The 115,343-nt window shown below is 33.4% G+C and carries 100 protein-coding genes and 2 other annotated features (2 of these 102 running past the window's edge); of the genes, 82 read left to right on the top strand and 18 right to left on the bottom strand.

The features are described from left to right. The 3 genes from C4Q29_RS03210 to C4Q29_RS03200 all read right to left on the bottom strand — a co-directional run. Positions 1-589: the 5' end (the start) of an alpha,alpha-phosphotrehalase gene (locus tag C4Q29_RS03210; protein WP_103981392.1), read on the bottom strand. The gene continues 1,037 nt to the left of window position 1, outside the view; only the first 589 of its 1,626 coding nucleotides appear in the window; its start codon is at positions 587-589; the stop codon falls past the left edge of the window. Positions 590-598: 9 nt separating this feature from the next. Beyond that, positions 599-2,056: a PTS system trehalose-specific EIIBC component gene (gene treP, locus C4Q29_RS03205; protein ID WP_103981391.1), complete on the bottom strand. Its 1,458-nt coding sequence runs from the start codon at positions 2,054-2,056 to the stop codon at positions 599-601. Between the two features lie 134 nt (positions 2,057-2,190). After that, positions 2,191-2,898: a UTRA domain-containing protein gene (locus C4Q29_RS03200; RefSeq protein ID WP_103981390.1), complete on the bottom strand. Its 708-nt coding sequence runs from the start codon at positions 2,896-2,898 to the stop codon at positions 2,191-2,193. A gap of 103 nt (positions 2,899-3,001) precedes the next feature. Here C4Q29_RS03200 and C4Q29_RS03195 point away from each other — a divergent pair, with 103 nt between their 5' ends. From C4Q29_RS03195 to C4Q29_RS03140, 12 genes are all read left to right on the top strand, one after another. Next, positions 3,002-4,123, top strand: coding sequence for a zinc metalloprotease (locus C4Q29_RS03195; protein WP_103981389.1), 1,122 nt, complete (start codon positions 3,002-3,004; stop codon positions 4,121-4,123). Further along, positions 4,120-4,854 (top strand): alpha/beta hydrolase, encoded by a 735-nt coding sequence (locus C4Q29_RS03190; RefSeq protein WP_103981388.1) that lies wholly within the window; start codon positions 4,120-4,122, stop codon positions 4,852-4,854. Before C4Q29_RS03195 ends, C4Q29_RS03190 begins: the two co-directional genes overlap by 4 nt. Before the next feature lie 158 nt (positions 4,855-5,012). After that, positions 5,013-5,165 (top strand): hypothetical protein, encoded by a 153-nt coding sequence (locus tag C4Q29_RS06320; protein WP_159459198.1) that lies wholly within the window; start codon positions 5,013-5,015, stop codon positions 5,163-5,165. 459 nt (positions 5,166-5,624) lie between these two features. Continuing rightward, entirely contained in the window at positions 5,625-6,902 is a 1,278-nt protein-coding gene (locus C4Q29_RS03180) for a YkvI family membrane protein (RefSeq protein ID WP_103981386.1), read from the top strand. A 97-nt stretch (positions 6,903-6,999) separates the two neighbouring features. Continuing rightward, a complete protein-coding gene (locus tag C4Q29_RS06375) occupies positions 7,000-7,443 on the top strand; it encodes an FMN-binding protein (RefSeq protein WP_200813110.1) in 444 nt (147 codons plus the stop codon). Between the two features lie 175 nt (positions 7,444-7,618). Next, complete coding sequence (locus C4Q29_RS03170) at positions 7,619-12,898, top strand: G5 domain-containing protein (RefSeq protein WP_103981385.1); 5,280 nt, start codon at positions 7,619-7,621, stop codon at positions 12,896-12,898. Positions 12,899-12,989: 91 nt separating this feature from the next. Further along, entirely contained in the window at positions 12,990-13,448 is a 459-nt protein-coding gene (locus C4Q29_RS03165) for a redoxin domain-containing protein (protein ID WP_103981384.1), read from the top strand. 174 nt (positions 13,449-13,622) lie between these two features. Further along, on the top strand, positions 13,623-14,561 hold the full coding sequence (locus C4Q29_RS03160) for an ABC transporter ATP-binding protein (RefSeq protein WP_103981383.1): 939 nt from the start codon (positions 13,623-13,625) through the stop codon (positions 14,559-14,561). Between the two features lies 1 nt (position 14,562). Then, positions 14,563-15,657, top strand: a complete 1,095-nt coding sequence (locus tag C4Q29_RS03155; RefSeq protein ID WP_103981382.1) for an ABC transporter permease — start codon at positions 14,563-14,565, stop codon at positions 15,655-15,657. After that, the gene (locus tag C4Q29_RS03150) at positions 15,644-16,771 is read left to right on the top strand and encodes an ABC transporter permease (protein WP_103981381.1); all 1,128 of its coding nucleotides are present in this window, start codon (positions 15,644-15,646) and stop codon (positions 16,769-16,771) included. The genes C4Q29_RS03155 and C4Q29_RS03150 overlap by 14 nt, the downstream gene beginning before the upstream one ends. A gap of 366 nt (positions 16,772-17,137) precedes the next feature. Next, complete coding sequence (locus tag C4Q29_RS03145) at positions 17,138-17,341, top strand: helix-turn-helix transcriptional regulator (protein ID WP_103981380.1); 204 nt, start codon at positions 17,138-17,140, stop codon at positions 17,339-17,341. 9 nt (positions 17,342-17,350) lie between these two features. Beyond that, positions 17,351-17,767, top strand: a complete 417-nt coding sequence (locus C4Q29_RS03140) for a histidine kinase (protein ID WP_103981379.1) — start codon at positions 17,351-17,353, stop codon at positions 17,765-17,767. 748 nt (positions 17,768-18,515) lie between these two features. Here C4Q29_RS03140 and C4Q29_RS03130 read toward each other — a convergent pair. Further along, a complete protein-coding gene (locus C4Q29_RS03130) occupies positions 18,516-20,123 on the bottom strand; it encodes a Na/Pi cotransporter family protein (RefSeq protein WP_103981377.1) in 1,608 nt (535 codons plus the stop codon). A gap of 125 nt (positions 20,124-20,248) precedes the next feature. Between C4Q29_RS03130 and C4Q29_RS03125 the strand changes: the two genes are divergently transcribed. Next, entirely contained in the window at positions 20,249-20,908 is a 660-nt protein-coding gene (locus C4Q29_RS03125; RefSeq protein WP_103981376.1) for an SIMPL domain-containing protein, read from the top strand. 177 nt (positions 20,909-21,085) lie between these two features. Here the strand turns inward: C4Q29_RS03125 and C4Q29_RS03120 are convergent, their stop codons facing one another. Further along, positions 21,086-22,456, bottom strand: coding sequence for an MATE family efflux transporter (locus C4Q29_RS03120; RefSeq protein ID WP_200813109.1), 1,371 nt, complete (start codon positions 22,454-22,456; stop codon positions 21,086-21,088). A gap of 187 nt (positions 22,457-22,643) precedes the next feature. On the opposite strand from C4Q29_RS03120, the gene C4Q29_RS03115 reads away from it, so the two are divergent. After that, positions 22,644-23,204: a GNAT family N-acetyltransferase gene (locus C4Q29_RS03115; protein ID WP_103981374.1), complete on the top strand. Its 561-nt coding sequence runs from the start codon at positions 22,644-22,646 to the stop codon at positions 23,202-23,204. 91 nt (positions 23,205-23,295) lie between these two features. Here C4Q29_RS03115 and C4Q29_RS03110 read toward each other — a convergent pair whose 3' ends face one another. Beyond that, positions 23,296-23,643, bottom strand: a complete 348-nt coding sequence (locus C4Q29_RS03110) for a phage holin family protein (RefSeq protein ID WP_103981373.1) — start codon at positions 23,641-23,643, stop codon at positions 23,296-23,298. 241 nt (positions 23,644-23,884) lie between these two features. Between C4Q29_RS03110 and C4Q29_RS03105 the strand changes: the two genes are divergently transcribed. The 4 genes from C4Q29_RS03105 (at position 23,885) to C4Q29_RS03090 (ending at position 26,952) form a co-directional block, all read left to right on the top strand. After that, entirely contained in the window at positions 23,885-24,517 is a 633-nt protein-coding gene (locus tag C4Q29_RS03105; RefSeq protein WP_103981372.1) for a CadD family cadmium resistance transporter, read from the top strand. Positions 24,518-24,569: 52 nt separating this feature from the next. Beyond that, the gene (locus C4Q29_RS03100; protein ID WP_103981371.1) at positions 24,570-25,139 is read left to right on the top strand and encodes a uracil-DNA glycosylase family protein; all 570 of its coding nucleotides are present in this window, start codon (positions 24,570-24,572) and stop codon (positions 25,137-25,139) included. 84 nt (positions 25,140-25,223) lie between these two features. Further along, the gene (locus C4Q29_RS03095) at positions 25,224-25,826 is read left to right on the top strand and encodes an HD domain-containing protein (RefSeq protein WP_103981370.1); all 603 of its coding nucleotides are present in this window, start codon (positions 25,224-25,226) and stop codon (positions 25,824-25,826) included. Further along, on the top strand, positions 25,819-26,952 hold the full coding sequence (locus tag C4Q29_RS03090) for an AI-2E family transporter (RefSeq protein ID WP_103981369.1): 1,134 nt from the start codon (positions 25,819-25,821) through the stop codon (positions 26,950-26,952). Before C4Q29_RS03095 ends, C4Q29_RS03090 begins: the two co-directional genes overlap by 8 nt. Positions 26,953-27,010: 58 nt before the next feature. Here C4Q29_RS03090 and C4Q29_RS03085 read toward each other — a convergent pair whose 3' ends face one another. Continuing rightward, positions 27,011-28,075: an Mbeg1-like protein gene (locus C4Q29_RS03085; protein ID WP_103981368.1), complete on the bottom strand. Its 1,065-nt coding sequence runs from the start codon at positions 28,073-28,075 to the stop codon at positions 27,011-27,013. Between the two features lie 138 nt (positions 28,076-28,213). Here C4Q29_RS03085 and C4Q29_RS03080 point away from each other — a divergent pair, with 138 nt between their 5' ends. The 7 genes from C4Q29_RS03080 to C4Q29_RS03050 all read left to right on the top strand — a co-directional run bounded on the left by C4Q29_RS03080 (position 28,214) and on the right by C4Q29_RS03050 (position 33,653). Then, on the top strand, positions 28,214-28,468 hold the full coding sequence (locus C4Q29_RS03080) for a GlsB/YeaQ/YmgE family stress response membrane protein (RefSeq protein ID WP_103981367.1): 255 nt from the start codon (positions 28,214-28,216) through the stop codon (positions 28,466-28,468). A gap of 46 nt (positions 28,469-28,514) precedes the next feature. Further along, positions 28,515-28,961, top strand: a complete 447-nt coding sequence (locus tag C4Q29_RS03075; protein ID WP_103981366.1) for a hypothetical protein — start codon at positions 28,515-28,517, stop codon at positions 28,959-28,961. 8 nt (positions 28,962-28,969) lie between these two features. Further along, positions 28,970-29,284, top strand: a complete 315-nt coding sequence (locus C4Q29_RS03070; RefSeq protein WP_200813108.1) for a glutaredoxin — start codon at positions 28,970-28,972, stop codon at positions 29,282-29,284. A 198-nt stretch (positions 29,285-29,482) separates the two neighbouring features. Next, positions 29,483-30,016, top strand: coding sequence for a hypothetical protein (locus C4Q29_RS03065; RefSeq protein WP_103981365.1), 534 nt, complete (start codon positions 29,483-29,485; stop codon positions 30,014-30,016). Positions 30,017-30,110: 94 nt separating this feature from the next. Next, positions 30,111-30,920, top strand: a complete 810-nt coding sequence (locus tag C4Q29_RS03060; RefSeq protein WP_159459197.1) for an HAD family hydrolase — start codon at positions 30,111-30,113, stop codon at positions 30,918-30,920. Next, positions 30,917-31,729 (top strand): Cof-type HAD-IIB family hydrolase, encoded by an 813-nt coding sequence (locus tag C4Q29_RS03055; RefSeq protein ID WP_103981363.1) that lies wholly within the window; start codon positions 30,917-30,919, stop codon positions 31,727-31,729. Before C4Q29_RS03060 ends, C4Q29_RS03055 begins: the two co-directional genes overlap by 4 nt. 64 nt (positions 31,730-31,793) lie before the next feature. Beyond that, entirely contained in the window at positions 31,794-33,653 is a 1,860-nt protein-coding gene (locus C4Q29_RS03050) for a flavocytochrome c (protein ID WP_103981362.1), read from the top strand. A gap of 593 nt (positions 33,654-34,246) precedes the next feature. Here C4Q29_RS03050 and C4Q29_RS03045 read toward each other — a convergent pair. After that, positions 34,247-35,044 (bottom strand): hypothetical protein, encoded by a 798-nt coding sequence (locus C4Q29_RS03045; RefSeq protein WP_103981361.1) that lies wholly within the window; start codon positions 35,042-35,044, stop codon positions 34,247-34,249. 144 nt (positions 35,045-35,188) lie between these two features. Between C4Q29_RS03045 and C4Q29_RS03040 the strand changes: the two genes are divergently transcribed. From C4Q29_RS03040 to C4Q29_RS02955, 18 genes are all read left to right on the top strand, one after another. Further along, on the top strand, positions 35,189-35,728 hold the full coding sequence (locus C4Q29_RS03040) for an LOG family protein (RefSeq protein ID WP_103981360.1): 540 nt from the start codon (positions 35,189-35,191) through the stop codon (positions 35,726-35,728). A 1-nt stretch (position 35,729) separates the two neighbouring features. After that, entirely contained in the window at positions 35,730-36,062 is a 333-nt protein-coding gene (locus C4Q29_RS03035; protein ID WP_103981359.1) for an acylphosphatase, read from the top strand. Then, positions 36,059-36,535: an N-acetyltransferase gene (locus C4Q29_RS03030; protein WP_103981358.1), complete on the top strand. Its 477-nt coding sequence runs from the start codon at positions 36,059-36,061 to the stop codon at positions 36,533-36,535. Before C4Q29_RS03035 ends, C4Q29_RS03030 begins: the two co-directional genes overlap by 4 nt. A gap of 59 nt (positions 36,536-36,594) precedes the next feature. Continuing rightward, entirely contained in the window at positions 36,595-38,076 is a 1,482-nt protein-coding gene (locus tag C4Q29_RS03025) for a DUF1538 domain-containing protein (RefSeq protein ID WP_103981357.1), read from the top strand. A gap of 1 nt (position 38,077) precedes the next feature. Continuing rightward, positions 38,078-38,737, top strand: coding sequence for a P-II family nitrogen regulator (locus C4Q29_RS03020; RefSeq protein WP_103981356.1), 660 nt, complete (start codon positions 38,078-38,080; stop codon positions 38,735-38,737). A gap of 94 nt (positions 38,738-38,831) precedes the next feature. Beyond that, entirely contained in the window at positions 38,832-39,812 is a 981-nt protein-coding gene (locus C4Q29_RS03015; protein ID WP_103981355.1) for a thiamine pyrophosphate-dependent dehydrogenase E1 component subunit alpha, read from the top strand. A gap of 36 nt (positions 39,813-39,848) precedes the next feature. Further along, positions 39,849-40,844: an alpha-ketoacid dehydrogenase subunit beta gene (locus C4Q29_RS03010; protein WP_103981354.1), complete on the top strand. Its 996-nt coding sequence runs from the start codon at positions 39,849-39,851 to the stop codon at positions 40,842-40,844. A gap of 14 nt (positions 40,845-40,858) precedes the next feature. Beyond that, positions 40,859-41,890, top strand: coding sequence for a 2-oxo acid dehydrogenase subunit E2 (locus tag C4Q29_RS03005; protein ID WP_103981353.1), 1,032 nt, complete (start codon positions 40,859-40,861; stop codon positions 41,888-41,890). A gap of 14 nt (positions 41,891-41,904) precedes the next feature. Continuing rightward, positions 41,905-43,650, top strand: coding sequence for a dihydrolipoyl dehydrogenase (gene lpdA, locus C4Q29_RS03000; RefSeq protein ID WP_103981352.1), 1,746 nt, complete (start codon positions 41,905-41,907; stop codon positions 43,648-43,650). Between the two features lie 17 nt (positions 43,651-43,667). Beyond that, the gene (lplA, locus tag C4Q29_RS02995; RefSeq protein WP_103981351.1) at positions 43,668-44,657 is read left to right on the top strand and encodes a lipoate--protein ligase; all 990 of its coding nucleotides are present in this window, start codon (positions 43,668-43,670) and stop codon (positions 44,655-44,657) included. Positions 44,658-45,058: 401 nt separating this feature from the next. Continuing rightward, positions 45,059-47,656 (top strand): Ig-like domain-containing protein, encoded by a 2,598-nt coding sequence (locus C4Q29_RS02990; RefSeq protein WP_103981350.1) that lies wholly within the window; start codon positions 45,059-45,061, stop codon positions 47,654-47,656. A gap of 197 nt (positions 47,657-47,853) precedes the next feature. Further along, positions 47,854-50,328 (top strand): Rib/alpha-like domain-containing protein, encoded by a 2,475-nt coding sequence (locus C4Q29_RS02985; protein WP_103981349.1) that lies wholly within the window; start codon positions 47,854-47,856, stop codon positions 50,326-50,328. 125 nt (positions 50,329-50,453) lie between these two features. Continuing rightward, complete coding sequence (locus tag C4Q29_RS02980; protein WP_103981348.1) at positions 50,454-51,137, top strand: rhodanese-like domain-containing protein; 684 nt, start codon at positions 50,454-50,456, stop codon at positions 51,135-51,137. Positions 51,138-51,393: 256 nt separating this feature from the next. Continuing rightward, a complete protein-coding gene (gene murA / locus C4Q29_RS02975) occupies positions 51,394-52,668 on the top strand; it encodes a UDP-N-acetylglucosamine 1-carboxyvinyltransferase (RefSeq protein ID WP_103981347.1) in 1,275 nt (424 codons plus the stop codon). A 1-nt stretch (position 52,669) separates the two neighbouring features. Continuing rightward, the gene (gene recD2, locus C4Q29_RS02970) at positions 52,670-54,865 is read left to right on the top strand and encodes an SF1B family DNA helicase RecD2 (protein WP_103981346.1); all 2,196 of its coding nucleotides are present in this window, start codon (positions 52,670-52,672) and stop codon (positions 54,863-54,865) included. An 8-nt stretch (positions 54,866-54,873) separates the two neighbouring features. Beyond that, positions 54,874-55,512: a ComF family protein gene (locus C4Q29_RS02965; RefSeq protein WP_103981345.1), complete on the top strand. Its 639-nt coding sequence runs from the start codon at positions 54,874-54,876 to the stop codon at positions 55,510-55,512. 503 nt (positions 55,513-56,015) lie between these two features. After that, positions 56,016-56,915 (top strand): ABC transporter ATP-binding protein, encoded by a 900-nt coding sequence (locus C4Q29_RS02960; protein ID WP_103981344.1) that lies wholly within the window; start codon positions 56,016-56,018, stop codon positions 56,913-56,915. Position 56,916: 1 nt separating this feature from the next. Further along, positions 56,917-58,164 (top strand): ABC transporter permease, encoded by a 1,248-nt coding sequence (locus C4Q29_RS02955; RefSeq protein WP_103981343.1) that lies wholly within the window; start codon positions 56,917-56,919, stop codon positions 58,162-58,164. Between the two features lie 57 nt (positions 58,165-58,221). Here the strand turns inward: C4Q29_RS02955 and C4Q29_RS02950 are convergent, their stop codons facing one another. Beyond that, positions 58,222-59,127 carry a YihY/virulence factor BrkB family protein gene (locus C4Q29_RS02950; RefSeq protein WP_103981342.1) on the bottom strand — a complete coding sequence of 302 codons (906 nt, stop codon included), beginning with the start codon at positions 59,125-59,127 and terminating at the stop codon, positions 58,222-58,224. Between the two features lie 113 nt (positions 59,128-59,240). Between C4Q29_RS02950 and C4Q29_RS02945 the strand changes: the two genes are divergently transcribed. The 10 genes from C4Q29_RS02945 to C4Q29_RS02900 all read left to right on the top strand — a co-directional run bounded on the left by C4Q29_RS02945 (position 59,241) and on the right by C4Q29_RS02900 (position 73,067). Beyond that, on the top strand, positions 59,241-60,224 hold the full coding sequence (locus C4Q29_RS02945; protein WP_103981341.1) for a hypothetical protein: 984 nt from the start codon (positions 59,241-59,243) through the stop codon (positions 60,222-60,224). 33 nt (positions 60,225-60,257) lie between these two features. After that, positions 60,258-60,493: a binding site (T-box leader), on the top strand. Between the two features lie 48 nt (positions 60,494-60,541). Next, positions 60,542-62,095, top strand: a complete 1,554-nt coding sequence (locus tag C4Q29_RS02940) for an ABC transporter substrate-binding protein/permease (protein ID WP_234994019.1) — start codon at positions 60,542-60,544, stop codon at positions 62,093-62,095. 8 nt (positions 62,096-62,103) lie between these two features. Then, complete coding sequence (locus C4Q29_RS02935; protein WP_103981339.1) at positions 62,104-62,826, top strand: amino acid ABC transporter ATP-binding protein; 723 nt, start codon at positions 62,104-62,106, stop codon at positions 62,824-62,826. A gap of 57 nt (positions 62,827-62,883) precedes the next feature. Next, complete coding sequence (locus C4Q29_RS06450; RefSeq protein ID WP_200813107.1) at positions 62,884-63,501, top strand: sugar O-acetyltransferase; 618 nt, start codon at positions 62,884-62,886, stop codon at positions 63,499-63,501. Between the two features lie 3 nt (positions 63,502-63,504). Then, positions 63,505-65,307 carry an oligoendopeptidase F gene (pepF, locus tag C4Q29_RS02925; protein WP_200813106.1) on the top strand — a complete coding sequence of 601 codons (1,803 nt, stop codon included), beginning with the start codon at positions 63,505-63,507 and terminating at the stop codon, positions 65,305-65,307. An 873-nt stretch (positions 65,308-66,180) separates the two neighbouring features. Further along, on the top strand, positions 66,181-67,131 hold the full coding sequence (locus C4Q29_RS02920) for an Abi family protein (RefSeq protein ID WP_103981338.1): 951 nt from the start codon (positions 66,181-66,183) through the stop codon (positions 67,129-67,131). Beyond that, a complete protein-coding gene (locus C4Q29_RS02915) occupies positions 67,128-68,264 on the top strand; it encodes an exonuclease SbcCD subunit D (RefSeq protein ID WP_103981337.1) in 1,137 nt (378 codons plus the stop codon). The genes C4Q29_RS02920 and C4Q29_RS02915 overlap by 4 nt, the downstream gene beginning before the upstream one ends. Continuing rightward, positions 68,251-70,989, top strand: coding sequence for an AAA family ATPase (locus C4Q29_RS02910; RefSeq protein WP_159459196.1), 2,739 nt, complete (start codon positions 68,251-68,253; stop codon positions 70,987-70,989). Before C4Q29_RS02915 ends, C4Q29_RS02910 begins: the two co-directional genes overlap by 14 nt. 47 nt (positions 70,990-71,036) lie before the next feature. Beyond that, the gene (locus tag C4Q29_RS02905) at positions 71,037-71,993 is read left to right on the top strand and encodes an FUSC family protein (protein ID WP_103981335.1); all 957 of its coding nucleotides are present in this window, start codon (positions 71,037-71,039) and stop codon (positions 71,991-71,993) included. Between the two features lie 60 nt (positions 71,994-72,053). Continuing rightward, entirely contained in the window at positions 72,054-73,067 is a 1,014-nt protein-coding gene (locus tag C4Q29_RS02900) for a YeiH family protein (RefSeq protein ID WP_103981334.1), read from the top strand. 288 nt (positions 73,068-73,355) lie between these two features. Here the strand turns inward: C4Q29_RS02900 and dsdA are convergent, their stop codons facing one another. After that, positions 73,356-74,684 carry a D-serine ammonia-lyase gene (gene dsdA, locus C4Q29_RS02895; protein ID WP_103981333.1) on the bottom strand — a complete coding sequence of 443 codons (1,329 nt, stop codon included), beginning with the start codon at positions 74,682-74,684 and terminating at the stop codon, positions 73,356-73,358. 239 nt (positions 74,685-74,923) lie between these two features. Here dsdA and C4Q29_RS02890 point away from each other — a divergent pair, with 239 nt between their 5' ends. Then, the gene (locus tag C4Q29_RS02890) at positions 74,924-77,287 is read left to right on the top strand and encodes a tyrosine-protein phosphatase (RefSeq protein ID WP_103981332.1); all 2,364 of its coding nucleotides are present in this window, start codon (positions 74,924-74,926) and stop codon (positions 77,285-77,287) included. A 73-nt stretch (positions 77,288-77,360) separates the two neighbouring features. Here C4Q29_RS02890 and C4Q29_RS06440 read toward each other — a convergent pair whose 3' ends face one another. Then, positions 77,361-77,495: a hypothetical protein gene (locus C4Q29_RS06440; protein WP_268802350.1), complete on the bottom strand. Its 135-nt coding sequence runs from the start codon at positions 77,493-77,495 to the stop codon at positions 77,361-77,363. Between the two features lie 149 nt (positions 77,496-77,644). On the opposite strand from C4Q29_RS06440, the gene C4Q29_RS02885 reads away from it, so the two are divergent. From C4Q29_RS02885 to C4Q29_RS02875, 3 genes are all read left to right on the top strand, one after another. Further along, positions 77,645-79,039: a hemolysin family protein gene (locus C4Q29_RS02885; protein WP_103981331.1), complete on the top strand. Its 1,395-nt coding sequence runs from the start codon at positions 77,645-77,647 to the stop codon at positions 79,037-79,039. After that, positions 79,026-79,892, top strand: coding sequence for a UTP--glucose-1-phosphate uridylyltransferase GalU (gene galU / locus C4Q29_RS02880; protein WP_103981330.1), 867 nt, complete (start codon positions 79,026-79,028; stop codon positions 79,890-79,892). Before C4Q29_RS02885 ends, galU begins: the two co-directional genes overlap by 14 nt. A 172-nt stretch (positions 79,893-80,064) precedes the next feature. Beyond that, positions 80,065-80,688 carry a hypothetical protein gene (locus C4Q29_RS02875; protein ID WP_103981329.1) on the top strand — a complete coding sequence of 208 codons (624 nt, stop codon included), beginning with the start codon at positions 80,065-80,067 and terminating at the stop codon, positions 80,686-80,688. A gap of 82 nt (positions 80,689-80,770) precedes the next feature. Here the strand turns inward: C4Q29_RS02875 and C4Q29_RS02870 are convergent, their stop codons facing one another. Both C4Q29_RS02870 and C4Q29_RS02865 read right to left on the bottom strand, forming a co-directional pair. Beyond that, positions 80,771-81,724 (bottom strand): NAD(P)-dependent oxidoreductase, encoded by a 954-nt coding sequence (locus tag C4Q29_RS02870; RefSeq protein WP_103981328.1) that lies wholly within the window; start codon positions 81,722-81,724, stop codon positions 80,771-80,773. Positions 81,725-81,742: 18 nt separating this feature from the next. Then, on the bottom strand, positions 81,743-82,855 hold the full coding sequence (locus C4Q29_RS02865) for an FtsW/RodA/SpoVE family cell cycle protein (RefSeq protein ID WP_159459195.1): 1,113 nt from the start codon (positions 82,853-82,855) through the stop codon (positions 81,743-81,745). An 89-nt stretch (positions 82,856-82,944) separates the two neighbouring features. Between C4Q29_RS02865 and nth the strand changes: the two genes are divergently transcribed. The 12 genes from nth (at position 82,945) to atpC (ending at position 95,075) form a co-directional block, all read left to right on the top strand. Continuing rightward, a complete protein-coding gene (gene nth, locus C4Q29_RS02860) occupies positions 82,945-83,610 on the top strand; it encodes an endonuclease III (RefSeq protein ID WP_103981326.1) in 666 nt (221 codons plus the stop codon). A gap of 88 nt (positions 83,611-83,698) precedes the next feature. Then, positions 83,699-83,904, top strand: a binding site (T-box leader). Between the two features lie 41 nt (positions 83,905-83,945). Then, on the top strand, positions 83,946-87,047 hold the full coding sequence (ileS, locus tag C4Q29_RS02855) for an isoleucine--tRNA ligase (RefSeq protein WP_103981325.1): 3,102 nt from the start codon (positions 83,946-83,948) through the stop codon (positions 87,045-87,047). 1,198 nt (positions 87,048-88,245) lie between these two features. Further along, entirely contained in the window at positions 88,246-88,473 is a 228-nt protein-coding gene (locus tag C4Q29_RS02850) for an AtpZ/AtpI family protein (RefSeq protein WP_103981324.1), read from the top strand. After that, entirely contained in the window at positions 88,457-88,855 is a 399-nt protein-coding gene (locus C4Q29_RS02845; protein WP_159459194.1) for an ATP synthase subunit I, read from the top strand. Before C4Q29_RS02850 ends, C4Q29_RS02845 begins: the two co-directional genes overlap by 17 nt. Then, the gene (locus C4Q29_RS02840; protein ID WP_103981322.1) at positions 88,845-89,540 is read left to right on the top strand and encodes a F0F1 ATP synthase subunit A; all 696 of its coding nucleotides are present in this window, start codon (positions 88,845-88,847) and stop codon (positions 89,538-89,540) included. Before C4Q29_RS02845 ends, C4Q29_RS02840 begins: the two co-directional genes overlap by 11 nt. A 13-nt stretch (positions 89,541-89,553) precedes the next feature. Beyond that, a complete protein-coding gene (gene atpE, locus C4Q29_RS02835; protein WP_103981321.1) occupies positions 89,554-89,811 on the top strand; it encodes an ATP synthase F0 subunit C in 258 nt (85 codons plus the stop codon). Between the two features lie 19 nt (positions 89,812-89,830). Next, on the top strand, positions 89,831-90,337 hold the full coding sequence (gene atpF, locus C4Q29_RS02830; protein WP_103981320.1) for a F0F1 ATP synthase subunit B: 507 nt from the start codon (positions 89,831-89,833) through the stop codon (positions 90,335-90,337). Then, positions 90,330-90,869, top strand: coding sequence for an ATP synthase F1 subunit delta (gene atpH / locus C4Q29_RS02825; RefSeq protein ID WP_103981319.1), 540 nt, complete (start codon positions 90,330-90,332; stop codon positions 90,867-90,869). Before atpF ends, atpH begins: the two co-directional genes overlap by 8 nt. After that, the gene (gene atpA, locus C4Q29_RS02820) at positions 90,870-92,372 is read left to right on the top strand and encodes a F0F1 ATP synthase subunit alpha (protein WP_103981318.1); all 1,503 of its coding nucleotides are present in this window, start codon (positions 90,870-90,872) and stop codon (positions 92,370-92,372) included. It begins immediately after the preceding gene. A 12-nt stretch (positions 92,373-92,384) separates the two neighbouring features. Continuing rightward, a complete protein-coding gene (gene atpG / locus C4Q29_RS02815; protein ID WP_103981317.1) occupies positions 92,385-93,251 on the top strand; it encodes an ATP synthase F1 subunit gamma in 867 nt (288 codons plus the stop codon). A 15-nt stretch (positions 93,252-93,266) separates the two neighbouring features. Then, positions 93,267-94,667, top strand: coding sequence for a F0F1 ATP synthase subunit beta (gene atpD / locus C4Q29_RS02810; RefSeq protein ID WP_103981316.1), 1,401 nt, complete (start codon positions 93,267-93,269; stop codon positions 94,665-94,667). Between the two features lie 9 nt (positions 94,668-94,676). After that, on the top strand, positions 94,677-95,075 hold the full coding sequence (atpC, locus tag C4Q29_RS02805; protein WP_103981315.1) for an ATP synthase F1 subunit epsilon: 399 nt from the start codon (positions 94,677-94,679) through the stop codon (positions 95,073-95,075). A 92-nt stretch (positions 95,076-95,167) separates the two neighbouring features. Here atpC and C4Q29_RS02800 read toward each other — a convergent pair whose 3' ends face one another. From C4Q29_RS02800 to C4Q29_RS02785, 4 genes are all read right to left on the bottom strand, one after another. Continuing rightward, a complete protein-coding gene (locus C4Q29_RS02800; protein ID WP_159459193.1) occupies positions 95,168-96,331 on the bottom strand; it encodes a BMP family lipoprotein in 1,164 nt (387 codons plus the stop codon). 225 nt (positions 96,332-96,556) lie between these two features. Further along, the gene (locus C4Q29_RS02795) at positions 96,557-97,513 is read right to left on the bottom strand and encodes an ABC transporter permease (RefSeq protein WP_103981313.1); all 957 of its coding nucleotides are present in this window, start codon (positions 97,511-97,513) and stop codon (positions 96,557-96,559) included. Then, the gene (locus tag C4Q29_RS02790; protein ID WP_103981312.1) at positions 97,513-98,673 is read right to left on the bottom strand and encodes an ABC transporter permease; all 1,161 of its coding nucleotides are present in this window, start codon (positions 98,671-98,673) and stop codon (positions 97,513-97,515) included. The genes C4Q29_RS02795 and C4Q29_RS02790 overlap by 1 nt, the downstream gene beginning before the upstream one ends. After that, entirely contained in the window at positions 98,666-100,204 is a 1,539-nt protein-coding gene (locus C4Q29_RS02785) for an ABC transporter ATP-binding protein (protein WP_103981311.1), read from the bottom strand. Before C4Q29_RS02785 ends, C4Q29_RS02790 begins: the two co-directional genes overlap by 8 nt. Positions 100,205-100,504: 300 nt before the next feature. On the opposite strand from C4Q29_RS02785, the gene holA reads away from it, so the two are divergent. The 3 genes from holA to C4Q29_RS02770 all read left to right on the top strand — a co-directional run bounded on the left by holA (position 100,505) and on the right by C4Q29_RS02770 (position 103,978). Then, positions 100,505-101,530 (top strand): DNA polymerase III subunit delta, encoded by a 1,026-nt coding sequence (holA, locus tag C4Q29_RS02780; RefSeq protein ID WP_103981310.1) that lies wholly within the window; start codon positions 100,505-100,507, stop codon positions 101,528-101,530. Between the two features lie 143 nt (positions 101,531-101,673). Beyond that, the gene (purR, locus tag C4Q29_RS02775; RefSeq protein ID WP_103981309.1) at positions 101,674-102,480 is read left to right on the top strand and encodes a pur operon repressor; all 807 of its coding nucleotides are present in this window, start codon (positions 101,674-101,676) and stop codon (positions 102,478-102,480) included. Between the two features lie 142 nt (positions 102,481-102,622). After that, on the top strand, positions 102,623-103,978 hold the full coding sequence (locus C4Q29_RS02770; RefSeq protein WP_103981308.1) for an NCS2 family permease: 1,356 nt from the start codon (positions 102,623-102,625) through the stop codon (positions 103,976-103,978). A gap of 129 nt (positions 103,979-104,107) precedes the next feature. On the opposite strand, the gene rpsT is transcribed toward C4Q29_RS02770, so the two are convergent. Beyond that, the gene (gene rpsT, locus C4Q29_RS02765) at positions 104,108-104,374 is read right to left on the bottom strand and encodes a 30S ribosomal protein S20 (RefSeq protein ID WP_103981307.1); all 267 of its coding nucleotides are present in this window, start codon (positions 104,372-104,374) and stop codon (positions 104,108-104,110) included. Positions 104,375-104,538: 164 nt separating this feature from the next. Here rpsT and lepB (C4Q29_RS02760) point away from each other — a divergent pair, with 164 nt between their 5' ends. From lepB (C4Q29_RS02760) to C4Q29_RS02715, 10 genes are all read left to right on the top strand, one after another. After that, complete coding sequence (lepB, locus tag C4Q29_RS02760) at positions 104,539-105,105, top strand: signal peptidase I (protein WP_103981306.1); 567 nt, start codon at positions 104,539-104,541, stop codon at positions 105,103-105,105. Then, a complete protein-coding gene (gene lepB, locus C4Q29_RS02755) occupies positions 105,105-105,647 on the top strand; it encodes a signal peptidase I (protein WP_103981305.1) in 543 nt (180 codons plus the stop codon). The genes lepB (C4Q29_RS02760) and lepB (C4Q29_RS02755) overlap by 1 nt, the downstream gene beginning before the upstream one ends. A gap of 23 nt (positions 105,648-105,670) precedes the next feature. Next, positions 105,671-107,482, top strand: a complete 1,812-nt coding sequence (lepA, locus tag C4Q29_RS02750) for a translation elongation factor 4 (protein WP_103981304.1) — start codon at positions 105,671-105,673, stop codon at positions 107,480-107,482. Between the two features lie 12 nt (positions 107,483-107,494). Further along, positions 107,495-108,616, top strand: coding sequence for a coproporphyrinogen-III oxidase family protein (locus C4Q29_RS02745; RefSeq protein WP_103981303.1), 1,122 nt, complete (start codon positions 107,495-107,497; stop codon positions 108,614-108,616). A gap of 160 nt (positions 108,617-108,776) precedes the next feature. Continuing rightward, the gene (hrcA, locus tag C4Q29_RS02740) at positions 108,777-109,796 is read left to right on the top strand and encodes a heat-inducible transcriptional repressor HrcA (RefSeq protein WP_103981302.1); all 1,020 of its coding nucleotides are present in this window, start codon (positions 108,777-108,779) and stop codon (positions 109,794-109,796) included. A gap of 2 nt (positions 109,797-109,798) precedes the next feature. Continuing rightward, complete coding sequence (grpE, locus tag C4Q29_RS02735; protein WP_103981301.1) at positions 109,799-110,347, top strand: nucleotide exchange factor GrpE; 549 nt, start codon at positions 109,799-109,801, stop codon at positions 110,345-110,347. Positions 110,348-110,682: 335 nt separating this feature from the next. After that, positions 110,683-112,503, top strand: a complete 1,821-nt coding sequence (gene dnaK, locus C4Q29_RS02730) for a molecular chaperone DnaK (protein ID WP_103981300.1) — start codon at positions 110,683-110,685, stop codon at positions 112,501-112,503. Between the two features lie 354 nt (positions 112,504-112,857). Continuing rightward, positions 112,858-113,982 (top strand): molecular chaperone DnaJ, encoded by a 1,125-nt coding sequence (gene dnaJ / locus C4Q29_RS02725; RefSeq protein WP_103981299.1) that lies wholly within the window; start codon positions 112,858-112,860, stop codon positions 113,980-113,982. A 161-nt stretch (positions 113,983-114,143) separates the two neighbouring features. Beyond that, positions 114,144-115,211 carry an ArsR/SmtB family transcription factor gene (locus C4Q29_RS02720; protein ID WP_103981298.1) on the top strand — a complete coding sequence of 356 codons (1,068 nt, stop codon included), beginning with the start codon at positions 114,144-114,146 and terminating at the stop codon, positions 115,209-115,211. Then, positions 115,204-115,343 carry the 5' end (the start) of an ABC transporter ATP-binding protein gene (locus C4Q29_RS02715; protein ID WP_103981297.1) on the top strand. The gene runs 1,666 nt beyond the window's last position, so only the first 140 of its 1,806 coding nucleotides appear in the window; it begins with the start codon at positions 115,204-115,206; its stop codon lies off the right edge, out of view. Before C4Q29_RS02720 ends, C4Q29_RS02715 begins: the two co-directional genes overlap by 8 nt.

Raw genomic sequence — 115,343 nt, 5'->3', positions numbered from 1 at the left:
TTATTACATCAAACCTAAAACCTTTTACGCCCTTGTCCATCCAAAATCTTAGGACATCGGAAAATTCATTTCTTACTTGTGGGTTTTTCCAGTTCAAATCTGCTTGGTTTGGATGATATAAGTGAAGGTAGTACTTGTCTAATTCTTCGCAATATTCCCAAGCAGACCCACCAAATTTAGACTCCCAGTTAGTTATTTCTTCTTCATCCTTCCAAATATAATAATCTTGGTATTTTTTATTACCCTTCAAGGATTCTTGGAACCACTCATGGTGGATAGAAGTATGGTTAAATACCATATCCAACATTATTCCTATATTATATTTCTTTGCTTCTGCTACTAGTCTATCAAAAACTTCAAAGTCCCCATATCTAGGATCTATTGACTTGTAGTCGTCAACATCATAACCGTTGTCATATTGGTGTGACTTATAAAAAGGTGACAGCCAAATCATGTCAATGCCTAGTTTAGCTAAAAGAGGGAGTCTTTTAATGACTCCCTCTAAATCGCCAAATCCATCACTATTAGTGTCTTGGAATGACTTTGGGTAAATTTGATAGATAGCATATTCTTTGAATTTGCTATTCATTTATTCTCCCTATTTATTTTCTTTTCTTTTTGAAAAAACTATTGTTAGTACAAATGGTACTACTATAGCTATTATCATTGCTATAAAGAATGTTCCCCATTTTTCAAGTGGGAATGATAAGAATCCTGGTATACCACCAACGCCGATTGATAAAGCTCCTGTATTTGTAACTACTGAGAATACAGCTGCTAATGATGAACCAATCATTGCTGCTAGGAATGGATATCTTAATTTAACGTTAACCCCAAACATTGCTGGTTCTGTAACACCTAACCATGCTGAAATCCATGATGGAATAGCAACTTCTTTGTGTTTTGCGTCAGCTTTGTTTAAGAATACTGTTGCAGCAACTGCAGAACCTTGAGCTATGTTTGATAATGCAATCATTGGCCATAGTAGGGTTGTACCTGCTTGTGTAGCTGTTGCAGTTTGGTTAATTAATTCTAAGTCGATAGCATTTGTCATGTGGTGTAAACCGGTAATTACAAGTGGTGCGTAGAAGAATCCAAACACTGCTGCAAATAACCAGTTAAATGCTGATGTTAATCCTGAGTATACAACTGTTGATATAGCTGAACCGATCTTCCAACCAATTGGTCCTAAGATTGTGTGGGCAACTATTACAGAAAGTAATAATGCGAAGAATGGTACAAAGATCATTGATACTACATTAGGAATGATTTTCTTGAAGAATCTTTCTAGGTAAACAAGTGTGAAACCTGCTAACATAGCTGGAATAACTTGTGCTTGATAACCAATCATGTTTAATTGGAAGTAACCAAAGTCCCATTGTGGGATTGAACCAGCTTCTGCGCCAGCAACTCCATAAGCGTTTAGCAATTGTGGAGAAACTAAAGTAATACCTAAAATAATACCTAATATTTGTGTTGCTCCCATCTTTCTTGTTACTGACCATGTGATAGCTACAGGTAAGAAGTGGAATATAGCTTCAGCAGGTAGCCATAAGAAGTGGTTTACACCATTCCAGAATGGTGATATATTTGTGATTGTTTGTGTACCTTCTTTTAGTGTGAATTGTCCAAGGTCGTTGAACATTTTAACACCTTCAAGAATATTTCTAAAACCTAAGATCAAACCACCAACAACAAGTGCTGGAATGATTGGTGCAAAGATTTCAGCTAAGTTTGACATCAATTTTTGTAACCAGTTTTGGTTATCTTTAGCATCAGCCTTCACTTGTTCTTTTGAAACACCTTCGATTCCTGATAATCTTGTAAATTCGTTGTAGAAGTCTGCAACATCATTACCGATTATAACTTGGAATTGACCAGCTTGAGTAAAGGTACCTTTTACTGAGTCTAGGCTTTCAATAGCTTTGATATCAGCTTTTGATAAGTCATTAAGTACAAATCTCATTCTTGTAATACAATGAGTAACTGACTTAATATTGCTTTTACCACCTACTAAAGTAAGTAGTTGATTAGCATCATTTGTATATTTTGCCATGATTTCCTCCCTTATTTACATGTACGTACATGCTTTATATGAAAATGTTATCATGGATATATAATAAAATCAAGTTAAATTAAATAATTAACAGGATTTTAGCATAAAAAATAATGAGAGTTTGAAAACTCTCATTATTTTCTCAAAGCGTAGGTATTAAAAGAAAATTTATCAGCCCTATGAAAGGACCTGGTATATTGGAAAAATTCGTTTTTATCAGTATAGGTCTTGCTTTTTACGAGGACTACCAAGTCATCTTTCACCAAATCCATACTATCTAAAATTTTATTCGGTGCATGCCTTACAGTAATATTCTTTTCAGAATAAGCAATCTGTATGCCTAGGACTTCTTCTATATATTCATAAATAGAGTCTTCAGCAATTTGTTCGGTCATATCTGGCACAAGATCTGCATCCAAGTAGTCTACATCATAGATGATAGACTGATTATCAATTTCCCTTACCCTTGCTATACGGTAAACTTTATCACTTTTCATATCTTTCAAAAATGGGTATTCATCCTTATCATTTAAGGTTAAACTTACAAGTTTTGTGCTAGTAGAAAATTTGCTGTCCCTACTTAATTCCTTGAAACTTTTTATATTTGCTGCAGGAAAGTCATAGTGGTCGTTTTCTATAACCACTGAGGGTTTGCCTCTTGATTTTTTTATGTAAGAATGTTGCTCTAATAGGGTGGTAGCCTTTCTTACCGTATCTCTCGAGCATTCATATTCTTCCATCAAATCTTTTTCCGAAGCTATCTCGTCTCCGGGCAAAAGTTTCTTGTCTTCTATTAAGCTTTTAAAATGATCATAAATCTTTATATATAGCGGTCTTTTCATATCTAACTCCAAAAGTTCTTTCCTTTCATTATATATTATCACACTTGTATTTTGTCAATAAAGAAATATAATTTAAATATAAAATTAAAAAGTGAGGAAAAGTATGAATAAGTTTAAATCATTATTAAAGAAGATTTCAGGGTTTATCCTGCCCCTGTTGATAGGAGCTGCGATAGGTGTTTCTTTAATGATATTTTCTATTAAAATGAAGGTTAGCCCAGATTTTTTAGGTATGAATGAAATTTTGTTTTTCGTTTTGGTTTTCATTTTTGCTATAGCGGCATTTTACTTACAAATCATCATCCATGAGGGTGGGCATTTGATATTTGGTCTATTAAGTGGATATAAGTTTGTATCTTTTAGGGTTGGATCAGATGTCTTGGTAAAATATGAAAATGAAGGCTATAAGTTTAAGAAAATGTCTATGGCAGGGACAGGTGGCCAATGCCTATTGGATCCTCCAGGACAATTAGGAGACTCTTACCCATACAAGTTATATAACTATGGGGGAGTGATTTTGAATCTAATCACATCCATTCTTGCTATTGGCTTGATGTTTTTACTAGATGGCCTTGTTTTGGTTTTCTTGTTTTTATTTGCTGTTGTTGGCGTGTTTTTTGCTATTTTGAATGGAGTTCCATTCAAGGGGAAAATAATAAATAATGATGCAAGAAATGTACAAATATTAAACAAGGATGAAAGTACAAGAGAATATTTATGGTTGCAGTTGAAAATTTATTATCTAGCAGTAAATGGAACTAGGTTAAAAGACATGCCTGATAATTACTTTGAGGCAGAGGGTGAAAATTCACTTTCTGAAGCTATTAAGGTATCTAAGATTGAAAGGCTTATTGACGGCCACAAATTTGCAGAGGCAAAAGATGCCATAGATGAATTTTTTGCCAAGCATGACGACTTGACAGGATACTACAAGGTAAGTTTGGAGCTTGAAAGATTGTTTATAAATCTCTTAAATGAAAAAGAAAATGTAGACCTGTCAATTCTAGAAGATCCCATGGTCAAAGCTGTTAAAGGAAGCATGAAAAATTTTATCACAAATCTAAGAATGGATTACGCCCTTGCAAAGTTGCATTCCAAGGATGAAGTGGCCGCTGCTAAAATCAAGGAAAAGTTTGATAAAGTATGCCAAAGTCACCCTGTAAAAGCGGATGTTGAACTAGAGAAAGAACTAATTGAAATAGTAGATAAGGCGGTGGAAGAATGATTAATGTAGATACCCTCTGGTCTGACCAGCTTAAATTAGATTGGAACTATTCAATTTATGAACCGGAAAATTTAGACAGAGAAAATATGAAGCTTGTATATTTTCTTCATGGAGCAGGTGGCAACCACACAGATTTTTATAGCAAAACTAGCCTTGAAAAATACTTGGATGACTTCAATAAAAAGTCGGGTTTTTCTTTGGTTGCTATATTTGTAGATGGCTTTAATAGTTATTATGTAGACAAGTATATGAAGGTCGAATCTGCTATTTTTAAGGACTTGATACCTGGTTTAGAGAAAAGATATTCTTTTAATATAGGTCGAGAAGATAGATATCTAGTAGGTTTGTCCCTAGGTGGATGGGGTGCCTTGAATTATTCTTTCAGGCATTCGGATATTTTTTCTAAGGCATTCTTACTTTCACCATACCTAGCCAGACACATGAGGACTGATTTAGAAATCAGGACTTGGGGAATCTTTGAAGATGACGCAGAATACAAGAGTCACCATCCTCTTACAAGTTTTGAGAAAAACAAAGATACTATGAAGCCTGTCGAGATTTATTCTTATACCGGTATGCAGGACAAGATAGTAGAGGCAGAGGATATCAAGTATTTGATGGACGAGATTAGAGACCATGTCTCGGTCAAAGACTATTATCTTGATGGAGAGCATGAATGGGGACTCTGGGATAGAGTGTTAGAAAAGATTTTTGAAGACAGGGAATTGTAGTTTTTAAAAGAGTAACCTCTCAAGTTGGTTTTGCTGACTTGAGGGGTTTTTGTTTGGGCTGAATTGGAGATTTCAGCTGATTATGGATAGGTTTAGGCTGATTGGGATGTTTGGAGAATGAGTAGGTGAGTTAGTGGATTTGTACCTATTATCAAATTTTGAAGAAGGGTAGAAAAATAATAGACCTATCGTTAAATTTAAGCGATAAGTTGTTGAAGTTAATAGACCTATTTGTAAATTTTAACGATAGGTTAGAAGAATATATTTACTCTAAAACTTTTATCAAGATGAAGTATACAATATTGAGGTAGATACAATACAATTCCTAAAAATAGATTTGATTCCTGAGTCCGTATCAGCTCAAAAATGACAAAACAGACTCACTACCTGAGTCTGTAACAACAAAAAAATCCAAAAAGTACTCCAAAACTGAGTCTGTATCAGCTAAAACCACCAATAAGTACTCACGATCTGAGTCTGTAATGTCAAAAATCGCTAAAACGGACTCACTATCTGAGTCCGTACCAACAAAAATCAACAATAAGTACTCACAACCTGAGTCTGTAATGTTAAAAAACGTCAATAAGTACTCACAACCTGAGTCTGTAATGTTAAAAAAAGTCAAAAAGTACTCACAACATGAGTCCGTAACAGCCAAAATCAACAAAACGGACTCACTACATGATCCCGGAACACCCAACACCCAAACTTGCAATACCGCCGCCCCTCTGCTATCATTGATAGGTATATTTTATGAGAAATGAGGAGAAATGACAGAACAATTAAGAACAAATATTAGAAAAGACAGAATAAAAAGGTCAATCATCATGGCCTTTGCTTATGTAGGAGTTTTGACTGGAGCAGGGCTTGCTTCAGGCCAAGAGCTTATACAATACTTTGTAGGATTTGGAGTGCCTGGACTTATAGCTGTTACCGTGACAGGTCTTCTTCATGTAGCATTTGGTTATATCCTATTATCAATGAGTTCATACTTTTTAGCTAGCGAACACAGCGAGGTCTTGGAGCAAATGACCCATCCGATTGTTGTTAAATTGCTGGATATAGCCCTTACCATCACCTGTTTTGTAATAGGTTTTGTAATGATAGCAGGGGCAGGTTCAAACCTAAACCAACAATTTGCCTTACCAAACTGGGTTGGTGCCGTGATATGTGCTGCTTTGATCATCATAGTTAGTCAATTTGACTTTGACAAAGTTTCAGCAGTTATAGGATCTTTAACACCCTTGATAGTATTTTTCATAGTACTAGCTACCATCTATACCATATTTTGGGGCGACGTTGACTTACAAGCATCTGCTGAACTAGCAAAAACTCAAACTAAGGCTATAAATAACGTAGCCCTATCAAGCTTAAACTACTTTGCCATGTGTATGATGACAGGTGTATCCATGGCCTTTGTCCTAGGCGGGGAAGAATTCAACAATAAAGTTTCAAAAACAGCCGGCATCTTTGGTGGTTTCATTGTAGGTATTATCACAACAGTTGCAACCTTTACCTTGTATGCAAACCTACCAGTGATTATATCCTCAGACTTGCCAATGCAGGCAGTTATTACAAATATCCATCCTGTATTGGGAATGTTAATGTCCCTAGTTATATATGGAATGATTTTTAACACAGGTATTTCCTTATATTATGCCCTAGCAAGAAGAATATCAGGAGATGACAAAAAGAAATTTAACCTGACACTAGTCATTCTAGTAGTCATAGGTTTTGGTCTTTCCTTTGTAGGATTTAAAAAGCTTGTAGGTATCATGTATCCAATTATTGGTTATATGGGAATATTATTGATTCTAGTTATCGCTATAGGTTGGATCAAAAACAAGTCAAAGATTGAAAAAGAAGCTGAGATTAGAAATAGGATTTACGACCTTACTTTTGCTAAAAAAGACCCAGGCCAAGATTTTTCTAAGAAAGATTCGAAAGAATTAGAAAGACTTAAAGACCAGGCTATGGCTGAAGATGAAGATTTTAAAGAAAATGTCGGATCAGAAATAGATGACCACATAGATAATATAAATGAATAAACTTGAAGAATGAATGCTTTAAGAAGAATTTAAATTTTTATTATTATAAAAAAATGTGATATAATAGTCCATATCAAAAAAAAGTAAGGGAGGAATAATGAAAAAGACATTATCAATTTTATTAGCTTTAGTTCTAGTACTTAGCTTAGTAGCATGTACAGAAAGAAAGCAACCAACAGAAACTAAAACAGAAACAAAGGCTGAAGCACCAGCTGAATCTACAAAAGAAACAGCTAAGGAAACAGTAAAAGAAACAACTGCAGAAGCAGAAGCACCAGCTGAGTTAAAAGATGGTACTTACGAAGGTACAGCAAAAGGACACAACGCTGACTTAAAAGTTGAAGTTAAAGTTGAAGGTGGAAAGATAACTTCAGTTGAAGTTAAAGAACACGCTGAAACAGAAGGCTTAGCTGATGCAGCATTAAAAGATATACCAGCAGCTATAGTAGCAGCTAACTCAACAGATGTTGACAGTATTGCTGGTTCAACAGTTACATCAGATGCTATCAAAGCAGCAGTAAAAGATGCATTAAGTAAATAACATTAAGATTAAATTCCAAAGTTATTGCTTTGGAATTTTTTCTTCTGAAAATATAAATTAATTTTTACATAATTATAGTAGATTTTTTCCTATATAACTACTATAATCAACTTATAAGGATGTTAGAGAAATATTCTAAATAAAAGAATAGGAAAATACTATAAAGGAGAAAAAAATGATTAAAGATAGTATTAAAACAAGAAAAATCTTAAGCTTTCTTTTAGCATTTGCTTTACTTGTAAGCTTTATACCAATGAACTTGGTACAAGCTGCAAATGAGATGAACTATACTAAAGATGAAGCTAAGATAAAAGACTATAACGACAAAGAGCGCTATAGACAAACTGATTTGAAACCGGGAGACACTAATCAAAACTTAGTTAATACTGATGAAAAGGTAGAAAAAGATGGTTTTAAGTTCGAGTTTAAAAATCCGTCGGTTACATCACCAAGTAAAACTGAATATGGTTACCAAATCACCATCGACAAGAAAACAGGCCAAAGAACCTATACCAAGGTTACTGTAACTGATGCTGGTCTTATTCCTATAAATACTGGAAATAAGCCAATGATGGGTCAGGGAGATAAATTAACTGCTGAATCTCCTGCTGTAAGCTACAAGCCACAAGAAAATACAGAGTTAACATCTAGTGGGAGACAAAGAAACTTAAACTACGAAGCAAGTAATGAAACTTTAGAGCACATCAATAACAAGGATAATGACTCTACTTCCTTTGGTTTCAAGGATAATTACACTCAAAATAATCCTACTACTAAGTTTTTCGGAGATAGCTTCGGTATAAGCTACAAGGTCAACCCATGGCCAAATGAAAATGATATACTTCAACTTATAAAGTTAAATGGAAGTCATAATAAAACGGAATTTGTTCAAGGACAAACTATAACTACTGACATATCTGTAGAAAACCTTGATAAAAATGCCAGAGAAAGACTAGTAGGACAAGTCTACCATCCTGTAACAGGTGAAATTGTACCTGGAGCAGAAGCGTATATTGATGAAAATGATAAAGTAGTAATTAAAATGCCAGCAGGTGTAATAGACGAAAATGGTAATCTTAATAAGGATTCTATTTTTTATAAAGACCCTAACTTTAAAGGGATTCAAAGTCTAGAAGTTAAATTCTTTACTCGTCCAAGAACAGCTGAGGAATTTAACGCTATAGCTCAAGCGGCTGAAGAAGAATGGGATAAAGGAACTTATGTAGGAACAGGTGCTGGTACTACTACAATCAACCACAAGGGACAAGATGTAGTAATCGACAAGCAAGGCATCGACCGATATGACCACTACAATTTAATTGGTTCATTTAAGTTAAACCTTGATGATACAAGATATTACGATCAAGGATTTATTGATGGTAATAAAGCTGATACATCAAAACATACTTCATCTGCTGTAAAACCTGGTGAAGAGTTTAAAGTAGAACTTTATGTGCCAGAAGATAGAAATAATAAAGATTTATTCCCTAACCAAAAAACACCAGATCAAATGGAAGCTGCTAAAGATGCAAATCAGGCAATCGGATCTATTGATAGAAAATTTATAGATAAAATCAACGAAGGTAAAGCTGAAGAAGATAAATGGATATTGAAGTATGATGAAGATACACTTCCAACAACTTTTACAGTAACCCCACCATTATCTGCTAAAGCAGGGGACTTTGTTGCAGTACCATTAGTTTACACATATACAAATGGATCAACTGATACACACTGGTTCCACTTCGTTGTTCAAGAATCAAGCAACAACAGACCAGAATATTCTGCACAAGTTGCCTTCCCTTCAGAAGAACAAAAGTCACCTGCAAAACTTGTAGGAGATGACAAAAAACTTAAACCAACTGGATATTATATACCAGAAGGAACAGAGTTTAAGGATGACCATGGCAATGAATGGAATGTATCAATTGATAAAAAAACAGGTACAGTGACTGCTAAACCAGTAGACCCATCTAAATTTAATGGTGGTGAAAAACTAAGTGTACCAGTAATTGCAAAATACTCTGATCCAAATGAACCTGACAAAGAAATTATAGAAAAGACTAAGGCAGAATTTGTTATCAAAGAAAGAACAAATATAGATGCAAGATATAATGCTAAGGCTGGTAAAGCAGGAGATAAACTATCTTCAGAAGTGATAATAAACCAAGAAGATTCATACAATAGAAAACCAACTAGATTCACTTTAGCATCTAACACTTATACAGATGATAAAGGAAATACTTGGAATGTATCAATTGATGAAAACACAGGTACCGTAACTGCAACAGTTCCGAATGCTGAAGATGGAAAATCTATAAATGGAGCTTTATTAAATGTTCCTGTAACAGCACATTATTTTGATGGAGAACAAGAAGTTGCTACAAAAGAAGTAGAAGTTCAATTTGTATCTTATGGGACTAATGGAACATTTGAAACTAAGGAAACTAAAGCTATAGAATTTGAAACAGAATACAAAGTAGATAATTCATTAGCACCAGGTAAAGTTGAAGTTGAACAAGAAGGTTCACTTGGTGAAGAAGAAGTTACTGTAACTCATACAATTGTAGATGGTGAAGTAACTAAGTCAGAAAGAAGTGAGCCAACACGTACAAAAGAACCAGTAAAAAGAATTGTAAAAGTTGGACCTGCTAAGACTAATGGTACACATGAATATGTAAATAAAATACCATTTGAAGTAGAAGTAAGAGTAAACCCAGAACTTAAGAAGGGTGAACACAAAGTTGTTCAAAAAGGTGTAGAAGGTGAAGAAGAATACACAATTACTATTGAAAACTCAAAAGTAACAAATACTTCAGAACCAAAAGAAACAAAAGCACCAGTTAATGAAATTATAGAAGTGGGTAATGCTGACTTCACAGGTACTCTTGAAACTAAGAAAACCAAAGCTGTTGAATTTGAAACAGAATATGTTGTAGATAATTCAATGGAACCAGGTACAACAAAGGTTGAACAAGAAGGTGAACTTGGTGAAGAAGAAACCACAGTAACACACACAATTATAAATGGCCAAGTAACTAAGTCAGAAGAAGGCGAAACAAAACAAACAAAAGCTCCAGTGAAGAGAATTGTAAAAGTTGGACCTGCTAAGACAGAAGGTACACATGTATACACAAGTAAAAAGCCATTTGAAGTAGAAGTAAGAGTAAATAAAGAACTTCAAAAGGGAGAATACAAAGTTGTACAAAAAGGTGTAGAAGGTGAAGAAAAATATACAATTACTATAGAAAACTCCGTAGTAACAAAGACTTCAGATCCTGTAGAAACAATAGCACCAGTAAAAGAAATTATCGAAGTAGGTGATGGAAACTTCACTGGAACAGTTGAATATATAGACAAAGACCCAATTCCATTTGAAACAGAAGTGTTAATTGATCCAACATTAGCACCAAACCAAATTGTAGAAGACCAAAAAGGTGAACTTGGTGAACAAGAAGTAAAAACTACAATCAAGATAGAAAATGGACAAGCGGTTGATGAAACTCGTGGTGAAGTAACTAAGACAAAAGAACCAGTTACTAGAAAGATTAGAGTAGGATCTAAGACTGATGGTCAATACAAAGAAACTGAAACAATTCCATTTGAAATTGAAGTAAGAAAAGATCCAACACTTAAAAAAGGTGAATGGAAATATGCTGAAATCGATGGAGTACAACAAATAGGTGAATCTGGTCTAAAAGAAAGGACTCTTACAATTGTTAACTCAAAAGTAACTGAAGAGTCTGAATTTAAGACAACTAGAGAACCTAAAAATGCTATAATATTAGTTGGTGAAGATAGTTCAACAGGTGAAGTAACACATGTAGAAGAATTACCATTTGAATACAAAGTTGAAGAAGTTGACGACCTTAAGAAGGGTGAATACAGAATAGTTAAACCTGGTAAGGTTGGAACAAAGACTACAACATGGACTATCAAAGATTCACAAATTGATGGAGAACCAAAAGAAGTAATTGTTCCAGCAGAAGATGCACTTATCCAAGTAGGTAAGGGAACAAACGACGGTACTCACGAAATAGTTGAAAAGAAAGCACTACCATTCGAAACAATCATTGAATACGATGATTCACTAGAACCAGGTGAAGAAAAAGTTGTTCAAGAAGGTAAACCAGGTGAACAAGAAAGAACCAATACACTTGTTATCAAAGATGGCAAGGTAGTAGAAGTTCAAGAAGGCGAATTCAAGACAATTACAGAACCTGTTAACAAGATTGTTAAAGTTGGTAGAAAACCAACCGAAGGTGAAGTAACCAAGACTATCGAAAGAGAAATTCCTTTTGAAACTAAGGTTATCTATGATGAAACTTTAGAAGCTGGATTCCAAAAGATTGAAAAAGAAGGAAAACCAGGTAAGGAAGAAGTAACTATCACACAAAAAGTGAAAGATAGTAAACCAGTTGGTGAAGCAAAAGAAACAGTTAAGACAATTACAGAAAAAGAAGATAGAGTTGTAAGAGTTGGTGTAAAACCAGTTGTTAAAGAAGTTGAATTAGGTCATGATACAGAATACAGACACAATCCAGAACTTAAAGCAGGTGAAGAAAAAGTCATCGAAGAAGGTTCAAAAGGATCTGTAAAATATACAACTACATTCAACAAGGAAACAGGTAAGCTTGAAGTAACTGAAGAAAGAGTTGAACCAAAGAATAAGATCGTAGAATACGGTACAAAGACTGAAGGTGAATTCAAGTATGAAAGTGAACAAGCATACAATGTAATTATCAGAGAAAATCCTGAATTAGAAGCTGGTAAACACAAGGTTGTTCAAGAAGGAATAGTTGGTAAGACTGAAACAACAGTTAAAGTTGTAAATAGTGAGGAAGTGTCTAGAGAAACTAAGACAATCACAGAAAAACAAGACATGATTATTGAAATCGGAACTAAGAATGTATGTGAAATTCCTCCAATAGATCCAGAAAATCCTGAAGATCCAAAGGATCCAGACAAACCAGGTGAAGAAGATCCAAAAGATCCAAACAAACCAGGTGAAGAAGATCCAAAAGATCCAAACAAACCAGGAGATAATGATCCAGAAAATCCAGACAAACCAGGAGACAAGGATCCAGAAAATCCTGACAAACCAGGAGACAAGGATCCAGAAAACCCTGGCAAACCAGGAGACAAAGATCCAGAAAATCCTGACAAGCCTGAAGACAAGGATCCAAACAAACCAGGTGAAAATAAACCAAATGATCCAGGTAAACCAGGAACTCCAGGAAACAATGATCCAAAAGATCCTAACAAACCAGGAGTTGTTCCAAATAACCCAGGATCAAAAGACTCAAACAAAGAAGGATCAACAAAACCAGGTGCAAATAATTCATCAGCTCCAAAGACAGGTGACGACGGAATTATGTACCTAGGCGGTATTGCACTTGTTGCATTAATAGCATTCTTATTTGTTTCAAAAAAGAAGAGTAAGGATGAACAATAATATTGTTTAAAGAAAATCACAGCTTCGGCTGTGATTTTTTTATATATTTGGGTATATAAGAGACTAGAAGAAATAAAAATAGGAGGAATATATGACAATAGCAGATAAAGGATATCAAATGAAAGCATTCGAATTGAGAGATCAAACTGGTGAAAAAGTATCATCAAAAGACATCAAGGGAAAGATACTATTAGCATTTCACCCACTAGCATTCACCAGTGTATGTAATGATCAAATGCGTGACCTAGAAAATGAATATGACGAATTCACAAAAAGAGGCATCACACCTCTAGGAATTTCTGTTGACGCACATCCTTCTAAAGGAGTTTGGGCAGACACCTTGGCCTTAGAAAAACTAACAATCTTATCAGACTTCAACCCAAAGGGTGAAGTTGCCAAAGACTTAGGCGTATACATTGAAGAAGCAGGAATATCCGGCAGAGCCGTAGTTTTAGTAGATGAAGATGGCACAGTATTATGGTCAAAACAATATGAAAAAACACAAAGACCAGATGTGAATGAAATATTGGAAGCTATAGATTCTTTATAAAATAAGTATAGACCACACAAGTTTAACTTGTGTGGTTTTTTTGATGGTAAACATTCTTCCCGTAATAGAATTTTTATGATGCTAAAGACTCTTAAATGCAAAATCTATGTAAAATCTATGTTTTGACTATTTAAAGATTGGTCTTTAATTATATAATTAAAGCAGGAGGAAATCATGGAAAATGTTGTTGAAGTTAGAAATCTCGTTAAAAAATATAAAAACTTAACTGCTGTTGATGGTTTAGATTTAGACCTTAAAAGGGGAAGGATACTTGGTCTTTTAGGGCCGAACGGATCTGGAAAATCAACAACTATAAACTGTATATTGTCCCTGCTGACATTTGACCAAGGATCTGTGAAAATCTTTGGTGAAGAGATGGATCCTGAAAAATATGATATTAAAAGTAAAATCGGTGTAGTTTTTCAAGATGTAGGCGTCTTTGAAGAGCTAACAACATATGAAAACATTGACTATTTTTGCGGCCTATATGTAAAAGATAAGGCTAAAAGAAAAGTTTTAGTCGATGAAGTTATTAAACTTGTAGGTCTAGATGAATTTAGAAAATTTTATCCAAAACAATTATCAGGTGGTCTTTTAAGAAGGTTGAATATAGCCTGTGGTATAGCCCATAAACCAGAACTTATAATATTTGACGAACCTACGGTTGCTGTTGATCCCCAATCAAGAAATAATATACTAGAAGATATCAAAAAATTAAACCAAGATGGAGCTAGCATTATCTACACCTCTCATTATATGGAAGAAGTAGATTTGATATGTGACGATATTGTAATTTTAGACAAGGGGAAGGTAATCGCTAAAGGTACAAGTGAAGAACTTAAAAATTCTATTAATCTATCTGAAAAAATCAGCTTTGAAAGTGATGATTTGAGTAATAGTATTATTGACCAAATAAAAAATATGGACCATGTAGTGAATGTTGAATACAACAATAATACTTGTTACGTAGAATTTGAACATGGCGAATACAATCTAATAAATCTTATAGATTTATTGAAAAAAGAAAACATTAATTACAAATCATTATATTCTTCTAAACCTACGTTAAATGATGTATTTTTAGACTTAACTGGAAAAGAATTGAGGGACTAATATGTTTGGACATGTTTTTAAAAATACATTTAAAGTATTGTTAAGACAAAGAGCCCTGGTTTTTTGGAGCCTATTCTTCCCAATAATTTTAGGTCTTTTATTCAAATTGGCCTTTGGAAATCTGAATGACCAGCTAAAATTTGACCCAATAAATGTTTTGGTAAATGAAGACCTATATGAAGATGAAAATATAAAGTCATTTTTTGACAGTATTGAGAAAGAAGAAATATTTAAAATCGAAAAAATTGCTGATGAAAATGACATAAACTTAGACAAGCACAGCGCCTATATTAGAAAAGTAGATGATGTGCTTGTTAAAGATGAAGGATTTAAGTCTTCGATAGTGACATCTGTTATGAAAACATTCATACAAAATAGTGAAACTATTTATAGGATATTGGAAAAAAATCCTAATGCAAATATCAACGATTTAATCGGTATAAATGATTACATTAAAGATGAATCCAATAAAAATATGAACCTGATAAACACCTATTTTTACACATTAATCGGTATGCAGGCCCTATATGGATATATGTGGGGAATGGTTGTTATCTACCAATACGAAGCTAATTTATCCACAGCTGCAAAAAGAAATGTTATGTCACCATCAAACATTAAAACTAAGTTATTATCTGCCTTGCTGGTGGCGTGGATTATTAACACTATAGTATTATTCATAACAATACTTGTTTTAAAATACCTATTAAGTGTAGATTTTGGCGACAACTATTTTGGCCTCATGGTCTTGATTTTACTATCCGCCCTTTGTGGTGTAAGCTTTGGAACCCTCATAGCTACTGGAGTCAAGGCTGATGTTAATAAAAAAGAGGGCATGGGTATTGGGCTTACCATGCTTATGAGTTTTATGGCAGGAATGATGGTTTCAGACATAAAAATGATAATACAGAGAAACATTCCTATATTAAACAAAATCAACCCGGTTGCCATCATAACAGATGCCTTGTATTCCATGTATTACTACAGCGATATGGCTAGGTTCTATCAAAATATAAGCTACTTGGTATTGGTTACATTTGTCTTCATCGTGTTAACAGCAGTATTTACAAGGGGGAAACGTTATGAATATCTTTAAGAATTATTTCAAAATAGTCAAGAATCATAAGTTTTCAATCCTTCTATATACGATAATATTTTTATCCATATCTGTATTTTTTATGAATTCCAATTCTTCAAATACGGACACAAATTATTCAGAAGTGAAGAATAATGTCTACATCGATGATCAAAGCAATAGCCAAATATCTAAGGCCTTGGTAGATTATATAGGCAAGAAAGAAAAGATTGTAAGTGATCTGGATAAGAAAAATCTGGATGATGAATTATTCTACAGGACCATAGACGCCATAATCATGATACCTGAAGACTTTGAAAACACTAAAGAAATCTCCTATAAATCATCGCCCCAAAGCATGTATTCATTCTTAATAAAGCAAAGAGTAAATGAGTTTATAGATAAGATTGATAAGTATAGTAAGAATGGATATTTACTAGATGAAGCTATAAAATATGCCAATAGTGATTTGGACAAAACTATAAAAGTGGAAAAAATAAATGATATAAAACAAGCTAGTGGGGACGAAAGCAACTCGAGATTTTATTTCAACTTTGTGTCTTATCCATTATTGTCACAAATATTGCTTGTAGTTACCCTAGTAATGTCGAGCTATTATAAAGAAACAGTCAACAAGAGACAAAGAGTATCGCCTGTATCAGGAAAAAGGACGAACTTAATATTGACCCTAGGCCACTTGGTCTTCGGAATAATATTCTGGCTTTTATACCTCCTAATCTGTATAGTGCTTGTCAAAGACTTTGAATTCAACCAAGTCTTTCTATTGTCGGCGCTTAACTCCTTTGTATTTATGATAAGTGCAGTGACATTGAGTATGTTGATAGGAAAATTGTTCCAAGACTCAAATTCCTTATCAGTGGTGATAAATATTTTAGTTTTGGGATCATCATTCTTATCTGGAGTATTTGTTCCGATGGAATTTTTAGGAGAGACAACCCTAAAAATAGCCAGAATATTCCCAAACTATTATTATGTATTAAATAATAGCTTAATAGACCAAGGAAAAAATCTATCAGAACTCATGCCGAATATATTGATCTTGCTGGGCTTTAGCCTTGTATTTGTTGTGCTTACCAATGTGGTAAAGAAGCCTATAACTAAGAGTAAGGAATAGTGTGGGTTTTGGATATTTGAGTAAATTATCATGGTATGAGTCGTCTCTTAAATTGAAGTTGAAAGCAGATTTTTGAGCTGAACCCCTATATTCTTTTGTTGGATATAGGGGTTCTTCGTGTCTTTGGGGTGGGGTTTGGTGATTTTGCTTGATTGGTGGTGCTTTGAACTATCTATATCCAGAAAAGTAGTTCAGAAAAAGGGTAAGTTAAAATCTGAATAATTCTGTAATAAACCATTCCTACTATCTCAACATCCCATCACTCTTTACAAACTTATTCTTTAAATGGTACTATAAATGTAACCAAAATGATTAGTTAAAAATCCACAAATACAAAAAACCAACACAACAACAAAGGATTCAATCATGGAAGTAATTATAGAAAATAAGATAGCAGAATTTCGCAAAGAAAAAGGCTTATCACAACACAGGCTGGCCAAGGCAGTCGGCTTAAAAAGAAGGTCTATAATGGCTTATGAAAATAACACTATAAGTCCGACCCTGGAGACTGCTTATAAAATTTGCAAGGTTCTAGATAAAGATATAAAAGAAGTATTCATATTCAAATAGGAGGAAGAAATGGGATTATTAATGAATAGTAGGGAAGAAATCAAAGAAAGTGTAGTAAGTAGATTTGGCCAAGAGAAGAATTATCTTGTGGCATTCAAGCACAACAGTCCTGGTAAAAGCGTTTTGAAACTACTTTTAAGCAAGTTGTATTATATTTTTGATAACTCAAGGACTTTTATCTTAGTCTTTGACAACAAGGGAATATATGAAAAAGAAATATCGAATTCTACAAAAACTAATTTTTACCTATATCCTGAAAGTGAAATAGAAAATTTTGAAATAAATAATAAGACGAATAAGTCAATCATCAGCTTTGACCACTTGGGTAAAAAGATTTCATATGAGATTCCTATGACAGGAAAAATCTTCAAAGGAAATGAAGAAAATCTTGAAGCTTTAGTTAAAAATAATTGGGAAAGAGTATAATAGATCGAAGAAATGTTGAATGGCGCAAAGTAGGCGGATCACTCCAAATCTGCGCCAAACTTGCCAGTCGAGCTGGCTCAAAATTAAACTTTTTTCAGATTTTGCGCCACTTTACAGACTTTGAAAAATCTAAAAAGGCGCAAAGTAGACTTCGCACAGCAAATCTGCGCCAAAGTTTTCAGAGAGAATGGCTCAAAATTGGACTTTCCAAATCTTTTGCGCCAATTCCCAGCTAAGAGAAATTGAATAATGGTGCAAACAGCGCCTTAATTCCTAAATTTGCGCCAAAATTTCTTGCCGACTTGGCTCAAATTGGAATTTTTTATAAGTTTTGCGCCACTTCTTAGTTGAAATTAAAAATAAGATGGCGCATAAACGACTTTCTTTTCAAATCTGCGCCAAACTTTCTAGTAGTAATGGCTCAAAATCAAACTTTTTTCAACTTTTGCTCCATTTTGCAGATAAAGTGAAACAGAGAATGGCGCAAAATTATCCTTAACTTCAAATCTGAGCCAAAATTCCTAGCAAAGTTGGCTCAAATTTGGACTTTTCACATCTTTTGCGCCACTTCCCAGCTGGAAGAAGAGAACAAGCCCAAATTAGCCCACATTCCTCAAACCAAAATCCCAAAACCAAATCCCAAACCCAAAATCTCAGAATCCAAAACCTAAATTCCAAGCCCCAAAATCCCAAAACCAGCATAAAATCAAAAAAGAAGCCAGCTGAATCTTCAGCTGGCTCCATTTTATTAATACACAAATATATCTTCGTGCTGGTTAGCGATGTTTAGTAAGTGGTCTTTCAATCTTAAAATGTAGGTATAAGCCTTGTCGTAGATAAGTCCAGATTCTGGATCGCATATCTCGTGTCTGATACGTTGGATTGAATTGTCCCTATTTCTACGTGTTGAATCGCTAATGCTATAAGCCTTGGTTTTGATGGATTTCATATCGAAATCATTTTCTTCCAAGTTGTCTCTTACTATATTAAAGAGATCTTCCAACTCGCTTATTACTTCTGTCAATTCATTCTTAGAAATATCTGAGAAAGTCAAGTCTTCAGTTTCTAGTCTATTAGAAAGTTTCATTAGATTGTAGGCGTAGTCACCTAGTCTTTCAATATTTGAACTTATCTTGATATAGTATGAAAGTTGCCTATATTGTGCCTTGTTCAAGTTATCTTGTAAGGCTTTAACAGAAACATTTGTTATCTGTCTATTTAAGTAGTCGATTATTTCTTCGTTGTATTGAATCTTAGTTCCAAGATCCAATTTCCTATCCATCAAATCCTTGATAGCTAGGTCAAAGTTTTCTTTGGCGTAATCATACATTCTTAAGGTTTCTTGTTTTACTGCAGCAATTGTAGGAATGGTTTCCCTGTAGTTATCAGGGTTGATATACATCAAGGTCAATTGCTTGTCTCTTTCATCCACACCTGGTACCACTCTCTTAGCTATAGCAGCTAACATGCCTGTAAATGGAATCAACATTATAGTAGTAGCAATATTAAATACAGTGTGTAAGAATGCTATCTGCCTTGTAACATCTGGTGTGAAGGCCTTGAACCAATCTGTAATAGGGAATATCAATGAAAATATTGTAAATACAATTGTTCCTATTACGTTAAAGGTTACATGGGCAACTGCCACCCTTTTAGCATCCTTGCTTGAATTTAATGTTGCAAGCATTGATGTGATACAAGTACCAATGTTTGAACCCAAAATTAAATAGAAGGTAGATTCAAAGGTGATTACTCCATTAGCAGCAAAGGCAATTAAAATACCTGTTGTAGCTGATGAAGATTGGATAATTGCTGTAAATATAGCACCTGTAAGAATACCTATAAGTGGATTTTTAGAAATTGCGAGTAAGTTTACAAAGTCCTGATTTGTGGACAGAGGTTTTACCGCATCTCCCATAAGCTTCATTCCCATGAAAAGTACACCAAATCCAAATAGGATTGTACCTGTATATTTAATTTTTCTTTTCTTCATAAATAGCATCATTATCATACCTATAAAGGCTACTATAGGTGCGACAAGATCGATATCAAGTGTAAGAATGAGGCCGGTTACTGTTGTACCAATGTTGGCCCCCATAACTATGTATATGGCTTGATTTAGGGTGATTAGCTTAGAACTAACAAAGCCTACAGCCATAACAGTTGTAGCTGAAGAAGACTGTACTATAGCAGTCACTAAGGCCCCGATCAGAATACCTAAAATTCTATTACTAGTTAGCTTTTCAAGGATGGATTGAAGCTTATTTCCTGCTAAAAGCTCTAATCCCTGACCCATCTGGTCCATGCCGTAAATGAATAAGGCAAGTCCTCCCAAAAGCATGGGTATCATCATCATACTTCCTCCTAAAATTATTACATGTAAAGTATAACATATGTAAAATTTAAGTAAAAGATATAATTAGATTTTGTTAAATAGGGGTATATCCTATTTATAGTAAGAATATTTTAAAAGGAGCTAGCATGGAGAATTTATTTGGAGATCAAATGAAAACCTTAAGAGTAACAGGAGAAACTAGCATATTTGTAAGGCCTGATTTAATATTATTTTACCTACAAGCCTCAAAAGTATGTGAAGACTACGAAGAGGCAGTCAGAAAATCTGCTGAACTTACTGTGAAAATCAAAGACTTGGTAGAAGAAGCTGGATTTGATAGGAAAAAATTAAAAACTGATTCCTTATCAGTAGAGCCAGAATACGAATACAAAGAAAAAGAAGATGGCACAAGGAAAAGGATATTAGTGGGTTACAGGTATAGACACAAGTCCTTTATTGAATTTGCTAATGATAATAAAGTCTTAGGTAAATTGATTTATGAAGTATCAAAGAGTGGCTTAGATGTGGACTTTAATGTCAGATATGACTTAAAAGACAAGGTGAAATATCAAGAAGAAGCCCTAGCAAAGGCTGTTGAGCAGGCAAAAAGAAAGGCTGACATAATTGCTGAAACTTCTGGAGTAAAACTTTTAGACATAAGAAGCATTAACTATTCCTTTGATAAAGTCGGATTAGATATGATGGTTTATGATTCTATGAGTATGGCACGATCTTATAATATAGATATTGACGCAGATGAGATAGAAATCAGTGAAGATATTGAGATAACTTGGAATATTGAATAATCATAAATATACAAAATGACACACTAGCTTTAAGCTCTGACCTGAACCCCAAAATCCGGAATATGGATGGAGGGGTTTTTATTTTAAATGTATTTAAAGTAAAAATTTAGTAATTGTTGGCGAAGAATTATCTAATCAAAAATCGCCAAACACTGGAATGAAAACTTGCCAAATACTTTAACGAACCTTTTCACTCCTCGATTCCCTTATATATTCATTCGTATAAAAACTATACAGTAGCTGGATAGTCATCACGACCCAGATTACAGGCTCACAGAAAATTACTGCAAGATAACCATGTTTTGGGATAAATATTTGCACAAATAGTATTTTTCCGATCAATTCTATGACGCTTGAGATAAGTGGCAATATCTTCTTGCCTAGTCCTTGGAGGGCAAACCTAGTTTGTAGGAGTATTCCCAATACAGCATAGAAAGGTCCAACTATTTTTAAATATAAGGATCCATTGTCTAGGATTATTGGGTTGTCTGATCCTGATATTATTCTTATTAAATCTCTTGAAAATAGTAAAAGTAATATACTTACTATAGCCGACATTATTAAATCATAAATAAAGGCTATTTTTAACCCATCTCTTATTCTTTTATATTTTTTAGCCCCTATATTTTGTGGAACAAAAGTAGATATGGACAAGGCCATGGATAAGAATGGGATATTAAATAGGGTATAAACTTTTCTTGCGGATATATGTCCTGCTACGGTTAAATATCCCAGTCCGTTGATGCCGTATTGAAGTATTACAGATCCTATTGAAACTATAGAGCTCATAAAGCCCATTGAGAGACCTTGGGACAACATATCTTTGTATAGCTGATTATCTGGAGTAAAGTGGGCTTTCTGAGGTCTTAATATTTCCTCATTTTTCAAAATATAAATTATTGATAAAACAACCGAGACTCCTTGAGCTATTACAGTGGCAATGGCTGCACCTTCTATTCCCATATTTAAATTAGAGATAAGGAATATATCTAATACTATATTTAATAATGATGAGATTATTAAAAATACAAGGGGCATAAAGGAGTTACCAATTGCCCTTAGTAAACCTGCGCATAGGTTGTATAAAAACATTACTGGGGTGAACAGGGCTATCCAATATATGTATCTGTAAGAATCGTTTAATATGTGGTCAGGTGTATTTAAAACAGTAAGAATGGGTTTGATAGTCAACAAGCCCAAGATGCTGATTATTACTGAAGAAACTAAGCCTATAACTATGGAAGTTGCAACTGATTTTTTAAGTAATTCTTTATCTTTTGATCCAAAACTTCGAGCTGCTACAATAGAAAGTCCATTACCTATACCTATTGCAAAACCAATAAGTAATTCAAATATTGGCGTACTTGCACCAACGGCTGCAAGCTTACTATCTCCTAGATAATTTCCGACAATCATGGTATCGAAGAAACTATATAATTGTTGGAAAACACTAGATATTAATAGGGGGATAGAGAATATTAATAGGGACTTAAGTATAGGACCGTTGATCAAATCCACATCTATATTGAATAAATTTTTATTTTTCATCTTTTTTATCATATCTCACCTCGTTGATTTGTCTAAGTATTATTATATCTAAAATAAGATTTATATGTAGTTATATAATTTCAAACTTCCAAGAATTTATTTAGCTGTAGTATATATAAATATATTTAAATGTTAAAATAGTACTTATATAATTATTAACTAAAATCACAAAGTTAAAGAGGTTACTATGAAACACAAAGGAACAAAAAATCTAGAAACTAAGAGATTAATTTTAAGAAGATTCACAAAAGACGATATCAAACCAAGCTACAAAAATTGGACATCTGATGAAAGAGTTTGCAAGTATGTAACCTGGCCGAAACACAAGAGTTTAGAAGTTACAGAAAAGATTTTATCCGAATGGATAGATGGCTATAAAAATGATAATTTTTACCAATGGGCTATTTGCCTAAAAGATGATGAAGTAATAGGGACTATTTCTGTAGTTGACCTTGATGAAGATATTGAGTCTGTCGAAATTGGATATGTGATTGGTTATGATTATTGGGGGAATGGCTATGTCCATGAAGCTTTTGAAGAGATTATAAAATATCTATTCGATGAAGTTGAAGTAAATAAGATTGAAGCAATGCACGATGTAGAAAATCCAAACTCAGGCAAGGTCATGTTGAAGTCTGGTTTGACTTATGAGGGCTGTCTAAGACAAGATATGAAAAACCATAGAGGATCCTTAGTTGATATAAAAGTTTATAGTATATTAAGAGAAGAATATTTATCTGAAAAATAATTTATTTAGTCTTATAATATAGTTTCCATAAAAAATCGGAGCTGAAGATTAATATCAACAGCTCCGATAATATATTTTATAAATTATAATTTTATAGTCTATCTCCAGGTATGATAGAGTCTACTACACCATAAACTAAACCACCAATTAATGCACCTAATATAGATACACTAAAGTTGTCTAATACCTTACCTGATAGGTATAAAACTAATGCCATTACTAAGAATCCTGTTAAACCAGAAGCGGCTTTTGATAATCCTAAAAATCTAGCTAGCAAATAGTCGATTACTGCTATTACAATAGCGATTAGAGCTAAATTACCAAGTCCACCTTGGTTTGACATTCCTGGTACTAGTATATTAGTTATAGCTATAACTATCATGGATACAACTAATCTTGCTATAAATCCTATAATTCCTGTTTGTTCTTTCTTATTCATAATTCCTCCAATAATTGTTCGTGACCAATAATTATTTAAATTTAATTTATGTCACGTTATATATATAACCAAATATAATTTTTCTAAACATTTATAATCTAGAGCGAATAGATTTAGTAAAGATAGGTTTGGAGATCTTAATAGATAAATTAAAATCATATGGGATAAAAGTTGTTTCTATAAATATATTTTAATGTTAAAATGATTCTTATATATAAAAATAGAAAGAAGGAATATTTATATGTTAGAAACGATTATTTCATCAATAGGTGTATTTGTGTCAACAAGTATAGATTATTTACTGATATTAACTATACTCTTTGGACAGTCACATGTTAAAAATAAAAGATTTCATATTTATTTGGGGCAATATATAGGAACAGGAATTTTAGTTTTAGTAAGTCTCTTAATTGCCTACGCAGTCAATTTTTTGCCGAAAGATTGGATGATAGGACTGTTAGGACTGATACCAATTTACCTAGGAATAAAATTTGCTTTATTAGGTGAAGGTGATGAAGATGAGAAAGAGGATGAAAGTAAGGAAGTGATGGAAAAATTAGAAGCTAGCAAGTCTAGAAAATTGTTTTTAACTGTTGCCTTGCTTACCATAGCTTCTGGAGGAGACAATTTAGGAGTATATATTCCATTTTTTGCATCCCTTGATTGGGTAAATATACTTGTATCACTTATAATTTTTGCTATTGGTATTATAGGTCTATGTGAATTAAGTAGCTTTATATCTAAAATCCCATTTATATCTGAAACTATTGAAAAGTATGAAAGAATCATTGTTCCATTAGTGTTTATACCGCTTGGAATATTCATTATGTATAATAACAATGTATTTAAAGTTTTATATAGCTTATTTGTATAATAATTATTGATGCAATACCTGATTGCTTTAAGAAAATTAATGAGGAGTTTAAATGAAAGAAAAAGATATAATTGAAAAACTAAAAAATGACCCTAGAAATAAAGAATATACTGATAGGGGAATAGGTCCAATTTTTCAGTTTAATAAAGACTCTAAGATTTTGATAATTGGCCAAGCACCAGGCAAAAAAGTAGAAGAAAGTGGAATTTTATTTAATGACAAAAGTGGCGAAAACCTAGTTGACTGGCTTGGTATAAACATGGATACCTTACATGGTAAAGATTTTTCTATAATTCCCATGGATTTTTATTTTCCAGGCAAGGCAAAGAGTGGGGACAAGGCGCCTAGAAAATTTATATCTGAGGAATACCATCCTCTTTTACTCAAAGAGCTTAAAGATGTTAAATTGACAATCTTGATAGGAGCCTATGCACAGAAGTTTTACCTAAAGGATAAATTCAAAAGAAATCTTACAGAAACCGTAAGAAGTTTTAATGAATACTTACCAACATTCTTCCCAATAGTCCACCCAAGTCCATTAAACAACAGATGGATGGCTAAGAATGCATTTTTCAAAGAAGAAGCTTTACCAGAGTTAAAGAAAATAGTTAAAAGTTTATAGTATATTAAAAGAAGAATATTTATCTGCAAAATAATTTATTTAGTCTTATAATATATACATATAATAATTTAAAGTAGGTAAAAAATGGAAGAATTAAGATTTGTAGTTTTACTTGAAGAAATGAAAAAAATATATAGACAAACCAAGATTATCGGAGAAGATAGGAAAGAGAATGACGCCGAACATTCCTTCCATGTAGCAAGTATGGCTATATTTCTAGAAGAAATCTCAGACATCGAGGTTGATATAAATAAAGTTGTGAAGATGCTTTTAATCCACGATTATGTTGAGATTTTTGCAGGCGACACCTATGCCTACAATGAAGATAGGAAAGTGGGCCAGTTTCAAAGAGAGAAAGATGCCATGGACAAGCTTAAAGAATACTTGTCAGAAAATAATAGCAAACTTTTAGAATCACTATGGTTAGAATTTGAAGAAAGACAAACCAATGAAGCTAAGTTTGCAGTGGCCATGGATAGGTTGCAACCTATATTGAGTAATATTTACCGAAACGACGGAGGAACTTGGAAGGTAAACCAAGTTAAAATTTCTCAAGTTTTTGAAAGGATCAAACCTATCAAGGACTTCAATGAAAAAATATATTCATATATAAAAGATGAGGTTGAAAAGTCTGTAGAAAAAGGCTTTTTAATAGATGATATCGGATTAGGAGGGGGTAATGAATAAATCAGGAAGAAGAGAATTTATCATTAGGCTATTAATTTTAGCTTCAGCCATCTTATTTGTTGTGTATTTTCACAATGTGCTGAACTTTATAAAATGGTCATATAATATGCTGTTTCCTATTATTTTAGCCTTAGGAATGGCTTATATATGGAATTTAATAATGGATGTTTTAGAAAAGAAAGTTTTCAACAGAATTAAAAATGAAAAATTCCAGAAATTTATAAGACCCTTATCAATGCTGCTTTCATTCATATTTATCATAGTACTTATAATGTTAGTTTTATCATTGATAATTCCACAAATATATAATTCTATAAAAATAATAGGGGAAAATATTCCTAAATTATTAGATGAAATTTATGCATGGGTAATGAAAAATCCAGAAGAATCAGAAATTAAAATGTACTTAAAAGATGAAATTGGTCATGTAGCTGGGAATTGGTCCAATTATCAAGCAAAGATAGGAGAATATGCTAGGTCAAATATAGGTGGTTTTATAGGATCTACTTTTAATGTTGTTTCTACAGTTTTAGGGACCATAGTTACTGGCTTTACTTCTTTGATAATAGCTGTCTATATTTTAGCTAGCAAGGAAAGTTTATCAAGAAATATTAAATTGACAATGAAGGCTTATTTGCCAGAAAGAAAATATGAAAAGATTCTTAACTTTTTAAGAATAATGGATGAAAAGTTCTCTGCCTTTTTCAAGGGCCAATTTATAGATGCCATAGTAATAGGTTTGATTTTATATGGAGTAATGCTCTTACTTAAATTACCATATGCTATGACTGTATCAGTTGTGGTAGCAGTTACAGCCTTGATACCGATGCTTGGTTCCCTAATAGGGGGTGCCATAGGTGTCTTGATGATAGCTGCAGTAAACTTTAACCAAGCCATTATATTCTTAATTGCCCTGATAATAGTCCAACAATTTGAAAGTAACCTTATCTATCCAAAACTTGTTGGAGACAGTGTAGGTTTGCCAGGAGTTTGGACCTTTGTAGCAGTTATAGTTGGTGGGGCCATAGCGGGACCTTTAGGAATGTTGCTATTTGTACCATTAATGGCAGGATTATACAAGATAATTAGAAGAGATGTAAAGAAAAGAGTAGCAAGTAAAGAATAAAGAATAAGGAACAGCCCCTGCAAGTTAGTTTTAGGATTAACTTGCAGGGGCTGATTTTTTATAAATCTATTTTCGCTTCATCCTTAATAAGATGGAAGAGGTCAGATGCAACATCTTTCAAAACTTGCATATTTTCATTATCTTTATTATTCATATGTTTGAAAATTTGGAAGAGGCTTGATAATTTGTGGTTAAACAAGTCAACCATATTGTCAGCTTCTACATTTTCAAACAAGTCATGTAAGGCGACAAGCACAGCTTTTCTTTCTTCCTTATCATAAGATTTTAAAAGGTTGGAAGCTACATTTCTTGTGTGTAGACTAAGGTCTGACAATTCACCTTCATTCTCAATATGGTTATCTTCGATAAACCAAGTGAATGGGGAATGTTGCCAAACCATAAGACCTTCGCTAGATATTATTATAGGATTACTATCGCTTCTCAATAAGAGTCCAAATAAAGATTTTTTAGGAATGAATTTTTTTATCTTTTCGTTTATAGGGCTGTAGTCTGGTCTTTGGTAAAATTCGTCCAAAAATCCCGGTCCGTCAAAGTCGTAAACTAGTTCAATCCTATCTTGTAGGGACTTGTCTTGGATGGAACTTGCAAAAACTGCGAAGTTACCTCCCTTGGAATGCCCAATAACAATGATATTATCATCGAATTTATCTCCAATTTTTTTCAAATAATCCTTTGCTTTTATTTGTGCAGGGATTTCTTCGTCAAAGGCCATGGATAAGCTTTCAAACCAACCGTCAAAGGAGGCGTCAGTCCCCCTATAAACAACAGCCAGAGTGTTGTTATCAATTCGTGCAGTATAGGCGAAAAACTGACATTCTTCAGCTTTTTCAATATCTACAATCTCCAAGTCTTTGAACCTATCAGAATCTTTTAAGGCATTCATAAAATCTTCTTCCTCATCCTCTGTCAAGGAAAACTGGGCAGAATTTTTGATGTCTTCTTGGTCAAGCATATGTATTTTGAATTCTTTTCCCCATTTTCTATGGAAGTTTTCTAAGTAAGAATAGGAAAACTGCGCCAAAATAAGGGCGTCTACATCGTTAAAATGTTTGTCTTCAAAAGTATTATTTTTATTTTCTTTTATGTATTCTATGATATTCATAATGTCTCCTTAAGCTAGATAATAGCAGAAATTATAGATAAAATAAATAGTTTTTTATATTAAATATGTTTATATAAAAATGCTCGGGGTAAAAATAAATTACATAAGAAAAACAATTTAAATATAAAGGAGTTAATTATGGGTTGGATTTCAAGTATATTATTAGGAGCCTTAGCAGGCTGGCTAGCAAGTATTATCATGAACAGAGACGCTGAAATGGGAGCACTTGCTAACATTATAGTTGGTATAATTGGTGGTGTGATTGGTAACTTTGTTGCCGGATTGATTGGCCTTCAAGCAACATCAGACTGGTCAATAGGTGGTATAGCAATTTCCGTACTAGGTGCGGTAATCCTATTGTGGTTACTAGACTTTTTCAGATCTAGAAAATAGATTTTATAAGGTCCTTAGCTATGCTATAATAGCCAAGAGGTGATATATGATTATTAGATTGGCTTTAATAGTGTGTTTTACATTCATAGCTATATATAACTTAAATTATTATGTAAATTTGAAAATAAGGGCTTCATTAGAATTAAGTCACTTGATAGCATTCATCATAATGCTAGCCTTGATTGGAGTTTCATTCATCTACATTTTGGAAAGAAACTTGGCCAATTATGGTCTAGCTATAGTTTTTGTTATCTACTACCTAAGCTCTATACTCGCAAGAGGTGTGGTAAATAAAGGAGTAGTTGAAAAATCTTTTATTTTATCTATAGCCAGGTTAAATAAATGGGCCGATGTCCAAGAGATGAAGTTTGAATACAACAAAGATGACAAGATAGATGTAGTATTTGTAACAAAGCGTAGAGCCATCAGGCAAAGCTATGATGACAAGTATGAAGCTAATTTTATAAAGATAAAGAAGAAATTAAAAATTTAGAGGTGGATATGAAATTTTACGGAACAATGATGTGTCCTGACACAGTTTATGCTGACAAGATTTTAAGAGAAAACAATATAAATGTTGAATATGTAGATATAGTAGCTAACATGAAAAATCTAAAAGAATTTTTATCCTTAAGAGATAGCAAGGAAGAATTTGCTAGTATAAAGGAAAATGGTAAGGCTGGAGTTCCAGCATTCTTGCTAGATGATGGCAGCATTGAATTTGATGTTCACAAGCTTGAAGGAGTAGCACCAAGAAAAGAAGAAGATATGGAACCAGGTGCGCAAACTTGTTCCATTGATGGTGGCGGCTGCTAATATAACATTTAAATGAGAGAGCACTAGACCTCTGTCTTTCTATAATATTTTTGGAAAAACACTTTCTACTGAATTGTTTTTTGCGAGAAAAACGTAAGAACATTCTTTAGACAAGTGTTTTTCTTTTTATCTTGACAAAGTAAAGTAAAATTATTATCATGTATTGGTATTGATAATCATTACCAATAAGGAGATAAAATGAAAAAGAATTTAGTGATATTCATACTTTTAATGGCTGTTCTAGTTGGCTGTGCTAAGACTGAAAGTGACAGTAAAATAAGCCAAGAAGACTTGTTTATAAATGGAAATAAAGAAAATGTACAAGTATTAAAAAATAAAGACAATGTAAATATTGAATATAAGGATAAGCTATTTGTTGTGGAAAAAGAAGATTATGAAGCTTTGAAGAAATCTGACAACAATCTTTTGCTTACCTTCGACAATAAAATTGTAAAAGACTACGACCCTAGCAAGGTTGAAAAATACAAGGAATTTGCCAGCTTCTACCAAGTAGAAATGAAGGATGGGACAAGTCTACAAATGTTTGACAAGCCTGCGGTTGATTTTCCACCAGTTAAGTCTGAGGGGTCCAAGGGGATAGTGGGAGTTTATAAGCATGGTGACCATTGGCATATAAAAATGGAAGATGGGACAGAATACATAAGCTATGAAGATCCTACTAAGATAGATCCGGATTTAGAAGTAAAAGAATATGAAGGCGAAGACCATTAAAATGATGCTGCAAGATAATATCTTGTAGCATTTTTTTTATTATCATATCCCTTATGATAAGATTAAATTAATAAGAATGAGAAGAGGAATTATAGTGGAGAAAAAATTTTTTGCTATCGACTTGGATGGCACCCTTTTGACTTGGAATAAGAAACTGACTCAGAGAAATATCGATGCTTTACTCAAGATCCAAGCAGAGGGACACAAGATTGCATTTTTAACGGGAAGAGATATAGTAAATGTCACAGACTTTGCCAAAAAAGCTAAACTTGATACTTACGGTGGCTACATAGGTGCCTACAATGGTGGCTTGGTATATTCTTGCAAGGAAGACCAAATAATAAGGGAAAGCTTTTTTGATCCAGAATTGGCCCTTGAAATTAAAAACTATTTAGAAGAATTGAACTTGGATTTTACATTTTTAAGGCCAAGGGAACAATATGTTTCCAAGAAGACTTACCTACCATTCTCCCTTTATAGGAAGTTAAATGGTAAAAAGACTTTTGACATTGATGCTCTTTTTGCTAAAAACCTACATGTGAATAAGATTTTGATAAATGATACAAAATCTAAATTGTTAAAGGTGTGGGAAAAACTGGAAAAGAAATTTGCTGGTAAAATTTCTATATCCATGTCTTCGATTATTTCTATAGAATTGACACCAGCAGGTTCAGACAAGGGGACGGCTTTGGAGTATTTAGCTAAGCTTGAAAATATAGATATGTCAAACACCATAGCTATAGGAAACCAAGGAAATGATATTCCTATGATGAAAAAAGCTGGCCAAGCTATAGCTGTAAATAATGCAAGTAAAAAAATAAAGGACCAAGTGGACTTTATAATTCCATCAAATAACAAAAATGGAGTAGGAATATATTTAGAAAGATTTTTGGAGGATAAATGAGAAAATTAATTGCGGTAGATATAGATGGAACATTGATAAATAGTGATTATAAAATAACTAAAAGAACAAAAGAGGCTTTGATCCAAGCTCAAAAAGAAGGACACAAGCTTGTAATTTCTTCAGGAAGATCTCCTTCAGGTATTGAAGGCTATGCTTATGAATTAGAAATGGACAAGTATGAATCCTATATATCAGCACAAAATGGGACTATTGTTGTTGATATGAAAACCAAAGAAAGAGTGATTGAACATTTCTTGGAGATTGATTTAGTAAGAGACATTCTAACTTACAGTGAAGATATTGGCATGGACTATATGATTTATAGGGGAGATCAAATATATTCAAATAAAGAAGAAACCTATAAATTAGCCGAAGTTATAGAAAAAAATTCTGATAGTGAAGTTATTTTGGATAAGGACCTTGCTAAAAATATTGACTTTAGACCACATAATATTCTTTTTGCTCAAGATGAAAATACAATTTCTAAACCTGCAAAATTATTAATGGATAAGTATGGAGACCAAACTTCTCAAATGTATTCAGAAACTTATTATTATGAAATCATGCCAAAGGATGTAAGTAAGGGTCATGCCCTGTTAGAAATAGCAGAATACTTAGGAATAGACCAGGAAAATATAATTGCCTTTGGAGACCAGGATAACGATATGTCAATGATTAAAATGGCAGGAGTAGGTGTTGCTATGGGAAATGCCATTGATAGTTTAAAAGAAGCTGCTGACTATGTTACCTTGACTAACAACGAAGATGGCATAGCTGCCTATTTAGAAAAATATTTATTAAATAAATAATTAATTGACAAAGTACTAGAAAGCAACTAGAATAGTCTAGTACATAAAATTTTAGGAGGAAATGATGAAAAGAATTATTTCATTATTATTAGCTATGCTAATGGTTTTATCATTAGTAGCTTGTGGGAAAAAAGAAGACCCTACATACAAGGCTGGTACATACACAGCAACAGCAACAGGATTTAATAAAGAAAATCCAGTAGAAGTTGAAGTTGTATTATCTGACCAAAAGATTGAATCAGTAAAGGTATTGAAACACGGCGAAACAGAAGGAATAGGTACTGTAGCTGTTGAAAAATTACCTGCACAAATTGTTGAAAAACAATCAGCAGAAGTTGATGGTATTGCATCGGCAACAGTGACATCAGGAGCTATTTTAGAAGCTGTTAAGTCCATTCTTGCTGAAAACACAATTGGTGAAGTAAAAGGCGGCAATGAAACTGGTAAGAAGGAAGAAGAAAAAACAGTAGATACAGATGTATTAGTAATTGGTGCAGGTGGTGCAGGACTTTCTGCAGCAATCGAAGCAAACAATGCTGGTAAGAATGTATTTATCGTTGAAAAAGCAGAATTAACAGGTGGTAACACAACAAGAGCCACAGGTGGTATGAATGCTGCTAAAACAAAATACCAAGACGAAAATGAATTTACAGTAGCAGAGGCAGAAGCTATCACAAATGTTATTGCTAAAGCTAGAAAAGATTATCCAGAATTAAAAGAACTAGCAGACAAAGTTGAACAACAATTCAAAGACTACCAATCAAATGAAAAAGGATACTTCGATAGTGAAGACTTATTCATGCTAGATACTTTAGTAGGTGGACAAAACTTAAACGACCACAATCTTGTAAAAACATTAGTAAGCAAGAGTTCAGAAACTATCGAATGGTTGAAAACTTTAGGAATGGAGCTAACAAGCGTTGGTAGCTTTGGTGGTGCATCTGTAAAGAGAATCCACAGACCAATGGAAGATGGTAAAACACTAGCAGTTGGTTCATACTTAATTCCAAGAATGACAAAGATTGTAGAAGACAAAAAGATTGAAATTGCTTTTGGTAAAGAAGTTAAAGAACTTATAGTTAAAGATGGTAAAGTAGTTGGAGCAAAGGCTGACGGATTAACAGTTAATGCAAAATCCGTAGTAATAGCAAGTGGTGGTTTCGCAGGTAACTTAGAAAAAGTTGCAGAAATCAAACCAGAATTAAAAGGCTTCGTAACTACAAACGCACCACAAATCACAGGTGATGGTATCTGGATGGCAGAAAAAATTGGTGCTAAAGTTGTAGACTTAGACCAAATCCAAATCCACCCAACTGTAGAACAAGAAACATCTTCATTAATTACAGAAGGTGTAAGGGGTGACGGAGCTATTCTAGTAAACCAAGAAGGTAAGAGATTTATAAATGAAACTGAAACAAGAGACAAGGTTTCAGCAGCAGAAATAGCACAAACAGGTGGTTATGCTTACCTAATAGTTGACCAACAAATGTTAGACAAGTCAGCTCCATTACAAGGTTACAAGAGCAAAGGTTTCACAAAAGAAGGTCAAACGATAGAAGACTTAGCTAAGGAAATCAACATTGATCCAGCAACACTAAAAGAAACAATGGACAAATGGAACAAGTCTGTAGAAACAAAATCAGACGAAGAATTCCACAGACAAGCATTCACACAACCACTAAACCAAGGACCATTCTACGCAATCAAAGTATCTCCTGGTGTTCACCACACAATGGGTGGATTAAGCATCAACGAAAAAGCTGAAGTATTAGACAAAGATGGCAAGACCATTCCAAACCTATACGCAGCCGGAGAAGTAACAGGCGGAGTACACGGTAAAAACAGATTAGGCGGTAACGCTGTAGCAGACATCCTAGTATTCGGAAGAATAGCTGGACAAAACGCTGCAGATAATGCTAAATAATAGTTGATTTAGGCTAGCTTTGGTGGGTAAAGTAGTTTCAGTAACTGCGGCGGCCAAAGAGAGTTTAAGTGTAAAATAAAAGGCTTGGCTCTTGGCCAAGCCTACAATATAGGAAGAAGTGCGTTCGCACTTCTTTTTTTTTTGTGTTTTGGGTTGGAATATAGCTTTTGGCGCAAAACTTTGAAAAAATTAAACTTTGCACCAAAATAAGGAACTGAAAATTCAAGAATTGGCGCAAAAAAGGAAAATAATGAAGAAATGCGCCAAATGGTTAAGAACAAATGGCGCAAAACTTTGGAAAAATTAAAATTTGCGCCAAAATAGAGAGACTTTATCCAGATAAATACACGAAAAGTAGCGCAAAATTCCAAGAAACTCGAAATATGCACCAAAATAGAAAAAATAATATTCTAAAAGTGGCGCAAAAATGAGAAAAAAGTCATAAATGTGCCAAACTAGTTATAAAAAGTGGCGCAAATTTAAGATAAATGAAAAATATGCGCCAATTACTCAAATCATTTCAATTCAAAAATTATATTCATAATAAATCGTCCGCTATAAAAACACTTCTAAGAATCTTTAATCACAAATCGTTAAACAAACAAGCTATCAATTAACTTACTTATTGCAGCTCCATTCCAATTAACAGCTAAACTCTCAAATGTGCATATCAAATTTATTCCAGGGATATAGCCGTTATTGATATAGTTATTAATTTTGAGCAAAGCAGTTTTTGAGTATTCACTATTATCCATCATCCCAAAATGTTCCCAAATAATAATTTCCCTAGTCTTAGGATGTAAAATCGTAAAATCAGGATATATTTTCCTACTAAACTTGTTTCCAAATCCATCTATATCTTCTAACTCAATTACAGCCTCATACCTATAAGCTATATTTCTTTGATATAAAAAATTAGCAATCAAACACTCAGACTTGGATCGCACAATATCACCTCTATTTGTGGTTAGTGTATTTGGTGTGATTTCTATCCTCTTTCTATCATAATTTTCATTTAACCATTCAGTAGATAAATCTTTATAAGATTTATAAAGTGGTCTTAGATATTGTTTTTTATTTATATTGAAGTTATTTTCTATACTAATTAGATGATTGTTTTCAGAAAAATGTTTGTATTCTTGAAGTAGCTTTAGTCTCGCCATTAAGTTTTCTTTAAGTTTCGGAACATAAGAATTTAAACATAATTTATATGCCAATTCATTATTTTTCTTTGGAATATAGGTTCTTTCACCATCTTTGTACCAATAAGTTCTATTACCATTCACATTCAAACTCCCCTCAGGCAAGTCTTCCTCGACTTCCAAAACTTGGTCAAGTACTTCTTCCAGCCTAGAAATCTCCATATCCAAATTCTTTTCAAAACTTATCATGCTACCTCCTTCCTTCAATTTTACGACAATTTCAAAAATAAAAACTCTCAACATTGTTACAAAAAATTTATAAAGGCCAAGCTTAATTGCCCTATGAAAATCTTTGCAATATAATAGAAGTAAGACACAGGAAAGGATGAGATTATGAATATATTAGTTTATTTGGGTTCGAAAACAGGTAAAGACAAAATTTACACAGAGGCAGCTACAGAAGTTGCTGACTGGATTGTTGAGAATGGTCACAATTTAGTCTATGGCGGTAATGCCAAGGGGCTCATGGGAGTACTTGCTAAAAGAGTTAAGGAAAAGGGCGGCAAGGTCATAGGAGTGATGCCAGAGTTTCTTCTAGAAATCGAAGAAAGATATGAAGAATGCGACGAATACATCCTCACTCAAACCATGCAAGAGCGTAAAGACAAGGTCAGAGACTTGTCCCAAGTTTGCCTGGCTATACCAGGTGGACCAGGTACCATGGAAGAAATCACTGAAGCTTATTCTTTGTATTTGGTTGGTCAAAATCCAAATCCTTGCATTCTTTATAATAAGAATGGCTATTATGACAATTTAGAAAGAATGTATGACGACATGGTTAGGGAAGGTTTTTTAGATGAAGAGGCTAGAAAAGACTTCCTATTTTCTGACGACTTTGCAGAAATAGAGACTTTCATCCAAGAAAGGTTATAAAATGAGTTTTTGGGATTTATTTAAAAATAAAAAAGCAGAGGAAATTCCTGTATTTGCAGATAGTCCTCTAAAGGCTTATGAATGCATTTTTGAAGGTCGAGTCCAAGGTGTGGGTTTTAGGTATACAGTGTTTGATTATGCCAACAAACTCAACTTACAAGGCTGGGTGAAAAACTTAGATAATGGCAATGTAGAAGCTGTGATCCAAGGTCCGGACGAAAAGGTAGACCATCTTATAAAAATGATGGACCAATATTCCTTTGCTAAAATCGAGAAGTTAAATAAAAAAGAAATCGCGATAAATGAAGAATTTGAAGGGTTTGAAATAAGATGATGAGACTAGCGACAAAAGAAGATCTAACCAACATAATGCTGGTTTATATGAAGGCCAGAAAATTTATGAAGGATACTGGAAATCCAGACCAGTGGGGAGATAATAGGCCGACATATGAGGCGGTGGTCACAGATATTGATCAAAAAAGAATGTATATTATAGAAGGAGACGAAGGGATTCTAGGAGTTTTCTCCCTTTATGATTATGATAAAGATTATGAAGACATTGATGGACAATGGCTAAATGACGAGCCTTATGTGGCTATTCATAAGCTTGCTGCAAATGGAATGAAAAAGGGTGTATTAAAAAAAGCCTTGGACTTTGCCAAAACCAAGTCAAACAATATCAGGATTGACACACACAAGCACAACAAGGTCATGCAGTTAAATATCAAAAGAAATAAATTTTCATATGTTGGAAGGATTTATATAGACGGAGAACTAGAAAGACTTGCTTATCATCTAGTTGTCTAGTTTCTTATTTTGAATAATGGGTATAGATAATTCCAAAGAAAAATGATGAGGAGGAAGCTTTGAATTTAATATTGGAAAAATTAAAGGAGATGGCATCGACGGTGATTCCAATAGCTATAATCGTGTTTATAGTAAATTTCACCTTGATCCCATTGGGGGCTCCAGTCTTGATAAGGTTTCTAATAGGAACCGTCTTAGTTGTACTGGGCTTGGCCCTGTTTTTGATAGGTGTAGACATAGGTATCACACCCTTTGGTGACCATGTCGGTGAATCTCTAGCCAGGTCAAACAAATTATGCTTGGTTTTAATTGCTGGCCTTATTTTAGGATTTTTTATATCGATAGCAGAGCCTGGTTTATTAGTTTTAGGTGGACAAATTGATACTGTTACCCAGGGTTCCATATCTGCTACAAGCCTATTTATTGTAGTATCAGTAGGAATGGCTTTCATGATATCGGCAGGATTTTTAAGGGTATTTTTCAATGTCCAATTAAAATATTTCTTATTAGCAATTTATACAATAATATTCATCTTGGCTATTTTTACATCAGAAGAATTTTTAGCAATTTCTTTTGATGCATCAGGGGCTACAACAGGAGTTTTAGCAGTTCCCTTTATATTAGCCCTATCTACAGGTATTTCAAAATTGAAAAAAGACTCTGTAGCAAGTGAGGAAGATTCCTTCGGACTTGTTGCTCTAGCTTCATCGGGAGCTATAGTAGGGGTTATGTTGCTAGATATATTTACAGGGGACAAAGCATTCTCACATGACCTATCCCTTGAAATGACAGCAACAGACAAAATCCTTAAACCATTCGTAGATTTATTTAGTAAGCAATTTAGAGAAGCTGTTATTTCCCTATTACCATTGCTACTTATTTACCTAATCTTACAAGTTTTGGTTTTCAAACTATCCAAAAGAGAAAATAGAAAAATCTTAACCGGTTTTGTTTTATCTTTTGTGGGTTTGCTAGTATTTTTACTTGGGGTGAATGGTGGTTTCTTCGAAGTAGGTGTCTTGCTAGGGCAAGGACTTGCAGCCATGGAAACTAAGACCTGGTTGCTTATAATAGCATTCTTAATAGGTCTGGTAACAATTTTGGCAGAACCTGCAGTTTATGTATTGACCAATCAAATAGAAGATGTTACATCCGGTTCTGTTAAAAAAGGTGCTGTATCAATATTCTTATGTATAGGTGTTGGTCTAGCTGTAGTTTTGGCGGTATTGAGAATTATAATTCCAGATATTAAACTTTGGTATATCTTGCTTCCAGGTTATCTAATGGCTTTATCGATGATGAAGTGGACACCAAACCTATTTATAGGTATAGCCTTTGACGCTGGTGGTACAGCCACAGGCCCAATGACGGCTACCTTTATCTTAGCCTTTGTCCAAGGGGTTGCTGATGCTAGTCCACAAGCTAGCTTATTGACCGAAGGTTTCGGAATGATATCTCTAGTTGCTATGGCACCGATAGTTGCCTTGCAAATATTAGGTATCATATTTAATTCAAAATCAAAAAGCAAGAAAGGAGCTTAATATGGCATCATACAAGCTTATACATGTAATTGTTCCTGATCATAAAGCTTCAAAAGTCTTGAAAGAATCAAAAAAACTTGGAGCCTTAGGTGGGACCATTTATAGGGCGAAAGGAACTCTTAGCGATAAGTTTCTAAACTTTTTCTCTATATATAATGAAAAGAAAGAATTGTTGATAATGGCAGTCGATGAAGAGTCTGCAAGTAAAATAGTGCCTACTTTGGTTGCTAAATTTAATTTAGAAAAGAAGAATACAGGTATTATTTTCACAACTAATTTAACTGCTATAAGTGGCAGTCTTTTAGAAAAAGAACTTAAAAAAGATGAGGTGGTAGATCCTATGTTTAAACTTATTACAACTATAGTAGACAGAGGTAAGGCTAATGATGTAGTAGAATCTGCAAACGCAGCCGGTGCAAGAGGTGGAACCGTCTTGCATGCTAGGGGTTCAGGTACAAAAGAAACCCTAAAATTATTCAATATGGACATAGAGCCAGAAAAAGAAGTGGTTATGATAATTGTTGATAGCAAGATAGCTCAAAATGTTGTTGAAAGAATAAACAATGACTTAGAAATCAACATAGCTGGAAAGGGCATTATCTTCGTGCAAGACATCGATCAAGCTCACGGAATTTACCATGAAGGAAAGATTGATAATTAATAAACATTGAAATTTCAACGTTTTATTGAAATGTAAACGGAATTAATATATAATTGTTGGTGGACAAATATATTTTTATAGAAAGGAAATATTTATGGGTAAATATTCAGACAAGTTAACAAAAGAACAAAAGTTGGATATGTTGAGATTGATGGAAGAAATCAGACATTTCGACTTAGAATTAGCTAAACTTTACTCAAGAGGTTTAGTTGCAGGTATGACTCACTATTCAGTAGGTGAAGAAGCTGCAAACGTTGGTGCTATTTATGCAATGAAAAAAGAAGACCTTATGTATTCAAACCACAGGGGTCACGGACAAACAATCTCAAAAGGTATTGATCTAAAAAGAATGATGGCTGAAATACTAGGTAAGGCACCTGGCTACTGTAAAGGTAGAGGTGGTTCCATGCACGTATTCAACCTTGAAGTAAACAACATGTCATGTAACGGTATAGTTGGTGGTGGACACGGACTATCAGTTGGTGCAGCACTTGTACAAAAAATGAAGAAAACAGGTAACATTGTTTTAGCAGCTATGGGTGACGGTGCTACAAACGAAGGTTCATTCCACGAAGGATTAAACATGGCTTCTACATGGGACCTACCATTAGTATGGTATGTAATCAACAACAAATATGGTATTTCAATGGACATCAACGACGCTATGAACGTTGACAACGTAGTAGACAGAGCTCCAGCTTATGGTATCCCTGGTATACTTGTTGAAGATGGTAACGACTTATTAGCGGTTTACGATGCGACAATGGAAGCTATCGAACACGCAAGATCAGGTAAAGGACCAGTTTTAGTTGAAGCTAAGACATATAGATGGTTCGGTCACTCAGCATCTGACGCTGGTGCATACAGATCAAGAGAAGAAATTGATTCATGGAGAGAAAGAGATCCAATTGAAGCTTTCAGAAAAGTATTGTTAGAAGACAAGACAGCTACTGAAGAAGAATTAGATGAAATCAGAGAAAAAGCAATAGCAGATATCAAGGAAGCTGTAGAATTTGCTAAAGAAGCACCTTATCCAGAAATTGAAGTTGCCTTCCAAGACAATTTTGCAGACTAGTTAGAGAAATAAAGGAAAGTAAAGAAAGGATTAATCATGGGCGAAATGAAAGAAATGAGATGGCGTGATGCTATAAATCAAGCTATGACAGATGAAATGCGTCAAAACGAAGATGTATTTTTAATGGGTGAAGACGTAGGTATTTTTGGTGGTGACTTCGGTACTACTGTAGGTATGATTGAAGAATTTGGACCGCAAAGAGTTATTGATACACCAATTTCAGAAGCTGCTATAGCAGGTGCTGCTTCAGGTGCAGCATCATTAGGTATGAGACCAATAGTTGACCTTACATTTATGGACTTTGTGACAATAGCTATGGACGCAATTGTTAACCAAGCAGCTCCAATGAGATACATGTTAGGTGGGGAAGTTTCAGTTCCTGTTACATTTAGAGCAGCTAATGGTGCTGGTACAGGTGCTTCATCACAACACCAAAAAACATTAGAAGCATGGTTTACACATATACCAGGTATCAAGGTAGTTGCACCTTCAAATCCAAACGATGCATATGCAATGTTAAGAGCAGCTATTAGAGATAACAACCCAGTTATATACTTAGAACCAAAAACACACTTTGGTAAAAAAGGTATGGTAGATGCATCAGATGATAACATCGGTGTATTAGGTAAGGGTAAAGTATTTAGAGAAGGTAAGGATGTAACAATCGTATCTTGGGGTAAGGCTTTTGAACTAGTAGAAAAAGCTGCAGAAGAAGTTGAGAAACAAGGTATTGATGTTGAAATTATCGACATTGTTACATTAATTCCATTAGATGAAGAAATCATATTTGAATCAATCAAAAAGACAGGAAAATTAATCGTTGTACACGACTCATTCAAAACATCAGGTTTTGGTGGTGAAATAGTTGCTAGAGTTGCTGAAAGTGAAGCATTCGACTTCCTAGACGCACCAATTAGACGTATCGCATCAGCTGATACACACGTACCATCAGCACCAAACTTAGAAAAAGCAGTTCAACCAAGTGTTGAAAAAGTAGTGGATGCAATATTAAAGACAGTTAACAAAGAATAGTTAAAGGAGAAGCTATGAAAGACATGAAATTGAGAGCTACTCCAGCTGCGAGAAGATATGCTGAAGAATATGGCATAGACTTACGCGAAGTAAAAGGCTCTGGAGCGAAAGGTCGTGTACACCTAGATGACGTGACCGAGTACAAGATTTCAGGCGCTATCAAAATTTCACCTCTAGCAAGAAGGATTGCAAAAGTTGAAGGATTAAATGTTGAAGTGCTTGAAGGATCAGGTCCAAGAGGCAAGATCATGAAGAGAGATGTGCTTGCCCTATTGAGCGGTCAAAAGGCTGAAGATGCTAAGGTAGAAACTAAGGCAGAAGAAAAGAAAGAAACAGCAGTTGCAGAAGATGGCACAAGAAGGGAAAAGATGACTGGCGTAAGAAAAGTTATCGGTGCAAGAATGAAGGAATCACAAGAAGTGTCTCCAACTTATTCTGTAACAGTTGCTATCGATATGACAAACTTATTAGCTTTAAGAAAACAAACAGCAGATTTAGTTATCGAAAAGATAGACTTGAAACCATCTGTAACTGACTATATTTCATTAGCAGTTGTTAAAGCTTTAGGTAAACACCCACTTGTAAACGCAAGTGTATCTGAAGATGAAACAGAAATTATTTACCATGACTATGTTTCATTAGGTATAGCAGTAGGTCTTGAAGAAGGACTTTATGTTCCAGTAGTGCATGATGCAGACAAGATGTCATTTACCGAATTAGTAAGTGAAAGTAAGAGAGTAATCAAGGCAACACAAGAAAAGAACTTGAAGTTCAAAGATATGAATGGTTCAACATTCACAATATCTAACTTGGGTATGTTTGGGGTAGATACATTCTCATCAATTATCAACCAACCAAACACAGCTATTTTATCAATAGCTGCTACAAAACAAACACCAGTAGTTGTAGATGGTGAAATTGTAGTAAGACCTATGATGAATATTTCACTAAACGCTGACCACAGAATTATCGATGGTCTAGAAGGCGCTAAATTCATGCAAACATTAAAGGGTAATTTAGAAAATCCAATAGGACTATTAATTTAATTAGGAGGTAGAAGATGGCATATGAAATAATCATGCCGAAAGCCGGCTCTGAAATGGAAGAGGGCGAAATCGTACAATGGCTTGTTAACGAAGGTGACGAAGTTAAAGTTGGTCAACCAATTCTTGAAATTGTAACAGACAAAGTAAACATGGAAGTTGAATCTGAAGAATCAGGTGTTTTACTAAAACAATTATATGGCGCAGGAGATGTTGTTCCTGTTGTTACAACAATTGGTTGGATTGGTGAAGCTGGAGAAGAAATTCCAGAAGCAGGTGGAGCAGCTCCATCAGAAGAAGAACAAGAAGAAGTTAAAAAAGAAGTATTACCAGAATCAGTAGCTAAAGCAGAAACAGAAGAAGCACCAAAGAGAGAAAGAAAAGGTGACTTTGATGTGGCTGTTATCGGTGGTGGACCAGCTGGTTATGTTGCAGCTATTAGAGCAGCACAATTAGGTGGTAAGGTAGCTATCGTTGAAAATTCTGTATTAGGTGGTACATGCTTAAATAGAGGATGTATTCCAACAAAAACATACCTACACAATGCTGAATTAATTTACTCAATTAGAGAAGCTGATGAAAGAGGTATCAAATTAGTAAATGATGCATTCAAAGTAGATATGCCAAAAACTGTTGACGTTAAAAATGAAGTTGTTAAGAAACTTACAGGTGGTATTGCATTCTTAATGAAATCATACGGTATCAAGGTATACAATGGTTTAGGAACTATAACAAAAGATAAAAAAGTTTCTGTAAATGATGGTGAAGAAACAATCGATGCAGACAAGATTATCTTAGCTGGTGGTTCACAACCTATAGTATTAAATGTAGAAGGTGCTGACTCAGATAGAGTATTGACATCAGATGAATTATTAGACTTAGATGTACTACCAAAGAGACTAGTAATAGTTGGTGGTGGTGTAATCGGTTCAGAATTCGGTCAAGCATTCTCAGCATTTGGATCAAAAGTTACAATCATTGAAGGTGGGGACAGAATCTTAAATACTTTAGATAAGGACCTATCAGATGTTGTTACAAAGAGATTCAAAAAAGAAGGCATCGATATTATAACAAATGCAAGATTCAATGGTGTTGTTGAAAAAGAAAAAGAATTATTAGTTAAGGTAGAAGGACAAGATGATATAGTTGCTGACTATGTTCTATTAGCTGTAGGACGTAAGGCTAACCTATCAGCAGTAGCTGACTATGACTTAGAAAAGACAGAAAGAGGCTACTTAAAGGTTAACGACTATATGCAAACATCTGATCCAGACATATATGCACCTGGTGATGTAAATGGTCACTTAATGTTAGCTCACGCAGCATTCAAGATGGGTGAAAGAGCAGCAGAACACGCAATGGGTTCAGCTAAGAAGGTTGACTTAAATACAATTCCTTCAGCTGTATATACATTCCCAGAAGTTGCAGCAGTTGGTTTAACAGAAGAAGCAGCAGCTAAGACACATGATATCAAAGTTGGTAGATTCAACTTCGGAAGCAATGGTAGAGCATTAGCATCTAACAAGGCTGACGGTTTCGTAAAAGTAATCATGGATACAAAATACCACGAAGTATTAGGTGTTCACATTGTTGGACCATCAGCAGCTGAAATCATCAACGAAGCAGTAACAATCATGGAAACAGAAATGATCGTAGATGATGTATTAGAAGCAATGCACGGTCACCCAACATTCTCAGAAGTACTATATGAAGCATTTGCAGATTGCTTAGATAGATCAGTACACTCAGGTAAAAAGAAATAATAGAAATCAGGTAAAAAATGATTTATTTGAAATCTGATAATACAGATCCAGCCTACAACACTGCCCTTGAGTTATTTGCTTTCAATGAGTTGGCAGAAGAGGATGATGTCTTTTATCTATGGATAAATAGACCTTGCATAGTTGTAGGTAAAAATCAAAATACAAGACAAGAAATTGATCAACACTACTGCGACGACCACGATATACAAATCGTGCGTCGTATAAGTGGTGGTGGTGCTGTCTATCATGACTTAAACAACTTAAACTACACAATTATATCAAGTGAAGAAAGTCAGGCTGACTTTGACTTTAAGTCAATGAGTCAGCCCGTGATAGATGCCTTGGCAGAAATGGGTGTTGAAGCCTATTTCACAGGAAGAAATGACCTGCAGATTGGAGACCAAAAGTTTTGTGGTAACGCCCAATACATCAAGGGAAATAGAGTCATGCATCATGGATGTATCATGTTTGATGTTGACTTGTCAGTCTTATCAAAGGCTTTAAAAGTTTCCAAAGATAAAATTGAATCAAAGGGTAAGACTTCCGTTAGGTCAAGGGTTACAAATATCAAAGACCACCTTGAAGATAAGTCATATACAGTTGAAGACTTCGCTGAAAAGCTCAGAGATTTTATGGACAAGAAATATAACATGAAAGAATATAAGATCACTGAAGAAGATGAAAAGAAAATCGAAGAAATCATGAATGAAAAAAACAAATCTTGGGATTGGGTCTATGGAACAAACCCAGACTTTTCAATCCAAAGAAATAGACGTCTTCCTTCAGGAAAGGTTGAAGCCCATATCAATGTAAACAAGGGCCACATAACCGATATGAAGTTTTTCGGAGACTTTTTCGGAGTTAAAGATGTTGATGAACTTGCACACAAGTTGATTGGCGTAAGGTATGACAAAAAATCTATCAAGGAAGTATTAGACCAAGTTAATATAGGTGAATATTTCTTAAATGTTTCCAATGAAGAAGCTTTAGATATTTTGGTTGATTAAAATAGGCCGGTATGGAATTAAATTCCATACCGATTTTTTATTTTTTATTAGAATAAATATTCCAATAAAAGTTAGTATATAAATAAATGTGTAAAATTGTACACGAGATAAAATGAAAACTTTCATGATTTTCAGCTATTTAAACTAAAAACTTTCAAATATTACAAAAACTTTACATTAAAAATGTGAATAAAATGTTGAATAAAAAATCATAGAAAAACCATTTTCCTACAAACGGCTAAAAATAAACGTTTGAGATTGATGGGGGGGGTAATTTTAAGTGTTTAAGTTATTTTAAATAAATTGAGATTAATATATATAATGGGTATAATTAAGTCAGAGAGTATATTTTAAACTTTCTAAAATACACAATACATAAAAATATAAGAAGGGAGAATGTTGTGAAAAGTACAAGTAGAAAAATTCTTTCTTTACTTTTAGCTTTAGTTTTGATTTTACCATTCATGACAATCACTGCTAGAGCAGAAGGTGAAGAAAAAGAAACAGTTGAAGTCAGACCGGTTTCATTAAATATTCAATATAGACATGAAGACGGAAGATATGAAAAAATAGCTGGTGCTATTGCTAAGGCTAAGAACAATTCAACAGGAGAGGAATATACCTTTGAGATGGGTGCAGATGCTTCTGTAGCTAAAAATGAACTTCCTCTAGGAACATATACATTCTCTGTAGTTTCTATACCAGATGAATTTGCTAAAGGGAAAAATCTAAATTTTAGTCAAACTAGAGTAGATGAAGTTAAAAAGGGTAGATTCAATTTAAGTATACCATTTATAATAAAAGATAAACCATTACTAGATGTTTCATTAAACACTCAATTAGAGGGCTTAGATGGAAGCTATACAAACATCCCTAATGCAGTATCAAAAGCTGTAAACAAAGAAACAGGTGTTGAATATATCTTCACGATGGATGAAAAAGGTAATATTCCTCACAACCAACTACCTGAAGGAACATATAAAGTATCAATAGTTTCTGTACCAGATGATTTTGCTAAGGGTAAAAATCTAGATACTAGCGTAACCTACGAAAAAACAGTAACATCACCTGATAACGGGAAAGGATGGACAATTAGAGTAAAAGAATTACCAGCAGAAGAAGAAACACCAGAAACGAAGAAAGTCAACTTCGGATCTAGACTTGCATTTAGAAACCTACCAGGTAAAGAATATGAAAGTTTAGAAAAAACTAATACACCATATAAATTTGTAAATGGAGCAGAAATAAAAATAACAAATGCTGAAACAGGAAAAGAATATACATTTACAACAGATAAAACAGGTTCACACCAAAAAGTAGAAGTTGGTAAGTATACAATAGAATTAGTAGATGTTCCAAAAGAATTAAAAGGTAGATTTGAATGGCCTAAAGCAAGGGAAATTGAAATTAATACTTCTTCAGCACAAGGATTCAATGTGGTAGAAATAATTCCAACAGTTGATGTTTCATTAAACACACAATATATGGATTTAGATAGAAACTTCTCTAGAATACCAAATGCAGTATCAAAAGCTGTAAATACAGAAACAGGTGAAACATTTATCTTCACAATGGATGAAAAAGGTAACATTCCTCACTTAAGATTACCTGAAGGAACATACGAGCTATCATTAGTTTCTCTACCAGATGAATTTAAAGAAGGTAAAAAGTTAGATACAAGTTTCACTGACACTGTAACAATAAAAGAACCTTTCAATAACAAAGGATGGAAAGTTACTGTAAAAGAGTTGCCAGCAGATGCAGAATCAGAAAATCCAGGTGAAGAAAAAGTAACAGTAGATGTTTCACTAAACACACAATATATGGATTTAGATAGAAACTTCTCTAGAATACCTAATGCGGTATCAAAGGCCGTAAACACAGAAACAGGTGAAGAATATATCTTCACAATGGATGCAGAAGGTAATATACCTCATCTACAATTACCAGCAGGAACATATAAACTATCATTAGTTTCTCTACCAGAAGAATTTACTGAAGGTAAAAAACTAGATACTAGCTTTACTGACACTGTAACAATAGAAGAAAATAGTCGTGCTAAAGGTTGGACAGTTACAGTAAAAGAATTACCAGCAGATGAAGAGCCTGAAGTTAAAAAGTATCAAATAGGTCTAGAAGTAAGAGACTTAGAAAACAAGAAAACTAAAGTTACAGTAGAAGTATTAGATAAAGATGGTAAAGTAGTAAAAGGTGATTTCAATGAAATTCTACAATATCTAACAGATGATTTAGATCTTGGAACATACACAATTAAATTATCTAATTTACCAGAAAATACTAAAGCAGTAATAAACGAAAACACATTCAATAAAGCAAAAGAAACTGAAAATAAAAATGAATTTACATTAGAAGTTTCAAAAGAAAATCTAATTACAGCTTTAAGCAATAGAGTTTGGGGAGCTTTCAAATTAGTAGAAGATTTACCAGTTGATGAAGAACCAGAAACACCAGCACCTGGAACAGGTGATGATGATCAAACACCAGCACCAGGAACAGGTGATGACGATCAAACACCAGCACCAGGAACAGGTTATGACGATAATACAGGCACAAACCCAACACCAGAAAAATCAAAGACACCAGAAGTAAATAAAGTAACAGAAGGTGACAAGAAGATAACAGGTAAGGGTGAACCAGAATCTGACATCGTAGTAGAATTACCAGACGGAACAAAACTAGAAGGTAAAGTTGATAAAGACGGAAACTGGACAGTAGAAATTCCAGCTGATAAGACACTAAAAGCAAATGATAGAATTAAAGTAACTCAAACAGAAAAAGGTAAAACAGTTTCAAATATAATAGAAATTGTAGTAAGCAAAAAAACAGATCAAAAAGTTGATGAAAAAGAAACAGAAAAACCAGGTAAAGATGGTAAAGCAGCACCAAAAACAGGTGATGCAGGTGTAATGTTAACATCAGCAGTTACTGCTTTATCAGCAGCAGCATACGTATTTACCAGAAAAAGAAAAGAAGACTAATTAATTAGTTGAAATAAATTTTAGACTGCCTTAGGGCAGTCTTTTTTTGTTTTAAATAGACTATGAAATATTAAAAACAGATAATATAGGTATATTGTTAAAATTAAAATTTTCTTGCATTTTTAGTCATTTTTGTATATATTAATGATAACTATTACATAATAGGAATATAGTAATTGTTTGGAGGAAGGGGAGACATGAAAAAAAGAATTTTTTCGTTAATATTGGTATTAAGTATAGTACTAGGTGCTATTAATCCAATATTTACACAAACAGCCATAGCGGCACAAGATCAAGATATTATCCCGATCGTAAATGGAGAACCTAAAAAGGCTCCTACAAGAAGTGATGGATTAGGTTATTTCAGACTTGATCTAAATATTAATCCGGTTCTAAGATATAAACAGGGGAAAGTTAAAGAAGGGGAGCCTGAAGCTTTCTATGTGGTTAGATCAGGTGAAAAAATAACACTTAAGGATGAATTACCTGAAATAGAGGTTGGTGAAGGCTTTATCTTTAAAGGTTGGCTACCTGCAACTAGAAGTTATATTACTGCATCATTTGAAGAAGCTAAAGATGAGATTACAGTTAGCGGTTCTTTACATAGCTCAGTTGGTAATGATATAACGTATAAAGCAATGTATTCTAAAGCAGTTATCATGAACTTTGATCCAGGTAAACATGGTAAGATTGTTAGTGGACCAGATAAAATAACTTTAGAATTTGAAACTTTACGAGGAAGTACTCACTTTAATGAAGAATCACCTAAGGTAGAAGTAAATAACAATAGTTTTTGGGAATTTACAGGCTGGACTTACAGGCTTCCAAATAGCTTTACACTAGATGGAGACATAGGGTCGAGCAGATCATTTACAAATAAAGCAACATATAAATATATAGGACCAGAAATAGTTCCACAACCAGGTGATGACAAACCAGACGTACCAGAAAACTTTGTACTAGTAGAATTTTTACCAGGTGAACATGGTACACTTTCTGGAACAACCAAATACTGGGTAAATCCAGAAGCAGGAAAGATACTTGCAGATATTACTCCAAAACCAAAAGTGACTGCAAATGAAGGATTCAGATTTACAATTTGGGATAAATCAGGCATAACAGAGATTACTGGTGCATTAAAAGTAACAGCGAATTATGAAGAATTGCCAACACCAGATAACGAAAAATATGAACCTGAAACAGATCCAATAGTAAAAGAACCAGGTGAACCAACAACAGAAGAAGAAGTGATCGACAAGGTAAAAATTCCAAATTATCCAGAAGATAAGGAAGATCCAAAGATTACAGTTAAAAATCCTGATGATTTACCAGATGGAAAGACCCCAGGTGAATATGAAATACCAGTAGTTGTAGAATATCCAGATGGATCAGAAGATGAAACAACAGTAACAGTAATTGTTAAAGACAAACCAGACAATGAAAAATATGAGCCTGAAACAGATCCAATAGTAAAAGAACCAGGTGAACCTACAACAGAAGAAGAAGTAATCGATAAGGTGAAAATTCCAGGTTATCCAGAAGATAAGGAAGATCCAAAGATTACAGTTGAAAATCCTGATGATTTACCAGATGGAGAAACTCCAGGTGAGTATGAAGTACCAGTAATCGTTGAATATCCAGATGGATCAAAAGATAAAACAACAGTAACAGTAATTGTTAAAGACAAACCAGACAATGAAAAATATGAACCTGAAACAGATCCAATAGTAAAAGAACCAGGTGAACCTACAACAGAAGAAGAAGTAATCGATAAGGTAAGAATTCCAGGTTATCCAGAAGATAAGGAAGATCCAAAGATTACAGTTAAGAATCCTGATGACTTACCAGATGGAGAAACTCCAGGTGAATATGAAATACCAGTAGTTGTAGAATATCCAGACGGATCAAAAGACGAAACAACAGTAACAGTAGTTGTTAAAGATAAAGAAAAAGTAGTATTAACATTTGATCCAAACGGTGGTACATGGTCAGATGATTCTACATCTAACAAATATGTAGAAGCTAAAAAAGGTGATGAAATCACAATTTTAGAAGCTCCAACAAGAGAAGGTTACAAATTCTTATACTGGGAGGGTTCAGTATATCAACCAGGTGATAAGTATACAGCTGAAGCCGACCATACATTTGTAGCTAAATGGGAAAAAATAGAAACACCAACACCAGGCGAAGGTGATGATGATCAAACACCAGCCCCAGGAACAGGTGATGACGATAATACAGGCACAAACCCAACACCTGAAAAATCAAAGACACCAACAGTTGACAAAATCACAGATGGTGATAAGGAGATAACAGGTAAGGGTGAACCAGAATCTCAAATAATAGTAGAATTACCAGATGGAACAAAGATTACAGGAAAAGTTGATGAAAACGGAAACTGGACAGTAGAAATTCCAGCTGATAAGACATTAAAAGCAAATGACAGAATCAAAGTAACTCAAACAGAAAAAGGTAAAACAGTTTCAAATATAATAGAAATTGTAGTAAGCAAGAAATCAGATCAAAAAGTTGATGAAAAAGAAACAGAAAAACCAGGTAAAGATGGAAAAGCAGCACCAAAAACAGGTGACGCAGGTGTAATCTTAACATCAGCAGTTACTTTATTATCATCAGCAGCTTACGTATTTACCAAAAAAAGAAAAGAAGACTAATTAATTAGTTGAAATAAATTTTTAGACTGCCTTAGGGCAGTCTTTTTTTGCTCTTAAAGCGTATAGATTGAAATTTTCACAAATAAAGAGTATAATTGATAATATTGCAAAAATGGAGGAATAATATGAAAAGAATATTAACATTATTATTAGCCTTAGTTTTAGTATTTTCATTAGTTGCATGTTCAACATCAAATAAAGAAACACAAACTGAAACTAAAGCAGAAAGTAAAAATGAAACACAAGCTGAAGGTGAAACAAAATCTGAAAACCTTGAAGTTACAGCTATAGCTGTAAAAGGTGATACAGTTTACGCTACAGCTGAAGGTGCAGAAGCAAAAATTGCAACATTAAAGGCTGGAAACCAAACTGAATATAGACAAGGCCACAAATATAGTTTTGTATTAGAAGGTGCTAAAGAAATTTCAGATCCTATAGAAGTTGCAGAAGCAACAATGGAAGGTAGAAAACAAGCCTTACCACTAGATACAAAATTAGTTGCAGACTTATTAGCAAAAGTACCAGAGGCAAAAATTGTTGATAGTAGAACAGCTGAAGAAGTTGCAGCATCAGGTATTGAAAATGCTATAAATGTACCATTTGCTGAATATGAGAAATTACAAGAAGACCAAGAAGGATTAGCAAAATGGGCAGAAACTTTTGCTGATAAATTTACTAATGAAGATGTAATTGTTGTGTTAGGTTCAGACCCAGCACAAAACCAAGAAATTGCATTATTCTTATACAAAGCATTAAATGTACCAGTACAATTTAATGCTGGCTTAGTTTCAGACTATCAAGCTCAATAATAGATTGTGAAAGTGGAGTGAGAAATCATTCCACTTTTTTTCTTGCTATAAAAAGTTTATTAACTGGAAATTTAGCATTCTTAAATAGTTTTGAGATTATTACATAAACATGTCTGTGAAAATATTAATTTTCATTACACTAATGAATCCTAGAGTCATTTGTGGTATGATTATAAGGGGTAGTCACATCTCGATGACTGCTCTTTACCTTACATATTAGGTGAATATTACTAGAGATTATTTAGGAGATTTATAAATGAGAGAATATATTAGGGTGAGACCGAATGGACCATTAAAGGGAGAAGTTACAATTTCTGGAGCGAAAAACTCTGGACTTAAATTGTTGGCTGCTACTTTACTAACCAAGGAAGAAGTAACCATATCAAACCTTCCTCCATTAAAAGATGTGAATGTTATGCTAGATGTGCTTCAATATCTAGGATCAAAAGTAGAAAGAATAGATGATACTACAGTTAAAATTAAAAATGATAATATCACAGACTACATTACACCAATTGAGCTTATGAATAAGATGAGAGCTTCATTTGTTGTGACTGGTCCATTGCTATCAAGATTTGGCAAGTCTATTACCTACATGCCAGGCGGATGCTCTATAGGTTCTAGACCTGTTGACCTACATTTAAAAGGTTTTGAATCCTTAGGTGCTAAGGTTCATATAGGAATAGATGCTATAGATGTAGATGGTTCAGGTGGATTAAAGGGTGCTCCAATCTATCTAGACTTCCCATCTGTAGGAGCTACTGAAAATATCATGATGGCTGCAGTTTTAGCAGAAGGTACAACCACTATAGATAATGCTGCCCAAGAGCCTGAAATTACAGATTTAGCTAACTTTTTAAATAAATTGGGTGCTAAGATAAGGGGGGCAGGAACAAAAACTATTGAAGTAGTTGGAGTAAAGGAGTTAACTGGAGGAAGCCACACAGTTATGCCTGATAGGATAGAAGCTGCTACATACATGGTAGCTGCAGCAATGACCAAGGGCGATGTTTTAGTAAAAGATGTTGTTGCAGCTCACTTGATACCTATTATTGCTAAGTTGAGAGAAAACGGTGCTGAAGTTGAAATCAACGAAGATGAAGATCAAATCAGAGTTATAGGTGCAGATAAGCCAAAGGCTATGAATATCAAAACCCTACCTTATCCAGGTTTACCTACTGATGTTCAATCACAATTTATGACCCTTTTAACAATAAGTGAAGGGGATTCAGTAGTAAAAGAAACTGTTTTTGAAAATAGATTTATGCATGTAGCTGAATTGCAAAAAATGAGAGCCTTGATTGTTACAGATGGTAATGAAGCAAGGATAAAGGGTGTAGATAAACTAGTTGGCACAGATGTGAGAGCCACAGACTTAAGAGCTGGAGCGTCATGTATACTTGCAGGACTAGTTGCTGAAGGTGAAACCAGGGTGCATGATACCTACCACATTTATAGGGGTTACTACGATTTTGAAAAGAAATTTAAGGACCTAGGAGCAGACTTAGAGATAATAAAAGTAGAGGAATAGAATGATAGAAACCAAGGGTACAGTCGAAGATATCATTTATAGAAATCAAGAAAATTTATATACTGTATTTACTTTAGATACAGAAGACGGCTATGTGACAGTAGTCGGTAAAATTTTAGATTTAAATAAGGGTGATATCTTGTCTGTATCTGGTGATCTTGTTTTCCATAAAGATTATGGAGAACAAATACAATTGAAGACTTATGAGAAGATTATGCCTAGCTCTGTATCTCAAATTGAGAAGTACTTGAGTTCAGGCATAATTTCTAATATTGGGCCAAAAAGAGCCAAGCAAATTGTAGATAGGTTCGCTGAAGATACCTTGGATATAATGAGTGATAATCCTGAAAAGCTTTTAGAAATCCCGGGTATAGGTAAGGCCACATTGAAGAAAATAATAGAGTCTTTTGAAGCTGCCCAATCTTCCAGACAAAGTGCTCTTTACTTACAAAAGTTTGAACTTGGGCCAAAGCTTAGTTCCGATATATATGCAAAATATAAGGAAAAAACTAGGGAAGTTATTGAAGAAAATCCTTACCAACTTATAGATGATATTCGAGGTTTAGGTTTTAATACGGCTGATAAAATGGCTAAGGTAATAGGTATCGGCCATGATTCCGAATTTAGGATAAGGGCTGGAATAATATTCGTACTTGCTCAAGCAGAAGCCAAGGACGGAGACTGCTTCTTATATTATGATGATTTTTTAACTCAAGCAGCAAAAACTCTAAATGTAGATCCTAAGCAAGTTGATGAACAAAACTCATTCTTAGTTTTTAACAACAGGGTTAAAATAAATGAACTAGATGGTAGACAGATTATTTATTTAAGAATGGTTTATGATACAGAATTATCCATTAGCCAAAATTTACTTTCCCTATTAAACTCAACAAAAAAATTTGACGGTTTTGACCTAGACTATGAAATTGAAAATGTGGAAAAATTGGAAGGGATAGAATATTCTGAAAGTCAGAAAAAAGCCATAAAGACTGCCTTAGAAGAAAAACTCATGATTATAACTGGTGGGCCGGGTACAGGTAAGACAACCATTATAAAAGCCATCATAATGATTGCTAAAAACCTTAGGTTAAAATTTACCCTATGTGCTCCAACAGGAAGAGCGGCCAAAAGAATGGAAGAATCAACTGGACAAGAATCTTCCACCATTCATAGACTTTTAGGTTACAAGTCTTTCTCAGAAGAATTACTTTTAGACTTCAATGAAGAAAACCCTCTAGATGCAGACTTGGTAATTGTTGATGAAGTTTCCATGGTTGACATCTACCTTATGAATAATTTACTCAAGGCTATAAAAAAAGATGCCATGTTGATATTTGTAGGTGATGCAGACCAGTTGCCATCAGTAGGACCTGGTAATGTCTTAAATGATATGATTGATTCGGGAGTCATTCCTACTATAAAGTTGGATACAATTTTTAGGCAGGGAGAGGGATCAAATATTACCAAAAATGCCCATTTAATCAACCAGGGCAAGCAGCCTATTTTGAATGAAGCAAATAAGGATTTCTTCTTTTTACAAACAAGAAATGATAGTGAAACTTTAGAGACTTTAGTTGACTTAGTTTCTAAAAGATTGCCGGACCATTATAATCTTCATCCGACAGAGGACATCCAGGTTTTGACTCCTTCGAGAAGAGGTCTTTGTGGGGTTGAGAGTATAAATGAGAGACTACAAAGGGAGTTGAATCCTCCAGAGTTCAACAAGCTAGAATTTAAAATGAGAGAGAAGACCTTCAGAGACGGCGACAAGGTCATGCAAACCAAAAACAACTATGAAATAGAGCTGAAGGGTGGTATCTTTGATTCAGTCAAAGGTGTCTTCAATGGAGATATTGGATACATTAAAAATGTTTATCCAGCAACTAGAAATCTAGAAATAGACTATGATGGAAGGACTGCCAAATACACCTACAAAGAAGCTGATGAAATCACCCATGCCTATTGCACAACCATTCATAAGTCCCAGGGATCTGAGTTTCCAATAGTAGTTATACCAATGGCTAGCACGCCTTACATGCTACTTACTAGAAATATTTTATACACAGGAATCACCAGGGGGAAAAGCGTAGTTGTTTTAGTGGGTTCCCTAGATATAATGAGAAGAATGATAGGCAACACAAACGAGAGAAAAAGAAATTCAACATTGGACCATCACCTAAAAAAATATAATATTTAGAGGTGAAAATGTTAAAATATCTTTTTTATTCAAAAGATTATTGCCACATGTGTTTAGAAAATAAGACTGACACATTTATATGTAATGACTGCAAGGAAAGACTAAAGTTTGTAAGTGCAAGCAGAGACCTTAAAGAAGGGCTTTGCTTATATCCCTTGTTTTATAATAACTTTATAAAAGACAAGATTAAAAAGTTTAAATATGAAAGCTCTACCTACTTGGCCAAGACCTTTGTCGAGATTTTGTATGAATTCATATTAGCAGAGGATATAGACTTTGACTATATTTCCTACATATCCATGTATAAAAAGGATGAATATGATAGGGGCTATAACCAGTCTAAGCTTTTAGCTGATTTATTGGCATTAAAGTTCGATAAGAAACTTGTGAACCTTGCGGATAAAATAAAGTCAACCAAACATCAAAACAAGTTAGATAAAGAGGAAAGAAAAACTAATTTACAGGGAGCTTACAGAGTAAGACTAGGATTGGATCTTGAAAATAAAACAATTCTTATAGTAGACGACCTAGTAACAACTGGCTCAACTTTTTCTTCTATTGGAAAGCTAGTTAAAGAAGAATATAATTGTGATTTGATTTTCCTAGCCTTGGCATCTAGCAGGCTTGGTGAAGAAGATGAAGAATGAATTAACTTCCTTAAGTTGGATTAACTCCACTTGGGGAAGTTTTTTGTGATTTTTGTTTGGGGATTATGAAAGAATGGGGGAGATTTAGGATGGTGTGCGTCTTAAAAGTCGGAATTCATGTAAGGATTTTAAGTACCAGAATCCACATGAAAAATAGGTTAGGTGTTTCATGACAGGAGAGAAAAACGTTGGAATACGCATGAAATCCTGACCCTGTAAATCATGACAGGCAGAAGAAGTTGTCAAATAGACATGAAAAGTGATAATTGGAAATCATGACAGGCAGAGAAAACTGCCAAATAGACATGAAAAGTGGGGATTGGAATTCATGACAGTGTGAGAAAATCTTAAATCCTCATCATCAGTCAGATCTAAAAGTGATGAAGAAACCACTAAACTACTAAAAGCCTTTAATCCGCCAACCCCACCCCAGAAAAACTATGTACCACCAATATTTTATGATATGATAAATATATCAGAGTTTTAACTAACAAGGAGTAATTATGAGACTAGAAATAAAAAATGTTAATAAAACATTTGATAAGACTCAAATCCTTCATGATGTAACTTTCACTGTAGAAAGTGGAAGAGCCATGGGATTTTTGGGTAGGAATGGTGCCGGTAAAACTACAACTATCAGGTCTTTAATGGATGTTTTTAAGGCTGATAGTGGAGAGTTTTTAATAGATGGTCAACCCCTAGACAGAAACAAGTATAAAATTGGATACTTGCCAGAAGAAAGGGGTATGTACCAAAAAATAAAGCTTCTAGACCAGTTGGTATATTTTGGTGAACTAAAGGGCATGACTAAAGATGAAGCCAAAGAAAGAGCCATGGCAGGTTTAGAAAGATTAGAGTTAGAATCTTATGCCAATAAAAAAATGGAAACCCTATCTAAGGGTAACCAACAAAAGGTTCAAATTTTACAATCTGTAATTAATGATCCAGATATCATTATTTTTGATGAGCCATTTTCAGGCTTGGACCCTGTAAATGCTCAAGTACTAAAAGATATAATTGTAGAATATATAAACAAGGACAGGATTGTTTTATTTTCATCCCACCAAATGAATCTTGTAGAAGAATTTTGTGATGATATTACTTTTATTAAAAAAGGACACATTTTATTATCAGACAACTTAAACAAGGTAAAAGAAGAAATGGGTGAAGGCAAATACTTGCTAAAGACTGATAATGAAGACCTAGAATCTCTATCAGGTATAGATGGTATAAATAATGTTGAAGTATTTAAACATCAGCTTTTAATTGAAGCTGATAAAGATTTAGCTACAAATGAACTTTTATCAAGGATAATGGATAAGGGATTTGTAATTGAGTCATTCCAACCTTATAGACCTTCATTAGAAAAGATATTTATAGACTTAGACAAGAAGGAGTTATAGGATGAAACAATTTTGGACTGTATTTAAGTTTGAATTAAGTCAAACACTTAAACAAAAATCATTTTACATTACTGTTCTTTTAACAGCCTTGATATTATTTGGTGCAAGTTTTGTACCAAGATTAATGGCTGGAAAAAGTGAAACAGGAGAAGCAGATGTAAACAATCCGAGTGAATCAAGTTTGATTCAAGAAAAAGAAAAAATCGCTTTACTCATAAATGGTCAGGTAGATCCATCTGTAAAGGATGCCTTAGCTGAAATCTTTGACTTTGTAGAAGTAAAAGATGAATCAGAGCTTGCCAACAAGGTTAAATCTGAGGAAGTTGAAAAGGGAGTTAGCTTACTAAGCAATACTGAAGCTGTAGTATATTTAGCCCAGGCTTCATTTTATGATTCAGAAGATTTAGAAATAAAAAGTATCTTGGAAGATAACTACCGTTACAATATAGCAATTAGAGATTTAGATATAAGTGCTGATAATCTAAGAAATATTGATCAGGTAGAAGTTAATGCAGGTATTCAATCACTAGGAACAAATCCTTTTGTAGGATATGTTTTATCTTACATAATGGTATTCTTCCTATATTTCTTGATACTTGCAAGAGGGCAATCCATTGCGACATCTGTTGCTAAGGAAAAAGACAATAGGACTATGGAACTATTAGTAACTAGTGTAAAACCTTCAGCCATGATTTGGGGTAAGGTAATGTCAGGACTTGTAGCATCCATTATAAATATATTGGCTATAGCCTTGGGTGCTGGTTTAGGATATCTAGTAAATGTCAAAAACAATCCAATGGCCCAAGAAATAATTAAGTCAGTTTTAGCAGAAGTTTCATCTGCAGACATCTTAGTATTTTTAGGCTTTACTATAGTAGGTGTAACCTTCTATTACTTGATATTTGCAGCCCTTGGATCAATGGTATCAAGACTTGATGAAATGAACCAAGCTATGACTCCAGTTACTATGATGGTAGTAATTGCCTTTATGGTGACTATGTTTACCATGTCTACGCCTAATTCACCTATATTAAAAATAGCTTCATTTGTACCATTTACATCGCCTCTGGCTATGTTTGCAAGGTATCAAATGATATCTGTACCAACTGTTGAGGTATTGATAAGCTTTGCTATATTGTTAGTTTCAACAATTGTAGTAGCCTTTGCTGCAACAAAGATTTACAGAAGTGGTACCTTAAATTATGGAAACAAGATGAATATTTTTAAAGCATTAAAGAAGAATGATTAATTAATAGATAAAAAAGAGGACTGTATCAAAGTTTTTAAGCTTGATACAGTCCTTATTTTATTTCTTATCCTTATCAAAAAATAGTTTTGTTTCAGGTTCTAGGTCGTATATAGTCTTTTTCTTATAAACTATATCATCATAGGTTTTTATGAATGCTGCCCCATAAATCATGATATTACATACAGCTAAAAGCCAAATCAAGGTTACCAGGATGGAACCCAAGGACCCATAGATTGAAGGGGACCTTTGTAAAACATCGTTAGAAAACTTGTAAAAGAAGGTGACTAAATATATTCCCAAGGTACCCACTATAGATCCTAGTAATATAGACTTTATAGATGGTCTATTTTCCTTGCTGAAGGAAGGTGCTAGACCGTATAGGAAAAATAGTAGCACAGCTGCTATTATAAAAGGTGTTAGCCTAGTTACCCAACCTAAAAATACTCCGGCTAGATCATCTAAAAGTTCAAAATTATCTGTGAAACTTTCAATCATTCCCATTATTTTTTCATTAAATACGGAAAATAGTAAGAGTGAAGCTAGGGCTATCATAAAACCTATAGTTAAAAGTACTGAAAAAATCTTATCATAAAAAGGTATTTTTGATTTGCTATCAACTTCTAAAATTTTATTTAGAGATTTTATCAAACCTTGGAAACCTCTAGATCCCAGCCACATGGCTGATAAAATAGAGATGATGGAAAGTGAAGAGGATACTCCATTAAATATATTGTCTAGTATAGGAACAAATATATTCTTCACATCATTTGGTAGCCTTGCTACTGATTGGTAGACATAATCATTGAAATTTGGCACTACATTAACTATTAAATTTGAGGTAAAAACTAAAATTGGTATAAATGATAGTAAGATATAAAAGGCTAAAAAAGCAGAGGCAAATTCTGCTTCATTTGAATTTATTTTATTAATAAAATATCTTACAAAGGATTCGATTTTTTTCATTAAAACTCCTAAAAATTAATATTCTTCTGTATTATACTATAAAAGAAATGAAGAATAAAGCGAGGAAAATATATTATAAATAACGATTATGGTATAATTTTACTGAGGTTAAAATGAGAGAAGATAGAAGAAATAAAAAGTCAAGAAAAGTGAATAATAGAAGGCGAAGAAGACCTAAAAGAAGGCAAGGAACCAATAAATTTGTCTTAATTCTTCTAGCCTTATTATTTATAGTGGTAGTATATTTTGCCTTTTCTAAGTTATATAAACGTGCACACAAGCCGAGTGAAGCTGAAACTATTCAAGAAGAAAATCTAAGCCTTGATGAAAAATATCAAAAGGTAGAAAATATTCTTTCCAACTATAAGACAGACCTTACAAATAGGATAGATAATTATATTGAAAATAATAAGTTGACTAAAGAGAACATAAATGTAATGTATTTCAATCCATCTAAAGATAGGTATTATGTCTATGAAGCTGACAAGGATATAGCCATGAATAACCACAATATATTCATTGCTTCCATGCTTGTAGAGGACTTAAAAAAAGAAAATAAGATAGATGATAATATGACTATCAATACTGAAGAATACAAGGATAAAAACGACAAAGACTTTGTTGGAGAAAAGATTTCCTTGTATGAGGCTATAAGTAGGTCTATAAAAAATGGTAAAAATGCTGACATCCGAGCTATAGTTGATAAGATAAATAAGACTACAAGTGAAGATTGGAAGACACTTGCCAATAAAAGATATGGGATAAAAATCAGTGAAAAAAACGAGATGAAGCTTGATGATATAAAGAAAATCCTTACTTTACTTATATCTAAAGATCAAGAAACTGATTCTTACTTATATCCAAGGACCTTAAATATCATGCTTGAAAATGCAAGATCAAAGAAAGGTTTAGAAGGCTTAACTAAGCAAGAATTTATCGGGGTAGAATCTATTGTAAAATATAACTTTATCTTAGAAAATGGGATAATACTTGATGATGAAGGATATGTTTACATGATTCAGGGCAAGTATTCTGATTCAAATATCTTAAACCAATTAAGAACTATACTTATAGATTGGCATAATGAATACAAATAAATTGACTTTTTTATTTTATTATTATATATTAATTAAAATGCTATGATAAGAAGAGTAGCTAAAGCCCTTTTATTAACAGAGAGTCTAGTAGCTGAGAATAGACAATAAAAGTTTTAGTGAATAAAGCCTTGGAGCAGCCTTTCGGATTGTAAATGATGGAAGGACGTGGTTTGCACGTTACAGCAAAGAAGTATGATAGTACTTGCTAAGGTGTATATTGTGAGATGTACATAAATTTAGGTGGTAACGTGGAGAAATTCGCCCTAAGTCTAAGACTAGACTTAGGGTTTTTTAATACAAATTTTTAAGGAGAAATGATGAAAAATAGAGTATTAATTTTTATTTTGTCTTTCATTCTTATTTTTTCAATCTTTCCTCTAGGGGAGATTGGTGCTGAAGATAATAGGGATGAATTTAGGGTAGGAATGGAAGTTTCTTATGCGCCATTTAACTGGACCCAAACCAATGGTGGTAACGGAGCAGTGCCTGTACAGGGTTCGCAAGAATATGCCAATGGCTATGATGTGCAAATAGCCAAAATGGTGGCTGATAAATTGGGAAAGAAGTTAGTAGTAGTTAAAATCGAATGGGATGGACTTTTACCTGCCGTTCAATCAAATAAGATAGATGCTATTATAGCTGGGATGAGTCCTACCAAGGAAAGAGAAGAAGTCTTAGATTTCACACAATCCTATTATGAATCCAAATTAGTACTTGTTACTAGAAATGACAGTAAATATGCTAATGCAGAAAGCTTAGCAGATTTTTCTGGAGCTAGGGTGGTTGGACAGTTAAATACCTTCCATGATAGTGTAATAGACCAAATACCAGAAGTAATCCATTCAGAACCAATGTCTGACTTCTCATCTATGAGGGTGGCTATAGAAAGTGGTAAGATAGATGCTTATGTGGCGGAAAGGCCTGAAGGTATGGCTGCTGAACTAGCAAATCCAGCCTTTAAGATGGTTGAATTAGAAGAAGGATTTGAAACAAATCCAGAAGACACTTCAATAGCTATTGGATTAAATAAGGGATCAAGCTATCTTGACCCAATAAATGAAATTTTAGAAGAAATTTCTAGCCAAGATAAACAAGAAATAATGGATCAAATGATAAAAATCCAAGAAGCTGCTGACAATCAAGAAACAGTATGGTCGATATTTTCATCTAATTGGAAAATGTTTTTAAGGGGAACCCTTTTAACAGTTTTACTATCCCTAGTAGGTACCATGGCCGGTCTATTTATAGGCTTTATAGTAGCTGTAATCAGGACTGCTCCAAAGGCTAAAAACAAAATTCTTAACTTCTTATTAAACATATTGAAGATACTTACAAATATATATGTTCAAGTTATTAGAGGTACACCTATGATGGTGCAGGCTGTGTTATTCTATTATGGTTTGCAGCTATTCTTTGATATAAACACATCACCTATGGCTTCAGCCTTTATCATAGTTTCGATAAATACTGCAGCCTATATGGCCGAAGTGGTAAGGGCAGGAATCAATGCCATAGACAAGGGGCAAGTTGAAGCAGCTAAGGCTTTGGGCATGAACCATAGACAAACAATGGTTTATATAATCTTACCTCAGGTATTTAAGAATATTATTCCAAATGTGGGTAATGAATTTATTGTAAATATCAAGGATACTTCAGTGTTGAATGTTATTTCAGTTAATGAATTATTCTTCATAACTAAATCTATAGCCGGTGCAAATTTTAGGTTTTTCCAAACCTACTTTATTGCTTCAGCCATATATTTGATATTGACCTTGAGTATAACAAGCCTATTGAGATTATTAGAGAAAAAACTAGAAGGTGATTCTTCGTATGTGAAGATAGACCATGATGTGCTTTCTAGTGGAAATTAGGAGGAGATATGCCTATATTAGAAATTAAAGATTTGCATAAATCATTTGGAAATAATGAAATATTAAAGGGTGTAGATTTTTCTGTAGAAGAGGGACAAGTTATCACTATAATTGGTTCATCTGGATCAGGTAAATCTACCCTTCTAAGGTGTATAAACCTATTGGAAACACCTGATTCCGGACAAATAATTTTTCAAGGAAGAGACATTCTTCATGAAGATATAGAAGAAAATGACCATAGAAAAAACTTGGGAATGGTTTTTCAAAATTTCAACCTATTTAACAACCTTAATGTTTTAGATAACACCTGTATAGGTCAGACCAAGGTATTAAATAGAAGTAAAAAAGAAGCAGAAGAAAAAGCCTTATACTACCTAGGCTTAGTAGGAATGGATGCCTATAAAAATGCTAAGCCTCACCAGTTATCAGGTGGGCAAAAGCAGAGGGTTGCTATAGCTAGGGCAATCTCTATGGAGCCAAAAATCATACTATTTGATGAACCTACATCAGCCCTAGACCCTGAAATGGTAGGGGAAGTTTTGGCTACTATGAAGAAATTAGCTCAGTTAGGATTTACCATGATTGTTGTAACCCATGAAATGGACTTTGCTAGAGAAGTTTCGGACAGGGTAATTTTTATGGACCAAGGAAAGATTCTTGAAAACTTGGATCCTGAAACTATGTTTACAAACCCTAAGGAAAAGAGGACTAGAGAATTCTTGAAGTTATAAAACTGAAGTAGACTATGTGTGTTACAATAGTTGTAAATATAAATTTAAGGAGTATCTATGAAAGAAAGAGAATTAAGAGACTTAGGTCAAATGTATCATCCTTTTAAGGTTGAAAATTCGACCTTTAATCAAGCTAGAAAAGCCTGTAAAGAATTTAATGAATCTGAATCCTGGAAAGATACTAGTGCCTTTGAAAGATTAAAGAAAATTTTTGGCAAGGCTAGTGATACCATGGTGCTGACTCCTTATTTCTACTGTGACCATGTAGAAAATTTATATTTCGGCGAAAATTTTTATGCCAACACAGGTCTCATTATTTTGGATGAGGCCAAGGTGGTTTTTGGAGACAATGTATTTATTGGACCCAATGTCAATATCTACACAGCCATTCATCCTATAGATAAGGTGATTAGAGCTACAGAAGTTGAATTGGCAGCACCTGTGACTATTGGTGATGATGTCTGGATAGGAGGCAGTGTAGTTATAAATCCTGGAGTGACCATAGGGTCGGGGACGGTGATAGGTTCTGGATCTGTAGTTACAAAGGATATACCGGAAAATGTCGTTGCGGTTGGGAATCCTTGCAAGGTATTAAGAGAAATTACTAAGGAAGATGAAAAATATTGGCAAGACCAATATGATTTATATTTGGAAAGAACTAAAGATATGGAGTAAGAGATGAAAAGAGAAGATGTAAATATAAAGGAAACTTGGGACTTGTCCTTGATATATAAAAATGAAGAGTACTACAAAAAAGATTTAGAAGCTTATAAGGAATCTATAGATAATTTTGTTGAATCTTACAAGGGGAAAATCAAAGATTTTGAAGTTTTAGATAAGTCTCTTAAAGATTTTATAAAGGTAAATGAGTATGGGTCAAAACTTGGTGCTTACGCTTCCTTGCCTGTACAAGCCAATGCCTTTGATGAAAAAGCTGTTGAAAGATATTATGACCTTGTAGCTATAGGAAGCCAATATGGGGCAAAATTAGCCTTTTATGAAAATGAACTTTTAGACCTTGATAATGAAACTCTAGAAAAAGCTAAAGAAATTAAGGATTATAAGGTATATATTGAAGAATTGTTAGATAAAAAAGACAGGTTACTTTCTAAAGATGTAGAAGAAGCCTTGACTTCCTTATCTTCAACCCTATCATTTCCATATAGGTTATACAATGATACTAAATCTTTAGATATCCAATTCCCAGATTTCAATGTAGATGGAAAAGACTATAAGTTATCCTATAACAGTTTTGAAGGTGCTTACGAATACGACCAAGATACAAAAGTAAGAAGAAAAGCTTTTGAAACATTCTCTAAGACTATAGGTAAATACCAACATACAACAGCTTCAACTTACAATGCTCAAGTTCAAAAGGAAAAAACTCTTTCAAAAATGAGAGGCTATGAATCAGTAATAGACTACTTGTTAGATAGACAAAAGGTAAGCAGGGACCTCTACAACAGACAAATGGATGTCATCATGGAAGACCTAGCTCCACATATGAGAAAGTATGCTGGCATTTTGAAAAGAATTCATAATTTAGATGAGATTAGATATTCAGATTTGAAAATTGAAGTTGACCCAAATTATTCTGCAGAAATTAGCTTTGACCAGGCTAAAAACTATGTACTTGAAGGTTTACAAGTTATGGGTGAAGATTATATAGCTATCATGGAAGAAGCCTTTGAAAATAGGTGGATAGACTATGCCAACAATGATGGAAAATCAACAGGGGCCTTTGCATCCTCACCTTATGGTACACCATCATTCATACTGATGACCTTCAATGGAATCATGTCAGACGTGATGACCCTAGCCCACGAACTAGGTCATGCTGGCCACTTCCAATTAACCCATGAAAACCAATCAATATTAAATTCAGATCCTTCAATGTACTTTGTAGAAGCTCCATCTACTACAAATGAATTGATTGTAGAAAACCACTTGTTAAACATTGCTGATAAAAACAATGACTTAAGAATGAAGAGATGGGTCCTATCACAAATGGTAGCTAAAACCTATTACCACAACTTTGTGACCCACTTGTTGGAAGCTTATTATCAAAGAGAAGTATATAAGCTGGTTGACCAAGGTACAGACCTAAATGCAAAAATATTGAATAAGATATTTAAGGAAAGCCTAGAAAAATTCTGGGGAGATGCAGTAGTCTTAGATGAAGGTGCAGAACTAACCTGGATGAGACAACCACACTACTATATGGGACTTTATCCATACACATATTCTGCTGGATTGACAATAGGAACCCAAGTTTCTAAAAAAATTAGAAGTGAAGGAAGAGCTGCAGCAGACCAATGGAAAGAAGTACTAAAAATGGGCGGAACTCAAAGCCCAGAACAATTAGCAAAGGCCGCAAGAGTTGATGTTTCAACAGACCAACCATTAAAAGATACAGTAACTTATATAGGTTCTTTGATCAATCAGATTGAAGAAATTTCTAAAGAGTTGGGAGAAATATAAAAATTAAATAATTGATCAGCTGACCTCTGAAAAACAGAGATAAAAGCTTATTTGTTAGTTAAACCCTACAATCTGGATTCCGGATTGTAGGTTTTTTATATGATATAGGTCGAATGAATGATGGGAGAATTAGAGAATTTGGAATCTACATAACATGAATGAGAAAGTCTCCATTATTATTTGATTGAAAAGGTGTGGTAATCATGACAGGGGAAGAAAGTGCCAGAATACACATGACGATTAAGGTGTGGGATTCATGACAGGGGAAGAAAGTGCCAGAATACACATGACGATTAAGGTGTGGGATTCATTACAGTGGAAGAAAATGCCAGAATACACATGAAAATTGAAGCTTGGGATTCATGACAGGAGTAGCAAAGTCTAGAATAGACATGAAAATTGAGGTTTGGATGTCATGTCAGGCTGAATAAACATCTATTCTTACATGATTCAAAGTGCTCATAATTAAAACCTTCATAATCAGTCCGGTACAAAAGTCATGCTGGAATTCACAAAATCTTACAAACCATCATGACGCGAAGCTACAAAAAAACATGTTGGAATCGTCAAAAAGTCCAAAACCATCATGAAACGTTACCTTAAGACATCATGGTGGTTTTCGTGAAAACGACAAAACCAACATTACATTCCTGCCAAACAAGTCATGATGGTTTCTGTAAAAAGCTTAAAACAATCATGATCAGCTATCGACAAAAATCATGATGGAATACCAAAACCACTAAAATTCTTATTATCAAGTCGTCCAAAATCTTAATATGGAAAGTACAAAAACATCCAATTCCATACTCAGCAGTATTTTTTATATTTACCAATATATTTTCCAGCTATGGTAAAATTATATAGAGGTGACTTATGTTAGAATATTTTAAATCGACTGACCAACAAATTGATATATTAAAATCTAGGGGACTTATTATAAATGATGAAAAAAGAGCTAAGGACGTCTTGCTTAGATACAATTATTATAAAATAATAAATGCTACCCTTCCTTTTTTTACAGAAAAATCCGAAAATGGAAAGTTTAAATATAGGGAAGGAACTGACTTTTTAGACCTATACGAGGTCCATCATTTTGATAAGGAATTGAAAAAGGTATTGCTTTCTCAAATGCTTGAAATAGAAAGAATAGCAAGGTCTATCATTTCTTATAAATTTACTGAAAAACATCCTAAAAAGAATTCATATTTAAATATGGACAATTATAGTAAACAAGACAAGTCTTTTGTTTTGATAACTATTGACAGTATCAAAGAAACTATAGAAAAATATAGGGAAGAAGACAACTTCAATAAATCTATAAATTACTATATGAATAAATATGGTTTTGTACCTTTTTGGTTTATTATTAATTTCTTATCTTTTGGTAGAGTTGTTAACATATATGAAATCTTAGACTACAAATTAAAAGAAGATATAGCTGACGAATTTCAAAAGTTTGTAGAAGAGAATTTAGCTTTGGATATGAAAGAATTTTTAACACCATCCATGCTTGAGTCATTTTTGAAAAATGCAAAAGACATTAGAAATATAGCTGCCCACGATAATTTAATCTTGGGCCATATATTTGAAGATGTTGAATATTTCCAAAGCATCCATTCCAAATATGGAATAAAGAAAAATGATAAAAGAACTAAGCTTTTTGATAGTATGGTTATTCTTCAGGCTCTTATTCCACAGGCCTATTTTAAAAGTATTGAAAATGAAATCGAATCATTGGTAGAAGATTTAAAATCTAGAGTGGATGACAGGGCTTTTAACTTGATAATGGAATCCATAGGTTATAGGAAAGAGGTGGATGAATGAGATTTATGCATCTTGCAGACTTGCATTTAGGTAAAAATGTTAATGGATATTCTTTGATAAAGGACCAAGAATATGCCCTTGATCAAATAATAAAACTTCTTAAAAAAGAGGACATAGATACCTTGCTTATTGCTGGAGATATTTACCAAAGTTCAGTACCTAGTATAGAGGCTACAAAACTATTTTCTAAATTTTTATCTCAATTAAAAGATTTGAAAATTAGAGTTTTAATTATAAGTGGTAACCATGATTCGTCTGACAGGCTAGCTTATGCAAATAGCTTTTTGAAAGATTCTGAAATTTACATTTCTGATACCTATGGTGGTCAAATTGAATGTGTAAGACTTGAGGATGAATATGGGCAAATTAATTTTTACCTATTCCCTTACTTAAAACCTTCAGATGTCAGACCCTACTTCGAGGAAAAAATATCCAGCTATGAAGAGGCTATCAGGGCAGTTATAGATTCTATAGAAATAAATGAAGAGGAGAGAAATGTTATTCTTTCCCATCAGTTTATTTTAAATGCTGAATTGTCAGATTCAGAAGAAATATATGCTGGTTTATTAGAGGCTGTATCAGAAAAGCTATATGATAAGTTTGACTATGTAGCCCTAGGCCATATCCATAAAAAGCAAGACTTTTTGGGAGGGAAGGCCAGGTATCCTGGAGCCTTGCTAAAGTTTTCTGCAACAGAAGCTAACTATGATAAGAGCATAACTATAGTCGACTTAAAAGAAAAAAACAATTTAAGAGTTGAAGACTTTAAGATTGATTACTTAAGAGACATGAGGATAGTTAAAGGTCTTTATAAGGACATTATCGAAGCCTCAAAAAATGATGAATCAAGGAATGATTACATTCATATTGAACTTTTAGATGAAGATGAAATCTATGATGGTTTTAATCAATTAAGAAATATTTATCCAAATATTATGACCTATAAATATAAGGATAGGCAAGTAAATGTAGAAGATTTAGAAGATTTTGTTGAAAATACAGATAACAAAACACCACTTGATTTATTTACAGAATTTTATCAAACGATATTAGGTAAAGAGATAACAGAAGATAAGTTGGAAATTGTAAAAAATGAAATAGAAGAAATATGGGGGAATGATGAGAGTAACTAGGCTTGAACTCCAAGCTTTTGGACCCTTTAAAAACAAAGAGATAATTGATTTTGATAAGTTTGGTGAAGAAGGTTTATTCTTGATTTCTGGACAAACAGGGTCAGGGAAAACTTCTATTTTTGATGCAATTTCCTATGCATTATTCGATAGTTCTTCCACAGGTGATAGGAATGAAGCTATGTTGAGATATGCTGGAGCAGACTTAGATACAGACACCTATGTGAAGCTATCATTTGTCTATAGAAGTAAAGCTTATACTATAGAAAGGTATCCTGAATATCTTAGGAGTAAATTGAGAGGGCAAGGAACTACTCTTTCAAAAAAATCTGTAGAATTAAAATTACCAGATGGCCAATATATAAATGGTGTCAATGAAGTCAATGCCTATATAAAGGACTTATTGGGAATAAATAAAGACCAATTTAACCAAATCATGATGCTTGCTCAAGGTAAATTTATGAAATTTATAAAGGCCAGCAATGATGATAAGGCGAAATTGTTTAGAGAAATTTTTGCAACAGAAAAATTTAATAAACTTGAAAACAATATAAGAGAAAAATACTCTAAAATAAATTCGGACCTAAGTGTTTTAATGACAAGTAAAGAAAATACCATAGAAAACTTTATTGTGGCTTCTGAATATTATGATGATTTTATAGAAGCTAAACTTGCTTCAGGCCAAGAGTTGATTGACTTTATGCATAAGTACAGGGATACCCAAGAAACAGAAATACTTAAGCTTACAGAAAAGATTGATGTAGAAAGCAATATAATTAGCAAAGACAAGGCCCTATTGGATAAGGTCTATACTTATATAGAAACAAAAGAAAAGCTAGCAATAGCTCAAAACGATTTAGAACAAATAAAAATAGATTTTGAAGAAGCTAAAAAAGAATATGAGGGACTAGGTAAAAACGAAAAGCTTGTAATTGATTTAAATAGGACCTTAGACAGACTAAATGATGAAAAAGAAAAGCTTAAAATCATAGAAGATTTGAAAAAGAATATTTCTTCTTTGGAAGATGAAATCAATAGCCATGAAAAAAACTTGCTTGAAATTGAAACGGATATCAAAGATTTAACTAGTCAGTTTGACAAAATAGAAGAATTTATAAAAGAAAATTCAGCTAAAAAAGAAGAAAAAATAGTCTTTGAAAATAAAAAGGACAAACTTGAAGAAAAAGTTTCAAATCTAAAAGAAATCAAAAATCTGATAGATGACCTGGAAGATGTAATAAAAGACCACCAAGTTTTTGAAAATACTTATAGGCTAAAAAAAGAAGACTTAGAAAAAAAACAAGCTGAATATAAACATCTAGAAGATTTATACTTTGAATACCAAGCAGGTATATTGGCTTCCAAAATAGAAGAGGGTCAGGCATGCCCAGTTTGCGGGTCTACCCACCATCCAAATAAGGCATCATTAAGTGATTCTGTGCCTGAAAAGGAAGACTTAGACCAGGCAAAAGATCAAGTAAATTTATTATCTCAAGAATATGAAGAGATTAAACTTGCTTTAATAAATAAAAACAATGAAAAAGAAAACCTTGAAAAACAGATTGAAAATAAGTTAAATAAAGAAAATATAAAAAGAGATGATTTAGACAAGGCTCTGGAAGATAAGAAGGCTGACTTTGAACAAGTTAAAAATCAAATAAGTGATACGGAAAATATATTAACTGACCTTGAAACTAAAGAAGAGGACAAGATTGGATTAAAAAATAAAATCTCAGAAAAAGAAAAAAAATTAAAATCTATAAATGAACACTTAATATCTTTAAGAGAAAAGCTAAATAGTAATAAAGTAAGAAAAGAAGAGGAAATTAAGAAGATATCCTATGATAATCCTATAAAGTTAGATGAAGAGTTAGAAAATGTAAGTTTGCAACTTGAAAAATTAGATCAAGACATAAAAAATATTAAAACTAATTACCAAACAGCAAACAACAAGTACATTTCTAAATGTCAAGAAATAGATAGTCTAAAGGACTCCTTAAATGAAAAATACAATTTAGATCCGGAAAATATTGAATTAAGCTTGAAAGAAAAATCAGAGATATTAAAAGATTTAAGAGAAGACTTAACTAAATTCAAAGCAAACTTAATAACAAATAATAAGAATTTGGAGCTCTTAGAAAAAATTGAAAAAGATCTTGGGAAAAAGGAAAAAGATTATCAAAATTACACTGAAATTTATAAACTATTAACTGGGCAAGTAAGTGGAGTTGGCAAGGTGAAATTTGAAACCTTTATCCAACTAAAATATTTTGACCAAGTCTTACAGACAGCTAATAAGAGGCTTTATGAAATGACCCAGGGTAAGTTTTCTCTAAAGAGGAAGGTAAATCCTGCTAATAAAAACTCTCAAATGGGCTTAGATATAGAAGTTATAGACCACCACAATCAAACTACTAGAGATGTAAATACCCTATCAGGTGGGGAAGCCTTCCAGGCGTCCTTATCCCTAGCCTTAGGCTTGTCAGACATTGTTCAAATGAATGCGGGTGGTATACAATTAGATTCAATGTTTATAGATGAGGGATTCGGCACCTTGGATACGGAAACCCTAGCAAGTGTAATGAAAAACTTAAGTAAAATATCGAACTCAAATAAATTAGTAGGTATCATATCTCATGTAGATATACTTAAAGAACAAATAGACAAGCAGATACTGGTAGAGAAAAATAAATCCGGATATTCTAGAGTGGTTAAGCAAATTTATTGATTGAAATTTAATCTAGGTGTGATAATATCTATATTATGGAGTAAGAAATGAAGAAAAACATGAAGAGAAAAATTATGGGGCTTAGGTCATTAAAAACAATTATAGCTGTTACTATAGCTTACTTTGTAGGTTATTTTATACCTAATCTAAGTGAAGCAGTTATGGCGGCAGCTGCTATTACTGCTATGGATGTCTCTATTTCCGATTCTTTTAAATCAGGATTTGTCAGAATATTTACAAATATAATAGCTATTATAACATCCTTTATCCTTCAAAGTTTAAACTTAGTTAACCCGGTTGGGATAGCTATAGGACTGACCTTTATAATACTTTTGTGTAATTTGTTAAATGTTCAAAACCTTATAGGGACTACATCGATATTTTTTGTGTTTGTGGTTGATGTTGCCTACACCAATCAAAACCTAGAAATATATGCCCTTAACAGAATGATTGATACAGTACTTGGTACAATAATAGGTCTTTTAGTAAATGCTTGGATATTTAGGCCAAGGAGAGAGAAATATCTATTTAACTCATATAGGTCCACCTATATCGACCTTAGAAATGGTCTTAAAGATTTATTAGAAGAAGATAAGTCAGTTGACGAGTTTTATTTGATAGATAGTGTATCTCTTATCCATGACAATACCAAAAGACTAAGAAATGATACCAGAATCAAAATGAATGAGGGAATAAATTCCATAACTGTATCAAAGCTAAACAACTTATTTAGGACAGCCCTAAGTCTAATCATAGAGCTAAATGAACTAGATGATTATCCTATAATAACTGAAAAAAATAGGGATGAATTAGCCCTATATTTTAAGGGGGATTTCAAGTTAGCCTTTGATGTAGGGGAACCCGTAAGCGAATTTGATGAAAGATATAATTACGAATTAAGCAAACTAATAGATACCCTAGAATCCATTGAATACAACCTTCATGAATATACGACCATGTATAATAGGATAAAAGACAGATGGTATCTTGAAAGAAAAAATTAGAGGCGAAGGCATGAAGAAAAATTTCTCCATGCTTTTATATTTTAAATATGAGGTGAAAAATTGAAAGATATAATAAGTTACTTGCCAGGGATTTTATTGACCATGCTTATAGCCTTTGTGGCAAGGTGGATAGAAAGTATCATGCCTATTCATATAATTGGGGGATCAGTGATTGCTCTATTTATAGGAATGCTTGTTAATTATTTTTATCCAAGAGTAAAAAAATTAAATAAGGGAATAAAATTTACTTCAAAAAGATTATTGAAATTGGCAATTATTTTATTAGGGGCATCATTAAATATTTCTATGGTACTGGAAGTAGGTAAACTTTCCTTATCTGTTATGGTATTTACCTTGTTCACTTGCTTTGGAGCGGGATATTTTATAGGTAAGGCCCTAGGATTGAATTGGAAGATGTCAAGCTTGATATCTGCAGGTACAGGTATATGTGGGGGTTCGGCAATTGCTGCCATAGCTCCAGTTATAGAAGCTGACGATGTGGATATAGCCTATGGCTTAAGTGCTACATTTTTATTTGATATGCTTATGATTTTAGCCTTCCCTATAATGGGGCGCTACCTAGGCTTGTCAGATATTGCTTATGGGCTTTGGACCGGTACTGCTGTTAACGATACTTCATCTGTAGTGGCAGCAGGCTATGCATTTTCAGAAGCTGCCGGAGACTTCGCAACTACAGTAAAATTGACCAGGACACTGTCTATAATACCAACAGTTATTTGTTTTTCCTTGATATATGCTCATGTTCAAAAGAAAGCCAACAAAGTCGACCAAGGAAGAGGTCTTCATATAGCTAAGATTATACCTTGGTTTATACTTGGATTTTTAGCCCTAGTAATGGTAAATACTTTAGGTTATATAAGTGCTGATCTTTCAGAAGTATTGAAGAAAATATCCAAGTTTTTAATGGTGGCAGCCCTGGCGGCTATTGGATTGAATACAGACCTCAAAGATATGAAAAAAGCAGGCCTTAAACCAATGGTCCATGGCTTTATAATTTCTTTATTGGTTGTTTTAGTTTCAATCCTAGTTATTTATCTAATGGGGAAAATTTAACCAATAAAAAAGCTAATCCTCTTAGATAAAATATCTAAAGGGATTAGCTAAACGATCGCTTGTCACCTGCAAGTTTTTAATATGGGTGAGAGATCCATTGAGAAAAATTAAAAACTTGCTACACTATTGACAGCTCAAAATAGTTGGTACCTAGAAAAACGGTGACCATAATTCTAGATAAACGCTAGGAGACTAGCGTTAGTTGGACCATCTCCATACATATATAATAGCAAATTTAAAAAGAAAAAAACTATCAACATTGTTACAAAATGTTAATAGTTTTTTTCTTTATCTATTTAAATATTTTTGCATTTCTTCTTCAGGTACTAGGTTACCACCTGTAGCCCAGCAGATGTGTGTTGCATTTTCCATTTTATCAAGCAAGTTATTATCCTTTAGATATTTTAAGGATTCTTCATGGTTAAATAGGCCAACTGCACCAGCTATGGAAGCACATGAGGAAGGCTCAATCCTTATATCTTCTAGCCTATCTAGGTCTCTTAAGTGGTCAAATAATTCATCATCTTCACAAGTGATTACACCTGATAATAAAGTTTGTAGGTTTTCACCTGAAAACTTAGATGGTCTAGCAACTGATAGTCCATCAGCTTCTGTGATTCCATCGATACCAAGATCATGCACTGAAACGTTTGAATGTAATTTTGTAGAAGCCCCAATTAAAAATGATGGTATATGGGTTGTTTCTACAAAGAATGCGTGGACATTGTCACCTAATACTTTTCTAAAGCCGAAGGCAACACCGCCAGAAGATCCACCTACACCACAAGGGCAGTAAACAAATACAGGATGGTCTTCATCAACCTTGATTCCCATTTCTTTTAATTGCTTTTCAGTCCTGATAGCTGAAGTTGAATAACCCTTGAAAAGTATCTTTGAGTTTTCATCATCAACAAAGTATGAATATGGGTCCTTATCAGAAATTTTTCTAGCTTCACTTATAGCAAAAGAAAATTCACCATCATATTCGATTACAGTAGCACCTCTTTCTCTTAGGTGGTCTTTTTTCCATTGTTTAGCGTCATTTGACATATGGACAATAGCATTAAAACCAAGTGCTGCAGCCATTACACCTACGGATATACCAAGGTTACCTGTTGAAGCAACTTGTACTGTATATTGTGAGAATAAATCTTTAAATTCATCATTTAAAAATTGAGTGTAATCTTTATTTTCATCAATTAGCTTATGTTCTTTGGCTAAAGTTTCAGAAAAAACTAAAACCTCATATAGGCCACCCCTAGCTTTTATAGATCCTACAACTGGCATGTGTGAATCTAATTTTAAATAAAGATTCCCTTTAAGACCATATTTATTTTTATATTCTTCTTCCATCTTTGTTAGGTGTACTAGGTCTGATTCTAAAATACCCCTTGTTTCTATAATCTCTGGAAATTCATCAGAAAATAATTCTACTAATAGAGGTCCAAATTTTGTAAATCTTTCATTAGCTTCTTCTATATCTTCATATGTAAATTCAACATTTTCCCAAGCTTCTTTTCCTGTTTTTCTATCTGGATTTATCCAAACAGTAGGTTCAAGTCTGGCAACTTTGGCTAAAATTGGGCTTTTGCTTATTAATTCATCAACTGTATACAAGATACACCTCCTTATAAATACTTATCTTACATTGTACCACTATGGGGTGAAAAATGTAATAGTCTAGTAAAAAATAATATTTTAAGAAAACGGTATCTTTATCATAAATAGCATTTTTAATATGGATATATTTATTAAATATAATAATTGAAAAAATTATGCTTAGTTTACCATAATAAAATTGCTATAAGATTAAACTTGATATAATATTAATTGTTAATACATATTAAGGAGGAAACATGTATAGACAAAAAAGAATATTGGCATTTTTATTAGCCTTAATAGTTGGACTAGCACCAATTTCAACTGTATATGCTAACAATACTGAAAGCACAACAGTTAAAGAAGTAGCTCAAATAGAAACTGAAGTTAAGTACATATCAAAATATGGTAATATAACTGTCGCAGTTTCACCCAAGGATTTTTTAGACAAGGGTTTTGAATATGGTGACATAATAGAAGTTACTGTAGGAGATAACAAGCTAGAAATGCCTTTTGGTAAAAATTATAGTGATGTGGATACAAAATCACTAGTAACCATACATAATTATGATGAGAAGCATAAAGACGCAGAAAATGTTATTATTACTGCGATAAATATGGGGAATTTTTCTAAAACATATGGGGTAAAAGTCGGAGACAAAGTTACATATAAAATGGCGGAAAAAGAAGGTTACCTTGCAGAATATCAATTAAGACAATTAACAAGGACCAATGACATAAAAGATTACGACAATGACCCTGTGAAATTTGCTAACTTTAGACCTATGAATACAAGTAAGATTGCTAAAAATATGTTTTATAGGTCATCAAATCCAATAAACAACGTTATATCAAGAGCTTCATATGCTAATAAACTAGTAGAAGAAGCTGGTATAAAGGCTGTAATGAACCTGGCAGATACACCTGCAGATATAGAAGGATATGCATTAAAAGAAGATTTTAGTTCTAAATATTACTACAAATTGTTTAAAGATGGAAAAGTTATTCCTTTAAGTATGTCAGTAGATATATCTGGTAAGGACTTTTCTGAAAAATTAAATAGGGGTGTGAAATTTATTCTACAGCATGAGGGACCATACCTAGTTCATTGTAATGAAGGCAAAGACAGGGCAGGATTTGTATCTGCTGTTTTAGAAGCTCTAGCAGGATCTTCATTTGATGAGATTGTAGAAGACTATATGATAACCTATGAAAACTACTACGATGTTGAAAAAAATAGTGAACAATATCATAAAATAGCCCAATCTAACATTGTTACATCAATGCTTCAAACTGTTGCAAATGTAGACAAAAAGACAGATCCTAAGACAATAAATTGGGAAGAAGCAGCTAAAAGATACTTTAGAGAAGATGTAAAATTAACAGAAGATGAAATTACAGATTTACAAATTTTATTAAGAAAAGGGTCATTAAAAACTGAAGAAGATTCACAAGAATGGTCTGGTCAAATAAGAGAAATAGAAAAATATGGTCATGGTCAAACTGATATCACTATAAAAGATTTCTTAGCTATGGGTTATGAATTTGGTGATATTTTAGAAGTTGAATTTGACAATGGCTATAAGATTTCAGGACCATTTTTAGATAACTACTTTGTTGAACAAGGCGAATTTTTAGTAAGAGCCTACCCAGGACATGAATATGTTGGATTATGTATAAATTATGGCAAATTAAATGAGATTGCTGGAATTAAAGTAGGAAGCAAGTTTAAGATTAGCATGAAAGAAAAGGCTGGATACTTAACTCAATACGAGATTAGAAAGCTCGAAAGATCAAATGATATTAAAGATTATGACAATGATCCGGTAAAATTTGCTAACTTTAGAATGTTAAATAATGGAAATATAAGAGATAAGATTATTTATAGAAGCTCAAGCCCTATCAATAATATATTAGGAAGAGCATCTTATGCTGATGATTTAATTAAGAAACATGATATAAAATATGTAATTAACTTCTCTGACACTAAAGAAGATATAGAAAAATATATCAAGACAGAAGATTTTAATTCACCTTATTACAAAGACTTGTATGAAAAAGGTAATGTGTTAGCTCTAAATATAGGACTTGCTTACAAGAGTGATGACTTCCAACAAGTTATGACTCAAGCCTTAGAATTTATAGCTAAAAATGAAGGACCATTCTTATTCCACTGTATAGAAGGTAAGGATAGGACAGGTTACTTTGGAGCCTTGGTAAGTGCATTGATGGGAGCAAGTAAGGAAGAAATAGTTAATGACTATATGAAGACTTATGAAAACTTCTATGGAGTAACTAAGGCTAACAAGGAAAAATATGATTTAATAGCTAATGATGTCTTAGATATGCTTAAATATATAACTGGATCTAATGATTTAGATAATATAAATATCCAAGAAAAAGCTAGAGCCTTTGTATTAGAAAAAGGTTTAAGCGAAAAAGATTTAGACCTTGTGATTAAGCGTTTATCAAAGGTTGAAAATATAAAAGTAGAAGTTAAAAAACCTGTTAAGTCTAGCCCAAAAACCAATGACTTTGGTATAATGGCATTGACTTCAAATCTTGTAATATTATCAGTTCTTTATCTAGGAACAAAAAATAAAAAGAATAAACTTAGCTAAGTAAGTAAAAAGCTGTTGCATTAACCTTGCAACAGCTTTTGCTATTATTTATCTTCTTCTTTATCTTTTGCTATTATTTATCTTCTTCTTTATCTTTTTCTTCTAATTCTTCTTCGTCTAATTGGTGTTCTTTTTCTAAGTTTTCTTGTTGTTTTAGTTCAGCTTCTTTTTCTTCTAATAAGGCTCTTTCCAAATCTTTTCTTTCCATATTTCCTCCTAATAATTATCTTAATTTAATTATACCCAAAAATAAAAATAATAAAATTATAGGACCATACTTTCTTCTATCGCCTGTAATTGAATATTTAGGGCTATTGTGATAATATTTAAGCATATAATTTACATATTGGAGGGAAAATGGACGTACCACAGGGGTCTAGTGTCCCCATCAATTTTGAGGGGAATTTAACTGGACAAATTATATTAATAATATTACTTACTTTAATAAATGCTTTTTTCTCAGCAGCAGAAATGGCTATGGTCTCTGTAGACCAAAACAAACTTAGAAATGATGCTGATGATGGAGACAAAAAAGCTCAAAAGATTTTAAATCTTTTAGACAACCAATCAAACCTGCTATCTGTTATACAAATAGCTATTACATTATCAGGATTTTTCAATTCAGCAGCAGCTGCAACAGGGATATCACTTAAATTAGCTAGCTGGTTAGGGACATTCAATATACAATATGCTGTTACCATAGCCCAAGTTCTTATAACCATATTGCTATCCTTCATCACTATAGTATTTGGTGAATTAGTACCAAAAAGAGTTGCTATAGCCCAAAGTGAAAAAATAGCTAGGATGTCAGTAAATGTCATGGCTGTAACTAATGCTATATTCAGACCTTTTGTATGGCTACTATCATCAACAACAAACTTAGTTCTAAAAATATTTGGAATGAAAACTGATGATGTTGAAGGTAAAATCACTATAAATGACATAAAGTCTTTAGTTAAACTAGGACATTCACAAGGGGTAATAGACAAGGTTGAAAGCGAAATGATCAATTCAGTTATATCTTTTGACGAAACCTTTGCTGAAGAAATCATGACACCAAGGACTGAAGTTTTCATGATAGATATTGAAGATAATTTCCTTGAATACAAGGATGAAATGTTGTCATTAAAATATTCTAGGATACCAGTTTACAGTGAGGATATAGATAATATAATAGGTATACTATATTTAAAGAACTATCTATTAGAAGCCTATGTTAGAGGCTTTGAAAATGTAAAAATAGATAAGATATTAAAACCTGCATATTTTGTACCTGAAAGAAAAAATATCAACGAATTATTTAATGAATTACAAACCAACAACCAACATATGGCCCTGCTTATAGATGAATATGGTGGATTTGCTGGACTAGTTACTATGGAAGACCTTATTGAAGAAATAGTAGGGGACATAGATGACGAATATGATACTAGTGATCCGGAAATTACCGAGATTGCAAGAAATGTCTACCAATTAAAGGCTTCTATGAGTATCAAGGATTTCAACAACTTTACTGGAAATGAAATAGATGAAGAAAGCGATGACTATGACACTATAGGTGGTTTCATAATTTATCTTTTAGGCTACATTCCAAATGATGGAGATACTCCACATTTAGAATATGACAATTTAGATATAGAAGTTTTAAAGGTTCAAGATAAGAGGATAGTTGAAGTTAAAATCACTGTCTATGATGAATTTGATAATCAAAGACCAGAAAAAGAAGAGGAAGATAAGAATGAAGAAGATTAAAAAAGCTGTCGTACCAGTTGCTGGTATGGGAACTAGATTTCTGCCATTTACCAAAGCTGTTCCTAAGGAAATGCTACCAATAATAGCAACACCAACCATTCAAATCATAGTTGAAGAGTTGGTTGACTCTGGTATAGAAGAAATATTATTCATTACAAATAGATATAAGCATCCAATTGAGGATCATTTTGATTATTCTTTTGAATTGGAAGCTAAGTTGGAAGCGAATGGTAAGGATGACCAATATGAAGAAATCAGAAGAATAGCTGACCAAGCTAATTTCTACTATAAGAGACAAAAGGAAACCAAGGGTCTAGGCCATGCTATCTTGCAGGGTAAAGAATTTGTCGGAGATGATCCCTTTGTAGTTGTCTTGGGTGATGATATAGTCTATAATCCTGACCAACCTGCCATAGGCCAACTTATAGAAAGATTTTATGAGCTTGAAAAGGATGTTGTAGGCTGTAAAAAAGTGCCTATGACTGAAATAAATAAGTATGGATCAATAGAAGCTGATCAAATAGATGACAGGACCTATGATATCAAATATTGTATAGAAAAACCTAGTATAGAAGATGCGCCATCTGATGTAGCTATCCTAGGAAGGTATGTATTTACCCCTAAAATTTTTGACCACATAGAAAAAACAAAACCAGGAGTAGGTGGAGAAATCCAAATTACTGATTCCATTGATAGCTTAGCTAAAAGTGATGGTGTCTATGGTTACATCTATGAGGGTAAGAGATATGATGTGGGAAGTAAGCTTGGATTTTTAGAAGCGACTGTAGAATATGCCTTGAGAGATGAAGAAGTAGGCAAAGAATTTGCAGAGTATTTGAAGAAAATAAAATAGATACTATAAATTTACATTTGTAACTGATCGATATGAGTATGTGAAAAATACTTTTATTGGTCAGTTTTTTTTACTTCAGAATAGAATATCCAAAAATTCAAAATAGATATTTAATATTGAAAATAAATATTTATTAATATATAATGATAATGAATAAACAAGGAGGATCCCTATGAAAACAAATAACAAAGAAAACACACTTTTTAAATCGATTAATAAATCGAAAGTTAATCTCAAGATTTTACTCTTAATTATGGTTGTTGCTTTTGTAGCTACTTCTTGCAAAGATAATAGTATTAGCCAAGAGAACGAAAAAGCTAAACAAACACAGAATGAAGTAGAAAATAATACTAAGGCTGAAAAAGATAATCTTTATAAAGATAGGGATAAGATATCAAATCTTATAAATCAAAATAAAATTTTTAATGAAGAAATAAACTACAAGATTGTTGACAGTGAACCTATAATTTATATTCTTTTAAAAAATGAAGAGATAGAGCTTGAAGATCTAGACAAAATAAAAGTAGGTATATCAATAAATGATTTTGATGAAGGAAAGTCAACTTTTTCAAATTTTGATAAATCAAGAAAATATTGGGAATTAGAGTTAAAAGAAGGAAAGTTAGAAGGGATATATGATATAAATATTTCAAAAGACTCTGATTTGCTAGATGATGAAGATAGGGAAGTCTTGATGAGTGATGTCAAGAAAGTGTTAATAATTAATATTTTTGTTGACGAGGATAGTCCAGTTAAGATTATAAACCATATATTGGAGAAGGATTCTGGATTGTAAAATATAAATTTCGAATTAAATAATAAACCCCAAAATCTGCTTTCAAAAATCAGTTTTTTGGGGTTGAATTTTTATTATAAATTTATGAAACCACATTTATTGGCTTATTATTTAAGAATGCCTCAATATTTTCTAAAGTAATTTCAGCTCTCTTAATCATAGACTCTTCTGTGAAGTATGCTATATGAGGGCTTAACAAAGTATTTTTGGCACTTAGCAGAGGATCATTTTCTAAGAGAGGTGGTTCTATATCAAAGACATCTATTCCTGCTCCTGCTATCAGACTGTTATTTAGAGCATCCTTTAGGGCTTCATTGTCTACAATTTGCCCCCTTGCACAGTTTATAAAGATGACATCTTTTTTCATAAGTTTAAATTCATTCTCTCCAATCAGTCTTTCTGTACTCTTGTTATAAGGTAGGTGAAGGCTTACGATATCAGATTGTTTTAATAAATCTTCAAGTGATAGGTATTTTCCACCTAAATCTAAAATTTCTTTCTTTTCACTATTTGAGTATGCTAGGATTTCACAACCAAAGGCATGGAAGAGTTTAGCAGTCTCACAACCAATTGCGCCTGTTCCTATAATTCCAACCTTTTTACCTCTTAGTTCTCTAAATCTATAACCCGACTTAGTCTTAAGTTCTCTTGTTTTCTCATCCATTGAAATTATATTTCTATAAAGGTCGAGAGCCATTCCTACTGCTAGTTCTGCAACAGCAGTATTTGCATAGCCGGAAGCATTTGAAACAAGGATATTTCTTTCCTCGCAAGCTTCCATGTCCACATGGTCAAAACCGGTGAAGGCAACAGCTATCGTCTTTAAGTTTTTAGCACTTTTAATAGCCTTTGCTCCAATTGGACTATTGGCTATAACTAGGATGTCAGTGTCTTTCATTCTTTCAATCTGTTCATCTTCATCTTTTGCAATGGTATCATAAATCTCCAATTCATGGCCACTGTCAGTAAGTTTCTTAAAAATATCTCTAAGTAGGTCCTTTTTAACTGCAAGAGGTTCTAAAACAGTTATATTCATAATTACTCCCTTCATTGTCTAAAAGTCTAGTCCTTTTCTTTGCATGCTTATTGATAAAATGATGCCCATCAATGTAAGGTTGATCATTTGGAAGGTTCCTCCACTAGAAACAAAGGGAAGAGGAATCCCTGTTACAGGCATTAGCTTCATGGTCATACCTACATTTTCAAATATATGAATAAATAATAGGGCGAATACTCCAATAACAAAGCTTGTATGGTATAGCTCATCTGCATTCAGGGCTATTACATAAAGTCGCCAGAGCATTATTCCATATAGGATTATCAAGCTTGCACCACCGATAAATCCGAAATCTTCAACTAAAACGGGGAAGATAAAGTCGGTTTCTTGGGCCGGTATATAGGAGTTTTGTGTGAATGGACCCTGCTTGTAACCTCGTCCGGTTAAAAGACCAGATCCTAATGCAATCAAGCCTCTATCAGTCTGATGGGTTGAAACTTCAAGGTTTCTGGAACCATCTCTAAAGTCTAAAATCCTATTTTTTGCATAACCTTCTAATTTATTCCAGATAAATGGCAAACTTATAAGTAAGATTACTGTAAATATAGCTAATAGTTTCAATATGTTTTTCCAGGATATGCCTGAGACAAATAGCATAGCAACTGTAACAAAAGCTAGAACAAGGGCTGTACCCAGGTCGTTTTGAAGGATTATCAATCCTACAGGTATTGCGCCTAAAATTATATAAGAAATAATGAATTTCCAAGAATTAACCTTGTTTTTATTTTCTCCTATGTAACTAGATAAGAATATTATCTGAAAAACCTTTGATATTTCTGAAGGTTGTAAGTTTATAGGTCCTAGTCTTAACCAAAGATTTGCACCCCATTCTTCACCACCAACACCCTTTACTATAGTTAATCCTATGAGACCAACTGACAAAGCGTAAAAGACCCATTTTATTTTCCTTAAAAAATCAAGGTCTAGCAGGAATATAAATAAAATTAAGAATATACCAACTATGGTGGCAAATAATTGTGATTTGATAGTTCTATTCAAGGGTGTCAAGGCTGATGATAGGACTACTAGTCCAAAAACTACCAGGGCTAAGAGTGTAAACACAAGAATAGAATCTATTTTTTTAAAGTCTTTTTTTGATAAGTTAAACATAAATTTTCTCCGTAAATCTAAAGCTAGCAATGTGTTATAATTCATTATAGAACAAATAACCATAATTATAAAGTAGAAAAGGAGGAGTGATGGCTAATAGGGTAAGGCTTAGTAAAGAGGAAAAACTTGAAGCTATAAGGATCCTATTTGATTATTTCCCTGATGCTGGACCAGAGCTTGATTTTACAAATGACTTTGAACTTTTATGTGCTGTTTTGCTATCAGCTCAGACGACTGATAGGCAGGTCAACAAGGTGACTCCTAAATTATTTGAAAAATATCCAAATCCAGAATCTTATTTAAATGCAGATATAAAAGACATAGAAGAGGCTATCAAAAGTATTGGCCTTTATAGAACTAAGGCTAAAAATCTAAAGGCTATGGCTTCTATGTTGGTAGAAAATTTTGATGGTAAGGTTCCAAATACGAGAGAAGATTTGATGAAGCTTCCTGGAGTGGGCAGAAAAACTGCCAATGTAGTTTTATCCACAGCCTTTGGTGAGCCGGCTATTGCGGTGGATACCCATGTCCACAGGTGTGCAAATAGGATAGGATTGGTTGATACCAGCAATGTTGAAGATACTGAAAAAGAACTTATGAAACTTTTACCTAAAGAAATGTGGACCAAGGCCCACCATGTATTGATATTTTACGGAAGAAGGATATCAACTGCAAGAAATCCTGACTGTGAAAATGATCCGATTAAACATATAAGTTTACATTGTAGGGGCTTGTTAGATCCTAGCAAAAAATAGGTTTAGGTATAGCTTAAGTTTTGTATGTGAAATACGATATAAAATTGACAAAAATCATGAATAATACTATGATATAAGATATTAATAATTAAAATCTATGATTAAGAAAGTAACTTATATTTTGACTTTAGAGAGGGTTCGGTTGGTGAAAGAACCAGGAAGGATATAAGTGAAGATCACTTAGGAGATGGTCTTTTGAATCTAGTAGGAAGACTCGTATTGGCTGCGTTAAGCTTAATGAAGACTATTTTATATAGTGAATTTGGGTGGTAACACGGTATAATCGTCCCAGCTTAGGCTGAGGCGATTTTTTTTATTGATGAAAAGGAGTAGAGATGACATTTAAACCATTAAATGATGGCCCTGTTAAAGATAGGGAACAGGCCACATCTAAATATTGGAAGGATATAAACTTATTGAATCTTTCCACAGAAACAAGAAAAGATGGTCCACACTATGTGTTTTATGATGGACCACCAACAGCAAACGGTAAACCAGGCATTCACCACGTTATTTCTCGTACCCTAAAGGATATGACAGTAAGATACAAGACTATGAAGGGCTATTACGTAGAAAGAAAAGCGGGTTGGGATACCCATGGTCTGCCAGTAGAAATCGAAGCTGAAAAGAAATTAGGATTAAATTCCAAGCAAGATATTGAAAAATACGGAGTAGAAGCCTTTAACAAGGTATGTAAGGAATCAGTATTTACCTACTCAAGCATGTGGAAGGACATGTCAGATAGGATGGCGTTTTTAGCTGATATGGACAAGCCATACATAACCATGGACAATGACTATATCGAAAGTGTATGGCACCTATTAGATGACTTCAACAAAAAAGGTCTTTTATATGAAGGGGCAAAGATTTTACCATATTGTCCAAGATGTGGTACAGGACTTGCTTCCCACGAAGTTGCTTTAGGCTATAAGGAAATCAAATCACAAACTGCTACAGTTAAATTTAAGAAAAAAGATAGTTATAATGAATATTTCCTAGCATGGACAACAACACCATGGACCCTACCTTCAAACGTTGCTATTACAGCTGGTCCAGACATTGACTACATAAAAGCAAAGCAAAATGACGAATATTACTATTTGGCAAAATCACTAGCTGACAAAGTTTTAGGCGAAGGTGAATATGAAATAGTAGAAGAAATGAAGGGTAAGGAGTTAGAGTACCTAGAATATGAACAACTACTTCCATTTGGTAAAGTGAATAAAAAAGCATTCTTTATTACCCTTGCCGACTATGTTTCCATCGAAGATGGTACAGGTTTGGTTCATTCTGCACCAGCCTTTGGTGAGGACGACTATCAAACAGGTTTGAAATATGATTTGCCTATGTTAAACCTAGTTGATGAAGATGGTAGATTTATAGGAACTCCATGGGAAGGCAGAGAAGTAATGGAAGCCGACCTTGACATAGTTATCTATTTAGGAGAAGAAGGTAAAATTTATTCTAAACAAAAAATGGAACACAACTATCCACACTGCTGGAGATGTGATACTCCATTGATTTATTATTCAAAACCTTCTTGGTATTTAGCTGTTACCAAGGTTAAAGACCAGATGATTGCTAATAACAATACAGTAAATTGGTTCCCAAGCTCAGTGGGTGAAAAGAGATTTGGTAACTGGTTAGAAAACCTAAAAGACTGGGCGATTTCAAGACAAAGATACTGGGGAACACCTCTACCAGTTTGGAGAAGCGAAGATGGAAAAATCATGACTGTTGGATCCAGACAAGAGTTGAAGGAAAAGGCAGTTGAAGATATAGATATAGAAACTTTGGACTTGCACAGGCCTCATGTAGACAACATTCATCTGAAAGACGAAGAAGGAACAATTTATACAAGGGTACCAGATGTAATGGACGTATGGTTTGACTCAGGTGCTATGCCATTTGCACAAAACCATTATCCATTTGAAAATACTGAAAACTTTGACCGCCTATATCCAGCAGACTTTATTTGTGAAGGTATCGACCAAACTAGGGGATGGTTCTATACATTGATGGCAATTTCTACAATGTATACAGGAAAACCAGCCTATAAAAATGTCTTGGTAAATGAATTAGTTTTAGACAAAGAAGGTAAAAAGATGTCTAAATCTAGAGGGAATACTTTGGACCCATTCGCCCTATTCGACAAGTATGGTGCAGATGCCGTTAGATTTTATTCAATATTTGTGTCGCCAGCCTGGGTGCCGACAAAATTTGATGAAGACGGTGTTAAGGAAGTTCAATCCAAGTTATTTAGAACCTTTAGAAACATTTATTCATTCTTCCAATTATATGCAAATACAGATGACATAGATCCAAGAAGCTTCAATATAGCTTATGAGGATAGAAGTGAAATAGACAGATGGCTATTGTCGAAATTTAACTCATTAGTAAAATACTATAATGAAAAAATGGATATCTTCGAATATACAGCAGTATCTAAGGCTATTACAGAATTTTTAGTAGAAGATTTTTCAAACTGGTATATAAGAAGAAATAGAAGAAGATTCTGGAAGTCAGATATAAATGACGATAAGAAGTCAGTTTACAATACAACCTACGAAGTATTGCTAGGATTGGCTAAGTTATTGGCTCCAATCACTCCATTTATTGCTGAAGAAATCTATGATAAGTTAACAGATGGAAAATCAGTTCACCTAGAAATGCTTCCAGAAGTTGACGAATCATTGATAGATTCACAATTAGAAGAAAAAATGGACCTAGTAAGAAAGGTAGTAAACTTGGGTAGGTCTTCAAGAGAAGATGCTCAAATCAAAGTAAGACAACCACTTTCAGAAATTCTATTAGATAAGACTTATGAAGGTTTGATAGGAGACTTATCAGACCTAATCAAGGAAGAATTAAATGTGAAAGAAGTTGTCTTTGCAGCTGACCTATCCGACTACATGAACTTTGAATTGAAACCAAACTTCCCAGTGGCTGGTCCAAGCCTAGGTAAGAAGATTGGCCTATTTGCTAAAAACTTGAAGTCAATCGAAAATCCAAAAGAATTTATAGACAAGCTAGAAGAAGGTCCAGTAAGCTTAGACCTACAAGACGAATCTATTGAGATTTCTAAGGATATGGTGGAAGTAAGAATATCTTCAAAAGAAGGATTCGACATAGCTATGGATAAAAATGTCTATGTAATCCTAGATACAGAACTTAGCGATGAGCTAATTGAAGAAGGTTACATGAGAGAATTTATATCCAAGATCCAACAAGAAAGAAAAGCTTCTGGCTTTGAAGTAACAGATGAAATTGAAATCTATTATGAAGCTGATGACGAACTAAGTTTAGCTCTTGAAAAACATAGGGCAGAAATAATGAAAGAAACCTTAGCTCAAAAATTAGAAAGAAAAGATCTGAATACAGAAGCTGAAGAATTAAACGATAAGACAGTGAAAATTGAATTAGTAAGATTATCTTAGTCGGATAATATAAAAGAGGAGGTTGCGAAATTTTTCGCAGCTTCTTTTTTGTGTATTTTGGTGTTTTTGGAAGAATGTCTGGGTGCAGAGTTTGGAACGAAGTAGATGAAAAGTTGAGAAATGTGCTAAAATGATTTATTGGAACTCCTCGGTAGTGGCACAAAATAAAAGAAAGACTAAGATATGCGCCAAATATTTTAGTGAAAAACTTTGAGAAAGGCACAAAATAGAGAGGAAAGTTGGAATATGCGCCAAAGTAAACCAAGGAGAATTTTAGAATTGGCGCAAAAGCTGGAAATATTCTAATAATGCGCCAAGTGCCTTGGTAAAGGTCCCTTGCTAGTGGCACAAACTTTAAGATTAATTTGGATTTGCGCCAAAATAGACTTGGAGATCCCTGTGAAATGGTGTAAAAGCTGAAAAAATTCTGAAAAAGTGCCAATTATTTTGATGAAGAGTCCTCGATAGTGGCGCAAAACAGATGAAAAGTTGGGAAATGCGCCAAAGCTAATTTGAAAATCATAAAATAGATTAGAAAAACGTTAATCATGTAAAGGGCAAAGGGATTTAAATTTACATGAGAAAATCGAGAAAAACTAGTGTAAATAAAAGATTAGATTCGAATTTACATGAGAATGCCTAAAATATTTCGCTGAATTCATGTAAATAAAAAGTAGAATTCAGATTTACATGAGAAAATCGAGAAAAACTAATGTAAATGAAAGATTAGGCTCGAATTTACATGAAGTCATCAAAGCCTATATATAAGAATCAAAATTGTAAATTCAGGGACTAGTTCAGAATTTGCACCTCGTCTTATCCTGAACTATTTTTGCAGCTAGGGATAGTTCAGATTTTAGACTTCGCCTTTTCCTGAACAAGTTTTGTGGTTGGAACTAGTTCAGATTTTAAACCTCGCCTTTTTCTGAACTATTTATTACTTCGATGTTTATATACCATAATTTCAATGATCAATTCCCCAGTTCGCTCAAATCCCAAGATCTCCTAAACCTATACTCTTTATAATCTCCAAATCCTCAAATATACTTAAATATCTAAAATCTCTAGTTGGGTAGCCGCGAAAAACCTCCGTTTTTTATACAAAAAATTGTTATTCTCACCACAAATGGGTATATATAACAATGTAATTGCTATTTATATCTATATATTATAAAATGTAATTTATAAGAGGAGATTTATGCAAAACTTAGTATTAATCACACAAGTAGCTTTTAGCATGGTTTCACCTATATTTTTAGCCTTGCTAATCGGTAGGTGGCTTGATAACAAATTGGGATTTAAGATGTTATTTTCACTTATATTCATTATTTTGGGAGTCTTAGCAGGATTCTTAAATGTTTATAAGTTGCTTACTGCTACGGATAAAAACAAGAAAGGTGAAGATCAGAGTGGAAGAAAACAATAAATATGTAAATTCTATAATTTACAAGAGTTTATTTTTGCTTTTATTTGAGATCATTATTTGTCTTGTTTTTTTTAATCAAAAAATCCAACTTGTCTTAGGTCTTATATTAGGTGGTGGTCTATCAATTGTATTTTTTAGACTCCTATATTACAACGTTATTGTTGCTATTGATAAGCCTCAAGATAAGGCTAAAAGATACATGGTGGCCAATTATTTTATAAGGTTTACCATAGCTGGATTGGTGTTAATTTTTGCTGCAAAATCAAGTTTATTCAACTTATATACTACTGGGTTTGCCTTGATGAATATCAAACTCACCCTTTATATAAATAACTTGTATACTCTTTTTAGTAATCGAAAGGAAGGGAAAAATGGACATTAGCATAGATTTTATGCTTAATGGAAATACCTACACTATACAACCTGAAATTGTAAATGTGACTATAGTATGTATTGTTTTATCAATACTAGGTATAATCATTGGGTATAAGGCTAAGAAGGCTGATTTTCGTGAAAACCCAAAAGGTTTGCTACTTCTAGGCGAAATGTTTGTTGAAACTATAGAAAATTTAGTTGAAGCAACAATGGGGAAGGCCAATCTTGGATTTGTTCCATATATTGGATCCTTAGTAATATTTCTAGCAGTATCAAACTTGCTTGGTTTGGTGGGATTAAAACCACCTCTATCAAATTATAATGTGGCTTTAGCTATGGCTTTAGTATCAGTTACCTTGATGCATGTAAATAATATTAGGTTCAACGGTATAGGTGGCTACATTAAAGGTTATTTCGAACCTTTAGGATTCTTGTTCCCAATTAATGTATTGGGAGAATTATCAACACCTATCTCAATGTCCTTTAGGATATTCGGTAATATCTTATCAGGTATGATAGTAACAACCCTAGCTTATAGTGCTTTGAATAGTTTATCAGTATTTGTTACACCATTCTTGGCACCAGCCTTACACGCATATTTTGATGTGTTTTCAGGGTTAATTCAGATGTTTGTATTTGTCATGTTGACCATGATAAATATAAATGGAGCAATTGGAGAAAGAACAAATTAATTAGGAGGAAAAAATGGGAAATATTTCAAGTGAAGCATTCATATTAGGTATGTCAGCACTAGGTGCTGGAATCGCCATGTTAGCAGGGGTAGGTCCAGGGATTGGACAAGGATACGCAGCTGGTAAGGCTGTAGAAGCAGTTGGTAGACAACCAGAAGCTAAGTCAGACATTATCCAAGTGTTACTAACAGGTGCTGCTGTTGCTGAAACAACAGGTATCTATGCATTAATCATTGCTATAATATTAGTAGTTTTACAACCATTAGTATAATTAAAACTAGGGGGGATAAATGGGTATTAAAATTAATGTAATCCCTGATTTTGTCAATATGGGTCAAACCCTTTTGGCAACTGCCATCCTATTTTTAGTACTTAGACATTTTCTTTTTAAACCTGTACAAGAGTTATTGGCTAAAAGAAAAGCTTACATCGAAGATGGTGTAAAAACAAAAGAAGAAGCCGATAAGCAATTAGAAAAGATGAATGAAGACTACCAGGCTAAAATTTTAGAAGCAAGGAAGGAATCTTCAGAAATCATATCTTCGGCCAGAGCCTATGGTGAAGATATAAAATCTAAGGCTGTTGAAGAGTCTAGAAAACTTGCCCAAGACGAATACGACAAGGGCATGATAAAACTAGAAAATGAAAAGAAAAAAGCTATGAAATCTATGAATGATGAAATAGTTGATATAGCTCTTTCAGCAACAGAAAAATTGCTTAAAGAAAAAACAAGTACAAATACTGATAAGGAGATGGTAAGGTCCTTGATATCGGATTTGGAGAAAACTTATGAATGAGAAAGTTGTTAAAGTTTATTCAGAAGCTTTTTTCGAACTATCTAAAGAAAAAAACAAACTAGACCAAAATAGGCAAGAATTAAAAGAGATAGAAGACATTTTAAAAGAACATAAAGAAATAAATCAAATTATTTCAAACCCAAATGTAAGCAAGGATGATAAAAAAGAATTGCTTGCTAAGTTGTTTGATGGTTTTGACAAGGATGTGATCAACCTACTTTATGTACTAGTTGATAAGTCTAGATTTGAGATTTTAATTGATTTAATTAGGGATTATAACCAAAGATATAAGGAAGAAAAAGGTATTATGGAAGGAATAGTGTATTCTGCAAGTAAACTTGATTCTTCTGATATGGATGACTTGGTTAATACATTAGAGAAAAAATATAAAAAACAAGTAGAGCTAACAAATGAAATTGATGAATCACTAATAAGTGGAGTATCAATTTACATTGAAGGTAACAGGATTGAAAATTCAGTTAAGAATAGACTTGAAAACTTAAGGGCTCGCTTGAAAAAGGAAGGTGAATAGATGAAATTAAAACCAGAAGAGATCTCATCAGTCATTAAATCAATGATTGATAAGTATGATCAAGATACTGAGATTTTTGAAGAAGGTTCAATAATCGAAGTTGGTGATGGTATTTCTCGTGTTCATGGACTAGAAAATGCTATGGCAGGTGAGCTATTAGAATTTGAAGGCTCAACCTATGGTATGGCTTTAAACCTTGAAGAAAACAATGTAGGTGTTGTTTTACTAGGGGATGATTCAAAATTAAAAGAAGGAGTTAAGGTAAAGAGAACTGGAAGAATCGTTGAAGTTCCAGTAGGTGACGCCCTTATAGGTAGGGTAGTAAACGCTCTTGGCCAACCAATAGATGGTAAGGGTCCTATAAAGACAGACAAGTATAGACCTATAGAATCACCAGCTCCAGAAGTTATTGAAAGACAGTCAGTTAACCAACCTCTACAAACTGGTATAAAGGCTATAGACTCCTTGATACCAATTGGTAAGGGACAAAGGGAATTAATCATTGGTGACAGACAAACAGGTAAGACAACCATAGCTACAGATACCATTTTAAACCAAAAGGGACAAGATGTTATTTGTATTTATGTAGCTATCGGACAAAAAGAATCCACAGTAGCCGGAATAGTGGAACTATTCGAAGAAAAAGGCGCTATGGATTACACAATAGTTTTATCTGAATCTGCAGCAAAATTAGCTCCTTTACAATATATAGCACCATATTCTGGTGTTGCTATGGCTGAAGAATTCATGCACCAAGGCAAGGATGTTTTAATAGTTTATGATGACTTGTCAAAACATGCTGTTGCCTATAGAGAAATGTCATTATTATTAAGAAGACCACCAGGACGTGAAGCTTACCCAGGTGATGTTTTCTACTTACATTCAAGATTGCTAGAAAGAGCAGCTAAATTATCAGATGAATTAGGTGGTGGATCAATTACAGCCCTACCTATAATTGAGACCCAAGATGGGGATATATCAGCATATATTCCTACAAACGTAATTTCAATTACTGACGGGCAAATATTCTTAGAATCTGAATTATTCTTTGCAGGACAAAGACCTGCTGTTAACTCTGGTCTATCAGTATCTAGAGTTGGTGGTTCTGCTCAATTGAAACCGATGAAAAAAGTATCAGGTGGTATCAAACTTGAACTAGCTCAATATAGAGAATTAGAAGCTTTCGCTCAATTTGGATCAGAACTAGATCCAGCTACTCAAAAAACCCTAGACAAAGGTGAAAGATTGATGGAAGTTATGAAGCAAGCTCAAGATTCACCAGTTGATGTTAGAGACCAAGTTGTTATCTTATATGCTGCAACAGAAGGTCACCTAGATGACATAGCTGTTGACAAGGTAAAAGAATTCGAGCTAGGTTTGCATGAATATATGCAAAATAGCCACTATGAATTAAGAGACAGAATTATAAGCGAAGAATTTGATGACGAAATCAAAAAGGAAATAGAAGAAGCGATTTTAGAATACAAGAAGACATTTGCTTAGAAAGAGGTATAAATGGCTAATCAAAAGGATATTAGAAGAAGAATCCAAAGTGTAGATTCCATTATGCAAATTACTAATGCCATGCAATTAGTTGCTTCTGCTAAGTTAAGAAAAATAAGGACCAGGTTGGAAAATACCAAGCCTTATTTTGATACAGTTTATCAAAATATCAATGAAATATTAGGATCTGTTAGTGAAACTACAGCCTTGATGGAAGAAAGACCAGTTAAAAATAGGGCTGTTATAGTTATAGCATCAGACAAGGGTCTAGCTGGTGGCTACAATAATAATGTAGTCAAAGAAGCTTTAAAGACTATACAAAGTGATCCGGAAGTAAACACCAAGGTATTTACTACCGGTATCAGATCTTTGGGATTGTTTAGAAGAAATGGCATCAAAGCCAATATCGACTTTTCACATATATCCAAAGAACCCTTGGCTGAAGATGCTGCAGTAATGGGCGAATATTTCACCAGAGCCTTTATAGATAAGGAATTTGATGAAGTGTACCTTGTTTATACAGAATTTAAGTCAATGATGAGTTTTGAACCTAAAACAGTAAAGTTATTACCTGCTTCTGGTTTTGACCATCATGAAGAAAAGGAAGAGGATTCATTAAATATAGAATATGAATTTGAGCCTTCAGCTCATTCTGTACTAACAAGGATGATAAAACAATATATTAATGTAACAGTTTATTCAGCTATTTTAGAATCCGCCGTATCCGAGCAAGCATCAAGATCAAATGCTATGGAATCGGCTACAACAAATGGAGAAGAATTAGTTGAAGAATTAGAATTACTATATAATAGAGCAAGACAGGCAGCAATCACTCAAGAAATTACTGAAATTGTTGGTGGAGCAGAGGCTCTTAATTAGATAGAAAGGAAAGTTATGGAAAAAGAAAATATAGGTAAGGTAGTCCAAGTTATAGGACCGGTGCTTGATATTAGATTTTCTTTAGGTTCTTTGCCAAAACTACTAAACTCTATAATTATCAAAAAAGATGATTTAGAGGTAGTAGCTGAAGTTTCCCAACATATAGGGGATGATACTGTAAGATGTATTGCAATGACATCAACCGATGGACTACAAAGAGGTGACAAAGCCGTAGATACTGGTAAACCAATATCAGTGCCTGTAGGTGACCAAACTCTTGGTAGACTCTTCAATGTTTTAGGTAAAACAATTGATAAGAAAGAAGAAATAGCTGAAAGTACTGAAAGAGCACCTATACATAACAAGGCTCCAGAATTTGAAGATTTAAAACCAGCTAATGAAATATTTGAAACTGGTATAAAGGTTATCGACCTTATGTGCCCATACGCAAAGGGTGGTAAGGTTGGTCTATTCGGTGGTGCCGGTGTAGGTAAGACAGTGCTTATACAAGAGTTAATAAACAACATTGCTACAGAACATGGTGGATATTCAGTATTTACAGGTGTTGGTGAAAGAACTAGAGAAGGTAATGACTTGTACTATGAAATGACAGAGTCAGGTGTTATCGACAAGACAGCCCTAGTTTTTGGACAGATGAACGAATCACCAGGAGCTAGAATGCGTGTTGCTTTAACAGGCTTGACCATGGCTGAACATTTCAGAGACCAACAAAACAAGGATGTTCTATTGTTTATCGATAACATCTTTAGATTTACCCAAGCAGGATCAGAAGTTTCTGCCTTACTAGGACGTATGCCTTCAGCTGTAGGTTATCAACCAACTTTAGCAACAGAAATGGGACAATTACAAGAAAGAATCACATCAACAAAAAATGGTTCTATTACATCAGTACAAGCTGTATATGTTCCAGCTGACGACTTGACTGACCCAGCTCCAGCTACAACCTTTAACCACTTAGATGCAACAACAGTTTTATCCAGATCTATATCAGAGCTAGGTATTTACCCAGCTGTAGATCCTTTGGAATCATCATCAAGAATCTTAAATGAAGATACAGTTGGTAAGAAACACTATGATGTAGCTAGAAGGGTTCAAGAAACCTTGCAAAAGTATAAAGACTTGCAAGATATTATATCCATTTTAGGTATGGATGAATTGTCAGAAGAAGACAAGATTATAGTTGCTAGGGCAAGGAAGATTCAAAGATTCTTATCACAACCCTTCCATGTAGCTGAAGTATTTACCGGCTACCAAGGACAATATGTTCCTTTGGAAGAAACCATTAGAGGATTTGAAGAAATCTTAGATGGTAAGCATGATGATATACCAGAATCTGCCTTCCTATACTGCGGAACAATAGAAGATGTGGTGGCAAAAGCTAATAAAGACAAATAGGAGGTAACAATGGATGAATTAAGACTAAAAATTGTTACTCCCGATAGAGAATTTTACAACGATACTATTGATACGCTAATAGCGAAATCTGAATTAGGTGAATTTGCTATATTAAAAAATCATCTACCAATGGTAGCTTCATTACAAATTTCTTATTTAAAAATAAAGAAAGATGGAGACTTTAGATTTGCTACAATTGCTGGTGGTTACCTAACTATGAAAGACAATGAGATAGTCGTAATCTCAGATGCCGTTGAATGGAGAGAAGAGATAGATAAAGAGAGAGCTATCAGAGCCAAGGAAGAAGCTGAAAGAAGACTTAAAGAAGCTAAAGATTCCTCTTCATTTGATAGGGCAGAACTTGAACTTAAAAAGGCTATCAATAGGTTAAATATAAAAGATTTATAGAAAAAACTGGATTTTATATCCAGTTTTTTTAGTATATAAAAAGCGTGTGGATTATCCACACGCTTTATAATCTTAGTAATTAATTTATTTTATTAGTTTTCGATATATTTAATTGTTGTTGCGCCCATCTTATCTGCAAATGATTCTGGGTTTGCATTTGAAATATCGTTAGGAATGTTGTCTGTTACACCATCAACATTATCAACTAATTTCTTGTAAATTTCATCGTATTGTTCTTTTGTGAATGTTTTGAATCTTGAGAAGTCTTCAGAAATTTGAACACCTTCTGTTTCAACACCGTGAACTTGAGCTTGTCCACCCTTGAATTGACCTTCAACAGCTTCTTTTGTTGCTAGGTATACTGAACCTTGTAAGTTCTTCATAGCTGATGTGATAACTTCTTGACCCATGTCTTTTTGGTCTACGTCAACACCAATCATTACAGCCTTGTTATCTTGTGCTGCTTTAAGTACTGATGAACCAATACCACCACCACATGAGAAGATTACTTCAGTTCCTTCTTGGAACCATGATGATGCCATTGTTTGGATTTCTGGTTTAGCTTCGAATGAACCTGTATAGTTGTATTTAACTTCTACTTTTATTCCTAATTCTTCTGCTGCGTGGTTAGCACCTGCTATAAATCCAAATCCGAATTTAATAACTGCTGGTACTGCTACCCCACCCATGAAACCTAATTTTGTGTAACCGTCTTTAACTGCTGCATAACCTGCTAAGAAACCTGATTGTTCTTCTTTATATAAAACAGCTGTTGTGTTTTCAGCGATTTTTACTTCTGTCTTACTTATTTTTGGTTCAAAGTCAACTGCTATAAACTTAATTTCTGGATGTTCAGATTGAGCTTGACCTACAGCTTCCTCGAATAGGTAACCAGGTGTTACAACAATTTTTGCTCCAGCTGCTATAGCTTGATCAATAGCTTGTTTATAAATTTGTTTACCTTCACCAGCTGGTCTTAAGTAGTTAGCTTTTACGCCAGCTTCTTTAGCGAATTGTTCTAAACCTTCAAATGAACCTTGGTTAAATGACTTGTCATCGATTGTACCTAAGTCTGTGATTAGGTATAATGAATTGTCATCTAATTCCATTTTACCTGCTTCTACACCAGTTTCTTTACCGGTTTCTGTACCTGTTTCTTTTACAGTTTCTTTACCAGTTTCCTTACCACCATTTGAACATGCAACTAATGATAATACTAGTACTAAAGCCAATAATAGAGATAAAACTCTCTTCATATTCATGTTTTTTCCTCCTAGAAAATTACAATGTTTTATAAAGCATCTCTGCCTAGTTTACTAAGATTCTTTACATTATATATTATAGCATAAGCAATTTTTTTTGTCATTAAATGTAAGTGTTTACATAGGGGATATTAAGAATATTTAATTGTAAAAATACCAAGAAATAGACAAAAAAAAGGCCAAGATACAAATGAGTATCTTGGTCTTAAAATTTTAATTTTATCTCTTACCCTTGTCAAATGGCACACCTGCAGCAGATGGAGCTGCTGACTTCTTAGATGTAAATACTAATGCAAGTATTGTTATTATATAAGGCATTATTTGGTATACAACTTGAGGTATGTTTAGATTTGCTAGGAATGGAATACCTGTATAAGCAGCTGATATGGCTTTTAATAAACCGAAGAAGAAGGCTGCTAAGGCTATATAGCCTGGCTTCCATTGACCAAATATCAATACAGCTATAGCTAGGAATCCGTAACCGGCTACTGAAGCGTTAAATTCTGTTGATATTGGTATAATGTAAACTAATCCACCAAGTCCACCTAAGGCTCCGGAGATTAGAACACCTGACCATCTGATACCTTTAACAGATACACCGGCTGCATCAGTTGCTTGAGGGAATTCACCCGCTGATCTTAACCTTAGTCCGAATGCAGTCTTATAGATTACAAATGAAGCTATTATTAAGATAGCGAATCCTATATAAGTAGTAATATAAGCGTTTTGGAAAAGTATCGGTCCAATAAATGGAAGGTCACCTAATACTGGAACTTTATCTATTCTAAATGCACCTGTAAAAGCAATTTGTTGGATACCAACCATTGATCTTGCTATAAAAATCGAGAAGGCTGGAGCAAACATATTTAAGGCTGTACCAGAAATTGTTTGGTCAGCTAACATATTTACAGATGCAAAAGCATGTAGGGCTGAATATATAATACCAGCTACGATAGCTAGAATCATTGCTATAAATAAGTTGAATTGCGTATTTCCAGTTTCTCCTCCTGAAAAGTGTAGGTAAATGGTACCTGCAAAGGCGCCCATTATCATGATACCTTCAAGTCCAATGTTGATTACCCCAGATCTTTCTGAGAACATAGCTGCTAGGGCAACTATCAATAGGGGAATTGAGAAGTACATTGTTTGTTGTAATAAGAAATATAAAGCGTTCATTATTTATCTCCTCCTTCCACTAGTTCATCGGTATTATCGATATTTGGGGCAGTTGTATTTTCTATTGTTTCTGCGTTGATATTTGAACCTTCATCTTTATTTTTTTTACTTAATAATTGCCTAAATAATACAGACAAGGCTGATACATATAGTATAAATGAAATAACCATTGTGATTAATTCAGGTGCATAACCATATGTTTGAATTGCTTGGCCACCCATCTTTAGATAGGAAATAAGTGCTGTTGATAAGAATACACCAATAGGTTCATTTAATCCTAAGAGGGCGATTGCTATACCGTCAAATCCCTCAGCAGGTATAACTTCTTGTACAGTCAAGTGGTTACCAGCTCCTGATAAGTATAGGGAAGCTCCACCAAAACCAGCAAGGGCACCAGCAATTGCCATTGATAACACTATAGCTTTATTTTCGTTAACACCAGCATATTTAGCTGCATGTCTGTTTAATCCAACTCCCTTTAATTCATAACCAAAGGTAGTTTTCTTTAAGATAATATAGATAATAATAACTGCTATTACTCCTAGGATAAATCCACCACCAGAAATTGTTCCAGGGAAAATTTTATCTAAGCCCATCTTAGGTATATGCGTTTCAATCGACACTGTATTGTTGTGTAATTGGTTATATAGACCTAATCTTTTAATTAAATAGTTAACTAAATACATGGATGAATAGTTAAGCATGATAGATGTGATAACTTCGTTAACATTTCTATAAGCCTTTAAGGCACCTACTATGGCACCCATTAAAGCTCCACCTATACCAGCAACTAAGAAAGCAACTATCCATAAAACACTTGGACTTACACTTGCTTCTAATTTAGCTGATACTAGGATTGCTAAAAATCCACCAACTAGGAATTGACCAGAAGCACCAATGTTAAATAGTCCAGTTTGGTAACCGAAGGCTACTGATAAACCGGTAAATAACAGTGGAGTCATATGGTAAAGCAAGTCACCAAAACCAGTTAAACCACGTGTAAATGGTCCTTGGAAAAATTTAGGTATAGCATTTGCTGCTTGTCCTGGGTTAGTTGCAACTATTACTATAACACCAACAACTAAACCTATTAATACTGCTATTATTGAAGGGGCAGCGGCTCTAAATATACCGGCTCCTTTTTTATGTTTATTAGTCATTTACTTTAACCTCCATACGCTTTGCACCAGACATATAAAGACCTAGTTCTTGTTCTGTAGTTGTACTTGGGGTAACTTCAGCAACGATTTCACCCTCATACATAACTAAGATTCTATCGGAAATACCTAGCACTTCACTTAGTTCAAATGATACTAGTAAAACACCTTTTCCGTTATTTCTATCATCTATAAGTCTGCTATGGATATATTCTATAGCACCAACGTCTAAACCACGAGTTGGTTGTACAGCTATAAGTAGGTCATGAGGTCTTTCGATTTCTCTAGCTACTATAGCCTTTTGTTGGTTACCACCAGACATTGAACGAGTGATTGTATCTGGTCCCTTACCTGCTCTAACATCATATTGGTCAATCAATACTTTTGAATAATTTCTAACTTCATCAAACTTGATAAATCCACCATTTTGGAAGGATGGTTCGAAGTATTGTTGTAATACCATGTTTTTTTGTAGGTCATAATCTAAGATTAAACCATGTTTGTGTCTGTCTTCTGGTATATGGGATAAACCATGAGTGTTTCTAAATCTTATATTTTTCTTTGAAATATCTTCATTATTTAATTCGATTGTACCTGTGTAATTGTCGATAAGTCCTGAAAGTGATTCAACTAATTCTGATTGACCATTTCCGTCTATACCGGCTATACATACAATTTCTCCAGCTCTTACATCAAAGTTAAGACCCTTTAGTTCTTTTTGGCCAGCTAAAGTATGGTCGATTGTCAAGTCTCTTACTTTAAGAACTCTATCGCCTAATTTAGGAGTACCAAGTTCAAAATTTAAATCAACCTTACGTCCAACCATCATTTCTGACATTTCTTCAACTGAAACTGAAGAAACAGGAACTGTACCGATTAATCTACCTTTTCTAAGTACTGTAACGGTATCAGCTACTTCCTTTATTTCATTTAACTTGTGGGTGATAAATATGATTGATTTACCTTCAGCAACAAGTTTTTTCATTATTTGAAGTAACTCTGTGATTTCTTGTGGTGTTAAAACTGCGGTAGGTTCGTCAAATATTAAAATATCATTGTCCCTATAAAGCATCTTGATGATTTCAACTCTTTGTTGCATACCAACAGTTATATCTTCGATTAAAGCATCTGGATCTATGTTGAAATTATACCTGTCAGATATTTCCATAGCTCTCTTACGAGCTTCTTTCATTTGTAATACACCACCCTTGGTTGTTTCTGCACCTAGGACAATGTTTTCTAGAACTGTAAAATTTTGTACCAATTTAAAGTGTTGGTGCACCATGCCGATACCATATTTTGTAGCTTCATTTGGGTCGGTAATATCTACCTCTTTACCCTTAACACGGATTGTACCTGAATCAGGCTCATATAATCCGAACAAAATGGACATAAGTGTAGACTTACCAGCTCCATTTTCTCCTAATAAAGCTAAAATTTCCCCTTCATGTAGGTTGATTGTAACATCTTCGTTAGCTACAACCCCCGGGAAGGTTTTTGTGATATCGAGCATTTCAATAACTTTTTTAGTCATTTCATCCTCCGTGAATTATCTGTTGCACGTAAAAAAGTGCATTCTATACAAAATGAGTATACCACAAAAAATAGCTAAATATCTAACCAGAAATGCATTCTTTATAAAAAAAGGCCAACGCTTTCAAAGGATTTTTACTTGAACATAATCTAAGCCCTAAAATCAGCGACGATTTGAAATATGAAAACAATTTAAAAATTAAAAAATATTAACATTTGTATCTTGTCGTATAAATAGAGCTGATCTATATATAATGTAAAATATAGAAATTTATATGCTAAAATAAGTATAGAGGTAAAAATGGATTACATAGACTTATTAAAAAACATAGACAGTAACAAATTGAAAAATATAAATTTAATACATGTAGATGAACCATATTTTATGGACTTGGCAAACAAAGTCTTAATCAAGGATTTTTTAGGGGAAGATTTTATTGATTTCAATTATGAAAAAATTAATTTTTCTGATTTAGACGGAGATATATTTGATACTAGTGTTGAAACCCTACCTTTTATGTCTGATAAAAGACTTATAGTAATTGAAGATTTTGATATAAACAAAGATTCTTTAAAAAAGAATGAAACTATATTAGATTTTATAAGTGAAAAATTTGAAAAATTTAATTCCTCAACCTATATCTTATTTATATATAGGGGAGACAAGTTATTTAAAGGAAAATTTGTGAAAAATCTTATCAAACATGGTGATCTTTATACATTCACAAGGTTAGATAAAAATAAATTTACTTCGTTTGTTCAAAAATACTTTTTATCAAAAGGTGTAAAGTTAGATTTTAGGTCAACAAGTTTGATAGTTGATAGGCTTAGATATCTTGATAGGGATGCAAGTAAAAATTTATTTGAGGTTGAAAACGAATTAAACAAATTGGCTAATAATATTAAGTCAAGCCAGCCTTCTTATGATGAAATAGAAGAATCTATCATAGATAGCTTTGAAGAAAAAATCTTTGGTTTGCTTGATTATATGTCTGCTAAAGATCCGGTAAAAGCTTTATCAGCCTATAAAACCATGGATGGTGAAGACAAGGTCATGATATATTTCATGATCATTAGACAAATAAGAAATATGATTTGTGTAAAGGATTGTGAACAAAAAAGAATTAACATGCAAACAGGTCAGTCATATTGTGGACTTGGAAATTACGAATATGGAAAACTCCAAAGATTTGTAAGAAGATTTGAAATGGATGATTTATTAAAAATCCACCATCTTTGTTATGAAGGTGAAGAGATGAGAAAGGCCTCAAAAAGAACCATGGATGAGATAATCACTAGAATAATATTAGAATTTTGTATAGCCTAAGAACAAGCTCTCAAGTAGGAGCTTGTTTTTTGTTTCTATGTATGATTGATATGAATAAGAATAAAGGTAAATTTAATAAAAACTAGAAAAACACGAACAATTCATCTATAATATATTTAATATTCGTAAAAGAGGTAGATAAAATGAAAAGAAGCGTAAGAATAGTTGAAATAACAAGAACTTTATTAAATAATCCAAATAAGATAATTCCTCTCGGGGAATTTACCCAAAGATTTAATTGTGCGAAGTCTTCTATAAGTGAAGACATTGCTATCATAAAAGAAACCTTCGACTTAAACAAAACAGGTATAATTGAGACGGTTTCTGGGGTAAATGGAGGAGTTAGATATATAACAGATATTTCCAAAGAAGAGGAAAAAATATATTTAGAAGAGCTAATAAAAGAATTAAATGATCCAAATAGAATTCTTCCTGGGGGCTATTTTTATCTATCAGATATAATTACAAATCCTGTTTATTTGAAGAAAATAGGGCGAATAATAGCTAGCAGGCATAAATTTGATGAAATTGACTATGTTCTTACGATTGCTACAAAAGGCATAAGTCTAGCTCAAGCTATAGCCTATGAACTGGGGATTCCTATTGTGATTGCGAGAAAAGAATCTAAAATTACTGAGGGTTCAACTGTTTCGGTGAAATATAGGTCTCAGTCAAGTCCTAACCTAGTTAAAAATATGGAAGTTGGTAGAGATAGTATAAAATCTGGTTCTAAGGTGTTAATAGTAGATGATTTCTTTAGGGGTGGAGGCTCTATCAATGGACTGGCTTCACTTGTTGAAATATTTGAATCAGAAACTCTTGCAGCTTATGTCTTATGCGAATACAAGGACAAGGGACTTGTACAAAAAATACATACAAAATCACTAATCCAGATAGAATCGATGGACATTGATAGCGGAAAATTAGTCTTAAAAGCAGGTACAATTTAGTATTAAATTAAAATAATTAAATAAATCCAAGTGAAACACGAACTATTATAAAATATAATTGATTATAGTTCGTGTTTATTATATAATTTTTATTGATTAATGATATTACTTCAATATCATTAAAATTTATTTGGAGGGATTTATGGAAAAGTTTTTTAAACTAAAGGAGAATAATACTAATATCTCTAAGGAAATTATTGCTGGAATTACAACATTCTTTGCCATGTCATATATAATCATAGTTAATCCAACTATGTTGGCAGAGTCGGGTATGCCATGGGGTGCTGTATTCTTATCTACAATTATAGCGTCCGTAATCGGAACCCTAGTAATGGCCTTGGTTGCGAATGTTCCTTATGCCCAAGCTCCAGGAATGGGACTAAATGCATTCTTTGTATATACTGTATGTTTCCAATTAGGATTTACTTGGCAACAAGCCTTGTCAATGGTATTTATTTGTGGAATTATCAATATTTTAATTACAGTTACAAAAGTAAGGAAGGTGATTATAACAGCCATTCCTAAATATTTACAAAATGCAATTGGTGGTGGTATTGGTATTTTTATAGCCTATCTAGGATTTTTAAAAGTTGGACTTATAAATTTTGAATCAGGTGTGCCAGCCTTATCTACCATCAATAATTCAGGCTTATATGTATTTTTAATTGGATTATTTGTAACAGTTATATTGTATTTATTAAATGTGAAAGGAAGTATTTTTATAGGAATTATACTGACAGCTCTTATAGGAATACCTTTTGGAGTAACGACAACTGCAAATTCAATGGGATTTAGTGAAGCCTTATCACAATTACCACAAACCTTTGGGGTGATTTTTACAAGTGAAGGACTTTCTTCATTATTTACAGATCTAACAAAATTACCTTTAGTACTTATTACTATATTTGCATTTTCAATGTCTGATACATTTGATACTATTGGTACTTTTATAGGTACAGGTATAAGAACAGGAATATTCTCAGAAGAAGATACTAGAGCCTTAGAAAACAATCCAGGTTTCTCCTCGAAAATGGACAAGGCACTATTTGCCGATGCTACAGCTACATCAATAGGTGCTGTATTTGGTACATCAAATACAACTACCTATGTTGAGTCAGCAGCAGGAATAGGGGCAGGTGGAAGAACTGGCCTTACTTCAGTAGTAACTTCAATCTGCTTTGTATTGAGTGCATTTTTCGCAAAATATATTTCAGCTATTCCAAATCAAGCAACTGCACCAGCTTTGATTATAGTTGGATTCTTGATGATTGCTTCGTTTGCTGATATCAAATGGGATGATATTGATCAAGCAATACCAGCATTTTTTGCAGCTGTATTTATGGCCTTGTCATATAGTATTTCATATGGTGTAGCTACAGGTTTTATATTCCACTGTTTAGTACAAACAGTAAGAGGTAAGGCAAGAGAAACTCATCCAATTATCTGGATAGTTGCAGGATTATTTATATTAAACTTTGTCTTATTAGCTATTTTATAAAATATTAAATTTTAAAACATCTGTTGGGTATATTAACCAGCAGATGTTTTTTATTTGTATGGTTTTATTTCATGAAAAAACCCTCCTTCCAGATTCTGGATGGAGGGTTTAGATTTCTAGCTATATTTACTAAGCTTGAGCTTTGTTTAATTTGCTTGCTAATTTGCTTAAATCTCTTGAAGCTTTGTTTTCATGAATTACATTTTTAGATACAGCTTTCTTTAGCTTCTTATCTAAAGTTTTTAATAATTCTTGTGCATCTTCTAGTCTTTCTTCTTCAACAGCCTTATCAAATTTCTTTACTAATGTTTTTAATTCGCTTTTCTTTGATTTGTTTTCAGCTGTTTGTCTTTTAGTAACATCTATTCTTTTAATAGCTGACTTAATATTTGCCATTGCATACCTCCTATAAAATAGTCTTAAATAACATCATTAAGTATATCAGAAGACTTTTTAAAAAGCAAGAAAAAATAAAAGCTGTCTATAAAAATAATCTTAAAAATGTTATAATGAGTTTATTAATGAAAAAATAAGAAAATTACGAAAGATAGGACAAAAACATGAACAGAGATAGTGAAATACTTATTGAAGAAAGTTTAGAACAGATAAATAAAAAACCAAATCCTGTATGGGAATGGACTAAGTCGATTTTAATAGCGGTTGTAATAGCTCTTATAATTAGAGTTTTTCTATTTCAACCTACAAGGGTCCAAGGGGAATCTATGATTCATACTCTTGAAAATGATGATAGGATTATTCTTAATAAAATATCCATGAAGGTAAGTCCATTAAAAAGAGGTAATATAGTAGTTTTAAGATATGATAAGAATCAAGACTATGTTAAGAGGATTATCGGCTTGCCTGGTGAAAACATTCAAATCATAGATGGAAAGGTCTATATCAATGGCGAACTCTATGAAGAAGACTATATCACCGGAGATTATACAGATACCATTAATGGTTTTGAATGGAAATTAAATGAAGATGAATATTTTGTACTAGGAGACAATAGACAGCCTGGTGGATCCACTGATTCCAGAGTTTTTGGACCTGTACATGTGAATTCAATAAAAGGAACTGTTAGATTTAGATATTTTCCATTAAATAGTTTCGGAGTGTTAAAATAGTGGAAAGAAGTGTAGAAAGAAAGTTAAGGCATAGGAAGAATAGGCAAAAGCAAAAAAATAGAAATATGCTTAAGCTAATAATTTTTTTATTCCTACTAGCTATATTTATAGTAATGCTTATAAATTCCTTTTTATTTACAGTTGTGACTATTGACGGAGATTCTATGCAAAGGACTCTTTTTGATGGTGACAGGTTATTAGTGAAAAAGATTGGTATAAGTAAAGACAATATTAATGTAGATGATTTAATCTATTTTAGAGTTGGTGATAAAAAATATTACTTAAAAAGAGTTGTAGCTTTACCAGGAGATGTAGTTGAAATTGTAAATAGTAGACTTATTATAAATGGTATAGAAAAGACTGAAGATTATACAAGAGGTGATGCTACACAAGCCTACGATAAAAATAAGTGGATTTTGAAAGATGATGAGTTCTTTGCCTTAGGTGATAATAGATATAAAAATACATCTGTAGATTCAAGAGCTTTTGGACCGGTAAAAATTGAATCTATAGAAGGTAAGGTTATAAGAAAGTTAAAATGATAAGTATTTTTTGAAAGGTGATTATGGATATTAAAAAAGAAAATATAAGAAATTTTTCAATAATTGCCCATATAGACCATGGGAAATCAACCCTAGCTGATAGGTTGATTGAAGAAACTGGCTCTGTAACCCAAAGGGAGATGAGTGACAGGCTATTGGATAGTATGGATCTTGAAAAGGAAAGAGGAATTACAATTAAATTAAAGGCTGTAAAAATATTTTACGATGCCTTAGATGGTGAAAGATACATGCTAAATCTTATAGATACTCCAGGGCACGTTGACTTTAACTATGAGGTATCTAGGTCTTTAGCTGCTTGTGAGGGTGCCTTATTGATAGTAGATGCAAGTCAGGGTATTGAGGCTCAAACCCTTGCAAACACATATTTAGCTATGAATCAAAACTTGGAAATAGTACCAGTTATAAATAAGATTGACCTACCTTCAGCAAGAGTAGATGAAATTAGGATGGAAATCGAAGATGTATTAGCTTTAGAAGCTAGTGAAGCACCTGCTATTTCTGCTAAAGAAGGTATAAATATTAGAGATGTTTTAGAGGCTATAGTAAAAGAAATCCCTGCTCCTAAAGGTAGGGATGACAATCCTCTTCAGGCTCTAATCTTTGACTCCTACTACGACACATATAGAGGAGTTGTAATGTATGTAAGAGTAAAAGAAGGGAAAATATATCCTGGGCAAGAAATAAAGATGATGTCAACAGGTTCTAAGTTTGAAGTTACTGAAGTGGGTTATTCCATGAGAGGTGAATTTAAAACTGATGAAATAACCGCTGGTGATGTAGGCTATGTAGTTGCTTCAATCAAGGATATCAAGCAAGCAAGAGTTGGTGATACCATTACTTCTGTCGACAATCCTGCAGCAGAGCCACTACCAGGTTATCAAAAAGCCTTGCCAATGGTTTATTCAGGATTATACCCAGCAGAGGGTGAATCTTACAATGATATAAGGGATGCATTAGAAAAACTTAAGGTTAATGATGCTGCCTTAGAATTTGAACCGGAAACATCTGCAGCCCTAGGTTACGGTTTTAGAACTGGTTTCCTAGGTCTATTACACATGGAAATCATTCAAGAAAGATTAGATAGAGAATTTGGTTTAGATATTATAGCAACCGCTCCTTCAGTTATATATAGGATACATTTGAAGGATGGTAAGGTGATAGAGGTTCAAAACCCAACTGATTATCCAGACCAAACTCTGATAGACTACGTAGAAGAACCTTTAGTAAAAGCTTCTATCATGACTCCGGAAGCCTATATTGGTCAAGTTATGGAATTATGCCAAGAAAAAAGAGGGGTATTCGAAACTATGGAATACCTAGATAAAAACTTGGTTCAAATAAAATATATTCTTCCTCTAAACGAGGTGATATATGACTTCTTTGATGCTTTAAAATCAAAAACTAGGGGATATGCATCCTTAGATTACGACTTCTACAAGTATCAAAGGTCAGACCTTGTAAGGTTAGATATATTATTAAATGGAGAACCTGTAGACGCCTTATCATTAATAGTTCATGAAGATAAGGCCTATGAAAGAGGAAGAAAAATTTCAAGCAAGTTAAAAGAAGAAATACCAAAGCATATGTTCTCTATACCTATTCAAGCGGCTATTGGTGCTAAGATAATAGCTAGAGAAACAGTTTCTGCAAATAGAAAAGACGTTATTGCTAAATGTTATGGTGGTGATATTTCTAGAAAGAGAAAGCTTCTTGAAAAACAAAAAGAAGGTAAGAAACGTATGAGGTCTGTTGGTAGGGTTCAAGTGCCACAAGATGCATTCTTAGCTGTATTGAAATATGACGAAGGTGAATAATAGGAAGATTAGATGAAAAATATTGGTTTATACATTCATATACCATTCAGGATATATAAACACAACCATAGGGCTGTTTTATCCTATTTTAATAAAGATTTTTATATAAGAGATTATTTCAAGTACTTGAGAAAAGAGTTAGATTTAAGGATGAAAGATGACTACCTTATTGACTCTATCTACCTAGGAGGTGGTGACCCATCTTCTGTAAACACAGATTATATCACTGATTTACTGGACTATATTTATGAGAAATATAATGTAAGACCAGAATGTGAAAAGACTATAGAAGTAGATCCGCAAATACCAGAAATCAGAATACAACGATATGTTGAGCATGGTATAAATAGATTTTCTATAAAAGCCTTTACTTTTTTACAAAAAGGTCTGGATAATTTAGATTTGCTTCATAGTAAGGAAGATATCATTCATATTATTAAAGTGATTAGAAGATTTAAGATACAAAACATAAATATGGATATGTTTTTTGCTTATCCAGAAGAAACTTTTAAAGATATTGAAACTGATATTTCCTATATCAATAAGTTACAAGTACCGCATGTTTCTTTTTATTCGGCTAAGTCCGAAGAGGATATCATATTAACAGAAGATAATATGGAATCAAAAATAGAGGTGCCTGGTATAAATGTAGAAGAAAGTGCAGAGTTTATATCAAAGAAATTACTTGCTATAGGATATGAGCATTATGAATTAAACCATTATTGTAAAAAAGGATACCAGTCTTATCACAACAAAAAGTATTGGAACCTTGATGAATACCTAGGTATAGGTATGGGAGCAAGTGGATTTATTGATAATGTTTTGTATACAAACTCTTTTGAATTTGAAGATTATTTTAGAAAACTTAGATTAAATGAATTAGCCTATCAGGTAAAAGAGTTATTGACTGGCGAAGAAAAGTCTGTCTACTATATAATTAACAAGATGACTATGAATGAAGGTTTGGATTTAAAAGAATTCAAAAATAGGTTTGCTATAGATTTTAAAGAAAAATATAAGGATATAATAAAGAAATATTTGGAAGAAAATCTTATAGAAATATCGGGTGATATAATTAAATTTACAGACGAAGGCTTGTACTATTCCAACGAATTTTATACAAATATAATATAATTTTAGAGCGGTTAAATCTGATAAAGTATGATATTATCAGTGTTTAATCGCTTTTTATTTTAAAAATAAAAAAAAATAGCACTTAGACTTGACAAGTGCTAAAAGATACTCTATACTAGTATTAGCACTTGAGATAGAAGAGTGATAAAGGAGGATATATATGGATGAAAGAAAAATAAAAATATTAAATACAATTATAAAGTCATATATAGACTCTAAAGAGCCGGTCGGTTCTAGGGCTTTGTCAAAACTACCAGAAATTGGAGTTTCGGCAGCGACTATTAGAAACGAGATGGCCGACTTAGAAGAATTAGGTTATTTGGAAAAATTGCATACATCGTCAGGTCGTATACCTTCAAATGAAGCATACAGACAATATGTTGATGCGATTCTTACAAATAAAATACCTATAAAACATAGACCAGTAAGTATTTATAATATGTCTGCTATGAGTCAATCAGAAGCTTTAGATACTATTATAGGAAATGCTATCAAGATGTTAGCTAATATAAGTGGATATACAGCTTTGGCTCTTTTACCGGAGATGAAAGATGTATATTTGAAATATATCAATATAGTATATTTGAGTCCTAGAGAATTAGTGATTATTTACATATATAATTCTAAGGAAGTTATTTCAGATAGTATTAGATTAAAGCAACCGATTGACAGACATACTTTAGACTTAGTAAATAGTCTGTTAAATTCAAGTCTTATAAATAAAAAGAGAAGCGAAATTTTGGAAGAATTACATTCTACAACTTATGAAGTCTTAAGAAGACAACATACAGTTTTAGATGAAATCATTCCAGTTATAGAAAAAACTACAAGCTTCCATTCTGAAGATAAGGTTTTATATGAAGGTCTTGATAATATTTATAGCTATAACAAGGATAGTGTAGAAAATAATTTAGATTTAATAAATTATCTAAAAACAGACAATTCCTTGATGGAAATATTATCAGCAAATATGGATTCAGATCTTCAAGTTTACATAGGTGAAGAGATAGGTATAGAAGAATTCAAAGAATTTTCTATAATTACCATGACTTTTTCAAATAGTAAAGGAGTCAGAGGTAAAATTGGTGTCTTGGGACCTAATAGTATGACTTATGATAAGGTCTTAGCAGATTTAACCCTAATAAATAGGTATATAAACGGACATATAGAAAGAAGGTAGCTATGGCGAAAAAGGAAAAAGAGAATTTAGAAGAAGAATTACAGGAAAATAAAGAGACAGAAAATCTAGAAAATGAAGAGATAAAAGAAGAGGCTGAAGAAAAAGAAGAGACTAAAGAACAAGATGAAGTTATTTCAGAATTAGATAAGGTTAAAGATTCATACATTAGATTACAAGCTGATTTTGAAAACTTTAGAAGAAGAACGGAAAAAGAAAAATCTGATATATATAAGTTCGCTTCTGAAAAACTAGTAGGAAAACTTTTATCAGTATTAGACAATTTGGATAGGGCCTTGGCTGAATCGAAAGAAGATGATTCATTTGCACAAGGTGTAGGCTTGGTAAGAAAAGAGTTTTTAGAAATCTTACAAGCTGAAGGTCTAGAAGAAATAGAATCAGATGGAGCTGTATTTGATGCAAATTTACATCATGCAGTATTAATGGAAAAATCTGATCAAGTAGAATCCGGATCGATAATAGAAACCTTCCAAAAAGGTTATAAATTGAATGACAAAGTAATTAGACCAGTAATGGTTAAGGTAAGCGAATGACCCATTGAGTCGAGCCGATAGGTGAAGACGAAATGCAGGTCGAGCTTATGCAAAAAAGGTCCAGCGAAATGAGTGCGAAGCAAGAAATTGAGCTGTCGACCTTGGACTGTAAAGCGAATGACCCATTGAGTCGAGCCGATAGGTGAAGACGAAATGCAGGTCGAGCTTATGCAAAAAAGGTCCAGCGAAATGAGTGCGAAGCAAGAAATTGAGCTGTCGACCTTGGACTGTAAAGCGAATGACCCATTGAGTCGAGCCGATAGGTGAAGACGAAATGGAAGCGAATAAATTTAATATAGTAAATAAAAAATAGGAATAATAAAGGAGAAAAGATTATGGGTAAAATTATAGGAATTGACTTAGGTACAACAAACTCAGCAGTAGCAGTTATGGAAGGTGGTAAAGCAACTATCATTCCTAATGCAGAAGGTAACAGAACAACACCTTCAGTAGTAGCATTTACAAAGGAAGGTGAAAGATTAGTTGGTGAAACAGCAAAAAGACAAGCTGTTATGAATCCTGAAAGAACGATTGAATCTATCAAGAGAGAAATGGGTTCAGACTACAAGGTAGAAATTGATGGTAAAACATATTCACCAGAAGAAATTTCAGCAATGATCTTACAAAAATTAAAAGCTGATACAGAAGCTTATCTAGGTGAAACAGTAACAGAAGCTGTTATTACAGTACCAGCTTACTTCACAAACGAACAAAGACAAGCAACAAAAGACGCTGGTAGAATAGCTGGTTTAGATGTAAAAAGAATAGTTAACGAACCTACAGCAGCTGCTTTATCATATGGTATGGAAAAGGCAGACCACGATATGACAATCATGGTATATGACTTAGGTGGTGGTACCTTTGACGTATCTATCCTAGAAGTAGCAGATGGTGTTATCGATGTTTTAGCAACAAGAGGTAACAATAAACTTGGTGGTGACGACTTTGACCAAGCTTTAATGAAATATATAAATGAAGAATTTAAGAAAGAAAATAGTGTTGACTTATTAGCTGACCCAACATCAGCACAAAGGTTAAAAGATGCTGCAGAAAAAGCTAAGAAAGAACTTTCAACAACATCTACAGCACAAATAAATCTACCATTTATTACAGCTGTTAATGGTCAACCAGCACACTTAAATATGGATATTTCAAGATCAAAATTTGAAGAATTAATTTCATCCTTAGTTGAAGAATCATTAGACCCAGTAAGAGATGCTCTAAAAGATGCTGGAATTGAAGCTTCAGAATTAGACAAGGTGCTTTTAGTTGGTGGTTCAACAAGAGTTCCAGCTGTACAAGAAGCTGTTAAAAAACTTACAGGAAAGACACCACAAAAGGATATCAACCCTGACGAATCAGTTGCCTTGGGTGCAGCAATTCAAGGTGCTATCTTAGCTGGTGATGTAAATGATTTATTACTATTGGACGTAACACCTCTATCATTAGGTATCGAAACAATGGGTAATATCACAACAGTATTAATTGAAAGAAATACAACAATACCTACAAAGAAATCACAAATCTTTACAACTGCAGCAGACAACCAAACATCTGTAGATATCAAAGTATTGCAAGGTGAAAGACAAATGTCTTATGACAATACAGTAATAGGAAACTTCCAATTAACTGATATACCTGCAGCAAGAAGAGGTGAACCACAAATCGAAGTAACCTTTGATATTGATGCTAACGGTATTGTAAATGTTTCAGCAAAAGACCTAGGTACAGGTAAGGAACAAAAGATTACAATCACAGCTTCTGCAAACTTATCAGAAGAAGAAATCGAAAAGAGAGTAAAAGAAGCTGAAGCTCACGCTGATGAAGATAAGAAGAAAAAAGATTTAGTAGAAACAAAGAACCAAGGTGAATCAATCTCATACCAAGTAGAAAAAACATTGAAAGACCTTGAAGATAAGATTTCTGCTGAAGAAAAAGAAGCAATTGAAAAGAAAAACCAAGAATTGAAAGATGTTTTAAACTCAGACAATGTTGATGAAATTAAGACAAAGATACAAGAATTAACAGAAGAATTAAACAAAATGAGTGAAAAACTATATGCAAATGTTGGAAACAACGCACAAGAAAATAAAGAAGACGACACAGTAGAAGCAGACTACGAAGTTGTTGATGATGATAATGATAGCGAAAAATAATCCCTTAGGATTATTTTGAGCGGTAGACACGGCGACTGCTCGAAAGAGCAGAGCCGATGTCTAATCTTATACAGGGAGTTGAAAAAATGCGACGAGAAGGAGCATTTTGAGACGAGTCGTATAATGAGAAAAATCCAAAAAGTATTTTATAGAAAGCGGTAGACACGTCGACTGCTCGAAGGAGCAGTGCCGATATCTAATCTTATAGATGTAGCGTTTATAAAATAAATATGCTATGTTATAATAATAAAGTTGACAAAAGGAGAGTAGGCTCTCCTTTTGTTAGTTATAAAGGTAGATAGAGTTAATTAGAAAAGTTTTAAAATATTAGAGAAAGAATATAAAGGTGGCTAAATGAGAAATCCTTATGAAGTATTAGGTATTGAAAGAGATGCTAGTGCGAGAGAAATCAAATCAGCCTATAGAAAATTAGCAAAGAAATACCATCCAGATTTAAATGGTGGAGATAAAGAAGCTGAAGAAAAGTTAAAAGAGATAAATACAGCATTTTCTATACTTGGTGATGAAGAAAATAGAGCTAAATATGATAGGTATGGAGAAGCTGCCTTTGATCCAAATTCAGGATTTGGTGGATTTTCTTCTTCAGGTTTTGGCGATATATTTTCAGACCTATTTTCAGACTTGTTTGGTGGAGGAGGAGCTTCATATAGGGCTCAAGATCCAAACGCTCCAAGAAAAGGTGAAGATATCCAGATTACAAGTAAGATAACATTCAAGGAAGCTGTATATGGAGTTGAAAAAGAAATCCAATATAGGAAACAAGAGACCTGTGATAAATGTCACGGCAGTGGAGCTAAGGAAGGTAGTGAAAAGAAAACCTGTCATAGTTGTCATGGATCAGGCCAAGTTAGACAAACCCAATCAACACCATTCGGACAATTTTCTTCAGTTACCACTTGTCCAACATGTAATGGATCAGGTGTAGAAATTGAAGAAAAATGCGATAAGTGTCATGGAGATGGTAGAGTATTAAAAAATTCTAAAATCAAGATTAAAATACCAGCAGGTATAGCCAATGGAGATATCATACCTGTAAGAGGTCAAGGAAATGCTGGAGAAAATGGTGGACCAGCAGGAGACTTATACATCGTAGTTGCTGTTGAAGACCATGAACATTTCAAGAGATATGGAAGTGACATATATTATGAACTACCAATATCATTTGTGACAGCAACCCTTGGAAATACCATTAAAGTGCCTACCCTAAGAGGAACGGTGGATTTTGACATACCAGCAGGTACTCAAAATGATACTAGGTTCAAAATCAGTGGAGAGGGTATGGATAATCCAAGAAAAAGTGGTGATAGAGGTGATATTTACTTTGATGTAAAAGTTGTAGTTCCTAAAAAAGTTAATGACGAACAAAAAGAATTGCTTAAGGACTTTGCTAAAGCTGGAGGAGACCAGGTAAAACCTGAAAAGTCATTCTTCGAAAAAGTAAAAGATTTTTTTAATTAGAATTAAGAGGGGTAACCCTCTTTTTTTATACATTTTTATTGACTTTAATCAATAGTTCCATTATAATAAAACAAATAGTTAAATAAACGCTAAACTATAAGTTGAATTAGTAAACTACAGGTAGAACTAAGCTAAGCCATGAGTTGAATTAGGAGCAAATCATGAATATAATCAATGAAATTCAATATATAAACGAATCTTTATTATTAGCCATATTTATTTTTTCTTCAGAAAGTAAAGTTTTGGATGATATAGATTTTGATAAATTGAATATTACACAAAAAGAATATTATTCTAAATATAAAAAATTACACCAATACTATAAAAATATTGTGGATAGGGCCTATCCCTTGAAGGAGAAGTATAGCCATATAAAAGATTTGCTTAAAGTGAGACAAGGCAAAACTTCAATATATTCCACCCTTATATATTCAAAGAGAAAAGAATCTATAAGCGACTATACCTATGAAGAATTTAGAGATATGGTTAAAAAAGTTATATTGGAAAATGCTGAGAATAGACTAGAAGAAACTGAAAAAGACTTATCTGAAATAGACCTAATAGACAAGATAGATTATTTAGATGGAAGTCAGAAATTTGCCCTAGTTAAACTTTTTGACCAAGCTAGGACTGACATGGCAAACCTATATAATTTGCTGAAAGATTTAGAAGTTATCATAAAAGAAGAAATTCAAGAAATTACAGGTATTATAAATGAACAATTAGGTAAAATAGACATAGATTTCTTGAGAAAATATAAAAATTTCCAAAGCTTTGAGGAGGGAAAAATGTTCAGTAAATTTGATACTCTCAATGTTTTTCCTTTAATTAATAACTTCCATGATATTGGAATTTCAGCTGAGTTGGATGATGACGGTCAATTCCATGCCTACATAATTTTAGGATTTTCCTGGATTATTCTGCAAGATTACAAATATGATTTTGAAAATAAATACAATGACATGCAAGAAACTTTATCAGTCATAGCAGAGGCTAATAGGTTTAAGATTATCCATCTACTAGCTAAAAAAACTATGTTTGGCCAGGAAATAGCGGACGAGTTAAACTTATCTAAAGGAAGCGTCAGTCAGCATTTGAGCCAATTACAAGAGAAAAATATAGTGGGTTTTTCTATAGATGGTAGAAAAATCTACTACGACCTAAACAAAACAACTATAAAAGAAATAGTAAAATATTTTAATGATTTATTAGGAGTTAAAGATGAATAGTGATTTCAAAGATAGGAAAGCATTCTATTTCAAAGAGTTATTTCCAAAACTTTTTAGGAAGGATACTTGGTATAAGACAATTGTAAATATGATAGTGGCAGTCATTCATCCTTTAATGTCGGTCTTGATTTT

The sequence above is a fragment of the Helcococcus massiliensis genome (assembly GCF_900258485.1).
Taxonomy (GTDB): Bacteria; Bacillota; Clostridia; order Tissierellales; family Peptoniphilaceae; genus Helcococcus; species Helcococcus massiliensis.
This window is presented reverse-complemented; position numbering and strand designations above follow the sequence as displayed.

Excerpts from the sequence above, each read along its gene's own strand:
- treP (WP_103981391.1), bottom strand. The coding sequence starts at position 2,056 with ATGGCAAAATATACAAATGATGCTAATCAACTACTTACTTTAGTAGGT.
- C4Q29_RS03200 (WP_103981390.1), bottom strand. The coding sequence starts at position 2,898 with ATGAAAAGACCGCTATATATAAAGATTTATGATCATTTTAAAAGCTTA.
- C4Q29_RS03195 (WP_103981389.1), top strand. The coding sequence starts at position 3,002 with ATGAATAAGTTTAAATCATTATTAAAGAAGATTTCAGGGTTTATCCTG.
- C4Q29_RS03190 (WP_103981388.1), top strand. The coding sequence starts at position 4,120 with ATGATTAATGTAGATACCCTCTGGTCTGACCAGCTTAAATTAGATTGG.
- C4Q29_RS03180 (WP_103981386.1), top strand. The coding sequence starts at position 5,625 with ATGACAGAACAATTAAGAACAAATATTAGAAAAGACAGAATAAAAAGG.
- C4Q29_RS06375 (WP_200813110.1), top strand. The coding sequence starts at position 7,000 with ATGAAAAAGACATTATCAATTTTATTAGCTTTAGTTCTAGTACTTAGC.
- C4Q29_RS03170 (WP_103981385.1), top strand. The coding sequence starts at position 7,619 with ATGATTAAAGATAGTATTAAAACAAGAAAAATCTTAAGCTTTCTTTTA.
- C4Q29_RS03165 (WP_103981384.1), top strand. The coding sequence starts at position 12,990 with ATGACAATAGCAGATAAAGGATATCAAATGAAAGCATTCGAATTGAGA.
- C4Q29_RS03160 (WP_103981383.1), top strand. The coding sequence starts at position 13,623 with ATGGAAAATGTTGTTGAAGTTAGAAATCTCGTTAAAAAATATAAAAAC.
- C4Q29_RS03155 (WP_103981382.1), top strand. The coding sequence starts at position 14,563 with ATGTTTGGACATGTTTTTAAAAATACATTTAAAGTATTGTTAAGACAA.
- C4Q29_RS03150 (WP_103981381.1), top strand. The coding sequence starts at position 15,644 with ATGAATATCTTTAAGAATTATTTCAAAATAGTCAAGAATCATAAGTTT.
- C4Q29_RS03145 (WP_103981380.1), top strand. The coding sequence starts at position 17,138 with ATGGAAGTAATTATAGAAAATAAGATAGCAGAATTTCGCAAAGAAAAA.
- C4Q29_RS03140 (WP_103981379.1), top strand. The coding sequence starts at position 17,351 with ATGGGATTATTAATGAATAGTAGGGAAGAAATCAAAGAAAGTGTAGTA.
- C4Q29_RS03130 (WP_103981377.1), bottom strand. The coding sequence starts at position 20,123 with ATGATGATGATACCCATGCTTTTGGGAGGACTTGCCTTATTCATTTAC.
- C4Q29_RS03125 (WP_103981376.1), top strand. The coding sequence starts at position 20,249 with ATGGAGAATTTATTTGGAGATCAAATGAAAACCTTAAGAGTAACAGGA.
- C4Q29_RS03120 (WP_200813109.1), bottom strand. The coding sequence starts at position 22,456 with ATGAAAAATAAAAATTTATTCAATATAGATGTGGATTTGATCAACGGT.
- C4Q29_RS03115 (WP_103981374.1), top strand. The coding sequence starts at position 22,644 with ATGAAACACAAAGGAACAAAAAATCTAGAAACTAAGAGATTAATTTTA.
- C4Q29_RS03110 (WP_103981373.1), bottom strand. The coding sequence starts at position 23,643 with ATGAATAAGAAAGAACAAACAGGAATTATAGGATTTATAGCAAGATTA.
- C4Q29_RS03105 (WP_103981372.1), top strand. The coding sequence starts at position 23,885 with ATGTTAGAAACGATTATTTCATCAATAGGTGTATTTGTGTCAACAAGT.
- C4Q29_RS03100 (WP_103981371.1), top strand. The coding sequence starts at position 24,570 with ATGAAAGAAAAAGATATAATTGAAAAACTAAAAAATGACCCTAGAAAT.
- C4Q29_RS03095 (WP_103981370.1), top strand. The coding sequence starts at position 25,224 with ATGGAAGAATTAAGATTTGTAGTTTTACTTGAAGAAATGAAAAAAATA.
- C4Q29_RS03090 (WP_103981369.1), top strand. The coding sequence starts at position 25,819 with ATGAATAAATCAGGAAGAAGAGAATTTATCATTAGGCTATTAATTTTA.
- C4Q29_RS03085 (WP_103981368.1), bottom strand. The coding sequence starts at position 28,075 with ATGAATATCATAGAATACATAAAAGAAAATAAAAATAATACTTTTGAA.
- C4Q29_RS03080 (WP_103981367.1), top strand. The coding sequence starts at position 28,214 with ATGGGTTGGATTTCAAGTATATTATTAGGAGCCTTAGCAGGCTGGCTA.
- C4Q29_RS03075 (WP_103981366.1), top strand. The coding sequence starts at position 28,515 with ATGATTATTAGATTGGCTTTAATAGTGTGTTTTACATTCATAGCTATA.
- C4Q29_RS03070 (WP_200813108.1), top strand. The coding sequence starts at position 28,970 with ATGAAATTTTACGGAACAATGATGTGTCCTGACACAGTTTATGCTGAC.
- C4Q29_RS03065 (WP_103981365.1), top strand. The coding sequence starts at position 29,483 with ATGAAAAAGAATTTAGTGATATTCATACTTTTAATGGCTGTTCTAGTT.
- C4Q29_RS03055 (WP_103981363.1), top strand. The coding sequence starts at position 30,917 with ATGAGAAAATTAATTGCGGTAGATATAGATGGAACATTGATAAATAGT.
- C4Q29_RS03050 (WP_103981362.1), top strand. The coding sequence starts at position 31,794 with ATGAAAAGAATTATTTCATTATTATTAGCTATGCTAATGGTTTTATCA.
- C4Q29_RS03045 (WP_103981361.1), bottom strand. The coding sequence starts at position 35,044 with ATGATAAGTTTTGAAAAGAATTTGGATATGGAGATTTCTAGGCTGGAA.
- C4Q29_RS03040 (WP_103981360.1), top strand. The coding sequence starts at position 35,189 with ATGAATATATTAGTTTATTTGGGTTCGAAAACAGGTAAAGACAAAATT.
- C4Q29_RS03035 (WP_103981359.1), top strand. The coding sequence starts at position 35,730 with ATGAGTTTTTGGGATTTATTTAAAAATAAAAAAGCAGAGGAAATTCCT.
- C4Q29_RS03030 (WP_103981358.1), top strand. The coding sequence starts at position 36,059 with ATGATGAGACTAGCGACAAAAGAAGATCTAACCAACATAATGCTGGTT.
- C4Q29_RS03020 (WP_103981356.1), top strand. The coding sequence starts at position 38,078 with ATGGCATCATACAAGCTTATACATGTAATTGTTCCTGATCATAAAGCT.
- C4Q29_RS03015 (WP_103981355.1), top strand. The coding sequence starts at position 38,832 with ATGGGTAAATATTCAGACAAGTTAACAAAAGAACAAAAGTTGGATATG.
- C4Q29_RS03010 (WP_103981354.1), top strand. The coding sequence starts at position 39,849 with ATGGGCGAAATGAAAGAAATGAGATGGCGTGATGCTATAAATCAAGCT.
- C4Q29_RS03005 (WP_103981353.1), top strand. The coding sequence starts at position 40,859 with ATGAAAGACATGAAATTGAGAGCTACTCCAGCTGCGAGAAGATATGCT.
- lpdA (WP_103981352.1), top strand. The coding sequence starts at position 41,905 with ATGGCATATGAAATAATCATGCCGAAAGCCGGCTCTGAAATGGAAGAG.
- lplA (WP_103981351.1), top strand. The coding sequence starts at position 43,668 with ATGATTTATTTGAAATCTGATAATACAGATCCAGCCTACAACACTGCC.
- C4Q29_RS02985 (WP_103981349.1), top strand. The coding sequence starts at position 47,854 with ATGAAAAAAAGAATTTTTTCGTTAATATTGGTATTAAGTATAGTACTA.
- C4Q29_RS02980 (WP_103981348.1), top strand. The coding sequence starts at position 50,454 with ATGAAAAGAATATTAACATTATTATTAGCCTTAGTTTTAGTATTTTCA.
- murA (WP_103981347.1), top strand. The coding sequence starts at position 51,394 with ATGAGAGAATATATTAGGGTGAGACCGAATGGACCATTAAAGGGAGAA.
- recD2 (WP_103981346.1), top strand. The coding sequence starts at position 52,670 with ATGATAGAAACCAAGGGTACAGTCGAAGATATCATTTATAGAAATCAA.
- C4Q29_RS02965 (WP_103981345.1), top strand. The coding sequence starts at position 54,874 with ATGTTAAAATATCTTTTTTATTCAAAAGATTATTGCCACATGTGTTTA.
- C4Q29_RS02960 (WP_103981344.1), top strand. The coding sequence starts at position 56,016 with ATGAGACTAGAAATAAAAAATGTTAATAAAACATTTGATAAGACTCAA.
- C4Q29_RS02955 (WP_103981343.1), top strand. The coding sequence starts at position 56,917 with ATGAAACAATTTTGGACTGTATTTAAGTTTGAATTAAGTCAAACACTT.
- C4Q29_RS02950 (WP_103981342.1), bottom strand. The coding sequence starts at position 59,127 with ATGAAAAAAATCGAATCCTTTGTAAGATATTTTATTAATAAAATAAAT.
- C4Q29_RS02945 (WP_103981341.1), top strand. The coding sequence starts at position 59,241 with ATGAGAGAAGATAGAAGAAATAAAAAGTCAAGAAAAGTGAATAATAGA.
- C4Q29_RS02940 (WP_234994019.1), top strand. The coding sequence starts at position 60,542 with ATGAAAAATAGAGTATTAATTTTTATTTTGTCTTTCATTCTTATTTTT.
- C4Q29_RS02935 (WP_103981339.1), top strand. The coding sequence starts at position 62,104 with ATGCCTATATTAGAAATTAAAGATTTGCATAAATCATTTGGAAATAAT.
- C4Q29_RS06450 (WP_200813107.1), top strand. The coding sequence starts at position 62,884 with ATGAAAGAAAGAGAATTAAGAGACTTAGGTCAAATGTATCATCCTTTT.
- pepF (WP_200813106.1), top strand. The coding sequence starts at position 63,505 with ATGAAAAGAGAAGATGTAAATATAAAGGAAACTTGGGACTTGTCCTTG.
- C4Q29_RS02920 (WP_103981338.1), top strand. The coding sequence starts at position 66,181 with ATGTTAGAATATTTTAAATCGACTGACCAACAAATTGATATATTAAAA.
- C4Q29_RS02915 (WP_103981337.1), top strand. The coding sequence starts at position 67,128 with ATGAGATTTATGCATCTTGCAGACTTGCATTTAGGTAAAAATGTTAAT.
- C4Q29_RS02910 (WP_159459196.1), top strand. The coding sequence starts at position 68,251 with ATGAGAGTAACTAGGCTTGAACTCCAAGCTTTTGGACCCTTTAAAAAC.
- C4Q29_RS02905 (WP_103981335.1), top strand. The coding sequence starts at position 71,037 with ATGAAGAAAAACATGAAGAGAAAAATTATGGGGCTTAGGTCATTAAAA.
- C4Q29_RS02890 (WP_103981332.1), top strand. The coding sequence starts at position 74,924 with ATGTATAGACAAAAAAGAATATTGGCATTTTTATTAGCCTTAATAGTT.
- C4Q29_RS06440 (WP_268802350.1), bottom strand. The coding sequence starts at position 77,495 with ATGGAAAGAAAAGATTTGGAAAGAGCCTTATTAGAAGAAAAAGAAGCT.
- C4Q29_RS02885 (WP_103981331.1), top strand. The coding sequence starts at position 77,645 with ATGGACGTACCACAGGGGTCTAGTGTCCCCATCAATTTTGAGGGGAAT.
- galU (WP_103981330.1), top strand. The coding sequence starts at position 79,026 with ATGAAGAAGATTAAAAAAGCTGTCGTACCAGTTGCTGGTATGGGAACT.
- C4Q29_RS02875 (WP_103981329.1), top strand. The coding sequence starts at position 80,065 with ATGAAAACAAATAACAAAGAAAACACACTTTTTAAATCGATTAATAAA.
- C4Q29_RS02870 (WP_103981328.1), bottom strand. The coding sequence starts at position 81,724 with ATGAATATAACTGTTTTAGAACCTCTTGCAGTTAAAAAGGACCTACTT.
- C4Q29_RS02865 (WP_159459195.1), bottom strand. The coding sequence starts at position 82,855 with ATGTTTAACTTATCAAAAAAAGACTTTAAAAAAATAGATTCTATTCTT.
- nth (WP_103981326.1), top strand. The coding sequence starts at position 82,945 with ATGGCTAATAGGGTAAGGCTTAGTAAAGAGGAAAAACTTGAAGCTATA.
- ileS (WP_103981325.1), top strand. The coding sequence starts at position 83,946 with ATGACATTTAAACCATTAAATGATGGCCCTGTTAAAGATAGGGAACAG.
- C4Q29_RS02850 (WP_103981324.1), top strand. The coding sequence starts at position 88,246 with ATGCAAAACTTAGTATTAATCACACAAGTAGCTTTTAGCATGGTTTCA.
- C4Q29_RS02840 (WP_103981322.1), top strand. The coding sequence starts at position 88,845 with ATGGACATTAGCATAGATTTTATGCTTAATGGAAATACCTACACTATA.
- atpE (WP_103981321.1), top strand. The coding sequence starts at position 89,554 with ATGGGAAATATTTCAAGTGAAGCATTCATATTAGGTATGTCAGCACTA.
- atpF (WP_103981320.1), top strand. The coding sequence starts at position 89,831 with ATGGGTATTAAAATTAATGTAATCCCTGATTTTGTCAATATGGGTCAA.
- atpH (WP_103981319.1), top strand. The coding sequence starts at position 90,330 with ATGAATGAGAAAGTTGTTAAAGTTTATTCAGAAGCTTTTTTCGAACTA.
- atpA (WP_103981318.1), top strand. The coding sequence starts at position 90,870 with ATGAAATTAAAACCAGAAGAGATCTCATCAGTCATTAAATCAATGATT.
- atpG (WP_103981317.1), top strand. The coding sequence starts at position 92,385 with ATGGCTAATCAAAAGGATATTAGAAGAAGAATCCAAAGTGTAGATTCC.
- atpD (WP_103981316.1), top strand. The coding sequence starts at position 93,267 with ATGGAAAAAGAAAATATAGGTAAGGTAGTCCAAGTTATAGGACCGGTG.
- atpC (WP_103981315.1), top strand. The coding sequence starts at position 94,677 with ATGGATGAATTAAGACTAAAAATTGTTACTCCCGATAGAGAATTTTAC.
- C4Q29_RS02800 (WP_159459193.1), bottom strand. The coding sequence starts at position 96,331 with ATGAAGAGAGTTTTATCTCTATTATTGGCTTTAGTACTAGTATTATCA.
- C4Q29_RS02795 (WP_103981313.1), bottom strand. The coding sequence starts at position 97,513 with ATGAACGCTTTATATTTCTTATTACAACAAACAATGTACTTCTCAATT.
- C4Q29_RS02790 (WP_103981312.1), bottom strand. The coding sequence starts at position 98,673 with ATGACTAATAAACATAAAAAAGGAGCCGGTATATTTAGAGCCGCTGCC.
- C4Q29_RS02785 (WP_103981311.1), bottom strand. The coding sequence starts at position 100,204 with ATGACTAAAAAAGTTATTGAAATGCTCGATATCACAAAAACCTTCCCG.
- holA (WP_103981310.1), top strand. The coding sequence starts at position 100,505 with ATGGATTACATAGACTTATTAAAAAACATAGACAGTAACAAATTGAAA.
- purR (WP_103981309.1), top strand. The coding sequence starts at position 101,674 with ATGAAAAGAAGCGTAAGAATAGTTGAAATAACAAGAACTTTATTAAAT.
- C4Q29_RS02770 (WP_103981308.1), top strand. The coding sequence starts at position 102,623 with ATGGAAAAGTTTTTTAAACTAAAGGAGAATAATACTAATATCTCTAAG.
- rpsT (WP_103981307.1), bottom strand. The coding sequence starts at position 104,374 with ATGGCAAATATTAAGTCAGCTATTAAAAGAATAGATGTTACTAAAAGA.
- lepB (WP_103981306.1), top strand. The coding sequence starts at position 104,539 with ATGAACAGAGATAGTGAAATACTTATTGAAGAAAGTTTAGAACAGATA.
- lepA (WP_103981304.1), top strand. The coding sequence starts at position 105,671 with ATGGATATTAAAAAAGAAAATATAAGAAATTTTTCAATAATTGCCCAT.
- C4Q29_RS02745 (WP_103981303.1), top strand. The coding sequence starts at position 107,495 with ATGAAAAATATTGGTTTATACATTCATATACCATTCAGGATATATAAA.
- hrcA (WP_103981302.1), top strand. The coding sequence starts at position 108,777 with ATGGATGAAAGAAAAATAAAAATATTAAATACAATTATAAAGTCATAT.
- grpE (WP_103981301.1), top strand. The coding sequence starts at position 109,799 with ATGGCGAAAAAGGAAAAAGAGAATTTAGAAGAAGAATTACAGGAAAAT.
- dnaK (WP_103981300.1), top strand. The coding sequence starts at position 110,683 with ATGGGTAAAATTATAGGAATTGACTTAGGTACAACAAACTCAGCAGTA.
- dnaJ (WP_103981299.1), top strand. The coding sequence starts at position 112,858 with ATGAGAAATCCTTATGAAGTATTAGGTATTGAAAGAGATGCTAGTGCG.
- C4Q29_RS02720 (WP_103981298.1), top strand. The coding sequence starts at position 114,144 with ATGAATATAATCAATGAAATTCAATATATAAACGAATCTTTATTATTA.